The 113,045-nt window shown below is 63.5% G+C and carries 105 protein-coding genes, 1 tRNA gene and 1 pseudogene (2 of these 107 running past the window's edge); 42 read left to right on the top strand and 65 right to left on the bottom strand.

From position 1 onward, the window contains the following. The 9 genes from recQ to uxaC all read right to left on the bottom strand — a co-directional run. Window positions 1–1,803: the 5' portion of a DNA helicase RecQ gene (gene recQ / locus NKH01_RS10605; RefSeq protein ID WP_353020123.1), read on the bottom strand. The gene continues 33 nt to the left of window position 1, outside the view; 1,803 of the gene's 1,836 nt are visible here — the first part of the coding sequence; the start codon lies at window positions 1,801–1,803; its stop codon lies beyond the left edge, outside the window. A gap of 362 nt (window positions 1,804–2,165) precedes the next feature. Then, entirely contained in the window at window positions 2,166–2,504 is a 339-nt protein-coding gene (locus NKH01_RS10600; protein WP_353020122.1) for a cupin domain-containing protein, read from the bottom strand. A 24-nt stretch (window positions 2,505–2,528) separates the two neighbouring features. Further along, window positions 2,529–3,296, bottom strand: coding sequence for a 2-dehydro-3-deoxy-D-gluconate 5-dehydrogenase KduD (gene kduD, locus NKH01_RS10595; protein ID WP_352845254.1), 768 nt, complete (start codon window positions 3,294–3,296; stop codon window positions 2,529–2,531). After that, a complete protein-coding gene (kduI, locus tag NKH01_RS10590; protein WP_353020120.1) occupies window positions 3,293–4,150 on the bottom strand; it encodes a 5-dehydro-4-deoxy-D-glucuronate isomerase in 858 nt (285 codons plus the stop codon). The genes kduD and kduI overlap by 4 nt, the downstream gene beginning before the upstream one ends. Window positions 4,151–4,178: 28 nt before the next feature. Continuing rightward, complete coding sequence (locus NKH01_RS10585) at window positions 4,179–4,955, bottom strand: FadR/GntR family transcriptional regulator (RefSeq protein WP_352480962.1); 777 nt, start codon at window positions 4,953–4,955, stop codon at window positions 4,179–4,181. Window positions 4,956–4,965: 10 nt separating this feature from the next. Continuing rightward, window positions 4,966–6,246 carry a TRAP transporter large permease gene (locus tag NKH01_RS10580; RefSeq protein ID WP_353020119.1) on the bottom strand — a complete coding sequence of 427 codons (1,281 nt, stop codon included), beginning with the start codon at window positions 6,244–6,246 and terminating at the stop codon, window positions 4,966–4,968. A 4-nt stretch (window positions 6,247–6,250) separates the two neighbouring features. Next, on the bottom strand, window positions 6,251–6,778 hold the full coding sequence (locus NKH01_RS10575; protein WP_023719697.1) for a TRAP transporter small permease: 528 nt from the start codon (window positions 6,776–6,778) through the stop codon (window positions 6,251–6,253). Between the two features lie 103 nt (window positions 6,779–6,881). Continuing rightward, on the bottom strand, window positions 6,882–7,859 hold the full coding sequence (locus tag NKH01_RS10570) for a TRAP transporter substrate-binding protein (protein ID WP_352494130.1): 978 nt from the start codon (window positions 7,857–7,859) through the stop codon (window positions 6,882–6,884). Window positions 7,860–7,896: 37 nt separating this feature from the next. Beyond that, window positions 7,897–9,306, bottom strand: coding sequence for a glucuronate isomerase (gene uxaC, locus NKH01_RS10565; RefSeq protein WP_353020118.1), 1,410 nt, complete (start codon window positions 9,304–9,306; stop codon window positions 7,897–7,899). 175 nt (window positions 9,307–9,481) lie between these two features. On the opposite strand from uxaC, the gene NKH01_RS10560 reads away from it, so the two are divergent. Both NKH01_RS10560 and uxuA read left to right on the top strand, forming a co-directional pair. Next, window positions 9,482–10,984 (top strand): mannitol dehydrogenase family protein, encoded by a 1,503-nt coding sequence (locus tag NKH01_RS10560; protein ID WP_353020117.1) that lies wholly within the window; start codon window positions 9,482–9,484, stop codon window positions 10,982–10,984. After that, window positions 10,981–12,159 carry a mannonate dehydratase gene (gene uxuA / locus NKH01_RS10555; RefSeq protein ID WP_352494127.1) on the top strand — a complete coding sequence of 393 codons (1,179 nt, stop codon included), beginning with the start codon at window positions 10,981–10,983 and terminating at the stop codon, window positions 12,157–12,159. Before NKH01_RS10560 ends, uxuA begins: the two co-directional genes overlap by 4 nt. A 1-nt stretch (window position 12,160) precedes the next feature. Here uxuA and lepB read toward each other — a convergent pair whose 3' ends face one another. The 7 genes from lepB to NKH01_RS10520 all read right to left on the bottom strand — a co-directional run bounded on the left by lepB (window position 12,161) and on the right by NKH01_RS10520 (window position 19,015). Then, window positions 12,161–13,138, bottom strand: a complete 978-nt coding sequence (gene lepB / locus NKH01_RS10550; protein WP_502895829.1) for a signal peptidase I — start codon at window positions 13,136–13,138, stop codon at window positions 12,161–12,163. Between the two features lie 89 nt (window positions 13,139–13,227). Beyond that, window positions 13,228–13,635 carry a F0F1 ATP synthase subunit epsilon gene (locus NKH01_RS10545; protein WP_353020116.1) on the bottom strand — a complete coding sequence of 136 codons (408 nt, stop codon included), beginning with the start codon at window positions 13,633–13,635 and terminating at the stop codon, window positions 13,228–13,230. A gap of 102 nt (window positions 13,636–13,737) precedes the next feature. Beyond that, entirely contained in the window at window positions 13,738–15,303 is a 1,566-nt protein-coding gene (gene atpD, locus NKH01_RS10540) for a F0F1 ATP synthase subunit beta (protein ID WP_352494126.1), read from the bottom strand. A 67-nt stretch (window positions 15,304–15,370) separates the two neighbouring features. Continuing rightward, window positions 15,371–16,255 (bottom strand): F0F1 ATP synthase subunit gamma, encoded by an 885-nt coding sequence (locus NKH01_RS10535; protein WP_023719705.1) that lies wholly within the window; start codon window positions 16,253–16,255, stop codon window positions 15,371–15,373. 28 nt (window positions 16,256–16,283) lie between these two features. After that, complete coding sequence (gene atpA, locus NKH01_RS10530) at window positions 16,284–17,813, bottom strand: F0F1 ATP synthase subunit alpha (protein WP_023719706.1); 1,530 nt, start codon at window positions 17,811–17,813, stop codon at window positions 16,284–16,286. Then, a complete protein-coding gene (locus tag NKH01_RS10525; protein ID WP_023719707.1) occupies window positions 17,813–18,373 on the bottom strand; it encodes a F0F1 ATP synthase subunit delta in 561 nt (186 codons plus the stop codon). Before NKH01_RS10525 ends, atpA begins: the two co-directional genes overlap by 1 nt. A gap of 246 nt (window positions 18,374–18,619) precedes the next feature. Next, a complete protein-coding gene (locus NKH01_RS10520) occupies window positions 18,620–19,015 on the bottom strand; it encodes an AGROH133_08824 family phage infection protein (RefSeq protein ID WP_023719708.1) in 396 nt (131 codons plus the stop codon). 215 nt (window positions 19,016–19,230) lie between these two features. On the opposite strand from NKH01_RS10520, the gene NKH01_RS10515 reads away from it, so the two are divergent. Then, window positions 19,231–19,476 (top strand): type II toxin-antitoxin system Phd/YefM family antitoxin, encoded by a 246-nt coding sequence (locus tag NKH01_RS10515; RefSeq protein ID WP_023719709.1) that lies wholly within the window; start codon window positions 19,231–19,233, stop codon window positions 19,474–19,476. Further along, complete coding sequence (locus tag NKH01_RS10510) at window positions 19,473–19,928, top strand: type II toxin-antitoxin system VapC family toxin (RefSeq protein ID WP_352640107.1); 456 nt, start codon at window positions 19,473–19,475, stop codon at window positions 19,926–19,928. The genes NKH01_RS10515 and NKH01_RS10510 overlap by 4 nt, the downstream gene beginning before the upstream one ends. 8 nt (window positions 19,929–19,936) lie before the next feature. Here NKH01_RS10510 and NKH01_RS10505 read toward each other — a convergent pair whose 3' ends face one another. Continuing rightward, the gene (locus NKH01_RS10505; protein WP_352480965.1) at window positions 19,937–22,120 is read right to left on the bottom strand and encodes a primosomal protein N'; all 2,184 of its coding nucleotides are present in this window, start codon (window positions 22,118–22,120) and stop codon (window positions 19,937–19,939) included. A gap of 90 nt (window positions 22,121–22,210) precedes the next feature. On the opposite strand from NKH01_RS10505, the gene fsa reads away from it, so the two are divergent. Further along, a complete protein-coding gene (fsa, locus tag NKH01_RS10500; protein ID WP_023719712.1) occupies window positions 22,211–22,864 on the top strand; it encodes a fructose-6-phosphate aldolase in 654 nt (217 codons plus the stop codon). A 101-nt stretch (window positions 22,865–22,965) separates the two neighbouring features. On the opposite strand, the gene NKH01_RS10495 is transcribed toward fsa, so the two are convergent. Further along, window positions 22,966–23,547, bottom strand: coding sequence for an LPS assembly lipoprotein LptE (locus tag NKH01_RS10495; protein WP_023719713.1), 582 nt, complete (start codon window positions 23,545–23,547; stop codon window positions 22,966–22,968). Beyond that, entirely contained in the window at window positions 23,534–26,158 is a 2,625-nt protein-coding gene (gene leuS / locus NKH01_RS10490) for a leucine--tRNA ligase (RefSeq protein ID WP_352814991.1), read from the bottom strand. The genes NKH01_RS10495 and leuS overlap by 14 nt, the downstream gene beginning before the upstream one ends. A gap of 146 nt (window positions 26,159–26,304) precedes the next feature. Between leuS and NKH01_RS10485 the strand changes: the two genes are divergently transcribed. Together NKH01_RS10485 and NKH01_RS10480 are read left to right on the top strand one after the other, a co-directional pair. Then, complete coding sequence (locus NKH01_RS10485; RefSeq protein WP_353020113.1) at window positions 26,305–26,955, top strand: YggS family pyridoxal phosphate-dependent enzyme; 651 nt, start codon at window positions 26,305–26,307, stop codon at window positions 26,953–26,955. Window positions 26,956–27,062: 107 nt separating this feature from the next. Next, entirely contained in the window at window positions 27,063–28,112 is a 1,050-nt protein-coding gene (locus tag NKH01_RS10480; RefSeq protein WP_352856417.1) for an aldo/keto reductase, read from the top strand. Between the two features lie 67 nt (window positions 28,113–28,179). Here NKH01_RS10480 and NKH01_RS10475 read toward each other — a convergent pair whose 3' ends face one another. Beyond that, window positions 28,180–29,088 carry a LysR family transcriptional regulator gene (locus tag NKH01_RS10475; protein ID WP_023719717.1) on the bottom strand — a complete coding sequence of 303 codons (909 nt, stop codon included), beginning with the start codon at window positions 29,086–29,088 and terminating at the stop codon, window positions 28,180–28,182. Between the two features lie 136 nt (window positions 29,089–29,224). On the opposite strand from NKH01_RS10475, the gene NKH01_RS10470 reads away from it, so the two are divergent. Both NKH01_RS10470 and NKH01_RS10465 read left to right on the top strand, forming a co-directional pair. Then, on the top strand, window positions 29,225–30,403 hold the full coding sequence (locus NKH01_RS10470) for an MFS transporter (protein WP_352480967.1): 1,179 nt from the start codon (window positions 29,225–29,227) through the stop codon (window positions 30,401–30,403). Window positions 30,404–30,440: 37 nt separating this feature from the next. Further along, the gene (locus tag NKH01_RS10465; protein ID WP_353020112.1) at window positions 30,441–31,475 is read left to right on the top strand and encodes an aldo/keto reductase; all 1,035 of its coding nucleotides are present in this window, start codon (window positions 30,441–30,443) and stop codon (window positions 31,473–31,475) included. Window positions 31,476–31,521: 46 nt separating this feature from the next. Here NKH01_RS10465 and NKH01_RS10460 read toward each other — a convergent pair whose 3' ends face one another. Next, complete coding sequence (locus NKH01_RS10460; RefSeq protein WP_023719720.1) at window positions 31,522–31,794, bottom strand: usg protein; 273 nt, start codon at window positions 31,792–31,794, stop codon at window positions 31,522–31,524. A gap of 304 nt (window positions 31,795–32,098) precedes the next feature. Here NKH01_RS10460 and acs point away from each other — a divergent pair, with 304 nt between their 5' ends. Together acs and NKH01_RS10450 are read left to right on the top strand one after the other, a co-directional pair. Further along, window positions 32,099–34,054 carry an acetate--CoA ligase gene (acs, locus tag NKH01_RS10455; protein WP_353020111.1) on the top strand — a complete coding sequence of 652 codons (1,956 nt, stop codon included), beginning with the start codon at window positions 32,099–32,101 and terminating at the stop codon, window positions 34,052–34,054. Continuing rightward, complete coding sequence (locus tag NKH01_RS10450; RefSeq protein ID WP_023719722.1) at window positions 34,054–34,797, top strand: MOSC domain-containing protein; 744 nt, start codon at window positions 34,054–34,056, stop codon at window positions 34,795–34,797. The genes acs and NKH01_RS10450 overlap by 1 nt, the downstream gene beginning before the upstream one ends. 3 nt (window positions 34,798–34,800) lie before the next feature. Here the strand turns inward: NKH01_RS10450 and NKH01_RS10445 are convergent, their stop codons facing one another. The 3 genes from NKH01_RS10445 to NKH01_RS10435 all read right to left on the bottom strand — a co-directional run bounded on the left by NKH01_RS10445 (window position 34,801) and on the right by NKH01_RS10435 (window position 39,003). Continuing rightward, complete coding sequence (locus NKH01_RS10445) at window positions 34,801–36,066, bottom strand: class I SAM-dependent methyltransferase (protein ID WP_023719723.1); 1,266 nt, start codon at window positions 36,064–36,066, stop codon at window positions 34,801–34,803. A 386-nt stretch (window positions 36,067–36,452) separates the two neighbouring features. Beyond that, window positions 36,453–37,814, bottom strand: coding sequence for a pilus assembly protein TadG-related protein (locus NKH01_RS10440; protein ID WP_353020110.1), 1,362 nt, complete (start codon window positions 37,812–37,814; stop codon window positions 36,453–36,455). Between the two features lie 319 nt (window positions 37,815–38,133). Then, on the bottom strand, window positions 38,134–39,003 hold the full coding sequence (locus NKH01_RS10435; RefSeq protein WP_353020109.1) for a transglutaminase-like domain-containing protein: 870 nt from the start codon (window positions 39,001–39,003) through the stop codon (window positions 38,134–38,136). A gap of 177 nt (window positions 39,004–39,180) precedes the next feature. Between NKH01_RS10435 and NKH01_RS10430 the strand changes: the two genes are divergently transcribed. After that, window positions 39,181–39,852: an HAD-IA family hydrolase gene (locus tag NKH01_RS10430; protein ID WP_023719726.1), complete on the top strand. Its 672-nt coding sequence runs from the start codon at window positions 39,181–39,183 to the stop codon at window positions 39,850–39,852. Between the two features lie 33 nt (window positions 39,853–39,885). On the opposite strand, the gene NKH01_RS10425 is transcribed toward NKH01_RS10430, so the two are convergent. After that, window positions 39,886–40,098 (bottom strand): DUF1674 domain-containing protein, encoded by a 213-nt coding sequence (locus NKH01_RS10425; RefSeq protein WP_353020108.1) that lies wholly within the window; start codon window positions 40,096–40,098, stop codon window positions 39,886–39,888. Between the two features lie 115 nt (window positions 40,099–40,213). On the opposite strand from NKH01_RS10425, the gene htpX reads away from it, so the two are divergent. From htpX to purH, 4 genes are all read left to right on the top strand, one after another. Then, complete coding sequence (gene htpX, locus NKH01_RS10420) at window positions 40,214–41,230, top strand: zinc metalloprotease HtpX (protein ID WP_353020107.1); 1,017 nt, start codon at window positions 40,214–40,216, stop codon at window positions 41,228–41,230. Further along, window positions 41,221–42,609: an RsmB/NOP family class I SAM-dependent RNA methyltransferase gene (locus tag NKH01_RS10415; protein WP_353020106.1), complete on the top strand. Its 1,389-nt coding sequence runs from the start codon at window positions 41,221–41,223 to the stop codon at window positions 42,607–42,609. Before htpX ends, NKH01_RS10415 begins: the two co-directional genes overlap by 10 nt. A gap of 146 nt (window positions 42,610–42,755) precedes the next feature. Then, on the top strand, window positions 42,756–44,504 hold the full coding sequence (locus NKH01_RS10410; protein ID WP_352480969.1) for a heparinase II/III family protein: 1,749 nt from the start codon (window positions 42,756–42,758) through the stop codon (window positions 44,502–44,504). Between the two features lie 84 nt (window positions 44,505–44,588). Further along, complete coding sequence (purH, locus tag NKH01_RS10405; RefSeq protein ID WP_353020105.1) at window positions 44,589–46,205, top strand: bifunctional phosphoribosylaminoimidazolecarboxamide formyltransferase/IMP cyclohydrolase; 1,617 nt, start codon at window positions 44,589–44,591, stop codon at window positions 46,203–46,205. Between the two features lie 40 nt (window positions 46,206–46,245). Here the strand turns inward: purH and NKH01_RS10400 are convergent, their stop codons facing one another. Together NKH01_RS10400 and NKH01_RS10395 are read right to left on the bottom strand one after the other, a co-directional pair. After that, window positions 46,246–47,622, bottom strand: coding sequence for an MFS transporter (locus NKH01_RS10400; RefSeq protein ID WP_353020228.1), 1,377 nt, complete (start codon window positions 47,620–47,622; stop codon window positions 46,246–46,248). A gap of 185 nt (window positions 47,623–47,807) precedes the next feature. Further along, complete coding sequence (locus NKH01_RS10395; protein ID WP_353020103.1) at window positions 47,808–52,592, bottom strand: NAD-glutamate dehydrogenase; 4,785 nt, start codon at window positions 52,590–52,592, stop codon at window positions 47,808–47,810. A gap of 134 nt (window positions 52,593–52,726) precedes the next feature. On the opposite strand from NKH01_RS10395, the gene NKH01_RS10390 reads away from it, so the two are divergent. Beyond that, on the top strand, window positions 52,727–53,290 hold the full coding sequence (locus tag NKH01_RS10390) for a peroxidase-related enzyme (protein WP_023719735.1): 564 nt from the start codon (window positions 52,727–52,729) through the stop codon (window positions 53,288–53,290). Window positions 53,291–53,413: 123 nt separating this feature from the next. Then, window positions 53,414–53,737, top strand: coding sequence for a YciI family protein (locus NKH01_RS10385; protein ID WP_353020102.1), 324 nt, complete (start codon window positions 53,414–53,416; stop codon window positions 53,735–53,737). A 9-nt stretch (window positions 53,738–53,746) separates the two neighbouring features. Here NKH01_RS10385 and NKH01_RS10380 read toward each other — a convergent pair whose 3' ends face one another. After that, window positions 53,747–54,361, bottom strand: a complete 615-nt coding sequence (locus tag NKH01_RS10380; RefSeq protein ID WP_352480973.1) for a LysE family translocator — start codon at window positions 54,359–54,361, stop codon at window positions 53,747–53,749. Between the two features lie 393 nt (window positions 54,362–54,754). Between NKH01_RS10380 and NKH01_RS10375 the strand changes: the two genes are divergently transcribed. Continuing rightward, window positions 54,755–55,381 (top strand): DUF1062 domain-containing protein, encoded by a 627-nt coding sequence (locus tag NKH01_RS10375; RefSeq protein ID WP_353020101.1) that lies wholly within the window; start codon window positions 54,755–54,757, stop codon window positions 55,379–55,381. 57 nt (window positions 55,382–55,438) lie between these two features. On the opposite strand, the gene typA is transcribed toward NKH01_RS10375, so the two are convergent. Next, window positions 55,439–57,268 carry a translational GTPase TypA gene (gene typA, locus NKH01_RS10370; protein ID WP_023719738.1) on the bottom strand — a complete coding sequence of 610 codons (1,830 nt, stop codon included), beginning with the start codon at window positions 57,266–57,268 and terminating at the stop codon, window positions 55,439–55,441. Between the two features lie 198 nt (window positions 57,269–57,466). On the opposite strand from typA, the gene NKH01_RS10365 reads away from it, so the two are divergent. Then, entirely contained in the window at window positions 57,467–57,748 is a 282-nt protein-coding gene (locus NKH01_RS10365) for a hypothetical protein (protein WP_352480975.1), read from the top strand. Window positions 57,749–57,794: 46 nt separating this feature from the next. Here the strand turns inward: NKH01_RS10365 and NKH01_RS10360 are convergent, their stop codons facing one another. Continuing rightward, window positions 57,795–59,369: an alkaline phosphatase D family protein gene (locus tag NKH01_RS10360; protein ID WP_353020100.1), complete on the bottom strand. Its 1,575-nt coding sequence runs from the start codon at window positions 59,367–59,369 to the stop codon at window positions 57,795–57,797. Window positions 59,370–59,735: 366 nt separating this feature from the next. After that, window positions 59,736–61,019: an MFS transporter gene (locus NKH01_RS10355; protein WP_031194621.1), complete on the bottom strand. Its 1,284-nt coding sequence runs from the start codon at window positions 61,017–61,019 to the stop codon at window positions 59,736–59,738. An 82-nt stretch (window positions 61,020–61,101) separates the two neighbouring features. Here NKH01_RS10355 and NKH01_RS10350 point away from each other — a divergent pair, with 82 nt between their 5' ends. Together NKH01_RS10350 and NKH01_RS10345 are read left to right on the top strand one after the other, a co-directional pair. Beyond that, the gene (locus tag NKH01_RS10350; RefSeq protein ID WP_352480978.1) at window positions 61,102–61,707 is read left to right on the top strand and encodes a TetR/AcrR family transcriptional regulator; all 606 of its coding nucleotides are present in this window, start codon (window positions 61,102–61,104) and stop codon (window positions 61,705–61,707) included. 97 nt (window positions 61,708–61,804) lie between these two features. After that, complete coding sequence (locus tag NKH01_RS10345; protein WP_353020099.1) at window positions 61,805–62,395, top strand: hypothetical protein; 591 nt, start codon at window positions 61,805–61,807, stop codon at window positions 62,393–62,395. Between the two features lie 17 nt (window positions 62,396–62,412). On the opposite strand, the gene ppa is transcribed toward NKH01_RS10345, so the two are convergent. The 6 genes from ppa to NKH01_RS10315 all read right to left on the bottom strand — a co-directional run bounded on the left by ppa (window position 62,413) and on the right by NKH01_RS10315 (window position 66,760). Then, entirely contained in the window at window positions 62,413–62,943 is a 531-nt protein-coding gene (gene ppa / locus NKH01_RS10340; protein WP_023721304.1) for an inorganic diphosphatase, read from the bottom strand. Window positions 62,944–63,058: 115 nt separating this feature from the next. After that, entirely contained in the window at window positions 63,059–63,565 is a 507-nt protein-coding gene (locus NKH01_RS10335; protein ID WP_023678138.1) for a GNAT family N-acetyltransferase, read from the bottom strand. A gap of 117 nt (window positions 63,566–63,682) precedes the next feature. After that, a complete protein-coding gene (locus tag NKH01_RS10330; protein ID WP_352494107.1) occupies window positions 63,683–64,321 on the bottom strand; it encodes a TPM domain-containing protein in 639 nt (212 codons plus the stop codon). A gap of 10 nt (window positions 64,322–64,331) precedes the next feature. After that, window positions 64,332–65,174, bottom strand: a complete 843-nt coding sequence (locus NKH01_RS10325; RefSeq protein ID WP_352481111.1) for a TPM domain-containing protein — start codon at window positions 65,172–65,174, stop codon at window positions 64,332–64,334. 52 nt (window positions 65,175–65,226) lie between these two features. Next, window positions 65,227–66,036, bottom strand: coding sequence for a TPM domain-containing protein (locus NKH01_RS10320; protein ID WP_502895830.1), 810 nt, complete (start codon window positions 66,034–66,036; stop codon window positions 65,227–65,229). Between the two features lie 85 nt (window positions 66,037–66,121). Continuing rightward, entirely contained in the window at window positions 66,122–66,760 is a 639-nt protein-coding gene (locus NKH01_RS10315; protein WP_023721309.1) for a LemA family protein, read from the bottom strand. Window positions 66,761–66,922: 162 nt separating this feature from the next. Between NKH01_RS10315 and NKH01_RS10310 the strand changes: the two genes are divergently transcribed. From NKH01_RS10310 to NKH01_RS10300, 3 genes are all read left to right on the top strand, one after another. Then, window positions 66,923–67,174 carry a hypothetical protein gene (locus tag NKH01_RS10310; protein WP_023721310.1) on the top strand — a complete coding sequence of 84 codons (252 nt, stop codon included), beginning with the start codon at window positions 66,923–66,925 and terminating at the stop codon, window positions 67,172–67,174. A gap of 11 nt (window positions 67,175–67,185) precedes the next feature. After that, a complete protein-coding gene (gene pdxY / locus NKH01_RS10305) occupies window positions 67,186–68,070 on the top strand; it encodes a pyridoxal kinase PdxY (RefSeq protein ID WP_023721311.1) in 885 nt (294 codons plus the stop codon). A 107-nt stretch (window positions 68,071–68,177) separates the two neighbouring features. After that, window positions 68,178–68,930: a DUF429 domain-containing protein gene (locus tag NKH01_RS10300; RefSeq protein WP_502895840.1), complete on the top strand. Its 753-nt coding sequence runs from the start codon at window positions 68,178–68,180 to the stop codon at window positions 68,928–68,930. 31 nt (window positions 68,931–68,961) lie between these two features. Here NKH01_RS10300 and NKH01_RS10295 read toward each other — a convergent pair whose 3' ends face one another. Then, window positions 68,962–70,164: an aromatic ring-hydroxylating oxygenase subunit alpha gene (locus tag NKH01_RS10295; protein WP_352480981.1), complete on the bottom strand. Its 1,203-nt coding sequence runs from the start codon at window positions 70,162–70,164 to the stop codon at window positions 68,962–68,964. 420 nt (window positions 70,165–70,584) lie between these two features. Here NKH01_RS10295 and NKH01_RS10290 point away from each other — a divergent pair, with 420 nt between their 5' ends. After that, complete coding sequence (locus NKH01_RS10290; RefSeq protein ID WP_352480982.1) at window positions 70,585–70,989, top strand: hypothetical protein; 405 nt, start codon at window positions 70,585–70,587, stop codon at window positions 70,987–70,989. Between the two features lie 93 nt (window positions 70,990–71,082). Here NKH01_RS10290 and NKH01_RS10285 read toward each other — a convergent pair whose 3' ends face one another. Next, window positions 71,083–73,170 carry a PAS domain S-box protein gene (locus NKH01_RS10285; protein ID WP_353020098.1) on the bottom strand — a complete coding sequence of 696 codons (2,088 nt, stop codon included), beginning with the start codon at window positions 73,168–73,170 and terminating at the stop codon, window positions 71,083–71,085. 39 nt (window positions 73,171–73,209) lie between these two features. Beyond that, window positions 73,210–73,989, bottom strand: coding sequence for a response regulator (locus NKH01_RS10280; RefSeq protein ID WP_198030534.1), 780 nt, complete (start codon window positions 73,987–73,989; stop codon window positions 73,210–73,212). A gap of 46 nt (window positions 73,990–74,035) precedes the next feature. Here NKH01_RS10280 and NKH01_RS10275 point away from each other — a divergent pair, with 46 nt between their 5' ends. Next, the gene (locus NKH01_RS10275) at window positions 74,036–74,722 is read left to right on the top strand and encodes a winged helix-turn-helix domain-containing protein (protein WP_352588153.1); all 687 of its coding nucleotides are present in this window, start codon (window positions 74,036–74,038) and stop codon (window positions 74,720–74,722) included. Window positions 74,723–74,800: 78 nt separating this feature from the next. Here the strand turns inward: NKH01_RS10275 and NKH01_RS10270 are convergent, their stop codons facing one another. Then, a complete protein-coding gene (locus NKH01_RS10270; RefSeq protein WP_023721318.1) occupies window positions 74,801–74,968 on the bottom strand; it encodes a hypothetical protein in 168 nt (55 codons plus the stop codon). Window positions 74,969–75,569: 601 nt separating this feature from the next. On the opposite strand from NKH01_RS10270, the gene NKH01_RS10265 reads away from it, so the two are divergent. Then, entirely contained in the window at window positions 75,570–76,034 is a 465-nt protein-coding gene (locus NKH01_RS10265; RefSeq protein WP_023721319.1) for a L,D-transpeptidase, read from the top strand. Window positions 76,035–76,093: 59 nt separating this feature from the next. On the opposite strand, the gene NKH01_RS10260 is transcribed toward NKH01_RS10265, so the two are convergent. Continuing rightward, the gene (locus NKH01_RS10260; RefSeq protein WP_353020096.1) at window positions 76,094–79,228 is read right to left on the bottom strand and encodes an efflux RND transporter permease subunit; all 3,135 of its coding nucleotides are present in this window, start codon (window positions 79,226–79,228) and stop codon (window positions 76,094–76,096) included. Continuing rightward, the gene (locus tag NKH01_RS10255; RefSeq protein ID WP_502912614.1) at window positions 79,225–80,502 is read right to left on the bottom strand and encodes an efflux RND transporter periplasmic adaptor subunit; all 1,278 of its coding nucleotides are present in this window, start codon (window positions 80,500–80,502) and stop codon (window positions 79,225–79,227) included. Before NKH01_RS10255 ends, NKH01_RS10260 begins: the two co-directional genes overlap by 4 nt. A 150-nt stretch (window positions 80,503–80,652) precedes the next feature. On the opposite strand from NKH01_RS10255, the gene NKH01_RS10250 reads away from it, so the two are divergent. The 3 genes from NKH01_RS10250 (at window position 80,653) to NKH01_RS10240 (ending at window position 84,024) form a co-directional block, all read left to right on the top strand. Then, window positions 80,653–81,189 carry a TetR/AcrR family transcriptional regulator gene (locus NKH01_RS10250; protein ID WP_352494105.1) on the top strand — a complete coding sequence of 179 codons (537 nt, stop codon included), beginning with the start codon at window positions 80,653–80,655 and terminating at the stop codon, window positions 81,187–81,189. 120 nt (window positions 81,190–81,309) lie between these two features. After that, entirely contained in the window at window positions 81,310–82,914 is a 1,605-nt protein-coding gene (locus tag NKH01_RS10245) for an inorganic phosphate transporter (protein WP_353020095.1), read from the top strand. A gap of 84 nt (window positions 82,915–82,998) precedes the next feature. Continuing rightward, window positions 82,999–84,024, top strand: coding sequence for a transporter (locus NKH01_RS10240; protein WP_353020093.1), 1,026 nt, complete (start codon window positions 82,999–83,001; stop codon window positions 84,022–84,024). A gap of 24 nt (window positions 84,025–84,048) precedes the next feature. On the opposite strand, the gene NKH01_RS10235 is transcribed toward NKH01_RS10240, so the two are convergent. The 3 genes and pseudogenes from NKH01_RS10235 to NKH01_RS10225 all read right to left on the bottom strand — a co-directional run bounded on the left by NKH01_RS10235 (window position 84,049) and on the right by NKH01_RS10225 (window position 85,947). Continuing rightward, window positions 84,049–84,408, bottom strand: a complete 360-nt coding sequence (locus tag NKH01_RS10235; RefSeq protein WP_353020224.1) for a DUF3734 domain-containing protein — start codon at window positions 84,406–84,408, stop codon at window positions 84,049–84,051. Window positions 84,409–84,579: 171 nt separating this feature from the next. Continuing rightward, window positions 84,580–85,088 (bottom strand): annotated as a pseudogene (locus tag NKH01_RS10230) (patatin-like phospholipase family protein); the annotation flags it as partial. Between the two features lie 109 nt (window positions 85,089–85,197). Continuing rightward, a complete protein-coding gene (locus NKH01_RS10225; protein ID WP_353020223.1) occupies window positions 85,198–85,947 on the bottom strand; it encodes an acetoacetate decarboxylase in 750 nt (249 codons plus the stop codon). Window positions 85,948–86,195: 248 nt separating this feature from the next. Between NKH01_RS10225 and NKH01_RS10220 the strand changes: the two genes are divergently transcribed. From NKH01_RS10220 to NKH01_RS10205, 4 genes are all read left to right on the top strand, one after another. After that, window positions 86,196–86,984: a 3-hydroxybutyrate dehydrogenase gene (locus tag NKH01_RS10220; protein ID WP_352481115.1), complete on the top strand. Its 789-nt coding sequence runs from the start codon at window positions 86,196–86,198 to the stop codon at window positions 86,982–86,984. 155 nt (window positions 86,985–87,139) lie between these two features. Beyond that, a complete protein-coding gene (locus NKH01_RS10215; RefSeq protein WP_353020092.1) occupies window positions 87,140–87,784 on the top strand; it encodes a carbonic anhydrase in 645 nt (214 codons plus the stop codon). A 10-nt stretch (window positions 87,785–87,794) separates the two neighbouring features. Beyond that, the gene (locus NKH01_RS10210) at window positions 87,795–88,205 is read left to right on the top strand and encodes a nuclear transport factor 2 family protein (protein ID WP_353020091.1); all 411 of its coding nucleotides are present in this window, start codon (window positions 87,795–87,797) and stop codon (window positions 88,203–88,205) included. A gap of 90 nt (window positions 88,206–88,295) precedes the next feature. Then, window positions 88,296–90,347, top strand: a complete 2,052-nt coding sequence (locus NKH01_RS10205) for a M3 family metallopeptidase (protein WP_353020222.1) — start codon at window positions 88,296–88,298, stop codon at window positions 90,345–90,347. Here NKH01_RS10205 and NKH01_RS10200 read toward each other — a convergent pair. From NKH01_RS10200 to NKH01_RS10175, 6 genes are all read right to left on the bottom strand, one after another. After that, complete coding sequence (locus NKH01_RS10200; protein ID WP_023721327.1) at window positions 90,344–90,565, bottom strand: hypothetical protein; 222 nt, start codon at window positions 90,563–90,565, stop codon at window positions 90,344–90,346. The genes NKH01_RS10205 and NKH01_RS10200 overlap by 4 nt on opposite strands. Next, a complete protein-coding gene (locus NKH01_RS10195; RefSeq protein ID WP_353020090.1) occupies window positions 90,562–91,248 on the bottom strand; it encodes an LOG family protein in 687 nt (228 codons plus the stop codon). Before NKH01_RS10195 ends, NKH01_RS10200 begins: the two co-directional genes overlap by 4 nt. Before the next feature lie 51 nt (window positions 91,249–91,299). Then, on the bottom strand, window positions 91,300–92,139 hold the full coding sequence (locus tag NKH01_RS10190) for a hypothetical protein (protein WP_353020089.1): 840 nt from the start codon (window positions 92,137–92,139) through the stop codon (window positions 91,300–91,302). A gap of 65 nt (window positions 92,140–92,204) precedes the next feature. Further along, on the bottom strand, window positions 92,205–92,834 hold the full coding sequence (locus NKH01_RS10185) for a LysE/ArgO family amino acid transporter (protein WP_023721330.1): 630 nt from the start codon (window positions 92,832–92,834) through the stop codon (window positions 92,205–92,207). After that, entirely contained in the window at window positions 92,831–93,730 is a 900-nt protein-coding gene (locus NKH01_RS10180) for a DMT family transporter (RefSeq protein WP_353020087.1), read from the bottom strand. The genes NKH01_RS10185 and NKH01_RS10180 overlap by 4 nt, the downstream gene beginning before the upstream one ends. A 629-nt stretch (window positions 93,731–94,359) precedes the next feature. Further along, window positions 94,360–94,435: transfer RNA gene (locus NKH01_RS10175), tRNA-Ala, on the bottom strand. A gap of 165 nt (window positions 94,436–94,600) precedes the next feature. On the opposite strand from NKH01_RS10175, the gene NKH01_RS10170 reads away from it, so the two are divergent. From NKH01_RS10170 to NKH01_RS10160, 3 genes are all read left to right on the top strand, one after another. Beyond that, window positions 94,601–94,891: a YggT family protein gene (locus NKH01_RS10170; RefSeq protein ID WP_023678162.1), complete on the top strand. Its 291-nt coding sequence runs from the start codon at window positions 94,601–94,603 to the stop codon at window positions 94,889–94,891. Window positions 94,892–94,904: 13 nt separating this feature from the next. Next, entirely contained in the window at window positions 94,905–95,225 is a 321-nt protein-coding gene (locus NKH01_RS10165) for a DUF167 family protein (RefSeq protein ID WP_353020085.1), read from the top strand. Between the two features lie 247 nt (window positions 95,226–95,472). Then, window positions 95,473–96,228, top strand: a complete 756-nt coding sequence (locus NKH01_RS10160) for a haloacid dehalogenase type II (RefSeq protein ID WP_352788026.1) — start codon at window positions 95,473–95,475, stop codon at window positions 96,226–96,228. Window positions 96,229–96,244: 16 nt separating this feature from the next. Here NKH01_RS10160 and NKH01_RS10155 read toward each other — a convergent pair whose 3' ends face one another. The 7 genes from NKH01_RS10155 to NKH01_RS10125 all read right to left on the bottom strand — a co-directional run bounded on the left by NKH01_RS10155 (window position 96,245) and on the right by NKH01_RS10125 (window position 103,410). Then, a complete protein-coding gene (locus NKH01_RS10155; protein ID WP_352788029.1) occupies window positions 96,245–97,213 on the bottom strand; it encodes an ABC transporter ATP-binding protein in 969 nt (322 codons plus the stop codon). Then, a complete protein-coding gene (locus tag NKH01_RS10150) occupies window positions 97,213–98,223 on the bottom strand; it encodes an ABC transporter ATP-binding protein (RefSeq protein WP_352494231.1) in 1,011 nt (336 codons plus the stop codon). Before NKH01_RS10150 ends, NKH01_RS10155 begins: the two co-directional genes overlap by 1 nt. After that, entirely contained in the window at window positions 98,220–99,137 is a 918-nt protein-coding gene (locus tag NKH01_RS10145; protein WP_353020083.1) for a dihydrodipicolinate synthase family protein, read from the bottom strand. Before NKH01_RS10145 ends, NKH01_RS10150 begins: the two co-directional genes overlap by 4 nt. Window positions 99,138–99,155: 18 nt before the next feature. Then, a complete protein-coding gene (locus NKH01_RS10140; RefSeq protein ID WP_502896308.1) occupies window positions 99,156–100,061 on the bottom strand; it encodes an ABC transporter permease in 906 nt (301 codons plus the stop codon). Next, window positions 100,058–101,017, bottom strand: coding sequence for an ABC transporter permease (locus tag NKH01_RS10135; protein WP_352480994.1), 960 nt, complete (start codon window positions 101,015–101,017; stop codon window positions 100,058–100,060). Before NKH01_RS10135 ends, NKH01_RS10140 begins: the two co-directional genes overlap by 4 nt. Window positions 101,018–101,083: 66 nt before the next feature. Beyond that, window positions 101,084–102,664, bottom strand: a complete 1,581-nt coding sequence (locus NKH01_RS10130) for an ABC transporter substrate-binding protein (RefSeq protein ID WP_352494093.1) — start codon at window positions 102,662–102,664, stop codon at window positions 101,084–101,086. Between the two features lie 32 nt (window positions 102,665–102,696). Next, the gene (locus NKH01_RS10125; protein ID WP_031194640.1) at window positions 102,697–103,410 is read right to left on the bottom strand and encodes a FadR/GntR family transcriptional regulator; all 714 of its coding nucleotides are present in this window, start codon (window positions 103,408–103,410) and stop codon (window positions 102,697–102,699) included. A 97-nt stretch (window positions 103,411–103,507) separates the two neighbouring features. On the opposite strand from NKH01_RS10125, the gene NKH01_RS10120 reads away from it, so the two are divergent. From NKH01_RS10120 to NKH01_RS10110, 3 genes are read left to right on the top strand one after another with little or no spacing between them, the layout of a single operon-like run. Beyond that, entirely contained in the window at window positions 103,508–104,479 is a 972-nt protein-coding gene (locus NKH01_RS10120; protein WP_353020082.1) for a Gfo/Idh/MocA family protein, read from the top strand. Further along, complete coding sequence (locus NKH01_RS10115; protein WP_023721344.1) at window positions 104,476–105,471, top strand: Gfo/Idh/MocA family protein; 996 nt, start codon at window positions 104,476–104,478, stop codon at window positions 105,469–105,471. The genes NKH01_RS10120 and NKH01_RS10115 overlap by 4 nt, the downstream gene beginning before the upstream one ends. Further along, a complete protein-coding gene (locus tag NKH01_RS10110) occupies window positions 105,461–106,411 on the top strand; it encodes a dihydrodipicolinate synthase family protein (RefSeq protein ID WP_353020081.1) in 951 nt (316 codons plus the stop codon). The genes NKH01_RS10115 and NKH01_RS10110 overlap by 11 nt, the downstream gene beginning before the upstream one ends. 36 nt (window positions 106,412–106,447) lie before the next feature. Here NKH01_RS10110 and NKH01_RS10105 read toward each other — a convergent pair whose 3' ends face one another. Then, window positions 106,448–107,395 carry an LLM class flavin-dependent oxidoreductase gene (locus NKH01_RS10105; protein ID WP_353020079.1) on the bottom strand — a complete coding sequence of 316 codons (948 nt, stop codon included), beginning with the start codon at window positions 107,393–107,395 and terminating at the stop codon, window positions 106,448–106,450. Between the two features lie 130 nt (window positions 107,396–107,525). Beyond that, the gene (locus tag NKH01_RS10100) at window positions 107,526–107,681 is read right to left on the bottom strand and encodes a hypothetical protein (protein WP_023678176.1); all 156 of its coding nucleotides are present in this window, start codon (window positions 107,679–107,681) and stop codon (window positions 107,526–107,528) included. 266 nt (window positions 107,682–107,947) lie between these two features. On the opposite strand from NKH01_RS10100, the gene NKH01_RS10095 reads away from it, so the two are divergent. Next, window positions 107,948–108,715 carry an SDR family NAD(P)-dependent oxidoreductase gene (locus tag NKH01_RS10095; protein WP_023721347.1) on the top strand — a complete coding sequence of 256 codons (768 nt, stop codon included), beginning with the start codon at window positions 107,948–107,950 and terminating at the stop codon, window positions 108,713–108,715. A 14-nt stretch (window positions 108,716–108,729) separates the two neighbouring features. Here NKH01_RS10095 and NKH01_RS10090 read toward each other — a convergent pair whose 3' ends face one another. From NKH01_RS10090 to NKH01_RS10075, 4 genes are all read right to left on the bottom strand, one after another. After that, the gene (locus tag NKH01_RS10090; protein ID WP_353020078.1) at window positions 108,730–109,674 is read right to left on the bottom strand and encodes an ABC transporter permease; all 945 of its coding nucleotides are present in this window, start codon (window positions 109,672–109,674) and stop codon (window positions 108,730–108,732) included. After that, entirely contained in the window at window positions 109,671–110,726 is a 1,056-nt protein-coding gene (locus NKH01_RS10085; protein WP_353020077.1) for an ABC transporter permease, read from the bottom strand. The genes NKH01_RS10090 and NKH01_RS10085 overlap by 4 nt, the downstream gene beginning before the upstream one ends. Beyond that, window positions 110,726–112,231: an ABC transporter ATP-binding protein gene (locus NKH01_RS10080; protein ID WP_353020076.1), complete on the bottom strand. Its 1,506-nt coding sequence runs from the start codon at window positions 112,229–112,231 to the stop codon at window positions 110,726–110,728. Before NKH01_RS10080 ends, NKH01_RS10085 begins: the two co-directional genes overlap by 1 nt. A 183-nt stretch (window positions 112,232–112,414) precedes the next feature. Further along, window positions 112,415–113,045 carry the 3' portion of a BMP family protein gene (locus NKH01_RS10075; RefSeq protein ID WP_023721351.1) on the bottom strand. The gene runs 401 nt beyond the window's last position, so only the last 631 of its 1,032 coding nucleotides appear in the window; its start codon lies beyond the right edge, outside the window; its stop codon occupies window positions 112,415–112,417.

The raw sequence follows: 113,045 nt of genomic DNA, 5'->3' as shown, positions 1-113,045 counted from the left end.
CGCGCCGAGGAATATCTCGCCGAAATCCTTGAGCTTGGCGGCGCCGACGCCGTTGACCGCGGCGAAGGCGTCCAGATCACGCGGGCAGCGTTCGGCCATATCGATCAGCGTACGATCCGAAAAGATCACGAAGGCCGGCACTTGGCGTTCCCGGGCAAGACGCAGCCGTACCGCCTTGAGCGCGGCCAGCAGCGCCGAATCCAGACCTTCCGTGCCTGCTGCGGTATCCACAGGACGTATCTTGCCTCGCGATGACTGGCGCGCGTCCACGCGATACCGGAATGAAGCCTCGCCCCGGGCGAGTTCACGGCCTTTCTCGGCGACGGCGAGGCCGCCATGGCCGGCTGAGTCCAATGTCAGGAACCCTCCCGCGACGAGTTGGCGAAGCAGCGACAGCAAGAGACTCTTCTTATGCGCCACACCGGTGCCGAAGCTGGCAAGCCTGTGGTGGTTCCTGGCCAGGACCTTCTCGGTCTCATGGCCGAGCAGGACATCGACAGCGTGGGCAGCGCCAAAGCGCTCGCCGGTCTGTGTGATCGCTGCCAGGATGATCCGCGCCTCGGCGTCGCCATCCGCATGCGGCGCCTGGTCGAGGCAGTTGTCGCAATTGCCGCAAGGCGAAGCACTTTCGCCGAAATAGCCAAGCAGGATCTGGCGGCGGCACTGCGCCGTCTCGCAATAGCCGATCAACGTATCGAGCCGGCCATGCGCGCGCCTCTTGTGCTCCGCCGGTGCGCCCTCGTCGTCGATGAAAAGCCGGCGCATACGGATGTCGCCGAGACCGAAGAGCATATGCGCCTCGGCCGCCCGCCCGTCGCGGCCCGCCCGCCCGATTTCCTGATAGTAGGCTTCCAAGCTGCCCGGCAGGTCGGTGTGGAAGACATAGGCGACGTCCGGCTTGTCGATCCCCATGCCGAAGGCGATGGTCGCCATCATCACCACCCCGGACAAGGTCATGAAAGCGTTTTGATTCGCTTCACGCGCGTCCTTGCTCATGCCGGCATGATAGGCGAGCGCGCGTACGCCGTTCCGCTCGAGGAACGCCGCCATCTCTTCGGTCTTTTTGCGCGACAGGCAATAGACGATCCCGCTTCGGCCGGCATGGCGCTGCACGAAATTCAGCAATTGGCGCTTGCTGTCCTGCTTGGGCTCGATGCTTAGCTTGATGTTCGGTCGGTCGAAGCCGAGCACCACGGTATCGACGCGCCCGTCGAACAGTTGCGCGGCAATGTCGGTGCGCGTCGTCTCGTCCGCAGTCGCCGTCAGCGCAATGATCGGCACATCGGGGAAGATGCCGCGCAGCCGCGACAATTCTTCGTATTCGCGCCGGAACGCCGGTCCCCATTGCGAGATGCAATGTGCCTCGTCGATGGCGATCAGCCGGACATCGAGCTTGGTCAACGCCTCGAGCATCCGCGGGGTCATCAGCCGCTCCGGCGCAAGATAGAGCAGCCGTGTCTGCCCTGCCGCGACGCGGCGCCATGCAGCGACATTGGCATCGCGGTCGAGCGAGGAATTGATCGTATCGGCCGCCACACCGGCAAGGCGCAATGCGGCGACCTGGTCCTGCATCAGCGCTACCAGCGGCGAAACGACAATGGTGAGCCCGCCCAGCACCAGCGCCGGGACCTGGTAGCAGAGCGATTTGCCCGCACCCGTCGGCATGACGGCCAGTACATGATGCCCGGCCAGCAGCGCCTCCATCACGGCCGCCTGGCCGAGACGAAAATCATCGAAGCCGAAGACATCCTTCAGGACGCGCCGCTTGGAATCCTCTGCCGGGATGCTCGCCGCAATCTGCATTACAGAACTTTCGCGGATACGACCTGCCGAAATTCCCCGGCGAATCGCCGGGTGATTGCCTGGACAGCAGATTCGAACATTTATCGACCCCTCTGGTCCCGTCCTCGGCACCGCCTGAAGCGAACTTCTCTCTCATTGGCCGATATCGGACCGTCGTTCCAGCCCCTATTCGCCTTGGCTGTGAATATCGCGCCGCCTCGGAGCGGTTAATCCTATCTTCACCATCATTCGGCAGGTTCAGGTTCTGCGGTGATGTTTTGAGTACCGCGGCGCCACAAGCGCCCAGGCAACACGCCCGCGTCTCTCCGGAGGCGCGGGTTTTTCGTTCCGAGAACTGACAGCCTGATCTTCGGGCCCGCAGCTCAGTCGAGGAAATCGGCGCGGGGCGGCGTAAAGTTGTCGACCAGTCGTCCCGCCTCCAGTGCCTTGACGCCATGGACCAGGTTGGAAGGAACGATGAAGCTGCTTCCGGTTTCCAGGATCTCGGTCCTGCCGTCGATGATGACCTCGAAACGGCCTTCGGCGACGTAGCTCGCCTGGACGTGCGGGTGTGAGTGCAGCGCGCCGACGCCGCCCTTGTCGAAACCGAACTCGACCATCATCAGCTCGTCCGTGTGCAGGAGCACGCGCCGGCGGTTGCCATCCGGCGTCGGCGTCCACGCACCCTCGCCGGCATGCGAGAAGATCTTGGTTCCGGTCATCGCCAAACTCTCATCTTTTGTTGTTCATCGCGCCAGCCAGCCGCCATCCACCGGCACCACCGCGCCGTGCATATAGTTCGACGCCGGCGCCAGCAGGAAGACGGCTGCGTCGCCGATGTCTTCCGGCGCGCCCCAGCGCCCGGCCGGAATGCGCGCCAGGATCGAAGCGCTGCGGTCGGGATCGGCACGCAGCGCCTCGGTGTTGTTGGTCTCGATATAGCCTGGCGCAATGCCGTTGACGTTGATGCCCTTTGCCGCCCATTCGCAGGCGAGCAGTCGGGTGATGCCGAGCACGCCATGTTTGGAGGCGGTGTAGGAGGCGACACGGATGCCACCCTGAAAACTCAGCACCGAAGCGATGTTGACGATCTTGCCACGCCGTCCCGGGTCGGCAAGCACGCGCCTGGCAAAACTCTGGCTGAGGAAGAACACCGTCTTGAGGTTGACGCCGATGACGTCGTCCCAGTCGGCTTCGGTCAAGTCGACCGCATCGGCACGCCGGATGATGCCGGCATTGTTGACCAGGCCGTCGAGCGGCCCCGTATCGTCCCAGACGCGGTCAAGCATCGCCTGGGCGGCGGCATCATCGCCAAGGTCGCAGCGGACCGCCTCGAAGCGTCCGCCGGCCGCCGCAATCTTCTCCGCCGTCTCGTCCATCGCCGAGCGACCGACGCCGACGACCGCGCCGCCGGCACGCGCGATCGACACGGCGATGCCCTGGCCGATGCCGGTATTGGCGCCGGTGACGAGGATACGCTTGCCGGCAAGGCTGAAGGCCGCGAGGTCGCTCACTTGAGCTCCTCCATCGCCACCAGGTCGACATCGGTATAGTCGACATTGTCGCCGGCCATCGCCCAGATGAAGGCGTAGTTCGAGGTGCCGGCGCCCGAATGGATCGACCATCCCGGCGACAGCACCGCCTCCTCGTTGCGCACGACGAGATGACGCGTTTCGTCCGGTTCGCCCATGAAGTGAAACACCCGCGCCGTCTCCGGCAGGTCGAAATAGAGATAGGCCTCCATGCGCCGGTCATGCACATGGCATGGCATGGTGTTCCAGACCGAACCAGGGGCAAGCTGGGTCATGCCGACGACCAGCTGACAGGTCTTCACGCCATCGGCATGGATGAACTGAAAGATCGAGCGTTCGTTGGAGGTCGCCTGGCTGCCGAGATCAAGCCGCTTGGCATCGCCGATGCGGATCAGCCGGTTGGGATGGCTCTGATGCGCCGGCGCGCTGAGCAGGTAGAACTTAGCCGGCTCAGCCGGATTGGTCGCAGCGAACGATACCTTATCCGTGCCCATGCCGAGATAGAGCATGTCGCGCGCCTGCAGCTCGTAAGATTGACCGCCGGCTGTCACGATGCCTGCACCGGCGATGTTGACGATGATAATCTCACGGCGGTCGAGAAAATTCTTGGTCCCGGTTGGCTTGATCGCCCGCAGCGGCAGCGGCGCGCCGGCGGGCATGGCACCACCGACGATCATGCGGTCGTAGTGGGTGTAGGTCAGGCTGATACGGCCTGGCTGGAACAAGTCCTCGATCAGGAAATTGTGACGCAGTTCGTCCGTACCCATCGCCGCGGCAGAAACAGGATCGATGGCGAAGCGCGAGGTAAAATCCGTGTGATTGTCGGTGTGATTCATTGCTGTCCCATGGAGCTGCCTCAATTGCTTATTCAGTTGCCGCGGCCTTGACCGAGTCGGCATAAAACACCTGGCGCGCGTGCAGGCGCTCGCGATAGCGCTGCTGGCTGGCACCGAGATGCGCGCGCATCGCCTCCCGTGCCGCCTCGGCATCGCCTGCCGAGATGGCATTAAGGATCATCAGGTGTTCGCGCTGCAGGCCGCGCTGGTAGGCGTCGGACTGCGCGAATTCGGTCGACCAGGGCGAGGTCACATCGCAAGGGATGGCGCGCCGGCCGAGCACATCGAGCATCTCGACATAGAACGGATTGTTGGTGGCGCTGGCGATTGCGCGGTGGAAGGCGAGGTCGGCCGGTCCCGTCGGCTCGCTGTTGAGGAGCAGCCGTTCGAACTCGAAGAAGGCTTCCTGGATCGCCGCTTCCTGTGCGGCGTTACGGCGGAGGGCGGCGAGCCCGGCGGATTCGATCTCGATCGCCAACCTGACTTCGAGCACGTTGAGGGCAATTGAATCCTTGCTGCCCATCTCCGCTGCCAGAGCCCCGAACGCTGTCGAGATATGCTCGGTGACAAAGACGCCGGCGCCTTGGCGCGGCTCGACCAGGCCGTCCGCGGCAAGCTTGGCCAGCGCCTCGCGTATCACGGTGCGGCTGACCCCGAAGGTTTCAGTCAACTGGCCCTCGGTCGGCAGCTTTTGCCCAGGCTGGATCTCGCCCGCCTGCAACTGCTTGCGGATCGCGGCGACGACGGTTTCCGAAAGCTTCGGTCTTCGTTCGACGCGGAGCCCGACTGCGGTGTCCGATGCCATGTCGCAACCCCTATTTGAAGACGCTCGGCAGCCATAGCGAAATGGCTGGAATGTAAGTGACGAGCGCCAGCACCACGAGGCCTGCGCCATAGAACGGCCAGATCGAGCGCATCGATTCCCAGACGGATATCTTGCCCACTGCGCACGCCACGAACTGCACTGCGCCCACCGGCGGCGTGTTCAGCCCGATGCCGAAATTGAGGATCATGATGACGCCGAAATGCACCGGATCGACGCCGTAGGCCTGCGCCACGGGCAGGAAGATCGGCGTGCAAATGATGATCGTCGGCCCCATGTCCATGAACGTGCCGAGGAACAGCATCAAGAGGTTGAGCAGCAGAAGCACGACCAGCGGATCGTCCGAGATCGCGTTCATGGAGGCTATCAGCGCTGCCGGTACTTTCAGGAAGGCCATCAGCCACGAGAATGCCGCCGCCATGCCGATGATAAGCAGCACCATGGCCGTGGTGCGCACGGCGCCATGGGTGGCATGAACGAACCCTTCCCAGGTCATCTGCCGGTAAACGAAGACAGTCACGAGCAGCGCATAGATGACGGCGATACAGGAACTCTCGGTGGCCGTGAAGACGCCCGATCGTACGCCGCCGAAGATGATCGCGATCAGCAGCAGGCCGGGCAACGCGACGGCGAAAAGATGCGCGACCGCGGTGAAGCCCGGAAACGGCTCGGTCGGATAGCCGCGGGAGCGCGCCACGAAATAAGCGGTGACCATCAGTGACAGGGCCAGCAGCAGGCCCGGGATGATGCCGGCCGTGAACAGATCGGCGATGGAGATCTTTCCGCCTGCCGAGATCGCGTAGATGATCATGTTGTGCGACGGCGGCAGCAGCAGCGCGATCAGCGCCGCCATCGACGTGACGTTGACGGCGTAGTCCGCTCCATATCCACGCGCCTTCATCTGCGGGATCATCAGGCCGCCCACCGCGGCTGCCTCCGCCACCGCGGAGCCCGAAATGCCGCCGAATAGTGTAGCGGTCGCGATGTTGACCTGCCCGAGGCCGCCGCGCAAATGGCCGACGAGCGAGCCGGCGAAGGCAACGATCTTGCTGGCGATGCCGCCGCGCACCATCAAGTCGCCGGCGTAGATGAAAAACGGAATGGCCAGCAGCGAAAAGACGCTCATGCCGGAATTCAGGCGCTGGAAGACGATCAGCGGCGGCAGGCCCATATAGAGGACGGTGGCCAGGCTTGCGACGCCGAGGCAGAAAGCGATCGGCGTGCCGATAAGCATCAGCAGGGTGAAGACGCCGAAGAGAATCCACAGTTCCATGGCGTCAGACCTTCACGTTGGCGGTGTCGAGTTCGGCTGCGACTTCGGCCGGCGGCAATTCATCGAGGGCATCGTCGATCGGCGCGCCGGAGAGGCGAAGCACGATGCGCTCCAGCGTGAAGAGCACGATGAGCGCGCCTCCCGCGACAAGCGGGACATAGTCCCAGCCCCCCGATATGCCGAGTGACGGCAAGACAGAGCCCCAGGTCAATGCGACCAGCTGGCTGCCATACCAGATCATGCCGATGCCGAAGGCGAGCGCGACGAGGTCCGAAATCATCCGCAGCCAGCGCTTGCCGCCTTTTGGCAGCACGTAGAGCAGGACGTCGAAGCCGAGATGATAGTTCTCGCGCACGCCGACGGCAGCGCCGAGGAAAATGAACCAGCTCATCAGCATCACCGAGCCCGGCTCGGTCCAGCTCGGCGAACGATTCAGAACATAGCGGCCGAACACTTGCCAGGCGACGAAGGCGGTCATCAGCACCAGCCCGATGCCGGCGATCGACAGCGCCGCCGTGCTGACGCGCGACATCACTTGCGCGACGCCGGACAGGAGCGGTCTTGGTTTTGGGCTGGAAGTCACCGGTTTTCTCCGCAAGAGGACGGCGGCGCGGGATGTCCGCGCCGCCGCTTGATCACTGCACGGCCTTGATGGCTTCGACCATGGCCTTCAGCTTGTCGTCCTTGACGTGCTTCTCGTAGACCGGGCCCATCGCGTCGATGAAGGGCTGCTTATCCGGCGTCGTGATCTGCGAACCGGCCGCCTCGACCTTGGCGCGCGATTCCTTGACCTTGGCGGTCCACAGCTCGCGCTGCTTGGCGACGCTCTCCTTGGCGGCCGCCTTGAAGATCGCCTGGTCTTCCGGCGTCAGCTTGTCCCAGCTCGACTTCGCCATGACGAAGGCTTCCGGCACCATCGTGTGCTCGTCGAGCGAATAGTATTTGGCGACTTCCGCGTGCTTGGCGGTGTCGTAGCTCGGAAAATTGTTCTCCGCGCCGTCGATCACCCCGGTCTCGATCGCCGAATACACCTCGCCATACGGCATCGGCGTCGCGTTGGCGCCGAGTGCCGCCACCATGTCGACGAAGATGTCGGACTGGATGACGCGGAACTTCATACCGGCCATGTCGGCTACAGTGTTGATCGGCTTCTTCGAATTGTAGAAGGAGCGCGAGCCGCCGTCGTAAAAGGCGAGCAGCACCAGCCCGACCTGGTCGAACGCCGCCGCGATCTGGTCGCCGATCGCTCCGTCCATGACCTTGTGCATATGGTCTTCCGAACGGAAGATGTAGGGCAGCGAGGGTACGGTGGTCTCCGGGATGAGCCCGTTGAACGGCGCCATCGAGACGCGGTTGAGATCGATCACGCCGGTGCGCACCTGCTCGATCGTGTCCTTTTCCTCGCCGAGTTGCGCGGAAGGATAGAGTTCGACCACATAGCGGCCGGCCGTGCGCTCTTTCACGAGCTCGCCGAAATATTTGACCGCCTCGACCGTCGGATAGCCGTCCGGGTGTGTGTCGGACGAGCGCAGAACCGTCTGGGCGCTTGCCGTTCCGGCCAGCAGTGCGGCGGCAAGTAGCGTAGCTCCCGCCAGTCTTGAAAAATGCAGCATTGGTTTCCTCCCGTTTGAACGATGGCGGCAAGCGCCGTTAGAGCCGGTACGCCTTTTTCGCGAGCGTATAGGCAAGTTCCTGCGCCAGCTCGTGCGCCTCGTCCTCGCCGAGCCGATGCTCGGCGACGAGACGCGCCAGATATGCGCAATCGACCCGGCGCGCCACATCATGGCGGGCCGGTATGGATGGAAAGGCGCGGGTGTCGTCGTTGAAACCGACGGTGTTGTAGAAACCGGCCGTTTCGGTGGTCATCTCACGGAACCGGCGCATGCCTTCGGGGCTGTCGTGGAACCACCAGGCCGGCCCGAGCTTCAATGCCGGGTAGACACCGGCGAGCGGCGCCAGCTCGCGCGCATAGCTGGTCTCGTCGAGGGTGAAGAGGATGATGGTGAGATCGCGCTTCAACCCGACACAGTCGAGCAGCGGCTTCAACGCCGTCACATAATCGGTTCGAGTCGGGATATCGAAGCCTTTGTCCCTGCCGAACTTCTGAAAGACAGCCGGCGAATGATTGCGCCAGGAGCCGGGATGGATTTGCAGGACCAGCCCGTCGTCACGGCTCATCTTGGCCATCTCGGTCAGCATCTGGGCGCGAAACAGCTTTCGCTCGCGCTCGTCGTTCGAGCCCCGGCGGATGCGGTTGAACAGCTCCTCGGCGGCGGCATCCGAGAGATTGGCGGTTTCGGCTGTTGGATGGCCGTGATCGGAGGAAGTCGCGCCAAAGCTCTTGAAGAAGGCGCGCCGCTGGCGATGCGCATCGAGATAGCCGGCCCAATTGCCGGTGTCGCAGCCGGTGATCTCGCCAAGCCGGTCGAGATTGGCCGAAAAGCCTTCGAAGTCGGGATCGACGATCGCATCCGGCCGATAGGCGGTGACGACGCGGCCCTCCCAGCCGCTGTCGCGGATCATCTGGTGCCATCTGAGATCGTCGAGCGCGCCTTCGGTCGTCGCGATGACCTCAATGTTGAAGCGCTCGAACAGCGCTCGCGGGCGAAAATTCTCCCACTGCAGCAGCGTCGCGATCGTGTCGTAGTGGCGGTCGGCCGTCTTGGCATTCAGCGGCTCGTCGATACCAAACAGATGGGCGAGCACATGGTCGAACCACAGCCGGGTCGGCGTGCCGCGGAACAGGTAATAATGCTCGGCGAAGCGCCGCCAGATCGTTCTGCCGTCGGTTTCCACCGGCGAACCGTCAAGCGTCGGCACGCCAAGCTCCTCAAGCCGAACACCCTGGCTGAACAGCATGCGGAAAATGTAGTGGTCCGGCACGATCAGCAACTGCGCCGGATCGGGAAACGCCTCGTTGAGCGCATACCAGCGCGGATCGGTGTGGCCGTGCGGGCTGACGATCGGCAGGTCCTTGACCGCGGCGTAGAGATCGCGGGCCAGCGAAAGCGGGCGCGCCTCGGCGGCAAACAGCAAATCTGGATCCGTCAATGCGGCCACGTAAATCCTCCCAATCCGGACATCGGTAGGGTTGGAAAGAAATAATGTCAACATACAAAAAATGGGTTGTTGTATGATGACTTTTCGTCGGCCATTGCCCATTGTGCGTGACGGCAACGGGTGTTACGCCGCCTGCCAACAGTGACCCAGCAACCTCGATCAGACACGCCGCGCAATGACCAATAGACGCCTTTCCAACAGCACGCTGAAGGCACTGCCGGCTTCGGTCGCGGTTCCCCGCTACGACCGCGGCGCTATTGCGCCAGGCATCGTCCATCTCGGCGTCGGCGCGTTCCACCGCGCCCACCAGGCGGCCTATGTCGACGACTGTCTGGCGGCTGGAGAGACAGGCTGGGGCATTGTCGGCGTGTCCTTGCGCAGTCCAGGCACGCGCGACGCACTGGCGCCGCAGGATGGCCTCTACACACTGGCGATCAGGAGCAGCGTCGAAGAAGAGCTGCGCGTCGTCGGTTCGATCCTGTCGCTGCTGGTGGCGCCGGAAGATCCGGCTGCGGTGCTCGCCGCTCTGACCGATCCGCTCACCCGTATCGTCACGCTGACGATCACCGAAAAGGCCTATCTGAGGGCAGCCGGCGGCGGACTGGACAATACCCACCCCGACATCGTCCATGATCTGGCTAACCCGCAAATGCCACGAACGGCGCATGGTTTCCTGACGGAGGCGCTGTCGCGCCGCCGTGCCACCGGCATCCAGCCTTTCACCGTGCTCTGCTGCGACAACCTTCCGGCCAATGGCGCCACGCTGCACCGCCTGCTGGTCGAATTCGCCGCACTGCGCGATTCCAGGCTCGCCACTTCAGGCGATGCCAGGCTCGCCGCACACATCGCCGACGGCGTCGCCTTTCCGTCGAGCATGGTCGACCGCATCGTGCCGGCGACCACGGATGCCGACCGGGCGCGTATCGCCGTAGAGCTCGGCGTCGAGGATGCCTGGCCGGTGATGACCGAGCCGTTCTGCCAATGGGTGGTCGAGGACGACTTTCCGGCCGGCAGGCCGGCCTGGGAAAAGTTCGGCGTCACTATGGTCGGCGACGTCGGGCCGTTCGAGGACATGAAGCTGCGGCTGCTCAACGGCTCGCATTCGGCAATCGCCTATCTCGGCCTGCTCAGCGGCTACGACACGGTCGACCGCGCCTTTGCCGATCCGGCGATCCGGCAATTCGTCGACGGACTGTGGGCCGAGGCGATCCCGACGCTGCCGCAGGACGCCGGGCTCGATACGGCCGGCTACACGGCCCAGCTCGCCGAACGTTACTCGAACACGGCGCTGGCCCATCGCACGGCGCAGATCGCCAATGACGGCAGCCAGAAACTGCCACAGCGCATCGTCGCCTCGGCCGTCGAGCGGCTGAGTGCCGGTGATCCCCCAGCCCATCTGATGCTGGTGGTGGCCGCCTGGATCGCCGCTTGCGAGGCGCGCGGCAAGACCTTGCCCGAAGCCCATTTCACCGACCCGATCGACACTCGGCTTACGGCGCTCGGCAGCCGGCCGGCTGATGAAGCTGTGACAGCGATGTTCGATCTCGCCGGCTTCGCCAGGGACCATTCCCAGCGCATGACACTGATTGATCTGACGACAGCCCATCTCGAGCGCCTGCGGCGGGGCGGGCCTGCCGCTGCCTTGGCGGCGCTTGGCATAGGGAGTGAGAAGCCATGAGACAGACTTGGCGCTGGTTCGGGCCCGACGACCCGGTGACGCTTGCCCATGTCCGTCAGGCCGGCGCCGTCGGCATCGTCAGCGCGCTGCATCACCTCAATGACGGCCGCGCCTGGCCGGCTGACGAGATCGCCAGGCGCAAGGCAGAGATCGAGGCAGCAGGCCTGACCTGGGACGTGGTCGAGAGCATCGTCGTCCACGAGGACATCAAGACCCGCAGTGGCGACTGGCGCACCCTGATCGACAATTATAAGGCCTCGATCCGCGCCGTCGCTGCCGCCGGCATCAACACCATCTGCTATAATTTCATGGCGATCACCGACTGGACGCGCACCGACCTCGACTATCCGATGCCGCATGGCGGCACGGCGCTGCGCTTCGATGTCGTCGAGCTCTGCGCCTATGACGTCTTCATCCTCGAGCGAAAACGGGCGGAGGCCGATCACCCGCCGGCCCGTGTCGAGGCGGCGCGTGTGCGGCTGCAAGGCATGAGCGAAAGCGACAAGGCGAGACTGGAGCTCAACCTGATCGGCTGGGTGCCGGCGCGCGAATTCATCTTCGATCGAGCGAGCTTCCGCCGCGCCCTCGACCTCTACAAGGACGTCTCTACCGAAGGACTGCGCGAAAACCTGTTTGCCTTCCTGCGCGAGATCGTGCCGGTTGCCGAAGAGGCCGGCGTCAGGATGGCGATCCACCCCGACGATCCGCCTTTTTCGTTGTTCGGCCTGCCGCGCATCGTTTCCAAGGCAGCCGATGCCCGCGCGCTGCTCGACGCCGTCGCTTCGCCGGCTAACGGACTGACACTGTGTACCGGCTCCTACGGCGCGAGCGCGCAGAACGATCTGCCGGCAATGGCGAAGGCTTTCGCCGAGAACATCCATTTCGCCCATCTGCGCAATGTCACCAAGGAGCCCGACGGCTCCTTCCACGAAGCCGAGCACCTCGACGGCGACACCGACATGGTGGCGGTCGTGTCGGCGCTGATTGGCGAGGAGCGGCGGCGCAAGGCGGCAGGCAGGGCGGACTGGCAGATTCCGATGCGTCCGGACCATGGCCATGCCATTGTCGACGACATCGGCAAGAAGGTGAACCCCGGCTATTCCTGCATCGGCCGCCTGAAGGGCCTCGCCGAACTGCGCGGCGTCATGCGCGCCGTGGAAGCGCTGACGGTGTGAGCTATTTGCCTGACGGATCCAATACTTGCCGGGAAGAATAGTCGACGCCTTTAGAATTCCAGAACAGCCGCACGGCCTTGCCGACCAGATTTTCACTGGGAATAAACCCGACGCTGAATCGGCTGTCGGAGGAATTGTCCCGATTGTCGCCAAGTGCAAAATAGTGGCCTGCGGGCACGATCCACGAGTTCGTGTTGTCCCCGATGGATGAATCTGTCAGGTTGAGAACGGTGTAGGACACGCCCTCTGGCAAAGTTTCACGTTGAAGTTTGACTGGATCGGGGAACTCTTCGGACGAAAAAGAGCCGATATCCTCGAGCCCCACCGCTACCTCGTTGATGTAAAGCATCCCGTCGATGATCTGGATCTTTTCGCCCGGAAAGCCGACGATCCGCTGGATGTAGTTCACGCTCGGATCGGGCGGGAACTTGAATGCCACCACATCTCCCCTTTTGGGTTCCGCGCCCAATAGGCGCCCGTCAAATGAGAGCACGTTGAAGGGCACGCTGTAGCGACTGTAGCCGTATGCGGATTTGGACACGAAGAGATAGTCGCCCTCCCGCAACGTCGGCGTCATGCTGCCAGACGAGATCGAAAACGATTGGAACACCAACGAGCGGATTACAAACGCAGCCACGATGGAGGCGTAAAACGCCAACACGAACACCGACACCCCTTGCGCATACCATTTGTCCGGCTTGAACCGATGCGCAAAGGGAACAACGAGCGTCGCCCACAGGATCATCAAGCCGATACCTGAAAAGTTGCCCGCCGCCGCAAGATCCATGCCCGGCACCACCGGAATTCCGATGTAGCAAAGCGCGATGCTGACAGCACTGATCACAAACAGGCTTATGACAGCCAGTTTGCCAGCGCCAATCCATAGAAATCCGCCAAACGGGCCGCCAAGGGCCGACACCAGGGCCGTCGACCATCTGGATCGCGAGACTGTTTCTTGTTGCACTGTTTGTTCTGTCATCGGCCCCCCACGCCAAGGCAGCCTGACTGTTCACCAAATAAAAAAGCGAGGCAAGCCTCGCTTTCTCGACGCCGAACTGATCCTTCGCGTTAAGCCGGCAGGATGGCGCCTTCAAGCGTGGTGAGCTGGTTAAGGAACTGCTCGGCCTTGCTGCGGGTCTGGTCGTCCTTGGCGTCGGCGGCGTCTTCCCTCGCCTCCTGGATGCGGCGGGCAAGCTCGGCGCGGTCGATGTCGCCGACGGCCACAGCCGATTCCGCCAGCAGCGTGCAGCCGGCCGGAACGATGTCGGCAAAGCCGCCGAACACCACGTAGCGTTCTTCCTTGCCGGAAGCGGTCCTCAACGTGACGACGCCCGGCTTGATCGTGGTCATGACCGGTGCGTGATGCGCCATCACCGTCATCTCGCCCTCGGCGCCCGGAATGACGACAGATTCGACCTGCTCGGAAACCAAGAGGCGCTCCGGCGAGACCAGTTCGAACTTGAAAGCTTCAGGCATGATCAATTTAGCGAATAGGGAATAGTGAGTAGCGAGTAGTGAAGAAACTCGTCCGGCTCATAGACCCCTATTCGCTACTCCCTATTCGCTATTCGCTTTGGCTTACGCCGCTTCAGCCGCCAGGCGCTGTGCCTTCTCGACCGCTTCCTCGATGCCGCCGACCATGTAGAAGGCGGCCTCCGGCAGATGGTCGTAGTCGCCGTTGCAAAGGCCCTTGAAGCCCTTGATGGTGTCGGCAAGGTCAACCAGCTTGCCCGGCGCGCCGGTGAACACTTCGGCGACGAAGAAGGGCTGCGACAGGAAGCGCTCGATCTTGCGGGCGCGGGCAACCGTCTGCTTGTCCTCTTCCGACAGCTCGTCCATGCCCAGGATGGCGATGATGTCCTGCAGCGACTTGTAACGCTGAAGGATCGACTGCACCTGGCGCGCGACCTGGTAGTGCTCCTCGCCGACAACCATCGGGTCGAGCATGCGCGAAGTCGAATCGAGCGGATCGACCGCCGGATAGATGCCCTTTTCCGAAATCGCGCGGTTGAGCACGGTCGTCGCGTCGAGGTGGGCGAATGAAGTCGCCGGTGCCGGGTCGGTCAAATCGTCGGCCGGCACATAGATCGCCTGCACCGAGGTGATCGAACCCTTGGTCGTCGTGGTGATACGCTCCTGCAGCGCGCCCATGTCGGTGGCCAGCGTCGGCTGGTAGCCCACGGCCGAAGGAATGCGGCCGAGCAGCGCCGACACTTCCGAGCCCGCCTGCGTGAAGCGGAAGATGTTGTCGACGAAGAACAGCACGTCCTGGCCCTGGTCGCGGAAGTATTCGGCAACCGTCAGGCCGGTCAGGCCGACGCGCGCGCGCGCGCCCGGCGGCTCGTTCATCTGGCCATAGACGAGCGCGGCCTTGGAGCCTTCGCCGCCGCCCTTCTTGTTGACGCCGGACTCGATGAACTCGTGATAGAGGTCGTTGCCTTCGCGGGTGCGCTCGCCGACGCCGGCGAACACCGAGAAGCCGCCATGCGCCTTGGCGACGTTGTTGATCAGTTCCTGGATCAGCACCGTCTTGCCGACGCCGGCGCCGCCGAACAGGCCGATCTTGCCGCCGCGGGCATAGGGGGCCAGCAGGTCGAGCACCTTGATGCCGGTGACCAGGATCTGCGCTTCCGTCGACTGCTCGACATAGGTCGGCGCCGGCTGGTGGATCGAGCGCATCTCGATGCCGTCGACCGGGCCTGCCTCGTCGACCGGCTCGCCGATGACGTTGATGATGCGACCGAGCATGCCAGGGCCGACCGGCACGGTGATCGGCGCGCCGGTGTCATAGACGTCCTGGCCGCGAACCAGACCTTCGGTGGAGTCCATGGCGATGCAGCGTACGGTGTTTTCGCCGAGATGCTGGGCCACTTCGAGCACCAGGCGATTGCCGACATTGATCGTCTCAATCGCGTTCAGGATCGCCGGCAGATGTTCGCCGAACTGCACGTCGACAACAGCGCCGATGACCTGGCGAACCTTGCCCGCCAAGCCGGTTTTCTTGATGGTAGCGGCCGGCGTATTCACGGCGGCGGCCTTGGTTGCTGCCGCCTTCTTGGCCGGAGCGGCCTTTGCTGCCGCCGGAGCCTTTGCTGGTGCCGCGGCCTTAGGGGCTGCCGTCTTCGGGGTCGCTGCTTTCGCCATCGTCTTTACCCTTTTCGTCTCTTTGTTTCTCACACGCTTGAGGTCGATGACCTCCTTGGGAGCGTGCCTAGAGCGCCTCGGCGCCCGAAATGATTTCGATCAATTCCTTGGTGATCTGCGCCTGCCGCTGGCGGTTGTAGGTGATCGACAATTTGTTGATCATGTCGCCGGCATTGCGCGTCGCATTGTCCATGGCGCTCATCTTGGCGCCCATCTCGCCGGCCGCATTCTCGAGCAGCGCGCGGAAGACCTGCACGGAGATGTTGCGCGGGATGAGATCGGAGAGGATTTCGCCCGGCTCCGGCTCGTATTCGTAGACAGCGCTGCCACCATCCTTCGCTTCAGCAGCATCCGAAACCACGCCCGCCGGGATAATTTGCTGCGCTGTCGGGATCTGGCTGATCACCGACTTGAACTGCGAATAGAACAGCGTGCAGATGTCGAAGCCGCCTTCGTTGAACAGGTGGATCACCTTCTTGGCGATGGCATCGGCATTGACGAAGCCCAGCGTCTTGACCTCGCGCAGATCGACACGCTCGATGATCAGCGCCCCGTAGTCGCGGCGCAATATGTCGAACCCCTTCTTGCCGACGCAGATGATCTTGACCTGCTTGCCGTCGGCCAGAAGCTTGCGGATGTGGTCGCGGGCAAAGCGGGCGATCTGCGAATTGAAGCCACCGCACAGGCCGCGTTCGGCCGTGCAGACGACAAGCAGATGCACGTCGTCCTTGCCGGTACCGGTCATCAGCGCCGGGGCATCGCCGCCACCGCCGATCGCCTGGGTGATGTTGGCCAGCACCGCGCCCATGCGCTCCGAATAGGGACGCGCCGCTTCAGCCGCTTCCTGCGCGCGGCGCAGCTTCGCCGCGGCGACCATCTGCATCGCCTTGGTGATCTTCTGCGTCGCCTTGACCGAGGCGATACGGTTACGAAGGTCTTTTAACGAAGGCATGCTTCAAACCTGATCCCGTCCGGCCCACTCAAGCAAAGGTCTTGGCGAAGGCGTCGATCTCTGCCTTCAGCCTGGCGCGCAGATCGTCGGACAGCGCCTTCTCCTTGCGGATGCCGTCGAGCACGTCCTTGCCGGCCGAGCGCATGTGCGACAACAGCCCCTGCTCGAACTTGCCGACCTGGTTGATCGCCAGCTTGTCGAGATAGCCGTTGACGCCGGCGAAGATCACCGCGACCTGCTCCTCGACTTTGAGCGGCGAGAATTGCGGCTGCTTCAAAAGCTCGGTCAGGCGCGAGCCGCGATTGAGCAGGCGCTGCGTGGCGGCGTCGAGATCGGAGCCGAACTGCGCGAAAGCCGCCATTTCGCGGTACTGCGCGAGCTCACCCTTGATCGAGCCGGCAACCTGCTTCATCGCCTTGATCTGCGCCGAAGAGCCGACGCGCGACACCGACAGGCCGACATTGACCGCCGGACGGACGCCCTGGAAGAACAGATTGGTTTCCAGGAAGATCTGGCCGTCGGTGATCGAGATGACGTTGGTTGGGATATAGGCCGACACGTCGTTGGCCTGCGTTTCGATGATCGGCAGCGCCGTCAGCGACCCGCCGCCATTGTCGTCGTTGAGCTTGGCGGCCCGCTCGAGCAGGCGCGAGTGCAGGTAGAAGACGTCGCCCGGATAGGCCTCGCGGCCCGGAGGACGGCGCAGCAGCAGCGACATCTGGCGATAGGCGACGGCCTGCTTCGACAGATCGTCATAGCTGATCAGCGCGTGCATGCCGTTGTCGCGGAAATATTCGCCCATGGTGCAGGCGGTGAACGGCGCCAAGAACTGCATCGGCGCCGGATCGGACGCGGTTGCGGCGATGATGATTGAATAGTCGAGCGCGCCGCGCTCTTCCAGCACCTTGACGAACTGCGCCACGGTCGAGCGCTTCTGGCCGACGGCGACATAGACGCAGTAAAGCTTTTCCTTCTCCGGGCCGTTGTCGTGCACCGATTTCTGGTTGAGCATGGTGTCGAGGATGATCGCGGTCTTGCCGGTCTGGCGGTCGCCGATGACCAGCTCGCGCTGGCCGCGGCCGACCGGGATCAGCGCGTCGATGGCCTTGAGGCCGGTCGACATCGGCTCGTTCACCGATTTGCGCGGGATGATGCCGGGCGCCTTGACGTCGACGCGCTTGCGTTCGGTGGCCTGGATCGGGCCCTTGCCGTCGATCGGGTTGCCGAGCGCGTCGACGACGCGGCCGAGCAGGCCCATGCCGACAGGCGCGTCGACGATGGCGCCAGTGCGCTTGACGGTATCGCCTTCCTTGATGTCACGGTCGGCGCCGAAGATAACGACGCCGACATTGTCGGCTTCGAGGTTGAGCGCCATGCCGCGGATGCCGCCGGGGAACTCGACCATCTCGCCGGCCTGGACATTGTCGAGGCCATAGACGCGGGCGATGCCGTCACCGACGGACAGCACCTGGCCGACTTCGGAGACCTCGGCCTCCTTGCCGAAATTCTTGATCTGGTCTTTCAGAATTGCGGAAATTTCCGCGGCGCGGATGTCCATCAGCCGACCTCTTTCAGTGCAAGCTTGAGCGAATTGAGTTTGGTTTTGAGCGACGTATCGATCTGGCGCGAGCCGATCCTGACCACCAGCCCGCCGAGCAGCGACGGATCGACGGTGACGGTGATCGCCACATCCTTGCCGGCGACGCTTTTCAGCGCCGCTTTCAGCTCGGTTTCCTGGGCAGGCGTCAGCGCATGCGCCGAGGTGACCTCGGCGGCGGTCTCGCCGCGGTGTTCGGCGGCGATCTGGCGGAACGCCTTGATCATTCCTGGCACGGCGAAAAGCCGGCGGTTCTGGGCAACGACGCGCAGGAAATTGCCAGTGAGGCCCGTGATCCCCGCTCTGTCGGCGATCGCGGCGATCGCCTTGGCCTGGTCTTCGCTGGAGAAAACCGGGCTCCTGATCAGCCGCGAAAGGTCAGCGCTGCCTTCGAGCATCGCTTCGAAACTGTTGAGGTCGGTCTCGACGCTGGCCACCGAATTGGCCTGCAGCGCGAGTTCGAACAGCGAACCCGCATAGCGTTCTGCGACACCTGAGATTGGCGATGACGATTGGGCCACGGACCGTCTTTTCTCTTGTCTGACAGGCCGCAGATTGTTGGCGCGAGCAAAAACTCTGGCTAAATCTTTGACCTTACTGCATTTTTCCAAGCACGGAGGCGCGGCTTCCGCTATCCCCGGTCGAAAGTCGATTGCCGTCTAGCACAGGCATTTTCAGACCGCAATGCGTCGTCCGGCATGGTTTTCAGGCACTATTGTCGCATCCGCTCGCCGAGTTCAGCAACCAACCCCGGATTGCTCTGTGATTCAAGGCAAAAAGCCGAAGGCGAACGCAAGCGGCAGCGCCGCCAGCACCAGCTCGACGACGATGGATGCCCAGTTGAACGGCGTATTGGCGCCGTCCGACATCATCGACAGCAGCCGGCCGAAGGCGGTGAATAGCCAGGAGAAGCCGAGCGCCATGTAGAGCAGCGGCTGCGCCAAGAGGATGCAGCACAGGCTGACGCCGAGATAGAAGCCCGACATCCGGCCGCGCCCCTCGGCGATCGCCGCTGCCTTCTCCGGTCTGACCTGCAGCCGCAGGATGCGGAACGCCAGCTGTGGAGCCAGGAATAGCAACAGGCCGAGCAATAGAGTCGCGACCGCGCTCGACCATGCCAGCCACTCGCCCTGGCTCATCGGCCATGGAAACGCAAATTCCATCCTTGTCCCCTCGTAAATGGATATTCAAAATTTCGGGCATTCTAGCGAAGCAACTGACATGCGCCAGATGGGCCGTCGGCAATTTGCAGGGCGCGTCAGCTCAACGCGAGCGCGACCGTTGTCTCGACCGGGCTAACAGGACGTTAAACAATGGGCTGTTTTTTTCTGCACAATTCCTATATTGTGACTACATGAGACCACAAGGGGTTCCGCGCATGAAGACGATGCAACTGCGAGAGGCAAAGGCCAGCCTTTCCGCGCTCGTGGAGGCCGCTGAGAACGGTGAGCCCACGGTTATCACCAAGCACGGCAAGCCCGCAGTCATGGTGGTGCCAATCGGTGAGGGACGGAAACTTTATCCGCAGAACAGCCAAAAAGACTTCGTGGATTTCCTGCTTCGGTATCCAGGCGGCATCGAGCTTGAGCGAAACGAATCGCCGTCGCGGGAAGTGGAGTTTTGACCGGCTATCTGCTTGATACGTCTTTTCTCTCGGCATTTGCACCTGGTAGGCCTCTGCTTCCGTCACACGTGCAGAACTGGGTTGCTGTACAAGGAGAACGCGGCTCTTGGCAGCTCTCGTCGATCGTCATCTTGGAGGTGGAACGAGGAATCGCGAAACTGAAGCGGGCGGGCGGGCATATGAAGGCGGAGCGCATCAATGAGTGGTTCGAAAGGTTGCTTCTAGAGTTCAACCAGCGCATCCTTCCCATCGATTTAGCAATCGCGCGAGAAGCCGGAAAACTGGAAGACGCCACTATCGCCAGAGGCGCCAATCCGGGACTGGCGGACGTTCTGATCGCAGCTACCGCCCGTTTGCACGGCCTGTCAGTTTTGACGGCCAACACCCGGCATTTTGCGATTCTCGACGTGCCTTACCTGAACCCATTCACCGAACGCGTCTCGAAAGGGTAATCGACACCTTACAAAAAGCTTTGCGGGTCGATATCGACCTGGACCCGCACCGAGGCCCTTATCTTCGGTCCCTCGGCCAGCATGGTGCGGATGAACCCTTGCATGTCGGCGCGCCGCTCGCCCTGGATCAGTAGGCGAAAGCGATGGCGGCCGCCGATCAATGACAGCGGCGCCTCGGCCGGACCGAGGACGAACAGGTCGATGGCTTGCGGCGCGGCACGGCGCAGGCCGCGGGCGTGCCCTTCGGCTTCCGCCCGGGTCGCCGCGCTGACGATGACGCCGGCGAGCCGGCCGAAGGGCGGCAGCCCCGCCCGCTCGCGTTCGGCGATCTCGCGCTCGTAGAAGGCCTCGGCATCGCCGGAGACGATCGCCCGCATCACCGGGTGGTCGGGTTGGAAGGTCTGCAGCAGGCCAAGGCTCTTCTTGCCGGTGCGGCCGGCGCGGCCGGTCACCTGGCTGAGCAGTTGGAAGGTGCGCTCGGCGGCGCGTGGGTCGCCATTGGCCAGGCCGAGATCGGCATCGACGACACCGACGAGCGTCATGTTGGGGAAATTGTGGCCCTTGGCGACGAGTTGCGTGCCGATGACGATGTCGGCCTCGCCATTGGCTATGGCTTCGAGCTCGAGCCGCAGCCGCCGCACGCCGCCCATCAGGTCGGACGACAGTACGATGGTGCGGGCATCAGGGAAATGCGCGACGACCTCCTCGGCGATGCGCTCTACGCCCGGCCCGCAGGCGACCAGATGATCGAGCGTGCCACATTCCGGGCAGGCCTCGGGCCGGCGTTCATTGTGCCCGCAATGGTGGCAGACGAGCTGACCGCGAAAGCGGTGCTCGACCAGCCAGGCCGAGCAGACCGGACAGCCGAAGCGGTGGCCACAGACCCGGCAGAGCGTCAGCGGCGCATAGCCGCGCCGGTTGAGAAACAGCAGCGACTGTTCCTTTCTTTCCAGCGTCTGCCGTATATGGCCGAGCAGTACAGGCGACAGGAAGCCGCCGCGCGCAGGCGGCGCACGGCGCATGTCGATCGTCTTGAGATCGGGAAGTGCCGCCTCGGCAAAGCGCGCCGAAAGCACCGCCCTGCTGTAGCGGCCCTGGCTGGCATTGACCCGGCTTTCGACCGACGGTGTCGCCGAGGCGAGCACGACCGGGAACCCGCCGATATGGCCGCGCACCACGGCCATGTCGCGCGCGTTGTAAAAGACGCGATCCTCCTGCTTGTAGGCGGGGTCGTGCTCTTCGTCGACGACGATCAGCCCAAGCTCCCTGAACGGCAGGAACAGCGCCGAGCGCGCGCCTGCGACCACCCGCACGCCGCCTTCCGCCACCTGCCGCCAGACCTTTTCGCGCATTCTTGGCGGCAGGTCCGAGTGCCACTCAGCCGGCTTGGCGCCGAACCGCTCCTGAAAGCGCTCGAGGAAGGCGTGGGTCAGCGCGATTTCCGGCAGCAGGATCAACACTTGCGTGCCGCGATCGAGCGCGGCCGCAACCGCCTCGAAATAGACCTCCGTCTTGCCGGATCCGGTTACACCGTCGAGCAGGGTGACGCCGAATATGCCGGCCGCGACATTGGCGCGCAGCATCTCGGCGGCATCGCTCTGGTCGGGCATCAGTGCCGGCACGGCGTAGCCGGGATCGGGTGCTGCGACCACCGGCCGCGGCGGGATCATCACCGTCTCGAATACCCCCTGCGCCCTCAGCCCGTCCACCACCGTCGACGACACGCCTGCCGCATGCGCCAGGCCCGACCGCGTCCAGGCGAGCCCACCTTCGGCCGTTTCCAGCACGCGCGTCCTCGCCTCCGTCATCCGGTCGGGCTTGGCGAAGGTGCGCTGCAGCCCTTCGATCCACGGCTCCGGATCGAACGCCTCCGGCGCCCTGAGCAGCATGCGCGCCACCATGCCGGGCGGCGACAGCGTGTACTGCGCCACCCAATCGACAAAACGCCGCATCGCGCGGTCGATCGGCGGGCAGTCGAAAACCTGCTCGATCGGCCGCAATTTCTTCGCGTCGACCTTTTCGACGGCGCCGTCCCAGACGATGCCGGCGACCTGGCGGGGCCCAAGCGGAACGCGCACGATCGAGCCCGGCACCACGCGCATGCCAGCCGGCACAGCATAGGTGTAGGGGCGCTCAGCAGGCATTGGGACCAGCACCGGTGCGGCCGCGACAAAGGGCGAATCTTCGATCATGAGGCGTGACCTTGCCCCGACTTTGGTCTAGATCAAAGTCCGACCCCGAATGTGCATGACCTGCACATCAAAAATCTTCAGGAGACCGCCATGAAATTTTTTGTCGACACCGCCGATGTCAAGGAAATCCGTGAGCTGAACGATTTGGGGCTGCTCGACGGCGTAACCACCAATCCGTCGCTGATCCTGAAATCGGGCGGCAAGATCGCCGACGTCACCAGAGAGATCTGCGAGATCGTCAAGGGACCGGTCTCAGCCGAAGTCGTTGCCACCGAGTACAAGGATATGATGGCGGAGGCCAAGATCCTGGCCAGGATCGCCGACAATGTCTGCATCAAGGTGCCGCTGACGCTCGACGGCCTGAGAGCCTGCAAGGACATCCGGTCGGACGGCCGCATGGTCAACGTCACGCTGTGCTTCTCGGCCACCCAGGCGCTGCTCGCCGCCAAGGCCGGCGCCTCCTTCATCTCGCCCTTCGTCGGCCGCATCGACGACAGCGGTTGGGACGGCATGGAACTGATTGCCGATATCCGCACCATCTACGACAATTATGATTTCCAGACCGAAATCCTGACCGCTTCTGTGCGCACGGTGAACCATGTCAAACAGGCGGCACTGATCGGCGCCGACGTCATCACCGCCCCGCCGGCGACGCTCAAGGCGCTGGTCAAGCACCCGCTGACCGACAAGGGCCTGGAGCAGTTTCTCGCCGACTGGGCAAAGACCGGCCAGAAGATCGGCTGAAGCGAAATATCCTACGTCGAACAAAAAAGGCCGAGCAATCGGCCTCTTGCTGACAGCGCAATCCGCCACAGACGGAGCGCTTCAATCCAGGATGGAGAGACCTAGCTTGCCGCCGGCTTGCCGTGCTTGATCAGATCTTGGGCGATCGACAGCCGCAGCACATCCGCCAGTTCGCGCGCCGCGCGGTTCTCGGCGTCGATCTGCGCCCGATACGACGCGAATTCCTGGCGCGGCCTATCGTATGAGGACGGGATAGAGCGCTTGCCCCTCGCTATGACCGTGCCGGTCTTGGCATCGCTCAGCACATAGTTGGCGGTCAGCGTCACTGTGCCGGCGGTCGGCTCGTCCTCGTCGGTCGTGACCTGCTCGATTGCCGCCGATTCGACGAGTTCGGAGACGCCGAGATCAAGCGAATAGACCGGCGAAGCAGGCTCGCCGGCGCCCTGGCCGAGCGCGAAGATCAGATTGTTGCGGACCTGCTGGGCGTAGCGGGTCTTGACCGGCTTGACCGAGATCGATGCCAGTTCGGCAGCAGCGCCGACCTGAGAGCCGGCGATCAGCGGCGCGCTTGAATAGAGCGGCCGCACCGTGCAGGCGGAAACCAGCGCCACCGAAGCGAGCAGCCCGTAGAGCATGATACGGCGCGGCGTCAGCTCCGCTTTTTTCGGATCAGGCAACAACATTGACGATCCTCTGCGGCACGATGATCACCTTGCGCGGTGCCTTACCTTCGAGCGCTTTCTGCACGAAGTCGAGGGCCAGAACCGCTTTTTCGACCGCACCTTGGTCCGCGTCGCGGGCAATTGTCAAATCGCCGCGCTTCTTGCCGTTGACCTGGACCGGCAGCACGATCTCGGCGTCGACGACAAGCGAGGGATCGTAGTCCGGCCAGGGCCGTTCGGCGACAAGGTCGGTGCCGCCGAGCGTCTGCCAGCACTCCTCGGCCAGATGCGGCATGACCGGCGCGATCAGGTGCACCAGGATCTCGACGGCTTCACGGCAGGCCGCTTGGAGCGCCGGACCGGCCTTGCCTTCGGCTGCCTCGTTGAGCGGTACGGTCAAGGCATTGGCGAGCTCATAGATACGGGCGATGGCACGGTTGAAGGCGAGCTTTTCAATATCCTCGCCGACAGACTTGAGGATCTTGTGCGCGGCCTTGGACACTGTTCCGGCCTCGCCGTCCTTCGCCGCCTCTGGCCGAACTCCGGCGAGCGAATCGGCAGCCGTCAACACCAGCCGCCAGATGCGCTGGATGAAGCGATGCGCGCCGGCCGCACCCTCGTCGGTCCATTCGACATCGCGTTCGGGCGGCGAGTCCGACAGCATGAACCAGCGCGCCGTATCGGCGCCGTAGCCGTCGGTGATCTCTTCCGGGCTAACGGTATTCTTCTTCGACTTCGACATTTTTTCGAGCGGACCGATCACCGCCTCTTCGCCAGTGGCGATTTCGAAGGCGCGGCGCTTGCCGTCGGCGTCCTCCAGCCTGACCTCGCTCGGCGCAAGCCAGCGGCCGTTCGAGGCGCCGCCAACCCGATACGTCTCGTGCACCACCATGCCTTGCGTGAACAGGCCCCTGAACGGCTCGGCGAGATCGACATGGCCGGTCTCGCGCATGGCGCGGGTGAAGAAGCGAGAATAGAGCAGGTGCAAAATGGCGTGCTCGATGCCGCCAATATACTGGTCGACCGGCAGCCATTCAGTCGCGGCCTTGGGATCGGTCGGATCGTTGGCCCAGGGCGCGGTGAAGCGCGCGAAATACCACGACGAATCGACGAACGTGTCCATCGTGTCGGTTTCGCGCCGCGCATCCTTGCCGCAACGCGGGCATTTGACGTGCCGCCATGTCGAATGACGGTCGAGCGGATTGCCCGGCCGGTCGAACTCGATATCGTCAGGCAGCCTGACCGGCAGGTCGGCTTTCGGCACCGGCACAACGCCGCAATCCTCGCAATGGATCATCGGGATCGGGCAGCCCCAATAGCGCTGGCGCGAAATGCCCCAGTCGCGCAGGCGGAAATTCACCTTGCGCTCGGCCATCGGCCGGTTGCCGATGGTCTTCTGTTCGAGCAGCTTCGCCACCTCGTCGAATGCCTGATCCGGCTTCATGCCGTCGAGGAAGCGCGAATTGATCATCACGCCGTCGCCGACATAGGCCTCGTCGATGATCTGGAAGCTTCCTTGATTCTCGCCTTCCGGCATCACCACTGGAATGACCGGCAGGCCGTATTTGTTGGCGAAGTCGAGGTCGCGCTGGTCACCGGACGGGCAGCCGAAAACGGCGCCGGTGCCGTAGTCCATCAGCACGAAATTGGCGACGTAGACGGGCAGCGTCCACTTCTCGTCGAACGGATGGACGACGCGGATGCCGGTATCGAAGCCCTTCTTCTCGGCCGTCTCCAGGGCCGCCACCGACGTGCCCATGTGGCGGACCTCGTCGATGAACTTTGCCAGCGCCGGATTGTCTTCGGCCGCCTTTTTGGCCAGCGGATGGTCGGCCGCAATCGCCATGAAGGAGGCGCCGAAGATGGTGTCGGGCCTTGTCGTATAGACTTCGAGCTCATGCTCGCCGGCGACTGGCTTGGCCAGCGGCCAGCGGATCAGCAGGCCTTCAGAACGGCCGATCCAGTTCGCCTGCATCAGCTTCACTTTTTCCGGCCAGTCGTCGAGCTGGTCGAGCGAATCCAGCAGATCCTGCGCATAGTCGGTGATCTTGAAGAACCATTGCGTCAGCTCGCGCTGTTCCACCAGCGCGCCCGAGCGCCAGCCGCGCCCGTCGATGACCTGCTCGTTGGCAAGCACCGTCATGTCCTCCGGATCCCAGTTGACCTTGGAGGATTTGCGCGTCACCAGGCCCTTCTCGACGAAATCGAGGAACAGCATCTGCTGGCGGTGGTAATAATCGACATCGCAGGTAGCGAACTCGCGTGCCCAATCGAGCGACAGGCCCATGACCTTGAGTTGCTCGCGCATGGCAGCGATGTTCTGATAGGTCCAGTCCTTGGGATGGACCTTGTTCTGCATTGCTGCGTTTTCGGCTGGCATGCCAAAGGCGTCCCAGCCCATCGGGTGCAGCACGTTGAAACCCTTGGCCCGCTTGTAGCGCGCCACCACGTCGCCCATCGTATAGTTGCGGGTATGGCCGATATGGATGCGCCCCGATGGATAGGGGAACATCTCCAGCACGTAGTATTTCGGGCGCGGGTCATCGTTGTCGGCTTCGAACAGCTTCTTGGCGTCCCAGGCCTTCTGCCATTTGAGCTCTGACGCGCGCGGATTGTATCGTTCGGTTGCCATCGGGTGTTTTTCACTTAAAAGCATGCGCGAGCCGCCGGACAATGCCCGGGCGGCTCAGGAAATGTCGTCGCGGTGTTCACCATGGATTACCGGACCCGTCAACTGCGGCGATCCGGCGAAAAGCCAAACACAGGCAGGATATAGGCATGGCGAGCGCCGTCGAACAGCTTTTCACCGTCAAGGCAAGGATCGCCACTGCCGAGCGCGAGGCCGGGGCGGTGACGCTGGTTGCGGTCTCGAAAACCTTCGATGCCACCGATATCCGTCCGGTTATCGAGGCCGGCCAGCGCGTCTTCGGCGAGAACCGCGTCCAGGAGGCGCAAGCCAAGTGGCCGGCGCTGAAGGAAGCTTTCCCCGACATCGAGCTGCACCTGATCGGGCCGTTGCAATCGAACAAGGCAAAGGAAGCGGTGGCGCTGTTCGACGTCATCGAAACCGTCGACCGTGAAAAGATCGCCGCCGAACTCGGCAAGGAAATCGCCAGGCAGGGCAGGACGCCAAGGCTCTACGTCCAGGTCAACACCGGCTCGGAGCCGCAAAAGGCCGGCATCGAGCCGCGCGAGGCCGTCGCCTTCGTGGCCCGCTGCCGCTCGGTTCACGCCCTCGCCATCGAAGGGCTGATGTGCATTCCGCCGGCGGACGAGAACCCCGGTCCGCATTTCGCGCTGCTAGAAAAGCTTGGGCTTGAGGCCGGCGTTGACAAGCTCTCTATGGGCATGTCCGGCGACTACGAAACGGCGATCGCCTTCGGCGCGACCAGTGTCAGGGTTGGATCGGCGATTTTCGGCGCCAGATGAGGCGCAGCCGGCCTTAGGCCACAGGCTGACGCTGACTACGCCAGCAATAGAAACGGAACGTTTCGTTCCTATATGGTTCGAGTTATCCCAAAGCCTCTGGAGCCACCATGCGTTACAATCAACTTGGAAATACGGGGATGTTCGTCTCCGAACTTTGCCTCGGTACGATGACATTCGGCGCCGCCGGCGAGAATGCCCAATGGGGCCTGATCGCCAGCCTCGACCAGGAGGGCGTCGACGAGATCGTCGCCCGCTCGCTCGCCGCCGGCGTCAATTTCTTCGACACGGCGGATGTCTATTCCTTCGGCGCCTCGGAACGGCTTCTCGGCCAGTCGCTGAGAAATCTCGGCGTCAATCGGCAGGACGTGATCATCGCCACCAAGGTTCACGGCGCCATGGGCGGCGGCCCGAACCAGCGCGGTTCTTCGCGCGGCCATATCATGGATTCGGTCGAAGGTAGCCTCGAACGGCTGCAGCTGGACCATATCGATCTCTATCAGCTGCACGGCACCGACACGGTCACGCCGATAGACGAAACGCTGCGGGCGCTCGACGACCTGGTTGCCGCTGGCAAGGTCCGCTATGTCGGCGTCTCGAACTGGCAGGCCTGGCGCATCGCCAAGGCGTTGGGTATTGCCGAGCGCAAGGGCTTTGCCCGTTTCGAAACCGTCCAATCGTATTACTCGATCGCTGGCCGCGATCTCGAGCGCGAGATCGTGCCGCTGCTCAACGAGGAGAAGCTCGGGCTGATGGTCTGGTCACCGATGGCGGGCGGCCTGCTCTCGGGCAAGTACGGACCCGGTGCCCCCGGCAATGGCGAAGGTCGCCGCGCCAGCTTCAATTTCCCGCCGGTCAATGAGGACCGTGCCTGGGCAGCGGTCGCCGTCATGCGCGAGATCGCCGCCAAGCACGGCGTCAGCGTCGCCACGGTGGCGCTCGGCTTTGTCCTGGCCAAACCGTTCGTGATGAGCGTCATCATCGGCGCCAGCCGCATGGACCAGTTGGAACAGAACCTTGCGGCAACCGAGTTGAAGCTCGATGCCGACGATCTTGCTCGTCTCGACGAAGTCAGCGCGCTCCCGCCCGAATATCCGGGCTGGATGCTCGAACGCCAGGCGGCGGGCCGCAGGCCGGCGCCGTTCACGCCAAAGAAGTAGTTCCTTGTCGACGTGACATTTCGGCAGCCAAATTCGGGAGCCAAATGGCTCCCGAATGCCTTCCGCTTCAGCCCAGCCGCGCGGTTTCGGCCAGGAAATCTAAAATGGCCCGTACCCGCGCCGGCAAATGCTTGCCTTGGCCGACATAAACCGCATGGGTCAGTTCCTCGTCGCCGGGGTTGAACTCTTCCAGCAGCGGCAGCAGCCGGCCGGCGGCAATGTCGGCCTCCACGTGCCAGCGTGCCAGCCGGGCGATGCCCGCCCCTGAGAGCGCCATCAACCGCATCGCCTCGCCGTCGCTGACCAGCGTGTTTCCAACGATCGATATGGTGATCGGCTTGCCGGCCGCGTCGACAAAAGGCCAGCCCTCGACGTGGCGCACGAAGCAGAAGCCCATCCGGTTGTGACGATCGAGATCGGCGGGCGTCTTGGGTGTGCCACGCGCTTCGAGATACGATGGCGCGGCAACGACGACCACCCGGCTCTGCCCGAGCTTGCGCGCCACTAGCCGTGATTCGCCGAGCGGGCCGGCACGTATGGCGACGTCGGCGCGCTCCTCCATCAGGTCGATAACACTGTCGGTCAACACCAGATCGACCGAGATTTCGGGGTATCGTTCTAGAAAACGCGGCAAAAGCGGGATCAGCCGGTGCTGCCCGAAAGGCACGTAGCTATTGATCCGCAGCCGGCCACGCGGCGCGGCGCCCGCCGCTGCCTCGCGCTCGGCTACCGCCATGTCGGCCAGGATGCGCACGCCGCTGTCGAAGAAGGCCGCCCCTTCCGGTGTCAGTCGCAGCTTGCGCGTCGAGCGGATGACCAGCCGGGCGCCAAGACGCCCCTCCAGCCGCGCGATCAGCTTGCTAACCGCCGACGGGCTCATGCGCAGCGCACGTGCAGCGGCCGAAAAGCTGCCGGCCTCGACGACGCGGACGAACACTTCGATCTCGCCGGAGCGGTTGATGTCGGGCCTGGCCATTGGTGAATCTATTTCACAGGCAATGTGCCCTAGGCAAGGCTGGTTCACAGTTCGGTGCATCACGATCTTTCGGGCCGGGCGTGAGAGGACACGGCGCCCGTCGTCGAAACTGGCCGTCATCGAAGTGGGAACCGCCATGCCTCTTGCTCTCTACGCTCTTGCCGCCGGCGCCTTCGGTATTGGCGTCACCGAATTCGTCATCATGGGCCTGCTGCTCGACGTCAGCACCGATCTCGGCGTCTCGATCTCAGCTGCCGGCCAACTGATTTCCGGCTATGCGCTGGGCGTCGTCATCGGCGCGCCGCTGCTGACGATCGCCACCGGCCGGTGGCCGCGCAAGACCGTGCTTCTGGCGCTGATGGCAATCTTCACGCTAGGCAACCTCGCGTGCGCGCTGGCCCCAGACTACTGGACGCTGATGGGTGCGCGCGTGCTCACCGCCTTCGCCCACGGCACCTTCTTCGGCGTCGGCTCGGTCGTGGCGACCGGGCTGGTGGCGCCCAACAAGAAGGCATCGGCGATCGCCCTGATGTTCACCGGCCTGACCATCGCCAACATCCTCGGCGTCCCCTTCGGAACATGGCTCGGCCAGGCCTTCGGCTGGCGCGCGACCTTCTGGGCGGTGACCCTGGTCGGCATGGTCGCTTTCGCCATCATCCTGCTGCTGGTGCCGCGCAGCCAGACAGCGCCTGAGCAAAGCAATTTGCGCGCCGATCTCGCCGTGCTCGGCCGCACGCCCGTCCTGCTTGGCTTTGCCACCACCGTGCTCGGCTATGCCGGCGTCTTCGCCGTCTTCACCTACATCGCCCCGTTGCTGACCGAGATCACCGGTTTTGAGGAAGCAGCGGTGTCGCCGATCCTGCTGGTCTTCGGCGGCGGCCTCATCGCCGGCAACCTCGCTGGCGGCAAGTTCGCCGACCGCTGGCTGGTGCCTTCCGTTCTCGGCAGTCTCGTCGTGCTGGCGCTGGTGCTCGGCACCATGACCTTCGCCCTGCACAGCCAGGTTATGGCCGTCATCTATGTCGGCCTGCTCGGCGCCGCCGCCTTCGCCACGGTGGCGCCGCTGCAGATGTGGGTACTGGAAAAGGCACAAGGCGCCGGCCAGAGCCTCGCCTCGTCCTTCAACATCGCCGCCTTCAATCTCGGCAATGCGGCCGGCGCCTGGCTCGGCGGCGTGGTCATCGCCCATGGCCCCGGCCTCGGTGCCGTCACCTGGGTCGCGGCCCTGCTGCCGCTCTCGGCGCTTTCCGTGGCAGCGCTGGCGCTACGCCTCGATCGCCCAACGCTCGGTGAACCGGCACCCGCCCGCTCGTAGCAACTCGAAGAACCCTTGTACACCATAGGAGAAACAGATGGATTATCGAAATCTTGGCGCATCGGGCCTGAAAGTCCCGGCGCTCTCGTTCGGCGCTGGAACCTTCGGCGGGTCAGGGCCGCTGTTCGGCGCCTGGGGCAACAGCGATGCGACGGAAGCCCGGCGGCTGGTCGACATCTGCCTGGAGGCGGGCGTCAACCTGTTCGACACCGCCGACGTCTATTCGAATGGCGCTTCCGAACAGGTGCTCGGCGAAGCGATGAAGGGCCGCCGCGATGCCGTGCTGATCTCGACAAAGACCTCGCTGCCGATGGGCGACGGTCCCAACGACGCCGGCTCGTCCCGCTCGCGCCTCATCAAGGCCGTCGAGGACGCACTGAGGCGTCTTGGCACCGACTACATCGACCTGCTGCAGCTGCACGCGTTCGACGCCGCAACACCGATCGAGGAGGTGCTATCGACGCTGGATAGGCTCGTGCGCGCCGGAAAGCTGCGTTATGTCGGCGTTTCCAATTTTTCCGGCTGGCAAGTGATGAAGTCGCTCGGCCTGGCGGACAGATACGGCTATCCCCGATACGTCGCCCACCAGGTCTATTATTCGCTGGTCGGGCGCGATTATGAATGGGAGTTGATGCCGCTCGGCCTCGACCAGGGCGTCGGTGCGCTGGTGTGGAGCCCGCTCGGCTGGGGCCGCCTGACCGGCAAGATCCGCCGTGGCCAGAAGCTGCCCGAGAAAAGCCGGCTGCACGACACGGCAAGCTTCGGACCGCCCGTCGACGACGAGCATCTCTATCGGGTCGTCGACGGGCTTGATGTTGTCGCCGAGGAAACCGGCAAGACCATACCGCAGATCGCCATCAATTGGCTGCTGCAGCGGCCGACCGTCGCCTCCGTCATCATCGGCGCGCGCAACGAGGAGCAGTTGCGCCAGAATCTCGGCGCCGTCGGATGGTCACTGACCCCGGATCAGATGAAAATCTTGGACACGGCAAGCGAGGTCACCGCACCCTACCCGTATTTTCCCTATCGCCGGCAGGAGGGTTTTGCCCGGCTGAACCCGCCCGCCGTCTGACGCTCCAAAAGCTGGGCGGCGGCTCCCAGGCTGCCGCCCGCGTGCTTTAATGCAGCACGAACTCGCCGTCGACCTTGCGCCATTCGTTCGGCGCGATCAGCTTCTGGTGCGTGTAGCTGACTGAATGCAGCGGGCCTTCGAGCTTGGCCTGCCAGAACTCGATGAAGCGGATAAGCACCGGAAATTTCGGGGCGATGTCGTAATCCTGCCAGATGAAGCTCTGCAGCAGATGCGGATGATCGGGAAAGTGATAAAGAATCTTGGCCGTGGTCAAGCCATAGCCCTTGAGCATCAGGTCCATTTCGGAATGGTCGCGCATTGCGGTCCCCTGGTTGATTCTCTTTCCTCCCAGCCTGAAATTGTGCACCCCATTTGCTTAATCGTCTATTGATATTTCTGCGGTCGAGCCAGATTTCTGCCGCAAAAACATGCGGTTAGCAGCCGTCTCGCTAGAGTGCTGACACCACCCGGGAAGGGACCTGCGGCATCCCGCCGCGCAAATCCAACGTCTAATGTTGCCGTCATCGCCGAACTGTTAATAATGCGCGCGAATTCGCGGCCGCAACGCTGCGATCCTGCCGGCAGTCAAGCCGGCGGTTTGGTTTCGGGAGGAAGGCGAAGAAATGTCCGATGTTCATGTCCATCGCGTCCAGCCGGCGTGGAAGAAGAACGCGCTGATCGACAATGACACCTACCTGAAATGGTACGCCGACAGCGTCAAGAGCCCGGACAAGTTCTGGGGCAAGCACGGCAGGCGCATCGACTGGTTCAAGCCGTACAGCAAGGTCAAGAACACGTCCTTCGACGGCAAGGTCTCAATCAAATGGTTCGAGGATGGCGAGACCAACGTTTCCTGGAACTGCATCGACCGGCATCTGAAGAAGCGCGGCGAACAGACCGCCATCATCTGGGAAGGCGACAATCCCTACGACGACAGGAAGATCACCTATAACGAGCTTTACGGACATGTCTGCCGCCTCGCCAATGTGATGAAGAAGCACGGCGTCAAGAAGGGCGACCGCGTCACCATCTACATGCCGATGATCCCGGAGGCCGCCTATGCGATGCTCGCCTGCACGCGCATCGGCGCCATTCATTCGGTGGTCTTCGGCGGCTTTTCGCCGGACGCGCTGGCCGGACGCATCGACGACTGCAAGTCGACCTTCCTCATCACCGCCGACGAAGGCCTGCGCGGCGGCAAGCCGATCCCGCTGAAGGAGAACACCGACAAGGCGATCGAGATCGCCGCCAAGGCCGGAACGAAAGTCGAAAAGGTCTTGGTAGTACGCCGCACCGGCGGCAAGACCGGCTGGGCCGCCGGGCGCGACGTCTGGTACCATGACGAGGTCGCGACGGTTAAGGCCGAATGCAAGCCCGAGAAGATGAACGCCGAGGATCCGCTGTTCATCCTCTACACGTCGGGCTCGACCGGCAAGCCGAAAGGCGTGCTGCACACCACCGCCGGCTATCTCGTCTATGTCTCGATGACCCACCAATATGTCTTCGACTATCACGACGGGGACGTCTACTGGTGCACCGCCGATGTCGGCTGGGTCACCGGCCACAGCTACATCGTCTACGGGCCGCTCGCCAACGGCGCCACCACGCTGATGTTCGAAGGCGTGCCGAATTACCCGTCGCAGTCGCGTTTCTGGGACGTGATCGACAAGCACAAGGTCAACATCTTTTACACCGCGCCGACGGCGCTGCGCGCGCTGATGGGCGCCGGCGACGCCCATGTCACCAAGACGTCGCGCAAGTCGCTGCGCGTGCTCGGCACCGTCGGCGAGCCAATCAATCCAGAAGCCTGGGAATGGTATTTCAACGTTGTCGGCAACGGCAAGGTGCCGATCGTCGATACCTGGTGGCAGACCGAGACCGGCGGCATCATGATCACGCCGGTTCCGGGCGCCACCCACCTCAAGGCGGGCTCGGCGACGCGGCCCTTCTTTGGCGTCAACCCGCAGCTGGTTGATGGTGACGGCAAGGTGCTGGAGGGTGAAGCCAGCGGCAATCTTTGTATTGCCGACTCATGGCCGGGCCAGATGCGCACCGTCTATGGCGATCACGACCGCTTCGTGCAGACCTATTTCTCGACCTACAAGGGCAGGTACTTCACCGGCGACGGCTGCCGCCGCGATGCTGACGGCTACTACTGGATCACCGGCCGCGTCGACGACGTCATCAACGTCTCCGGCCACCGCATGGGCACCGCCGAGGTCGAATCGGCGCTGGTTTCGCATGAGAAGGTCTCGGAAGCGGCCGTCGTCGGCTACCCGCACGATATCAAGGGCCAGGGCATCTACTGCTATGTCACGCTAATGGCCGGCGAGACGCCAAGCGAGGAATTGCGCCAGGAGCTCGTCGCCCATGTCCGCAAGGAGATCGGCGCCATCGCTTCGCCCGACAAGATCCAGTTCGCGCCCGGCCTGCCGAAGACCCGTTCCGGCAAGATCATGCGGCGCATTCTGCGCAAGATCGCCGAGGACGATTTTGCCGCGCTCGGCGACACCTCGACGCTGGCCGATCCGGCGGTCGTCGACGACCTGATCGCCAATCGGCAGAACAAGAAGAGCTGATGCAAGCCATATTGGGTGCCGTCACCGAGCTTTGGCGCTATCCCGCGAGCTCGCTCGCCGGCGAGCGCCAGCAGGCGATCTCGGTCGCCCGGCATACCGTTGAAGGCGACCGCCTGTTTGGTCTTATCGACACGTCGAACAATGAAATCGCACGGCCGGACCGCGAAGTGAAATGGCACAAGGTGCCCCGCATCCGAACCCGGCTGTCGCCGGCCGGCGCACTGGAGGTTGCGGTCCCGGATGGCGACTGGCTAGCCGCACCGGGCGCTGATAGCGACCGCGCCATTTCCGCCTATCTCGGCTTTGCGGCCTCCATCCGGCCGTTCCGCCGCGAGAATACTACACCGGGATACGCCGGTCCCCTGCTGGCGGAACGCTATGTCAAAGCCCCCATTCATCTGCTGACCACCGCTTCGCTGGCGCAGTTGAAGTTGCTGCATCCAGACGGCACCGCCGACCCGCGCCGCTTCCGCCCCAACATCGTCGTCGACATGCCGAAGATCGAGGGGTCATTCCCCGAAACCGAATGGATCGGGCGCAAGCTGGCGATCGGCGACCTGCTCCTGACCATCTCCGAGCCGTGCCGCCGCTGCGGCTTCACCATCATTGGCCAGGACGGGTTCGACCACGACCCGGCAATCCTGCGCAGCCTGGTCCGCCACAACGCCCATAATTTCGGCGTCTACTGCACTGTCGATCGACCGGCCCGCGTCGAGATCGGCGCCACGATGCGTCTCCTGTAGCTATTAGTATAAATCCGCCCGCGTCGGCGGCAGGCCGCTTGGGCCGCGCGCGCGCCTGGTGGCGACGGTCTGGAAAATCTGCGCCGAGGCGCGTTCGAAGGTAATCGAGCAGCCGGTGAGATAAAGCAGCCAGAGCCGCGCCTTGGATTCGCCGACCTCGGCGATGGCCTCGTCAAAGCGTGCGTGGAGGCGCTCGGCCCATAGCCGGCAGGTGCGCGCATAGTGCTCGCGCAAGTTTTCGACGTCATAGATGAGGAAGCCGTGCGCCTCGAGATTGCCGAGCGTCATGCCGATCGTATCGAGTTCGCCGCCCGGAAAAATGTATTTGATCAGCGCTTTGAATTCCGGCCCCTTGCGCAGCGTCTTCTTCATGCTGCCCTTGTCGCGGCGGGTGATGGCATGGTGCAGATAGATGCCGCCGGGTTTGAGCAGGCGATGGATGGTCGAAAAATAGGCGGCATGGTTGGCAAGCCCCAGATGTTCGAACATGCCGATCGACGAGATCTTGTCGAAGGAACCGGACAGCTCGGCATAGGACTTTATCTCGATGGTGATGCGATCCTCCAGCCCCTCAGCGCGGATGCGTTCGCGGGCGAACTCGGTCTGTGCCTCCGATAGCGAAACGCCGTGGCCGACGACGCCATAATTCTTCACGGCATGGATGAGCATCGCTCCCCAGCCGCAGCCGATGTCGAGCAATCTGTCGCCGGGCTTCAGCCGAAGCTTGCGGCAGATATGGTCGAGCTTGTCTCTCTGCGCCTGATCGATATCGTTGGCGAAGTCCTTGAAGTAGCCGCAGCTATAGACCATGCGCTCGTCGAGGAAGAGCCGGTAGAATGCGTTGGAAATGTCGTAGTGATGCTGGATCGCCTCCTTGCTCGAACCGCTGACGTAAGGATTGCGGCCGGAAAGATCGGTTCGCGCCGTCATCTGTTTTCGCGAAAACAGCACCGCCGGCAGGTCGCGCAGGATCGCCAGCTTCGGCAGTGTCTTGAGCTTCGTCCTGAGCTTGCCGTGCGTGGGCAAGGCATAGAAATCGAACAGCGATCCGTCTTCGACGTCGACCGCCTTGGCAATCCACATCTCGATCAGCGTCGATAAAGAGGGCCGACGTACGATCTGCCAGACGATGTCCTGGTCGTTGATGGTGAGCACCGGGCCGGCAGCCGGGCCGATCCGCTCGCCCGTCCACAGCCTCACCGCAAAACCCGGCTTCATCGTTTCGATGACCGTCCGAACAATCCGGGCCGCTCTCTCGGCTGCCTCCATCCCCGTCCTCCCTTACCCGGCAAAATAGTGGCCCGGAACAATAGCGGCCCGATCTTGCCTGCCAGATCGGCCGGCCGCAAGCCGCCTGGGTGCGCAAGCACGCTTGTTCAGGATTTTTGGATGCCGCGCCTTGCCATTTCCCGGGTGACACCCCATCATGGGGGAGTGTTCAACAAATCGAAAGGAGGTGATCCGATGTCGAGTGATTTCGTTTTCCAGAACGTGGCCTCAGCGGATTGCACTTTCGGGAAGCAGTCTTCCCGTTAAGGCGCGAGATGCGCGGCTGGCGACCAGTGTCGCCGCCAGGAGCCGCGCCATGGACGGAAACACGGAAGGCCGCCGACTTCGCAAGAAGCGGCGGCCTTTTCCTTTTGAGCTGTTGTCCCCTATCTGGTTACGGTCAACATCTCGACGTTGCGCGCTATATCCTGGAAAGCCTGGTTGAGTTCGGTTCCATTGGCCGCCTGATAAAAGTGCTTGATCTTGGCGGTGTCCGGGCTGGCGCAATCCTGGAGCGTCGCCTTGGCATTCGTTTCGTTTAGGTCAAACCCAATGGTGAAGACCTCAATGCCCTTGTTGCGCATGGCAGCGCAGAGTGTCTTGGCGGCCGTGCGGGTCGGCTCCTTGCCGGCGTCATTGTAAACGTCGCTCACCGTGCTCGCATCGAAGTAGGATAGGTTGAATTCGCCGTCGGTCATCAGGATCGCGATTTTGGCGACCTTTTTTGGATCCATCTTGGCCGGCCGTTGCGAAGTCCTCATGATGCTACCCCAGTTCTCCGACAGCATGTACCAGGTCCACTGCACGCCGATATGGCCGGCGGTGCCGCCGGATGCGACGAAATTCTTGATGACCGTCTTGAGCGCCGTCGCATCCGCCGTCAGCGGCATCAGCGTGGCGGCCGGGCAGGCGGCGGTGCCGGTTTGCCAAGCGAAGGACGACAGCAGGTAGTCGCGGTTGACCATGCTGGCGTCGGGGCCCGCGTCCGAATATTGATAGATCCCCTTGCGTTCGGTGGCGCAATTGTCCGGACGGATGAAGCCCGAGATATATTGCACGGCGTCATTGGCCGGCGCCTGTTTGCGTTGGCTGGTGCTGGTTTCCACATAGACGCTGCTGGGCGCAAGTGTACCCGCATTCACCGAATTTGCGTAAGGCACGATGGCAACCCGCACTCGTGGCTTGGAGGGGTCCTGACCGCCCAGGAAACTGTCGACGGCATTCGCCGCAGCCGTCCGCAGATCGATGATTTTCTGGCCGGCCATCGACCCGGTCACATCGAGCATCATTGCGACTTCGATCTGCTTGTCCGAATAGAGCGCCATCGTCGATGCGGGAACGCTTTGCATGCCACTCGTGCCGAAAAGCGGGAAATAGTAGCTGACATTGACATGGACATCCGCCTGAACCGTGTTTGCAGTCCGGTCGACGGTCAGCTTGTCGAGAACGATCTGGTTGTCCTGCAGGATACCCGCCGTGCTGTTGGCATCGAGAAAGGCCTGCACCGATTTGCTGGCGTCGGCCTCGCTGATGACGCCGGTTGTCAGGTCGCGCGCCGTCGAGGTGACCGCAGCGTCGACGACGCCTTGCAGGCTCGATTTCACATTGTAGAGTTGGGACACGTTGACGGCAAAGCCGACACTCAGCGCCAGCACCGAGCTGATTATACCAAACAGCACCGCGAAATTTCCGCTGCGATCCCCGGCAAAGCCGCCGATCGCCTGAACAAGACCCCCGAAACGCTGCATTCCTTCCGCCTCCATTCGCCACAGCCTGCAGCTGTCCGAAGGCGCATTGCAGGAATCCGGCCGGATCGCGCCGCCAGGCGCGAGAAAGCGAGCGGCTCTCGCTCAGGCCATTGTTTCCAAACGGTTTCAAGCGACGGCAAGGTAAACAGCCGGTAAATGAAAGTCGCGTCAGCGCGGCTTTGTTGACAAAGCGCTTACCATGATCAGGCTCGCAATTCAGGACGACTGGACTGCGTCCCAATCCGGTACAGACGAGATGTATCGAACCGGTTCAGCACGACCGCGGTAGCGGGAGATGGAAATCTGGACTGTGAAAGGACTATGCCAGCATCCGTACGCTGACGGTCTTGTCGACGCCGCGATAGGGCGGCTTGAAGAGATTGCCTTCCTGCTCGTGCGTCCAGACCTTGAACCGGCTGAGTCGATGCGGGCCGAAACTATGCAGCAGCGGCACGTCGGTGGCGTCACGGCCGCGCGCTATGACGACGCGGCCGATCCTCGGCACATTGTGGCGAGGATCGAACGTGTACCATCTGCCGCCGAGGAACACTTCCACCCACGCCGAGAAATCCATCGGCGCCGGATCGGCGGGCACGCCGATATCGCCGAGATAGCCGTTCACGTAACGGGCCGGGATATTCATGCAGCGGCACAGCGTGATCGCCAGATGGGCAAAGTCGCGGCAGACGCCGACGCGCTCCTCATGCGCCTGCGCCGCCGTGCGGGTCGGGCGCGCATAGCCGTAGCCAAAGGACAGGCGGTTGTGGACATAGTCGACGATCGCCTGCACCCGCGCCCAACCCGGCGGAAGCTGGCCGAAAAGTTGCCAGGCGAGATCGCTGAGATGATCGGTCTCGCAGTAACGGCTGCCAAGCAGATAGCCGAGCACCTCGTCCGGCAATTCCGCGACCGGGACTTCCCCGGCCAGCGTGTTGACCTCGTCCGTCTCGCCACCGTCCTCGATCACCGCGTCATAGAGGATGCGAAAGCTTCCTGCCGGCGCCGTGAAGCGGCGGCAGCTATTGCCGAAAAGATCGTGGTAGACCCTGGTCGGCACGGATGGCGACGTCAGTACGCGCGTCTGCCGCTTGATGTCTGTCTGACGATCCCCGTGGATGTCGAGCAATGAAACGACCGGCGTTGGTGCAACGCATTCAATGCCAATTTCATAGCCGAGCCGAATCAGCATCGCCCTCCCCTGCGATCGTCATGGAAGATAGTGCTGGTCAACGCAGGAGAGTGCGCGCGGTTCCTTGCGAACGTCGAAAACGAGGTCTCGCGGCTTCCCATACGGACGCGGCAACGTTACGGTCGATCGATATGCTCCCTTCGAAATAATCCTTCCAAGATGACCCCGGGAAAACCGATGTTTGCAGGCAGAAAATTCGCGGCCTTCCTGTTCGATATGGACGGCACGATTCTCAATTCGATTGCCGCGGCGGAAAGGGTCTGGGCAGCCTGGGCGCACCGGCAAGGTCTTGACGTCGCTGCATTCCTGCCGACCATCCACGGCGTGCGGGCGATCGAGACCATCGGCCGGCTGGCGCTCCCAGGGATCGATCCTGCCCGCGAAGCCGATGCGCTTTTGCAGGCCGAAGCAGCCGACGTCGAAGGCATCCACCCGATTACCGGCGCCGCGGCGTTCCTGGCGTCGCTGCCGCCCGGGAGCTGGGCGATCGCCACTTCGGCGCCCCGTGAACTCGCTCTGCTGCGCCTGCAGGCCGCCGGCATTCCGGCTCCCGCCGTGATCGTTGCGGCAGAGGATGTCTCCCGCGGCAAGCCGGCGCCCGACTGCTTCCGGCTGGCGGCCGAACGGCTCGGCGTCGACGTGCGCGATTGCCTCGTCTTCGAAGACGCACCGGCAGGCATAGCAGCAGCCGAGGCCGCGGGCGCCGCGGTCGTCGTGATCAGCGCCACGCACCGGCATCCGTTGGAGACGCCGCATGCCGCCATCGCCGGCTATGACGCGATCGGCGTCGCCGTCGATGCCAGCGGCTGGATTGCCATCGAAGCGGAGCGGGCCGCCCAGCCTGCTTAGCTGGTACCCTGCTTAGCCAGCACCCTGCCTGGGCTAAAAGTCGCTGGTCAGGCCCTTGACCTCCCAGTCGCCGTAGCGGCCGGGTTCCTTGCCGCCGCGCCCACCCATCTCCCTCGGCAGCGTGGCTTCCTTCTCGCGATATTGCTCCCGCCGGGCCTCGGCCTCGGCCAAGGCGCGCCGGGCTGCCGGCGTCAGTGGCTTGTGCGGCGAGCCGTTAGCATGCGTTTGGCTGGTTTTGTCGATCATGCGATCTTCCGCTAGATTGAAACAGGCCCCGATTGAAACGGGAACCGCTGTTTCCCATCATATAGCGATGGGCCCACAAGGATCGACCCCTTTGTGGGCCAGAACGGAGCAGACGATGAACACCCTTCGCACCGCCATGCTTTTGGCCGCAATGACGGCCCTGTTCATGGGTGTCGGCTATCTGGTCGGCGGATCCGGCGGCATGATGATCGCCTTGCTGATCGCCGCCGGCACCAATTTGTTCAGCTATTGGAACGCCGACAAGATGGTGCTGTCGATGCACCGTGCGATCGAGGTCGACGAAAGCAACGCGCCCGAATATTACGCCATCGTGAAGGGTCTCGCGCAACGCGCCGGCCTGCCGATGCCGAGAACCTATCTCATCGACAATCCTCAGCCCAATGCCTTCGCCACCGGCCGCAATCCGCAAAATGCCGCTGTCGCCGCCAGCACCGGCCTGCTCGAGCAGCTCTCACATGAAGAAGTCGCGGCGGGGATGGCGCATGAGCTTGCCCATGTGCAGCACCGCGACACGCTGACCATGACGATCGTCGCGACCTTTGCCGGCGCAATTTCGATGCTCGGCAATTTCGCTTTCTTCTTCGGCGGCAACCGCGACAACAACAATTCCTTCGGCATCGTCGGCGTGCTGGTGGCGATGATCGTCGCGCCCCTGGCCGCCATGATCGTGCAGATGGCGGTGAGCCGCACCCGCGAATACGAGGCCGACCGGCGCGGGGCCGAAATCTGTGGACACCCGCTGTGGCTCGCCTCGGCACTTGACAAGATCGCGCGGGGCGCCGAACGCATCCGCAACCCGGATGCCGAGCGCAATCCGGCAACCGCCCATCTCTTCATCATCAATCCTCTTTCCGGCGAGCGCATGGACAGTTTGTTTTCCACTCACCCGAGCACAGAAAACCGCATCGCCGCATTGCAGAGGATGGCGAGCGAGATGGCCGGCGCACCCGAAGCGGCCGCGACGCCAAAGCCGGCGCCGGAAGGGACCGGGCAGCAGCCGTCGGGTCCGTGGGACAGGGCCGCCCGGCCCGAGAGGCCGCCTGAGCCGGCCAAGCCGAGACCCAATCCCTGGGGACGCAATCCGACCGGACCCAAAGGTCCGTGGTCGTGAGCGCAGCACAACGCCGGCACGCAATTCCAGGTGATCGCGAGCACAATTCGGGCAGCGAGGCCGTAGCCGGTCTCGCCGCGCGCAAGGCAGCCGCGCGCCTGCTTGCCGCCGTCATCGACGCGAGGACGCCGCTCGACGGGCTGACCGACCATGAAAACGGCCATCCGCAATACAAGGCGCTCGACCTGCGCGACCGCGCCCTGGTACGCGCCATTCTGGTCACCGCCCTGCGCTACCGCATGACCATATCGGGCCTTTTGGCCCGCCGCCTGGAAAAGCCGCTGCCGCCCAACGCCACTGCGCTTTCGCACATCTTGCATGTAGCGGCGGCACAGATCCTGTTCCTCGATGTTCCCGACAGCGCCGCCGTCGACCTCGCCGTCACCCACGCCAAGTCCGATCCGCGCACGGCGCGCTTTTCCGGCCTCGTCAACGGCGTGCTGCGTACGCTGGCGCGGTCCAAGCAGGACGAGCTCGCGGCAGCACTTGCCGCCACCGACGAGGCGCCGAAATGGTTTTCCGACCGTTTGAAAACGGTCTACGGCCCCGACAAGGCCAGGCAGATACTGCTCGCCCATCGCCATGAGGCGCCGGTCGATTTCTCGGTCAAGTCGGACCCGGCGCTGTGGGCCGAACGGCTCGGCGGCTTCGTCTTGCCGACCGGCACGGTGCGGGTCGAAAAGCTCAGCGCTTCCGTGACCGAACTGCCCGGCTTTGGGGAAGGCGCCTGGTGGGTTCAGGATGCAGCGGCCAGCCTGCCGGCCCGGCTGTTCGGCGACATCAATGGTTTGCGAATCGCCGATCTCTGTGCCGCCCCCGGCGGCAAGACCGCCCAGCTGATCCTCGCCGGCGCTCACGTCACCGCGCTCGACATGTCCAGAACGCGGCTGGCGCGGCTCACGCAGAACCTCGAAAGGCTCGGCTTGGCCGCGGAGATCGTCGAGGCCGATCTGCTCAAATACGAGCCGAAGAACCGCTTCGACGCCGTCCTCCTCGACGCACCTTGCTCTTCGACCGGCACGGTGCGGCGGCATCCCGACGTTCCCTGGACGAAGACGGCGGCCGACGTCGAAAAATTGGCCGACCTGCAACGCCGGCTGCTTGCCCGCGCCATCACCCTGGTCAAGCCTGGCGGTCGCATCGTCTTTTCCAACTGTTCGCTCGATCCGCTGGAAGGCGAAGAGCTCTATCGCGACTTTCTCGCCGGCAATGCGGAGATCATCGACGACCCGCTTCGGCCAGGCGAGATTGCCGGCATCGACCCATTCCTGACGCCGCAAGGCACGTTGCGCACCACGCCGGCCGATCTGGAGCTTGGCTCACCGGCGCGTTCCGGGCTGGACGGTTTCTTTGCCGCCCGCATGCGCAGAGCCGGCTAAGGGCCGATCTTGAAGCGCCATCCGACTTCTTGGGGCGAGGAGGCATGGAAAACAGGCTGAACGGCCCCACTGCCGCGGAATTCGCCTTCGCACAAGTTCTTGAATCATATAAACTTGTGCTTGGGTGAGGACGATCAGGAGGGGTTTTGGCAATCGCTGCCGGTAACACGACGCGTCTGTGGACGCTTGTCGCGAGGGAGTTCTGGCGCAAGACGCGCCGGCGCTTGCGCGCCGGGCCACTCTATCGCTGGCGCTACTCCGGCCGCACGCCGGAGCGCGTCCTGATTGCCCCGCCGGACCTGCGCCTCGCCGATCCTCAGATCGCACTCGAGATCTATTACGGCCGCTATCCGCTTTCGGGGCATCTGGTCGAGACCGGCGGCAAATCGCCCTTCCAGATCGACGTGCCCAATCCCGGCTGGCAAAAGACGCTGCACGGCTTTCGCTGGCTGCGCCATATGCGTGCCGCGGGTACGGAACTCGCCGCCGCCAACGCGCGGGCGTTGGTTTCCGACTGGATTGCAATCCATGGCAGCCATATTTCCGGCGTCGCCTGGGAGCCCGGCACGACGGCCAAGCGTGTCATTGCCTGGCTGCAGCATTCCTCGATCGTGTTACAGGGCGCCGAGTTTCCGTTCTACCGTGCGTTCCTGAAATCGCTTGCCGTCCAGATCCGCTATCTGCGCGCCATGGTGCGCGAGATGCCGGACGGCAAGGACAGGCTGCGCGCCCGCATTGCGCTGGCCTTTGCCGCTTTGTCGCTGCCGGCGCCGGCCTCGGCGCTGCGCGGTGCCACCCGCAATCTCGCCGAGGAGCTCGACCGCCAGATCCTGCCTGACGGCGGCCATATCTCGCGTAATCCGATGACCGTGCTTGAAATCCTCGCCGACCTTCTGCCATTGCGCCAGACATACGCCAATCAGGCCGAGACACCGCCGGCCGCCCTGATCGGCGCCATCGACCGGATGCTGCCGGCACTGCGCTTCTTTCGCCATCAGGATGGCAGCCTTGCCCGCTTCAACGGCATGGGCGCCACCATCCACGACCGCATCGCCAGCATCCTGCATCACGACGACACCGCCGGCGCACCACTGCTGCACGCGCCGCATTCGGGTTATGAGCGCCTGTCGATGGGTGGTGTCACGGTGATCGCCGATACCGGCCCGCCGCCGCCCGTCGACGTGTCCAATGCTGCTCACGCCGGATGCCTCGCCTTCGAATTGTCGTCGGGCCGCCAGCATTATATCGTCAATGCCGGCATAGACACCTATGGTGCCGCCGAGTTCCGGCCGCTTGCCCGCGCCACCGCCGCCCACTCCACCGCTACCATCAACGACACGTCGTCGGCGCGCTTCAACCACTCCTTGCGCGTCAACGACCTGCTCGGCACGCCTTTGATAGGCGGGCCGCAGCATGTGCCTTGCAAGCGCACCGACCAGAAGGGCAGCCAGGGCTTCATCGCCCGCCATGACGGCTATGTGGCGCGCTTCGGCTTCCTGCATGAGCGCGAGCTGAAATTGTCGACCGAGGGCAATGTGCTTGCCGGCAGGGACCGCTTCCTGCGGCCGGGCGGCGCTTCTATCCGCAACAATGGCCGTGATTTCGTTACAGTGCGTTTCCATGTCCATCCCGACATAAACGTGCTCCAGGATGAGCATGACCGTCTGGTGCTGACCGCCGACCACGCCGACACCTGGGTGTTTACCTCCACCGAAGTGGCACCCGAGGTCGAGGAATCGATCTATTTCGCCGGGCTTGGCGGCCCACGCCGCAGCCGCCAGATCGTGCTTGCCTTCAAGGCCTCGGAGATTCCCGAGGTCCATTGGCAACTGACGCGGACAATTATCGCCGGCCGTCAGGAAAAAGCTGAAGCTGGTGGCAACGGCAGACACTGATCAAGCCTTGCGGCTTGATTTCCGGGCCTCATATGCTACGGCCCGCGGACGCTCTCCAACCACACGTGGAAAGGCCGCCAGCCCATGGCCGTCGCCGCCAAGAATATTCCCGCGCCCGACCTTGTACCCATCCGTCGCGCGCTGCTCTCCGTCTTCGACAAGACCGGCCTGATCGATTTCGCCAGGGCGCTGGCTTCGGCCGGCGTCGAGCTGGTCTCGACCGGCGGCACGGCAAAGGCCCTCGCCGATGCGGGCATGGCGGTGCGCGACGTATCCGAGCTCACCGGCTTTCCCGAGATCATGGACGGGCGCGTCAAGACGCTGCACCCGTCGGTGCATGGTGCACTGCTCGGCGTGCGCGACGATCCAGAGCACGCCGCGGCGATGCGCGACCACGGCATTGAGCCGATCGATCTCGTCGTCTCCAATCTCTATCCATTCGAGGAGGTGCGCCGCTCCGGCGCCGACTACGCCGCGATCGTCGAAAACATCGACATCGGCGGCCCGGCGATGATCCGTGCCTCGGCCAAGAACCACGCATACGTCGGCATCGTCACCGACCCTGACGACTATGCCTCGGTGCTCAACGCGCTGGAGATGAATTTCGGCTCGTTGTCGCTGGATTTCCGCAAGAAGCTCGCAGCCAAGGCCTTTGCCCGCACCGCCACCTACGATGCGGCGATCTCGGGATGGTTCGCCGAGGCGCTTGAGATCGAGCATCCGACATGGCGCGCCTTCGGCGGCAAGCTGCAATCGGTGATGCGCTATGGCGAAAACCCGCATCAGGGCGCCGGCTTCTATGTCAATGGTGACAGGCGGCCGGGCGTCGCCACGGCACGCCAGCTCCAGGGCAAGCAGCTTTCCTACAACAACATCAACGATACCGACGCCGCCTTCGAGCTGGTCGGCGAGTTCGATCCGACCCGCTCCGCAGCGGTAGCCATCATCAAGCACGCCAACCCGTGCGGCGTCGCCGAAGGCGCTTCGCTGCAAGCGGCCTATGCCAAGGCGCTGGCCTGCGACCCGGTCTCGGCCTACGGCGGCATCGTCGCCATGAACCGCATCCTCGATGCCGCAACCGCCGAAGAGATCGTCAAGACCTTTACCGAAGTGATCATCACACCGGAGGCGTCCGATGATGCAATCCGCATCATTGGCGCCAAGAAGAATTTACGCCTGCTGGTCACCGGCGGCCTGCCCGACCCGCGCGCCGCGGGCTTTGGCTTAAAATCGGTCGCTGGCGGCTTGCTCATCCAGGGCCGCGACAATGCGGTGGTGGATGACCTCGAGCTGAAAGTGGTGACCCGGCGCGCGCCGACATCGGCCGAATTGGCCGATCTGAAATTCGCCTTTCGCGTGGCAAAGCACGTCAAGTCGAACGCCATCGTCTATGCCAGGGACGGCGCCACCGTCGGCATCGGCGCCGGCCAGATGAGCCGGGTCGATTCCTCGCGCATCGCCGCGCGCAAGGCGCTCGACGCGGCCGAGGCGGCCGGTCTGACGGAGCCTTTGACCAAGGGCTCGGTCATCGCCTCGGATGCCTTTTTCCCGTTCGCGGATGGGCTTTTGTCGGCAATCGAAGCCGGCGCCACCGCCGTCATCCAGCCCGGCGGCTCGATGCGCGACGACGACGTCATCGCCGCCGCCGACGCTCACGGCATTGCTATGGTCTTCACCGGAGTGAGGCACTTCCGGCATTAGGACGCCTTACCCTCCCGCTGTGGGAGAGGGGAAGAGCAGCTCACTCTGCCGGCCGATCCGCCGGATAGGGCGTGCCGATCAGGATCGCCATGCCGGCGCCGAGGAACAGCACGATCGCCGCCATTCCGAGCCGCGCCGAGCCGCTGGCCAGGGTGATCGTGGCCACCATGAAGGGTGCGGCAAAACTCGTCGCCCGACCGGCTAGCGCATAGATGCCGAAATAGCGGCCGGATTCGGCCGCGGAGACGCTGCGCGCCATGTAGGAGCGCGACGATGCCTGCACCGGCCCGAAGGCAAGCCCGATCAGCAAGCCGTAGAAAATGTAGGCTTTTTCCGCCGCCGTGCCGAACAATCCGCCACCATCCAGTCCGGGCATCACCCAAGCGCCGAACAGCGTATAGCCCGGGCCGGTCGAGACGATGCCGATCGTGGCAATGCTCAGCATGACCAGCGAAATCATCACGATGGTCTTGGAACCCAGTGCTGTATCGAGGCGTGCGGCAACCAGGCAGCCGACGATGGCAACGACGTTGAGGATGATGCCGAACAGGCCGATCTCGGTGATCGACCAATGGAACATCGCCGCCGCAAACGTTCCGCCCAGCGCCAGCAGCGCGTTGACGCCGTCCTGATAGATCATGCGGGCGACGAGAAAGCGAAAAATGCCGCTGCGCTGGCGCACTTCGGCCAGCGTCGACTTCAGTTCCGACAGGCCCTCGCGCACCGCCGGCCCGATTGGAATGCCTTTGATCGCATCGGGCGTGAAAAAGAACATCGGCAGGATGAACAGGAAATACCAGGCCGCCGACAACGGTCCGGTGGCGCGCGCGTCCTCGCCTAGCCTGGGGTCGAGGCCGAAGATCGGGTCGAGCCCAACGACGGTCTTGCCGGTTTCAGGCGAGCCGGCCATGACGGTAACGACGAAGATCAGCGCGATCATGCCGCCGAGATAGCCGAGCCCCCAGGCCATGTTCGAGATCCGACCGATGTCGCTCTTCGGCACCAGGCGCGGCATCATCGAATCATTGAACACGGTCGAGAATTCCGCCGCGACCGACGCCAGCGAGAACAACGCCACGACCAGAAAAAGGTTGGAGCCGGGCGCGGCGAACCACAGCAGGGTGAGGCTGGTGATCTTGACCGCGGCGAAGAAGGCTATCCACGGTTTGCGTGGTCCGGTCTGATCGGCGATCGAGCCGAGGATCGGCGACAAAACGGCGATGACGAGGCCGGCGGCGGCGATGCCGTAGCCCCAGGCCGCTTGCCCGGTCTCGGGATTGCTGGCCATTCGCGAGACGAAATAAGGACCGAAGATGAAGGTGGTGACGACCGTGAAGAACGGCTGGGCCGCCCAGTCGAACAGCATCCATCCCCAGATGCCGCGTCCCGACGCACGCTGCACTGCCACCTCAGCCATGTCCCCTCCGCTGGAGCTCTCCATGCCGATCGAATCGGCATGATGCTCCGTCTTCTTGTTGAGCACGATCTTGTCCAAAAGCCGATCGTTACGTTCGCGATCATGCTCCGGGCGCCCCAACGCCGCGCGCCGTTCGCTCTATAGCGCAGTTCTTCCCGGCAATCCCGCGCCATGTGGAAGACTTCTCACAGCGCCGTCAGATCACTCATCAGGCCGGACGCCACCGACAGCCGGGACACGGTGATGTCGCCGCCCTCGGTCAGCGCCTGCAGCCGCTCGCGGATGCGTCCGACCCGTTCGCCGCCGGACTCCAACCATCCAGTCACCGGATCCGCCGCCTCGGCATGGCCGGTGAGTGCCGCCACGGCGATGCCGCGCCTGGCCGCCCCAATCGTGTCGGTGGCGCGGGAAAGGGCCAGCTGATCGTAATAATCCGAGGGCGTGATCGAGCGCGCCGCGTCCTCGACGCGCGGGATGCGGAAGACATCGCTGACTGCAAAGAACGCCTTGGCGGCAGCGACGATGCCGGCACTCGCCGTCCGCGCCGTCAGCGCGATGTCGGGGATGAGTTCCGCCACGTCGGTCAGCGCCAGCTGTTCGGCAAGACTCTCCGGCGCGCCGCCCTTCGACAGGCCGTGCCGCCGCTCCTCGATCCGCTCGCGAGAGAAGGCCGGCAGCAGCGACACGAGCTTCGGCTCCAACGCCTTGCGCGCATCCTGCAATTCGGTGATCCGCTGCCCGAGCGGCGCGGTGCCGGCATCATTCTTCAGGTACCAGCCGCTCGTCATAAAGATCAGCCGGCTGACCGCCTGATAGAGGTCGAGTTGGATCTGCCCGTCGATCTGGTTGTCGAGCGCGTCGATCTGGCGATAGAGCGCCGGCAACGCAAAGCCGTCCCGCACCACCGCGAAGGTGCGCACGACATCGGCGGCACTGCGCCCGGTCGCTTCCTGCAGCCTGTTGACGAAGGACGGACCGCCGCGATTGACCAGATCGTTGGCGACGACACGGGCGATGATCTCGCGGCGCAGGCGATGGCCGTGGATTTCGGACGCATATTTCTTCGCCATTCGGTCCGGGAAATAGCCCATCAGGTCGCGGTCGAAATGCTGGTCGTCCGGCACGTCGCTGACGACGATGTCGGAAAACAGCACGATTTTGGCATAGGCGAGCAGCACGCCGAGCTCGGCCCTGGTCAGCGGCTCGCCGCGCGCTTCGCGCTCGGCAAGGGCCGCCGGCGACGGCAGCGTCTCGACGGCACGGTCGAGCAGTCCGCGCGCCTCCAGCGCCGCCATGAAACGGCTCTGATGGGCGATGTCGGCAAGGCCGCGCTTGCGGGCAAGGGACAGCGCCAGCGTCTGCTGGTAGTTGTTGGACAGCACCAGGGCGCTGACCTCGTCGGTCATTTCGGCCAGCAATTTGTTGCGCGCCGGCCGCGTCAGCGATCCCTTGCGCATGGCGGAAGCCAGCGCGATCTTGATGTTGACCTCGACGTCGGAGCAGTTCACGCCGCCCGAATTGTCGATCGCATCTGAGTTGCAGCGGCCGCCATTCAATCCGAATTCGATGCGCGCCCGCTGCGTGACACCGAGATTGGCGCCCTCACCGATGACCTTGGCACGCAGGTCGAGCGCGGTGATGCGGATCGCGTCATTGGCGCGGTCGCCGACGTCCTGGTTGGTCTCGCTCGATGCCCTGACATAGGTGCCGATGCCGCCGAACCACAAAAGGTCTGCCGGCGCCTTGAGGATGGCACTCATGATCTCGACTGGCGTGGCCGTTGTCTTGCCGAGGCCGATCGCCGCAGCCGCGGGCGCCGGCAAGGTGATCGACTTCTGGCTGCGCGAGACGATGATGCCGCCCTCCGACAGCTTCGTCTTGTCGTAATCCTGCCAGCTTGAACGGGCGAGAGCGAACATACGCCGGCGCTCGGCCATCGAAGCCGCCATGTCGGGATCGGGATCGATGAAGATGTCGCGATGATCAAAGGCGGCTATCAGCCGGGTCTGCTCCGACAGCAGCATGCCGTTGCCGAACACGTCGCCCGACATGTCGCCGACGCCGACGACAGTGAACGGCGTGGTTTGGATGTCGCGGTTCATCTCGCGGAAATGCCGCTTGACTGCTTCCCAGGCGCCCCTCGCGGTGATGCCCATCTTCTTGTGGTCGTATCCGGCCGAACCGCCGCTGGCGAAAGCGTCGTCGAGCCAGAAGCCGTGCCTTTCGCTTATGGCGTTGGCGGTGTCCGAGAAGGTCGCCGTTCCCTTGTCCGCGGCGACGACGAAATACGGATCATCCTGATCGCGCCGCACCACGCCGGCTGGCGGGATGACGCCGTCCAGGCCGATATTGTCGGTGATCGACAACAGGCTGGAAACGTAATTCTTGTAGGCGGCCGTGCCGGCCTCGAAAATGGCGTCGCGCCCGGCGCTCATCGGCAGCTTTTTCGGGTAGAAGCCGCCCTTGGCGCCAACCGGCACGATCACCGCATTCTTGACCTGCTGTGCCTTGACCAGGCCGAGCACCTCGGTGCGATAGTCCTGGGCACGGTCCGACCAGCGCAGGCCGCCGCGCGCGACCGGGCCGAAGCGCAGATGCACGCCCTCGACCTCGGAGCCGTAGACGAAGATCTCCCGCCATGGCCGCGGCGCCGGCAGCCCGTCGACCGATTGCGAATCGAGCTTGATCGCCAGTGATTGGCCCTTCTCTTTCGTATCGGCAACGAAATGATTGGTGCGCAGCGAGGCTTCGATCAGGTTCAGATAACGGCGGATGATGGTGTCGTCGTCGATGTTGGGAACGTCTTCCAGCGCATCCGTGATCTTGGCCTTCAGATGTTTGGCCTGAACGACGCCTTCCGTCTCAGCCGTCGGGCCGAGGCGGGCGACGAACAGCGCATGCAAGCCGCGGGCGATCTCGGGATAGCGGTTGAGTGCGGCGGCGATGAAATCCTGGCTCTGCGGGATACCGGCCTGCTGCAGATAGCGGCCATAGGCGCGCAGGACGGTGATCTCGCCCGACCACAGGCCTGCGGTCTGGGCGAGGCCGTTATAACCGTCATTGTCGACATTGCCGCGCCAGACGGAAAGGAACGCGTCCTCGAACAGCGCGCCGCCATTGCCGAGGTCGATCGGCCTGCCGTAGCTGTTCTCAAGTTCCATATCGTGGATGAAGACCATGCCGGATTGATTGTCGCCGACCTCGAAAGTACGCTCGCTGATGACGCGAAAACCGATGTTTTCCAGCACGGGCACGCGCCGCGACAGCGCCACCGGGCTGCCATGGTGATAGATCTTCAACGCCGCCTGATGCGGCTTCTGGACGGCGTGACGGTAATAGTCGATGGCGATCGGATTCGACGCATCGAGCCTGGCGATGCGCCCGGCATCGGCCAGCGCCACGGCCGGCGGGAAACTGTCGCGATAACTTTCCGAAAAGCGCGAGGCGATGGCCGTGAGTCTCGCTTCGGCGCCGGTCTCGGTCGCGGTCTCGCGCAGTGCATCGTCCCAGGTCCGTACGATGTCGCGAATCGCCGCCTCGATCGTCGCCTGCTCGACCTTCGGCGTCTTGCCGCCGGAGCGGCCGATGATGAAGTGGACGCGCGCCAGCCCGCCTTCCGGGAAGGCCGGATAATAGGCCGACAGCCGGCCTTCGAAGACGGTCTTCAGATAGGTGCCGATCTTCTCGCGCACGACGCTGTCGTAGCGGTCGCGCGGCACGAAGACGAGCACGGAGACGAAGCGGTCGAACTGGTCGACACGCACCAATGCCCTGACGCGCGGCCGCTCGATCAATCCCAGTATGGCTTCGGCATGCTTGCGCAGGATCGGCACCGGAACCTGGAACAACTCGTCGCGCGGATAGCTCTCCAGCACGTTGATCAATGCCTTGCCGGAGTGGTCGCCGGGATTGAAGCCGGATTTGGCAATGACGGTTTCGGCCTTCGAGCGCAGATAGGGGATTTTCATCACCGAGCGCGTATAAGCAGTCGAGGTGAACAGTCCGACGATGCGCAGCTCGCCCGAAAGCACGCCTTTGCCGGTGTAGGTCTTGACGCCGATGTAGTCGAGGTAGATGCGGCGGTGCACCGATGACTTGGCGTTGGCCTTGGTGACGATCAGCGGTTCCGGCCCATGCAGGAAGGCGCGGATTTCCGGCGTCGTGCTCACCGCTTCGGTGCCACGCCTGAGCACCAGCACGTCGGGATCGGAAAGGATGCCGAGGCCGGGCTTTTCGGCACGCTCGAGCATGCCGCTCTTCTCGCCGCCGGTGTATTTGAATTCACGCATGCCTAGAAAGGTGAAATTGTCGTCGCGCAGCCATTCGAGGAAGGCGATCGCCTCGGTGACATGGGCCTTGTCGAGCGGCACCGGCGAGTAGCGGAATTCCGAGATCGCCTGGTCGAGGCGGGCAAGCATCGGCTTCCAGTCGATGACGGCGGCGCGCACCTGACCGAGCAGCTTCGTCAGGCGTGCGGAAAGGCCTTCGGCCTGCTCGGCCGAAAGGCGGCCGATATGGACATGGATGACGCTCAGCCGGTCATGGCTGTGCTCGCCCTTGGCATAACCGCCATCGCCGAGGATTTCCTCGACGCCGTTCTTGCCGTGCCTGACCACGATGACCGGGTGGGTAACCAGCAGCGGCTCGCCGGCGCTCTCTGTAATCTCACCGAGGACGGAATCGAACAGGAACGGCATGTTGTCGTTGACGACGGTGATCACCGTCATCGGCCGGCCTTGGCGGACGACACCGGAATCGACGTCTATGGCAACGACGCAGTCGTCCTTCTTGTGCCGGGCGACAGCGCGGCCGGCGAGTTCGGCAGCGCGTTCGAGATCGATGACGTCGTAGGCGGCGACATCTTCGGCCGGAGCTCGGGCCAGCAAGTAGTCGGCAAGCCTGCCGGGCTTTTCGCTGCCCTTGGCCGGACTCATCTTTTTCAACTGGCTTGCGGATTTCAGGCCGGCCATGAGCTAATTCCCTCCCGTCATGTTTTTACAACTATCGTAGCAGATGACGGGTATTTGGCGACAAAGGTTTGACGGCTTGCGACGAAATGTCGGAATTCACCGGCAGCCTGGCGGAAAACGAGGAGAAATCCCCTATGACAGACAAAATCACCGCGCTTGACCTCGCACCGGCGGAGCTGAGCGAAGCGACCAACGCCTATTTCGCCAAATGCCGGGAGAAGCTCGGCCTCGTTCCCAATGTGCTGCTCGCCTACGCCTTCGACGAGAAGAAGCTGCGCGCTTTCACCGACATGTACAATGATTTGATGCTGGGTGAATCCGGCCTGTCGAAGCTGGAGCGAGAGATGATCGCGGTGGTCGTCTCATCGGTCAACCATTGCTATTATTGCCTGGTTGCACATGGCGCGGCGGTGCGCCAGCTTTCCGGCGACCCGGCCTTCGGCGAGATGATGGTGATGAATTTTCGCGCCGCCGAGCTGTCAGACAGGCAGCGCGCCATGCTCGAATTCGCGGTGAAGCTGACCGAGCAGCCGGCAAAGATCGTCGCAGCCGACCGGGCGGCGCTGCGGCAAGTGGGCTTTTCCGACCGCGACATCTGGGATATCGCCTCGACTGCCGCGTTCTTCAACATGTCGAACCGGCTGGCATCGGCGATCGATATGCGGCCGAACGATGAATATCACGCGATGGCGCGATAGGGCACCGCGGTCGTATATATTAGCTACATCTCATTCTCGTTGCTTGTTTGCCGGTTTGGTCCGATGATCGGCATGCGGCATGACCGCATGCCGGTTCGATGCCGCCGATCAAAGGAGGAGAACATGGCGAAATTTCTCTACGTCTATCACGGCTCGGGCAAGATGCCGACCGAGGAGGCCGAACGGAAGGCAGCGATGGATGCCTGGAACGGCTGGTACGGCAAGCTTGGCTCAGCCGTGGTCGACGGTGGCAATCCAGTCGGCATGTCGAAGACCCTGCTGCCCGGCGGCAAGGTCGAGAACAATGGCGGCAGCAATCCGACCGCCGGTTACACCATCATCGAAGCGAACGACATCGACGATGCCGTCCGCAAAGCCAAGGATTGTCCTATCCTGACGGACCCGGGTTTCAGCGTCGAGATCGCACCGATAATCGAAATGGGTTGACGCGGCGGCTCAAGACCGCGCCGCGATCGCCGCCGCAGCGCCGGCCATGGTGCCGGCGCTGACGCGGTTGGCGATCTTCATCGCCCGTTTGCTCCTCAAGAGCTTGCGCGCCTGCGATGCGGCGAGCACCCAGGTCAAATCGATGGCGACCAGCACCACGGCCATGGTCGCCGTCAGCTCGACCCAGCCGATCACGCTGACTGAACCGAGATCGATGATGGTCGGCAGCAGCGCCAGATAGAACATCATGATCTTGGGGTTGCCGAGCGTTACCGCCATGCCGGCAAAGAACAGTCTGACGGGCGAATCTTCGCGCGGCAGCGAACCTTCTTTTGCCTCGACCGGTGCGGTCCACATCTTCCAGGCAAGCCAGGCGAGATAGACGACGCCAACCCATTTCACGACGACAAAGGCGAAGTGGAACGTCTGCGCCACCACGGCGAGGCCAAACACCGCCAGTGATAGCCAGATCGCTTCGCCGATCCACATGGCAAGCAGGAACGGAAACACGTCGCGAAACCCTTTTGCGATGACCCGCGCCACAAGTGCGGCAATCGACGGGCCCGGCGAGCCGGCGGCAACAAGCAGGGCGCCGGCAAAAATCAGAAGCGACGTGAAATGCATGACGCGGATCTCGTTAGAAATTTTTGGACGCTTCAACATAACCCAACTGTTCCGGCGACGGTAGCGTCCACCGAAAGAAGGCTTGTCGGCCAGGCACCTCGCGGCTAGAAGTGTCGTCTCGAAATCCTTTCCGAGCTTCACTTTGCCTACGTAACCGCCGGTCTCGCCAACTCCCCCGACACAGAGCAGGGCGTCGCAGTCGCGGTGCCTGTTTTCACATCATCTGTTCTTCAGGGTGGCGGTTCGAGACCGGTTTGGCACTGCTGAACCGCTGTCGCGCATAACCCGCGACACCTGATTTCCAACTGCCGCAGTCTCTCGCCACGCCGTGCCCGCAGGGGCATCTCGACATCGCCGATCTGACGAACTTCCCGACGGGAAGGGCTTTTCGGCATGCCTTCGATACTGCGTATCCGCTGGACGATCGCGCCCAAGACCGCACCGCGACCTCACCTCAACTGCAATCGCTGCGGCGGTCTGAAAGCCTATCGCTGCAGCGGCAAATTCCGGGTCAATGCCAATGGCAAACGCATTGATGCCTGGTTGATTTACCGCTGCATCGATTGCGACAATTCCTGGAATTTCGGCATTCTGGAGCGATGCAGTCGCCGCGATATCGAACCGGCAATATTGCAGGCGCTCGAACGCAACGATCCGGTCCTGGCGCGGCGCCATGCTTTCGATATTGCCGCACTGCGAAGCAGGATCGGGCGCGTCGAGGAGTTTCCTGAAGCCGCCGTTCATAAGCAGGTGCTCGGGGACAGGCCGGAAAACACCGCCGCCCTCGAACTCCAGCTCGAGCTCGAAATGCCGACAGCGCTGCGGCTCGACCGGTTGCTCGCCAACGAACTCGGTGTCCCGCGATCGCGGCTTCAGGTTTGGGAAGAGAAGCGATTGCTGGTGGTTGGTCCGGATGGGGCCAAAGCCTTGCGCAGGCCGGCCCGGGCGGGAACGGCGATCCGCATCGACCTGTCTAGCGATCCAGACCGGGACGGCATTATCGCGGCTGCCGGCGGGTAAGATAAAGGGAGGAAGCACGCACGTGCTCCCTCCCTCATAGTGGCTGAGAAAAGTGGCTTACGCCGCGCCGACCACTTTCGCCGACTTCTCGAAACGCTTGCGCTCGTTCGGGTCGAGATAGAGCTTGCGCAGGCGGATGGTCTTCGGCGTCACCTCGACCAGCTCGTCGTCCTGGATCCAGGCCAGCGCGCGTTCCAGCGTCATGCGGATCGGCGGCGTCAGTTTTACCGCCTCGTCCTTGCCGGCGGCGCGGATGTTCGTCAGCTTCTTGCCCTTGAGCACGTTGACTTCGAGGTCGTTGTCCCTGGAATGGATACCGATGATCATGCCCTGATAGACCTTGACGCCGGGGTCGATGACCATCGGGCCGCGGTCTTCCAGGTTCCACATGGCATAGGCCACCGATTCACCCTGTTCGTTTGAGATCAGCACGCCGTTGGTGCGGCCGGGCAGCTCACCCTTATAGGGTTCGTAGGCGTGGAACAGCCGGTTCATCACGGCGGTGCCGCGCGTGTCGGTCAGCAGTTCCGACTGGTAGCCGATCAGGCCGCGCGTCGGCGCGTGGAAGACGATGCGCTGGCGATTGCCGCCCGAAGGGCGCAGCTCGACCATCTCGGCCTTGCGCTCCGACATTTTTTGCACGACGACGCCGGCATGCTCCTCGTCAACGTCGATGACGACTTCCTCGACCGGCTCCAGCAATTCGCCGTTCTCGCCCTTCTGCATGACGACGCGCGGCCGCGACACGGCGATCTCAAAACCTTCGCGGCGCATCGTCTCGATCAGCACGGCCAGCTGCAATTCGCCGCGTCCGGAGACGAAGAACGAATCCTTGTCCGGCGATTCCTCGATCTTCAGCGCGACATTGCCTTCGGCCTCGCGCAGCAGGCGGTCCCGGATGACGCGGCTGGTCACCTTGTCGCCTTCGGTGCCCGCCAGCGGTGAATCGTTGACCAGGAACGACATCGTCACCGTCGGCGGATCGATAGGCTGCGCGTGCAGCGGCTCGGTCACCGACAGGTCGCAGAACGTGTCGGCGACGGTGCCTTTCGACAAGCCGGCGATGGCGACGATGTCGCCTGCCTGCGCTTCGTCGATGGGCTGGCGCTCGAGCCCGCGAAAAGCAAGGATCTTCGAGATGCGGCCGGTTTCGACCTGGGTGCCATCATGGTGCAGCACCTTGACCGCCTGGTTGGATTTCAGCGTGCCGGATTCGATACGGCCGGTGATGATGCGGCCGAGGAACGGATTGGCTTCCAGAATGGTGCCGATCATGCGGAACGGGCCAGGATGAACGGTCGGCGCCGGCACGTGCTTGATGACGAGGTCGAACAGCGGCGCCAGAGCCTGGTCCTTCGGACCTTCGGGGTTTTCGGAGACCCAGCCGTCACGGCCCGAACCGTAAAGGATCGGGAAGTCGAGCTGCTCGTCGGTCGCGTCAAGCGCGGCAAACAGGTCGAACACCTCGTTGACCACCTCGACGTGGCGAGCATCCGGCCGGTCGATCTTGTTGATGACGACGATCGGCTTCAGTCCGACCTTGAGCGCCTTGCCGACGACAAACTTGGTCTGCGGCATCGGCCCCTCGGCGGCGTCGACCAGCACGATGGCCGAATCCACCATCGACAGGATGCGCTCGACCTCACCGCCGAAGTCGGCGTGGCCGGGCGTGTCGACGATGTTGATGCGGGTGCCCTTCCAGTCGACCGAGGTCGCCTTGGCCAGGATGGTGATGCCGCGTTCCTTTTCGAGATCGTTCGAATCCATGGCGCGCTCGGCGACGCGCTGGTTGTCGCGGAACGAGCCGGACTGTTTCAGGAGCTGATCGACGAGGGTGGTTTTTCCATGGTCGACGTGCGCGATGATCGCGATATTGCGGATTTTCATGTTTTGGTCTCGGGAGCGTTGCAGGCAGCAGGCCAAAAGGCGCTGCCTCTTTCGGTTGGGCGGCTCATACAGGGTTTTTCGCAATTGCGAAAGAGGAGGCGAGTCACCAAATAAAGTCACCAAATCTTAAATGTCTTGGTGTGAAGTGGAATTATTAACCAAGGCGGAACCTTTCATGGTCCGGGCAGTTCGAATTTCATGATCGACGCAGGCAGCAGACTCCGGCCGATTTTGGCATGTAGCGCACTCGCCGTCCTCCTCGCGGCAGGCGCGGCGCAGTCGGCCGCGTCGTTCAAGGAGACGCGGACTGCCCTGCCGTCCGACAAGCGGTCGGCGGAGCAGCTTTTTGCCGATGCTCCCGATGGCGTCGACCCGGTGGTGACCGGGCCAGTCAGCGCCGCCTTCAAGCAAAGGCAGCAAAATGCCGGATGCGACGGCGCCGTCTGGCCCAACATTCCCGTCGTCTGCTATCCCGATTGATACACGTCCTACCCTCGGGCTGGCCCGAGGATAATGGTGCAGTCGCTCACGCCGACCGCACCGGATCGAGCGTGACCTTGTAGAGTTCGCTGTCGTCGCGATCCATCAGCCGCACCGTCAGCTGCTCTGTAGCGCCATCGATATCCACAAGTCCGAAGAACTGCAGGCCGGCCGACGGCGGCAGGTTCTGACCCTGCTCGGCAGTCGGTGCCTTGATGAACTTCAGCTCCGGGCCGAAGGTCATGTCGAAACCATTCGGTCCGAACGTGCCTGAATGGATCGGACCCGAAACGAATTCCCAGAACGGATTGAAGTCCTGGAACTGCGCCTTGTCCGGATTGTAGTAATGCGCGGCCGTGTAATGCACGTCTGCGGTGAGCCAAACGGTATTGCTGATGCCCGCGTTCTTTATATAGCGAAGAAGGTCGGCAATTTCCAGCTCGCGCCCCTTGGCCGGGCCATTGTCGCCATTGCTGACTGCCTCGGCCCCGACTTTCTTGGTACCGTCATTCCAGACCACGAGGCCGAGCGGCATGTCGGCGGCGATGATTTTCCACGTCGCGTTGGAATTTGCCAGCTCACGCTTCAACCACTTAATCTGCTGTTCGCCGAGGATGCGCGATTGCGGCGTCATCGTCTCCTGCATATCCGGGCCGTTGGGGCCGCGGTAGGAACGCATGTCGAGGAAGAACACATCGAGCAGCGGCCCATAAGCGATCTTGCGGTAGACGCGGCCCGGCTCCGACAGTTCGTAGCGGATCGTCGTCATCTCGTGGAAGGCGCGCGCAGCACGTGCCGCCAGCACATGGATCGATTTTTCGGTGTAGCGGTCGTCGGCGGTCAGGTCCTTCGAGTCCGACCAGTTGTTAAGCACCTCATGGTCGTCCCACTGATAGAAAGTCGGGCAGATGGCACTGAGCGCAAGAACGTTCTTGTCCATCATGTTGTATTTCCACTGCGCCCGGTATTCGTCCAGCGTCTCGGCAACCTTGCGCTTTTCGTCGATCAGCACTGTGTTTTTCCACTTGTCGCCATTGGGCAGGTCGACCTCGTCCTTCATCGCACCATCGGCATAGACCGTATCGCCCGAATGCAGGAAGAAGTCGGGCGTGTGCTTGGCGATCGTGGCGTAGGTCTTCATGCCGGTCTCGTCGATGCCCCAGCCTTGGCCGGCGGTGTCGCCCGACCAGGCGAAACGAATGTCGCGCTTCGAGGCAGGTGCCGTGCGGAAGCGGCCGACGATCGGCTCCGAAACGGCGTTGATGTCGGCAAGATCGGCCGCGACCATGCGGTAGAAAATGTCCTGGTCGGAGGCGAGATCGGTAAGCAGCCGCTTCACCGTATAGTCGCTGGCCGGCGACGTATCGAGCGGCGCCAGGCGGACGGCATTGGCGAAATTTTCCGTCGACGACACTTCGAACATGACGCGCGACGGCCGGTCCGTGCGCGTCCAGACCATGCCGCTGGTCGCGTCGACATCGCCGGACTGAATGCCATGGGTGAAGGCCGGGCGCTGATTGGCGCGCGAGTAATAGGGAAGGGCGAGACCCGAGGCGCCGACCAGGCCAACGGCGCTGGCCGACGTGACGAAAGCGCGCCGCGTCATTGAAATCTTGTTCATGGCTGTCTCCTGGATGGCGTTGAACGTCGCCGCCAAGCTCCAGCTTCAATGTTTCAGGCACATTTCGAAACGATGAAGGTTTTCTGACATCAACAAGCGGGAAGGCTGGACCGCTCGGCGGCGAAGCTGCTGATCTCCCCCCTTGCGGGTCCCTTGCGGGGGAGATGGCCGGCAGGCCAGAGGGGGGCGCTGTCCCGCCGACGTACAAATCAGAAAGAAATCAGACGGAGCAGCGGAGTTTGGGCAGAACATTGCGTAAAGTCGGAGGCTGGCGAACCTTCGCGCCCCCTCTGCCCTGCCGGGCATCTCCCCCACGAGGGGGGAGATCGGCAATTTGGCCGACGGCATCTCTCCTGCAACGAGAAGCTATGCCGCCTGCGGTTCAGGATCGAACGCCGGGCGGCTGGTGTTGATCAGCAGCGAGATGCAGGCGGCGGCTATTGCCGTCATGCCGGCGATCAGGAAGGCAAGCTCGTAATTGCCCTGCAACTCACGCATAGTGCCACCGAAAAAGGCCGCTGTCGCTGCGCCGACTTGATGGCCGGCGACGATCCAGCCGAAGACGATCGGCCCGCTGCGGTCGCCGAACGCCTCGTTGGAAAGCCGCAACGTCGGCGGCACCGTGGCGATCCAGTCCAGTCCGTAAAATACTGCGAAGATGATCAGGCTGGTCGCCGAGAAGCCGGAATAGGGCAGATAGATCAGCGACAGGCCGCGAATGCCGTAATAGATGCCGAGCAGCTTGCGCGGGTCGAAACGGTCGGTGAGCCAGCCCGACAGCGTCGTGCCAATAAGATCGAAGATGCCCATCATCGAGAGCAGGCCTGCGGCCTGCACTTCGCCGATGCCCATATCGCCGCAAAAGGCGATCAGGTGCGTGCCGACCAACCCGTTGGTGGTGAAGCCGCAAACGAAGAAGGTGGCGAACAGGTACCAGAACACACGCGTACCGGCGGCGCGGCGCAACGTGCTCAGCGTATGCGCGAGGAAATTGCCTTGCGCGGCCGGCGGCGCGGGCGGCACATCGTCGAGCTCGGCGCCATAGCGGACCATGCCGATCGCGGCCGGACGCTCCGGTACCAGCATATAAACCAGCGGCACCAAGGCGGCGGTGGCCACGGCAATGGCAATGGCGACCGGCTTCCAGCCGCCAGACTGGGCGAGCGAGGCGAGCAGCGGCAGGAAGACCAGCAGCCCGGTGGCGCTGGACGCCGACATCAGTCCCATCACAAGGCCGCGATTGGTCTTGAACCAGCGGTTGACGATGGTGGCGCCGAGCACGGTGGCGACGGCGCCCGAGCTGATGCCGGAAAACACGCCCCAGGTGAGGAGCAGATGCCACGGCTTGGTCATCAGCAGGCTGAGCGCGGTCGATCCCGACATCAACAGCAGCGCGGCAAGCAAGGTGCGGCGCAGCCCGATCCGCTCCATCAGCGCCGCGGCAAACGGCCCAGTCAGGCCATAGAGGAAGATGCCGGTGGCCGCGGCCAGCGAGACGACGTCGCGCCGCCAGCCGAAACTATTCTCCAGCGGCAGCATCATGACTGCCGGCGCCGAACGCAGGCCCGCGGCGATCAGCAGGCAGAGGAAGATGACGGCGACCACGACGAAAGCGTAGCGCTGGCCAAACGGGCGGGATTGAGCTATCATGTTACTGACCGGTACGTTTCAGAGGTGCGGAACATACGTACCGACCGGTAACATTGTCAACCAGGCAATCGGCAAACCAGACATGAAAAGCATTGAACCAACGATCAAGGAGAATGGCGCACCGCTGCCTCGCGCCGCCGAACGGATTCTCCAGGTGGCGCGCGACCTGTTCTACCGGCAAGGCATCAGGGCGATCGGCGTCGACGAGATCGTACGGCGTGCCGGCGTCACCAAGCCAAGCCTCTACCGCAGCTTTCCGTCCAAGGATGAGTTGGCCGCATCCTATCTTCGGCACTATGACCTCGAATTCTGGGAGCGCTTCGACGAGGCGGTGAATGCCCATCCCGGCGATCCGCGCGCGCAGATCGTCGCCTTCCTGACGCGTGTCGGCAAGCGCACGCAAAGGCCCGACTATCGCGGCTGCGGCATGACCAATGCCGCGGTCGAATATCCCGAACACGGCCATCCGGCCCGCGTCGTGAGCGAGGCCAACAAGCAGGAATTGCGCCGGCGCCTGCGTGCTATGGCGGCGGCGATGGGCGCCGGCGACGCCGACACGCTGGGTGACGGGCTGCTGCTCCTGATCGAGGGAGCCTATATCAGCGGCCAGTTGTTCGGTGCCGGCGGACCGGCGCAGTCGGTGGCCCGCAACGCCGATCTTCTGATCGAGGCAAGCTTGAGGAAATAGCGTTCCGTTTACCAGGTCACTGTGAGCAGCCTGACTTCGTCTAGGCTGCTGCTGAATTTGACGGTACGCTGCGGCAGCCCGAACGGAGTTGTCCGCCATGCGCGCTCTTTTGATCCTGCTTGTCCTCGCCGGTTTCTGCCAGGCGGCCCGGGCTGGCGACATATCCAGCGTCTATACCGATCTCGTCTGGGAGAAGGACTGCGTGACTTATGCCCAGGCGGAGGAAGGCGACGGCGACTGGGCCGACCTCGCCTGTTCGGGCTATGGCGGCTACCCGGTGATGGTTTCCTACGACGACGCGCGGGAATCTCTGTTCTACGGGTTTCCACCTGGCGACATGACCACGGTCTGGGAAAGCTTTTCCGGCCTCAACTCGGCTGGACCCAAAGTCGAGTGGCGTATCGAAACCAAGGGCGATATGACCGTTCCTTTTGCAGTCATCCATCGTCGCTCGATCAGCGATAGCGAGGGCGAGAACAAGTCGACGGAAGTGCTGATCGTCGCCAAGGTTGCCCAGCCTGGCGCCCACGAAGGCTGCACGATCGCTCTTGTGCTCGCCACCGGCAATCCCGCCGCCAACGATCAGGCGCGTAAGCTTGCCGACGAGAAGGCACGCATCTTCGCCTGCGGCAAGGACAAGCGTGTGATGCTGGGCAACACACCCGATTTCGGCCGCGTCGATAACTGACTATTTGCGCCCGTCAATTACTTGCGCTTGGCCCGCTCGATTGCCTCGACGATCATCTTCTTGGCATAGGCGGCATCGTACCAGCCCTCGATCTTGACCCATTTGCCGGGTTCGAGATCCTTGTAGTGCTCGAAAAAATGCTGCACCTGCTGGCGGGTGATATCAGGCAGCTGCGTGTATTCGTGAACGTCCTCATAGCGCAAGGTCAGCTTGGGCGAAGGAACCGCGATGACCTTCTCGTCCTGGCCGGCATTGTCCTCCATCACCAGCACGCCGATCGGCCGCACATTGATGACGCAGCCCGGCACCAGCGCGCGTGTGTTGCAGACCAGCACGTCGATCGGGTCGCCGTCGCCCGACAGCGTGTGCGGTACGAAACCGTAATTGCCGGGATAGCGCATCGACGTGTGCAGGAAGCGGTCGACGAACAGCGTGCCGGCCTCCTTGTCCATCTCGTACTTGATCGGCTCACCGCCGATCGGCACCTCGATAATGACGTTGACGTCCTCGGGCGGGTTCTTTCCGCTGGCAATCGCTTCGATACGCATCGCTTTATCCCTCTCTCGATTGAAGATCGATAGCGGGCGACGGCGAATGGTGCAATGCGGCGAATGGTACTGGGGGATCGTCCGAACCGAAACCGGTCGGATCATGCGCTGGCCGTCATTCCCAGACGAAAGCGACCTTCTTCAGCGCCTTCTGCTCGAATATCTCGACGCCCTCGGCCACATCGCGACCGCCGGCGCCGGCATAGAAGGCAAGTGCGTTCTGATTGTCTTCCAGCGCCCACACCACCATGCCCTTCAAGCCATGGTCGGCCAGCCGTGCCCGTGCCGCCGAGAACAGCCGGCTGCCGAGCCCGATGCCTTGATATTCCGGCCGCAGGTAAAGCTCGTAGATCTCGCCCTGCTGCCTGAGTTCGCGGGCACGGTTCTTGCCGATCGTCGCGTAGCCGGCAATTTTGCCGCCGATTTCGACGACCAGGACGGTGGCGGCGCGGCGAATGGCATTCGCCCACCAGTCGGCACCGCGGCGGTTGATCATCGATGTCAGAGTGCGGTGTGGGATGATGCCCGAATAGGCGCCGCGCCAGGCCTCGAGATGCACGTCGGCAATGGCGGCTGCATCGCGCGGCTCGGCTTTCCTGATGTCGATGCTCAGCGTATTCATGATTGGTTAACCATAAACCCGCGGCGCCCGATTGCAAGAGTCCGGTCAGCCACTGCGATGCTTTCGCACAGCCGAACGGTGCGTCCTTGAGACGCTGCAAAACCGCCTTTAGCGAGATCAAATCTCGACCAGATGGTCGTCCAGTTCGTTGCTGTCGCCGGTCGACACCGGAAAATGCTCGGCCAGTACCGCACCGACCGCTTCGACCGCCCTGACGAAGCCGTCGGCAAGCCGATCGTCGCCGGCATGCGCCGTAAGGTCGCGGACGACACCGTCCCAGACATGCTGGCCGACACGAGAATCGATGCCGCTGTCGGCGACCACTTCAGCATAGCGCTCGGCGATCGAGACGAACACCAGCACGCCGGTGCGCGCCGCGGTGCGGTGGACGTTGCGGGCGAGGAACTGCTTCATCGCATTGGCGTGGGCGGCCTGGTAGCGCAGCCGCCTCGGCACCAAATGGATGCGCAATGCGGGCAATGCCCACAACAGGATGAGCACACTGGCAAGCGCCAGAAGCTCGGCTATGACGAAATGCGGCAAGCGGATCGACAGCCACCAGGCTTCCAGCCCGTAACCGACGGCGAGGCTGACGACGAGCATGCCGAGCATCGCCATGAAGGCGGCCGGGAAGAAATAGCCGTCGCTTGCATGCGCCACGACGCAGTAGATCTCGCCGTCGGTCTTTGATTCGGCAGCGCGGATCGCATCGGCGATGCGCTCATGATCCTCGGGGCTGATCGGTCGTGTTGCCATGATTGATGTCTCACCAGCTTCCTGAAGAACCGCCGCCACCGGACGAACCGCCGCCGCCGGAAAACCCGCCGCCGGAACTTCCTGACGACCAACCACTGCCTGAACTTCCCGACGACCAGCCACTGCCGGACGAGGTCCCCGACGTCCAGGCACCGCCACCGGAGGGTGACGAACCTGGCCCGCGGCCGTAGCGGAACGTCATGCCCAGCCACTTGTACACGCCCGGCGACAGTTTCGTGCCGAAGATCGGCGGCAGGAACGCCATTGCCAAGCCGCCGAAGAACATCGTCGCCCACAGGATGATGAACAGCATGAAGATGGGATCGACAGGATTGTCATTCGCCGGATTGCGCTTGCCGCGCGCCTCCAGCTCTTCGGGATTGCCTTCCAGCACCATGATCATGTCGTCGACGGCCTTGCTGATGCCGCCTGAGAAATCGCCGGCACGGAAGGCCGGCACCATGTCGTTTTCGATGATCAACTTGGTGTGCAGGTCGGTCAGCGTGCCTTCAAGCCCATAGCCGACCTCGATGCGCATCTTGCGGTCGTTCGGCGCCACCAGAAGCAGGACGCCGTTGTTCTCCTTCGCCTGGCCGAGTTTCCAGGCGCGAAACAACCGGTTGGCGTAAGGCTCGATCTCCTCGCCGTCGAGGCTGGGAATGGTCGCGACGACGATCTGGTCGGACCCCTTGGTCTCGAAATCGGCAAGCTTCTGCGTCAGCGCCACCTCGGTCGCGGCATCGATGATGCCGGCATTGTCGACGACCCGTCCGGTCAGCGCCGGCAATTCGGCGGCGAAGGCCGCGAAGCCGAACAGCAGCACCGCTATGGCCAACAGCGCGGTGCCGGTCATTTTGATGAAACGGCCGGATTCCACCGGGCTGACGGCGTGTCTTGTCATCTCGTCACCAGCTTCCCGAGGAGCCGCCGCCGCCGGACGAACCGCCGCCGCCGGAAAACCCGCCACCGCTTGAACCCGACGACCATCCCCCGCCGGAACCTCCCGACCAGCCGCCGGACGACCGCCGGCTCGGCTCGAAGGTCATGCCCAGCCAGCGATAGCGGCCGGGACCGATCTTCTGGCCGAAGATCGGCGGCAGGATGGAGGCTGCGAGGCCGCCGAAAAAGATGATTGCCCAGATGGCTATGAAGATGGTGAAGAACAGATCGTCGCTGTTGAACGGCGGCTGCTGGTTGCGTTCGCCGCGCGCTTCCAGCTCTTCGGGATTGCCTTCCAGCACCATGATCATGTCGTCGAGGGCCTTGCTGATGCCGCCGGAGAAATCGCCGGCACGGAAGGCCGGCACCATGTCATTTTCGATGATCAACTTGGTGTGCAGGTCAGTCAGCGTGCCTTCAAGCCCATAGCCGACCTCGATGCGCATCTTGCGGTCGTTCGGCGCCACCAGCAAAAGCACGCCGTTGTTCTCCTTCGCCTGGCCGAGTTTCCAGGCGCGAAACAACCGGTTGGCGTAAGGCTCGATCTCCTCGCCGTCGAGGCTGGGAATGGTCGCAACGACGATCTGGTCCGAACCCTTGGTCTCGAAATCGGCAAGCTTCTGCGTCAGCGCCGCCTTGGTCGCGGCATCGATGATGCCGGCATTGTCGACGACCCGTCCGGTCAGCGCCGGCAATTCGGCCGCGAGAACGGTGAGAGGGAGGAGGAGAAAGCTTAGAACGAAGCCAAAAAAAATCCGGCCGGCATTTCTTCCCACCCCCCTCTGTGGGGAGATGGCCGGCAGGACTGAGGGGGGTGGGACGGAGTACAAGGCCAACGGGAACAGACCCGCTAAGCGCCGTTCACCCGCCCTGCTGCGTGCCGAAATCGACCTTCGGCGGCTGCATCTTGTCCTCCTCGATGGTGAAATTCGCAAACGGCTGGTTGCCGCGGAACCACAAGGTCGCCCAGATCACCGACGGGAAGGTCCTCAGCGTCAGATTGTACTCTCTCACCGCCTGGATATAGTCGCGGCGGGCGACCGTGATGCGGTTCTCGGTGCCTTCGAGTTGTGCTTGCAGCGCCAGAAAGTTCTGGTTGGCCTTGAGATCGGGATAGTTCTCCACCACCGCCAGCAGGCGCGACAGCGCGCTGGTCAGGCCGGCCTGGCTGTCCTGGAATTTCTTGAAGGCTTCCGGATTGTTCAGCGTTTCCGGCGTCACGGTCACCTGCGTCGCCTTGGCGCGCGCTTCGACCACGGCATCGAGCGTGTCCTTCTCGTGCGCGGCATAGCCCTTGACCGTGTTGACCAGATTGGGGATGAGATCGGCGCGGCGCTGGTATTGATTCAACACCTCGCTCCATGCGGCCTTGGCGTTTTCCTCAGCCGTCGGGATGGTGTTGTAGCCGCAGCCGGCAAGCAGCGGCAGCATGACGGCCATCACCAGGAACGCAGCTAAATTACGGAAGATTGGCGGTAAAGCAAGGCGCTGGACAAGCATGATAAGGTCCCCTCGATAGCATTGGCACGCGAAGCATTAGCACAATCCTTGCGCAAGAAAATGACTTCGGCCGAGAAGCGTTACTGGTTTCTACCATTCGCCGTCAGGCCCTGTGACAGACGAGGCGAACGGGTTAAGCTCGGCATGAAACGGGATATCACCATGGCGAAACGCCACGACAGCGACGCGGAATCGCGCCGCATCATCGAACGGGTGGCGCGCGAGACCGACCCGGGCGGCACCTCGTTCCTCGCACGAACCGCCAGAGGCGCGCGCGACCACGTCACAGCGGCCGATGCCGACCGATCGGACCCGATCGAATATTGGGGCACCCGTATTGGTCGGGCGGCAGGCTTGCTTATTGCCATCGGCCTGTTGATCTGGCTCGTGCTTTTCATCACCAGGGGCGGTTAGGACAAAGATCAATGAGCGCCGAAAAAGCCGACGCGCCGCGCGCGGTCATCGTCGTCTCCAGCCATGTCGCACGTGGCTCGGTCGGCAACCGTGCCGCCGTGTTTGCGCTGGAGACGCTGGGGTTTCCGGTTTGGGCGGTGCCGACCGTCATTCTGCCCTGGCATCCGGGGCACGGCCGGGCCACCCGCATCGTGCCGCCGCTGGACCAGTTCAAGGCGCTGATGACCGACCTCGAGCGCGCGCCGTGGCTGGGCGAGGTCGGCGCCGTGCTGTCCGGCTATCTCGGCGAGGCTGGCCAGGCCGAAGCCGTCGCTTCGCTGGTCGGCGCCGTCAAGGCGAAGACGCCGGACGCCCTCTATATCTGCGACCCGGTGATGGGCGATTCGGGCGGCCTCTACGTACCTGAGCCGACCGCAATCGCCATGCGCGACCGGCTGATGCCGATCGCCGATATCGCCACGCCCAACCGCTACGAGCTGGAATGGATGGCCGGAGCGCCGCTGCCCGACCTGAAATCGGCAATGGCTGCTGCCCTGCAAGCCGGCCCACCGGCCATGCTGGTCACTTCGGCACCGGCGATGATGGCCGGCGGCATCGGCAATTTGCTGCTCAACGGCAGAGAGGCGCTGCTTGCCGAACACCGGCTAATCGACAAGCCTCCGAATGGGCTCGGCGACCTGACGGCGGCCGTCTACCTGGCGCGCATCCTGTCCGGCCAAACGGCCGCCAAGGCGCTGCAATCGACCACGGCAGCGGTCTACGAGATCCTGGCGCGCACCGCCAAGCGCGGCGGCGACGAATTGCAGCTCGAGACCGATGCCCAGAGCCTGTCGCACCCGATGGCGATGGTGCAGCTTCGCCATCTCCTGCATCCGGGACGGGATCGCCGGGCGTGACGCAGGCCGAAGACGCCGTGCCCCAGGATGATGCGCCCAAGGGTGCTGCGCCCGACCATGTTGTGCCTGGGGATGTTGTGCCCGAGTATGTTGCGCCTAGGGATGTTGTGCTTGTCGGCGTCGACGGTTGCAAGACCGGCTGGATAGCCGTCCGCCGCGATTCCGGTGCCGCACCGTCGACAGCCGTTTTCCCAAGCTTCGCGGCGTTGCTCGACCAGCTACCCGTCAATGCAATCGTAGCGGTCGATATGCCGATCGGCCTGCCCGATTTCTCGCAAAGAGGCGGTCGCGGTCCGGAGGCGCTGGTGCGGCCATTTCTTGGCGCCCGGCAATCCAGTGTCTTTGCCATCCCCTCCCGCGCCGCGCTCTATGCGGAGATCGAAGCCTTCACCACGGTCGAAGCCTGGTACGCGGCACATCGCAGGGCAAGTGACGTGGCCAAGACGACCTCAGATCCGCCGCGCGGTGTCTCGATCCAGGCCTTCGGCATCTTTGCCAAGATCCGTGAGATCGATTCGCTGCTGATCGCGCGGCCCGAACTGCGCAGCCGCGTCTTCGAATCGCATCCGGAAGTTGCCTTCTGCAGACTGAACGGCGACCGGGCGATGCGTCTGCCGAAGAAGATCAAGGGCAACATCAATCCGGCCGGCATGGCCGAACGCAAGGCGCTGCTTGCCCGGCATGGTTATGGCCAGCATTTTCTCGACCAGAGGCCGCCGCGCGGCGCGGCCACCGACGATTTCCTCGATGCCGCGGCGATGATGCTGATTGCCGGCCGCATCGCCAGAGGCGAGGCAATGCCGTTTCCGGATCCGCCGCTCGCCGATCGTTTCGGCATTCCCGTCGCCATCTGGGCTTGAGGACCAGGGCTAACGTTTTAGGTGGCATGCGTCAGGAGCGTGATCTGAGCGCCTCGTTGAGCGCCCACATATCCTTCTCCTCGGGCGCGGTCTCCAATCCGAGCACGGGAATTTGCTTGCGCAAATGGTCGTGGTGGGTGCGCACGCCATATTCGAGATCGGAGAGGTAAAAACCTCCGAAGGCTTCTGACAGCATGGATTCGTTGGACCATATCGAAAGCTGTACATCTTCGGCCAGCGTGTCGCGGTCGATGCGGTAGGATAGGTAGCGGGCAGCCGCCTGCTCCCTGCTCTCGTCGCGATAGCGGTAGATGGCGCCGCGCAGCAGCGTCTCACCCGTCGACAGCGGGAACTCCTGATAGAACTGCACCGACTCCGGCATGATCGACAGCGCGTTGTTCGGGAAGATGCCGTAATAGATCCAGGCCTTGCGCAGGTGCTCCGGCAGTTGCTTCGCCTCGGGTGCGAGCTTGATGTATTGCGCGACGCTCCAGCGCCGTCCGGCATGCGGGTTGTAAGTGGCGAACGAGCGCGACACGCCGTTGACGAACGGCTCGTCGAAGTAGGTCGCGCCATAAAGATCCTGCAGCGCCGGATGCGCCATGGCGACGTGGTAGCCTTCATTGTCGACGTCGCGCACCGACTTCCAGTTGACCGGCGTCTTTTGGGTCCAGATGCCCCAGGACGGCACCATCTCGGCGACGCCGTAATGGGCAATCTCGGCTTCGATCGGCTTCAACAGCTCGGCCACGGATGGCTGCGGGCCACCCTTGCGGAAGCGGATGAAGATGAAGCCCATCCAGATTTCGAGCTCGAGCGGCATCAGGCCGAATTCGGTCTTGTCGAGGTCGGGGAAGGACCGCGGGCGGGCAGCGCCGCGCAACGTGCCGTCGAGATTGTAGACCCAGCCATGAAAGGGGCAGACCAGCGCATTCTTGCAAGTGCCTTGGCTATCGGCAACGACGCGACTGCCGCGGTGGCGGCACATATTGTTGAAGGCGCGCACCACGCCATCCTTGCCGCGCACGATCAGCGCCCGCTCGCCGACCACATCCATCGTCAGATAGTCGCCGGCGTTCGGCAGGTCGCAGACATGGCCGGCGATCTGCCAGTGATTGCGGAAGACGTGCTCTTTCTCGAGTTCGAGCAAGGCGTCGGAATGATAGCTCCAGCCCGGCAGGCCCCGCCGATCCCAATCGTTGGGGATTGCCACGTCACGCAGATGCGGGTTCATAAAAGGCTCTTATTTATTGAATGGCCGTTCAATACAAGCATATTTTCTGTTGAAATGCAATAGCTTGCGAGAATAGGGCGAATTCCCGACGCGAAACCGATCGGTAATTGAGAGCCGAGCTCGAACGATCGAAGCCGGGAAAATCCCGGGAATTCCGGGCGTTAATCCCCTTACGCTTGTTGAGCGCCCAGCCCTCCGTGGACCGGAAAAGTCGACGTGGATCCGGTGCCGTGGATAGCGGAAAACGAGCGCTGAATGTCACCGGTGCGGCCAGCTACGCATCGTCGGTTTGCCCCCGGAATGGCCGCGGGCCTGGTTTCATGCCGGTTACACAATCGTTAATCCATCATCGTTGGCCCGTTACAAGGTGCGGTTAAGTTCGTTTCAACAGGGAAAAGAAGAACACCGAAGGAAACGACGATGCCTACGAAAACCCAGATCACCGACAACGACCATCGCCTGCAGGGTCCGCAGCGCAACGACCGGCGCCCGAAGCTGGCGCTGCGCCAGCGCGCCAGCGATCACCCGATGGCGATGTTCCTGCTGCTTGCCGCTGCCGCGTTTGCCGGCATGGCGTTCACGCCGACCGTCGGTCCGGCCTTCGCCTCGCTGAACCCGCCGGTCAACCTCATCGACGGCGCGACGACCACGACCAAGACGGCGCGCCTGCCGATCCCGGACATCGATTTTGCCTGCAAGGGTCAGGCCTGGGGCGCCGAGAGCCTGGACTGCCTGCGCGCCATCGCTGCCCAGTCGGGCAAGGCACGGCCCGTCCGCATGATCGCCAACGCCGCCCCGCTGGCCGATACGCCGAACGTTTTTTGATCTTTTCGCGAGCGCCCTCCAGCACTCCAGTCAGGCTCCCGCCGCAATGTCGGCTGGGAGCCTTTTTTCTTTCCTTTTTGTCTCTCTGGGAGTCTAGCCGCCCAAAGCGACCTGCTCGGCAATGGCCGAGAGCACGCCGCGCACATCCAGCGTGCTGAACGGCTTTTCGAGGATTGGCGGCCGCTGCGGCGCCGGCAGCGCCTCGATTTCGCCTTTTGCGCCGATCAGATCGCCGGTGACAAGCACGAAACGCCGCGCCAGATCCGGCATTTCGGCAAGCAGCTCGCGATAGGCAGCTATGCCGCTGGTGCCGGGCATGCGCAAATCGGAAAACACGATGTCCGGCGGCATGTGGCCGCTCAGGGTCGCGGCGGCCGAGACCCAGGCCGGCACGATCCGCGACTTGATGCCCATCAACTCCAGAATGTCGGACAGCGACGCCGCGACATCCGGCTCATCGTCTATGATCAGCGCGTGACGCAAGCCGCTCGACCGCGACGGACTGTCGCCGGCGGCGACCGCGCCGGCAGCGATCGCCGGCAACTGCACGACAAAACGCACGCCTCTCGGCGAAACCTCCTCGAACCAGATATTGCCATTGTGCCGCTCGATGATCGATTTGGAAATCGACAGGCCGATACCGGTACCGACGCCGACTGGCTTGGTGGTGAAATAGGATTCGAATATGCGTGAGCGTATCGCTTCCGGCACGCCTGGCCCGTTGTCCTCGACCGAGAATCCGGGATTGCCGCGGTCGTTGCGAAACGTCCGGACCTTGATCCGCCGGTCGCCGGCAATGCCGGCCAAGGCATGCTGGCTGTTGATGAGGAAGTTGGCGGCTACCTGCGTCACGTGGTCGGCATCGGCCATGGCCAGCAGCGGGCCGCCGGCGAAATCGGTGTCGATGATGATGCCGCTTGATCGCGCGCCATAGGCGGTCACTTCGAGTGCCGCGCGGATCACCTGGTTGAGGTCGGTCTCGGCCTGCGCCGTCGGGTGCAGGCGGACCATCGACAGGAAGCTTTTGACGATACGGCCGCAGCGCTCGGCAGCGGCGCGCACCTTTTCGGCGCGTACTTTGGTCTGCGGATCGGCGGCGAATTCATGCAGCAGCGTCGACTGGGCGACGACCACGGCCAGCGGGTTGTTGAGCTCGTGCGAAACGCCCGCAAGCAGCGAGCCCATCGCCGCCATCTTCTCGTTCTGGTGCAGTTTTTCGCGCTGACGGTTGATTTCCTCCTCAGCGCGCAATCTGTCGCGCAGGTCGCGGATGGAGCCGAAGATCAGATGGCGATCGGCGACCCGCATCTCGGTCGCCGTCAGCTCGATCGGAAAAACCTCGCCGGCGGCATTCTGGGTGACCGTTTCGAGCCGCTGGCCGACCATCGGCGCGCCGCGGCCCGACATGTATTCGGCGCCCGACGCATAGCCTTTGCGGTAATATTCCGGCACGACCGTGTCGAGCAGGTCCTTGCCGAGGATATCGCTGCGTCGATAGCCGAACATCTTCTCGGCGGCCGGATTGAATTCGATGATCGAGCCGGTCTCGTCGATGACGATGATGGCGTCGAGCGAGGCCTGCAGCATGGTGCGGCGAATGACGTCACTGGCATGCGCGTCGGAGGGCGACCGTTCGATGGCGTCGCCAATGGCGAGTGCCACCATGTGCAGCGCCGCCTCTTCCTGGTCGGTCCATTCGCGTTCGTTGACGCAGTCGTTGACCGCCAGCGTGCCCCACAAATTGCCGTGCGAAAAGACCGACACCGACAGGAACGACTTGATGTTCTGCTTTTCGAAATCGGTCCGCAGAAAGCCTTCGAGATCGCGTGTGTGCCCGGCGAATATCTTGCCTTGGCGCTCGTCCTCCGCCAGCTGTTCCAGCAATGGGTCCGAATCGACGACCGACTGCATGATGACGGTCGGTGACGCCAGCTCGCCGCCAAACCGAGGGGCGATCCAATAAGCGGCGACCGACTGGGCGAAGCCCTGGCCGGGCAGTTCGCGCAGGCGAAACAGGATGCCGCGGTGACAATCCATGGCTTCGCAAAGCGTTTGGAGGATACCCTCCATCTCGCGCTGCCAGTCGCCGGCTTCGCGCAGCCGGCGAACCACATGCACGGCCGCCATCGCCGCGCCCTGCCTAGCGCCCTGCGAGTCCGCGCGTGCTGTTTCAGCCGTCATGGTCATTTCCTGGCCGTGGCTTGCTCAAGCCGCCAAGCCTCAGTTATTTTCGCCGGCTGGCAGCGAGAAGATATAGCCTTCGCCGCGCACCGTGCGCAGGAATTTCGGATTGGCCGGATCCGCCTCGATCTTCTTTCTCAGCCGCATGATGCGGATGTCGACGGCGCGGGACGATTCCGCGTCCTCGACGAAACCGATCGCCTCGGAGATCGCCGCCCGCGTCAACAGCCGGTTGGCGCGGGTAAGGAACACCTCCAGCACGTCGAACTCGCTCTTGGCCATGTCGATGACCGCACCGTTGGCGCCGGTGACGAGCCTGCCGTCGAGGTCGGCGTGAAAGGCGCCGAAGCTCACGGACCGGCGGCCACCGGATGTTTCAGCCTTGGCTTTTTGCGGTTCGGTCGGCTCCGGAACGCGGCGCAGCACGCTGCGCACCCTGGCCAGCACTTCGCGCAACTCGTAAGGCTTGACGATGTAGTCGTCAGCGCCGAGCTCCAGTCCGACGATGCGGTCGAGCGCGGTACCGGCGGCCGTCGCATAGATGATGCCGATCGGCATTTTCGACCGCATCCAGCGGCCGAGCGACAGGCCGTCCTCGCCCGGCATGGCGATGTCGAGAATGGCCAGATGGAAGGACTGGGCTTCCAACAGGTCGCGCGCCGCCGCCGCACTTTCGGCCGTGGCCACATCATAGCCGCTGGCGCCGAGATACTCGGCGACCGCGTCCCTCAGGTCGGGCTCGTCCTCGACAATGACAATTCGTGCCCGCACGATGCGTTCGCTCCCGCTTTCAGCGGAAAGTAGATTGGGTATAAACATGATGTCCAGCACTCTTCTTGGGTTGCCGTATGCGGGGTAGAAAAACATGGCTGCACGATCCGTCATCGCGCTTGTTTCCGTCGCTGAAGTAATTGCGACCGATCTCGCCGATCATCTCAAGCGACGCGGTCATGACGTCCGCGCCGCGCGACAGCCGTGGGAAGCCGAATCGCTGCTTTCTGAAAAGGGTATCGATGTCGTGGTTGTCGGCGACAGCGTCAGCCAGGCGGAGGGGCGCGACCTGCTCAGGCGACATGGCGGCGAAGGTGGACCGGATTTCATCCTGATCTGCCGCCCGGCCGATCTGGTCGACAAGGTGCTGGCGCTCGAGCTCGGCGCCGCCGACGTCGTCGAAAGCCCGCTCAATGTCAGGGAGCTTGCCGCCCGCGTTGGCGGCCTGCTGGCTCGGCGCGGCAGGAGCGCCGGGGAATTGATCGTGCTGGAGAACGCGACCGTCGATCTCCGGTCGGCCATCGTCATGCACCGCTCGGGCACGGAAGAACAGCTGTCCGCCGGGCAGGTGGCGCTGCTCAGGCTGTTCCTGGCCAGCCCGCGCAAGGTGCTGACGCGTGACGACATCATCGCCGCCGCGCCCGCCGAAAATGCCGAAGCCTTCGACCGGTCGATCGATTCGCGCATCGTGCGGCTGCGCCGCAAGCTCGACACCGAAACCATCACCACCATACGGGGTGCGGGTTACCGGTTCGATCCGCCAACGCAATTCGCCGATTGAATGCAGGACAGCCACCCCTTTTTTGAGTATCGGATTTTCCTAAAACCGGTTCCCGCTTTTGGGTCCGATGCTCTTTCCTCAGCGCACCACGAGAAGCGACGGGCCTGACGGCATGTCACTGTTCGTGCTGACCTCGCCGGCATGCGCACGTTCCTTCAGCAGCACGGTTGCGAGGCCGGCAATGCCGAGCAGGCCCTGCACGTAGAGCAGGGCAGAAAGCACGGAAGCGGCGAATTTCGTTTTCATCCTGTTCTTTCCTCAAAATTGGGATTTACGGGCACTTCAGGGGAACCCCCGAAGCGCCCGCGCCGCCAGCGGAGCCCCCCGTTGCGGCGCGGGCCTTCGGTCCTCTCGGCTGCAAGTTGCCGGAGGCGCCGCGCATCCTCAACGGCTCTAAGCCGCCCCCGCCAGAGGGGCTTGAGCCGGTCGACGCGCAGGCTGGAAACTGTCCAGACAATCCAGACCGTAGCGAAAACAGTGTTGGCTTCCGATCGTTCGTTGCCCGCTGTTTTCGTTACGTCAACTTTGCCCGTTCGCTGTATCCGGATCATGCCGCCGAGGCCGCGCTTTGTTGCAGCTCGGTTTCGGAGTCAGGTGGAATTCCTCTCAAACGAAAACAATCGCGTATTCGTGCCGCGGTTTGGCTGATCCGCTTAGGCAAACACGCCGCCGCTGTCATGACGACGTCCAACAGCTGTAAGCCGCTTTGCACGGCGTTTTCTGTTAACCAGGGGAAACAGAATCGAAACACAAACGAGCATCTAGCGAAATCGGCTCGAAACATGACGCCCCGATAAGCCGGTCATCGAATTGAGCCGGCCCCGACCGGCAGAATAGGGGAGACATCATGTACACCGCCATTTCCGCCAAGCTCATCAACATCGCCGCCGCCGTCATCACCGGTGCTGCCTTGCTTGTCAGTGCCGGCAACAGCGCAGCCCACGCCGCCGCCAACAAGATCGTCGCGCGTGTGTCGCTATCGCAGCAGACCATGGAAATCCTGGTCGACGGCCGGCCGACATTCGCCTGGAAAGTCTCGACCGGCGACAGGACGCACGTCACGCCGACCGGTTCGTTCAAGCCGACCCGCATGCATGAAATGTGGTATTCGAAGAAATACGACAACGCCCCGATGCCGCATTCGGTGTTCTTCAGCGGCGGCTACGCCGTACATGCGACAAGCGCCATCAAGCGCCTCGGCCAGCCGGCCTCGCATGGCTGCGTGCGTCTGCATCCGGACAACGCCGCCGATTTCTATCAGCTCGTCGAGGTCTTCGGCCCGGCCAACACCAGCATCGTCATCGTCAAGTGAGCGATGCTTCTCGTCGCTCCCAAGAAGGCCGGAAATCCGGCCTCCTTTATCAGTAGGACCTAATCCGGCATTACCGGCATCAGCTTCGGATCCGGCTTTTCGGCGTGATGCGGCAGGTCCTTGCTGGCGATAAAGGTGTAGAACATCGGCACCACGAACAGCGTGAACATGGTTCCGACCAGGATGCCGGTGAAGATCACCAGGCCCATCGAATAGCGTGCCGCGGCACCAGCGCCGCTGGAGATGATCAGCGGCACCACGCCGAGCGCCATCGCCGCCGTCGTCATCAGGATCGGCCGCAGCCGCACCCTGGCCGAGGCGATGATCGCATCGCGCCGCCGCATGCCGTGCATTTCACGCTGCTGGTTGGCGAACTCGACCAGAAGGATGCCGTGCTTGGTGATCAGGCCGATCAGCGTGATCAACCCGACCTGGGTGTAGATGTTGAGCGTCGCGGGTGGAATGCTGAACTGCAAGCCGCTGATCATGAAAATCATGTTGAGATTCGGAAACATGTTGAGCGGCAATATGGCGCCGAAGATCGACAGCGGCACCGACATCATGATGATCAGCGGATCGCGGAAGCTTTCGAACTGTGCCGCCAGCACCAGGTAGATGACGAGCACAGCCGCCGTGAAGGCGATGATGATCGTGTAGCCCTGTTGCTTCTCCTGCCTCGACTGGCCGGTATAGTCGATGAAGAACGTGTCGGGCAGACTTTCCCTGGCGATATCCTCGATGGTCTTCAGCCCGTCACCGGTGGTGACGGTGGGCAATGGCAGAGCGGAAATCGTGGCGGAATTCAACTGGTTGAACTGCTCGATTGCCGCCGGCGACGCGTTGGTCGAGATCTTCACCACCGCCGAGAGCGGCACCATCTCGCCCGACACGCTGCGCACGAAATACTCCCCCAGCTTTTCGGGATTGTCGCGGAATTGCTGCGGTACCTGCGGGATGATGTCGTAACTGTTGGATTCGCGGTCGAATTGCGCCACCTCGGCGCCACCGACCAACAGGGTCAGCGTCCGGCCGATATCGGCGATCGGCAGGTTGAGTGCCGCGGCGCGATCGCGGTCGATCGTCACCGTCACTTCCGGCGCGTCGTAGGACATCGAATTCTGCACGGCGAGGAAGCGACCGGAGGCCTGCGCCTTGTTCTTGATGTTCTCGGCCGCCTCGTACACCTGGGAGGCCTCGCCGGTCGAGCGCACCACCATTGTGATTGGCAGGCCGCCGCCGGAGCCGGGCAGCGTCGGCGGCGCGAAGACGAAAGCCTCGACGCCTGCCACCTTGGCAAGGCGGGCAGTGATGTCTTCCTGAAGTTCCTTCGAGCTGCGCGCGCGCTCGGCCCAGTCCTTGAACGCGAAGCCGACGAAAGCGCTGTTCGTCGGGCCTTGGAACGCGACGGCGGAGAACCGCGCCCTGGTTTCGGGGATATCATTCACCAGCCCGAGAATCTGGTTCACATAAGTCTCGGTGTAGTCCGACGTCGCATAGCGTGGCGCGTTGACAATAGACAGCAAGAAGCCCTGGTCTTCTTCCGGCGCCAGTTCGCTCGAGGTCTTGGTGAACATGAAGCCGGTGGTGGCGACCAGCGCGAGGACGATCATCAGCGTCACCGGGCGATATTTCAGCGAGCCGGTGACCAGCCGCTCATAGACGTGTTCGACGCGCCCGAACGTATTGTCGACAATGCGCTGGAAGCGGCTGTGCGAGCCGGACCTCAGGATACGTGCCGACATCATCGGTGTGATGGTGAGGGCGACGACACCCGAAAGGACCACCGAGCCGGCAAGCGTCACCGCGAATTCGCGAAACAGTGCGCCTGTCAGGCCGCCGGTGAAGGCCAGCGGCGCGAACACCGCGGCCAGCGTTATCGTCATGGCAACGACGGCGGACGAGATCTCCCGCATGCCGTTGAAGGCCGCCTGCATCGGCGACAAGCCGTCTTCCTCCATGTGGCGGTGGATGTTTTCCACCACCACGATGGCATCGTCAACAACCAGCCCGATCGCCAGCACCATGGCCAGCAACGATAAGAGGTTGATCGAATAACCCAAAGAAAACAGCAGGAAACAGACGCCGATCAGCGACAGCGGAATGGTCACGATCGGCATCAGCACCGAGCGGAACGAGCCGAGGAAGAGCAGGATAACGACGATGACGATGGCGACCGCCTCGCCGATGGTCTTGAACACCTCCTCGATCGACGCGCTGATCTGCTCGGTCGAATCATAGACAATCTCGATCGTCATGCCGAGCGGCAGCGTCTCCTGGATGGTCGGCACAATCTTGTGGATCGCCGCCGCGGTGGTCAGCGGATTGGCGGCCGGCGTCGGAAAGATGGCGAGAAAGATGCCGGGCTTGCCGTTGAAGGTGACCCTGGTGTCGGTGTTCACCGCGGCGAGCTCGACGCGGGCCACGTCACGCAGTCTCACCACATTGCCGTCTTTCGAGCGGAGCGGAAGGGCAGCGAAAGCCTCCGGCGTCTGCAGGGTCGAGCGAACCGTGATCGAGGAAGCCACATATTCGTTTTCGGTATCGCCGGGCGCGGAGAGGAAATTCGATTCGTTGATGGCCGTCAGCACTTCCGCCGCCGTCACGCCGCGCGCCGCCAGTTTGATCGGGTCGATCCAGACACGCATCGAATATTCGGCGGCGCCGAAAATCTGCACGTCGGCAACACCTTCGACCGTCGAGATACGCGGCCGCACGACGCGCTCGATATATTCGGTGAGCTGTTCCGGCGTCATGTTCGGGTTCTGCATCGAGATGTACATCATCGCGAACTGCTGGCCGGTGCCCTTGACGATCACCGGGTCTTTGGTTTCGTCCGGCAGATCGCCGCGAACGCTCTGAACCTTCGACAAGACTTCGTTCAGCGCGACGTCGGGGTCGGAGCCGAGCTTCATCTGCACTGTCACGGTGCTGGATGACGGCCGGCTCGACGACGTGACATAATCGATGTTTTCGGTCGAAGCGACAGCACGCGCGATCGGCGCGGAAATGAACCCCTGGATCAGGTCGGCGCTGGCGCCGGGATAGGCCGTGGTGATCGTGATGGCCGTTTCTTCAACCTCTGGATACTGCCGGATCGAAAGGTTGAAGATGCCCTGAAAACCCAGAAGCAGGATCATGCAGGCAAGCACGGTCGAAAGAACCGGGCGGCGGATGAAGAGGTCGGAAAAGCTCATTGCTGGGCTGCCTGCTGGTTCCCCGGCTTGCTCGGATCGATCGTGTTGTCGACGGCAACGGACATGCCGTTGGAGAGCCGGTTCTGGCCGGCGGTAACGACTTCGTCGCCGGGCTGGATGCCTTCCAGGATCTCGACCAGGCCGGCGTTGTGGCGGCCTGGCTTGACGAACACCTGGGCGAGCACGAGCTGCGGCTTCGGTTCTTCCGCTGCCGGTTTGGCTTCCGCTGCCGGTTTGGCTGGGGTAGCGGCCGGCTTTTCTTCGGGTTTTGCGGCGGGTGCTTCGGCTGCGGGCTTGGCAGCACCTGCAGCCGGCTTTTCTTCCGGGTTCGCCTCGGGAGCCGCCCCGTTGGCTTCGGCGGATTTGGCCGGGCGCACCACGAAGACGAAGTCGCCGTACAGGCTGGAAGTCAGTGCCGTCTGCGGCAGCGCCAGCACGTTGTTCTCCTCGGGCAGTTCGACGCGCACCTGGACGAACTGGCCCGGCGTCAGCTTGCCTTCGGGATTGCCGACCTCCGCCCTCACCGTCACCAGCCGGCTGGTCGGGTCGATCTTCGGATCGATACCGCGGATGCTACCGGCGAACGGCATGTCGCCGCCGCCGACGCCCAGCCGCACCGTCTGTCCGATCTTCAGCTGCGGAAGCTGCTGCTCCGGCACGGTGAAATCGACACGCATCGTATCCAAGTCCTGCAAGGTCACCACAGCGGTGCCGGGTGTGAGATACTGGCCAAGGTCGATTTTCGGAATACCGACGGTACCCTTGAAGGGGGCCGTCAACTGCTTTTGGTCGAGCACCGCTTGCAGCTTGTTTACCTGCGCGGCGGACACCGATGCCGCTGCCTGCGCGGTGTCGAGCGTAGCGTCGGTGCCGACCCCGCGCTTCTGCAGCTCAAGAGCGCGCATCAGTGTCGTCTGGTCGGATGTGGCTTGCGCCCTTGACGCCACGAGATCGGCTCGCTCGACTTTATCGTCGAGCTGCAGCAGGACGGCGTTGGCGGCGACCTTCTGATTGGCATGAAACAGGATGTCCTTGACGATGCCGGCGGTTTCGACCGTCAGGTCGACGCCGCGTACGGCACTGACAGTGCCGATAGCTTCGATGCCTGGTGTCCAGGACATCGGTTTGACGATGACCGTCGACACGGTCGCGGCAGGCGGCTTCATGGTGGCGAAGAACTGTTTGGTCGCCATGTCGTGAAACAGGTTGAAACCGACGATGCCGCCGCACACCAGCACGAGCAGAATGAAGGCGATGATGAAGCGCTTGATCACGAACAGTCCCCTCGGCCATGGCCCAGCATAACGGTCGGACGACCGGAACACATACCTGTGAGTGGTCCCAATTTCAAATGACGGCAATCTTACTGTACCGTCTGGACGGTCTTGTCAATTCCGCCTAAGCTAATGAATGGGGAACGATTGATGAAGGCCCGCAGAACAAATTCGCGCGAGAAGATCCTCGCCGCCGCCGCCGACGTGGCGCGAGAGACGGGTCCTGGCAGTCTGTCGCTGGATGCGGTCGCCAGCCGTGCCGGCGTGTCGAAGGGTGGTCTTCTCTACAATTTCCCGACCAAGGCGAAATTGATGCAGGCGCTGGTGGAGGATTACCTCAGCGCGTTCCAACAGGCGCTTGAGGCCGCCCGCACCAACGGCGTCAGCGGCGAAAGCCCGCTTGCGGCCTATATCAGGCTTTCGGCCGAGCATGCCGAGGAGTCGAAACCGTCGGCATCCTGGATATTTTCGGCGATTGCCGAGGATCCCGATTTCCTGACGCCGATAAAATCGTTCAGGCGGCAAGTGTTCGAGCGGCTGAAGCAGGAGACGCCGAATCTCAAGGCGCTGCTGGTCTGCTATCTCGCCATCGAAGGGCTTCGCAGCATGAACCTGTTCGGTTCGGACATTCTCTCCGCCGACGAGCGCCGGCTGCTGATATCGACCCTGCTTGAGATCGCGGAATAGATCCGGACCCCCCGTCCAGCACTATCTACTCCAATCTCAAAGTGCCCTGCTGTCACACAGGCTTCATTGTGCCGACCTAGCGTCCTCCCATTCTTTGCTGCAATGCAAGAGGAGTGGGGTATGGTCGATATTGTTTCCAGCGAAGCAGGAATTCCAAGGCCGGAGCATCCGCTCGACCGGCCGAACAGCACCGGCAAATGGTTTCTGCCGGCCTTCGCCGTCATCATCCTGGGCGGCCTTGCCTATGTCGGCTACGCGCTCAGCCAGGACCTGACCAGCACCGTCGCGGTGCCGTGGATCCTGCTTGGCCTGGCGCTGCTGATCGCGCTCGGCTTCGAATTCGTCAACGGTTTTCACGACACCGCCAATGCGGTGGCAACGGTGATCTACACCCATTCCATGCCGGCCGAGCTTGCAGTGATGTGGTCCGGCTTTTTCAACTTCCTCGGCGTGCTCACCGCCAGCGGGGCGGTCGCCTTCGGCATCATTTCGCTGTTACCGGTCGAACTGATCCTTCAGGTCGGATCGAGCTCCGGGCTGGCCATGGTCTTTGCGCTGCTGGTCGCAGCGATCATGTGGAACCTCGGAACCTGGTATCTCGGCCTGCCTGCCTCGAGCTCGCACACGCTGATCGGTTCGATCATCGGCGTCGGCCTCGCCAACCAGTTCACGGCGCCGGCCGGTTCCATCACCAGCGGCATCGACTGGTCGCAGGCAAGCAATGTCGGCCTGTCGCTTCTGATCTCGCCGCTGGTCGGGTTTTGCCTGGCTGGGCTGCTGCTTCTGGTGATGAAGCTGCTGGTCAGGAACCGCGAGCTTTACGAGGCGCCGAAGTCGAGCGCTCCGCCGCCGCTGTGGATCCGGGCGCTGCTCATCTTCACCTGCACCGGCGTCAGCTTTGCCCACGGCTCCAATGACGGGCAAAAGGGCATGGGCCTCATCATGCTCATCCTGATCGGCGTGGTGCCGACCGCCTTCGCGCTCAACCGCACACCGGACGTGAACTATCTCGAAGCTTACAAGTCCGCAGCGACGCAGGTCGAAACGGTACTCGGCAAATACGTCAAGCCCGGCGTCGCCGTGACCGACGCGGCAACCGTGGTCGGTGACGCCGTTCGCACCAAGACCTGGAAGGACGAGACCACGCCTGCCCTGCAGAGCTTCATCCACGACACTAGCGCAATGTTGTCGCCCTATCCGTCCGTGGAAAAGCTGCCGACAACGCTGGTCAGCAACGCCCGCAACAACATCTATCTTATCGGTGAAGCGCTGAAACTGATCGACAAGAAGAAGCTGCTGCCGATGGAGGCCGACGACCTGAAGGCGGTGACGACCTATCACAAGGCGGTCGACAACGCGACGAAGTTCATCCCGCTCTGGGTCAAGGTCGCCATCGCGCTGGCGCTCGGCCTCGGCACCATGGTCGGCTGGAAGCGCATCGTCGTCACCGTCGGCGAGAAGATCGGCAAAAGCCATCTGACCTACGGCCAGGGTGCGTCCGCAGAGCTTGTTGCAATGGCGACCATCGCATCGGCCGACTATCTCGGCCTGCCGGTCTCGACCACCCATGTGCTGTCGTCGGGCGTTGCCGGCACCATGGCGGCGAACGGCTCGGGCCTGCAATGGTCGACAGTGCGCAACATGCTGATGGCCTGGATACTGACCCTTCCGGTCTCCATCTGTCTTGCCTTCGTGCTGTTCGTCATCTTCCGCCAGATATTCTGAGCGGGGATAGGACTTGGCCAGAATGTCGCGGCGCCGGCTCCGGCGCCGCCCGGATCCTGAACGTGCATTGTCTCGGCGGCGGCCATGAATGACGCATCGCATCTGACATTGCTTGCCGCGGACGACCAGCATCATGCCCCCGGGCTGGTCTGGGCCTATCATGCCGCTCCCGGCAAAGCTCCCGAATCGCTGGCGCCCCGGGACATAGAGGCCGCGCTGGCCTCACTGGACGGCTGGGTCTGGCTGCATGTCGACCTTGTCGACCGGCGCGCCCATTCCTGGGTCAGCCATGCCTGCGCGCTGCCGGCGTCGGCTCATGCAATCCTCGAAGGACATGAGGACAGCCTGGTGCTGGCGTATGAGAATGGGGTCGTCCACGGCATTTCCGCCGACCTGCATGGCGAGATCGCCCATCAGTCGACGACCATCGGCAGATTGCATTTTGCGGTCTCGGAGCGGCTGCTGGTCACCGGCCGCCGCCATCCGCTGGCGGCGGTGGAGGAAGTGCACACCGCCCTTGCCGCGGGGCTGCGGCCCGCCACAGCATTCGAGCTGTTCGAAACGCTGGTCATGGCTTTTTGCAAGACCACCAGCCTGCGGCTCGCCGCGGCGACGAAGCGGCTCGATGCGGTCGAGGACCATCTCGTGACCGAGCGGCTTGCCGACGAAAGACGACAGCTGAAGGATGTGCGCCGCCTTGCCGTATCCTTGCATCGGCCGATCTCGGCCCTGGCAGCACTTTTCCAGGATGAAGACCGTTCCGCCTGGAACCTTTCCGCCGGCGCACATGAAGTTCTGCGCCGGCTTGCTGCCCGCCTGGAACGGCTCGACCGCGAGGTCGTCATGATCAACGACCGGGCAAGGCTGCTGCAGGAGGAGCTTGCGGCCGAGCTTGCCGACGAATCGAACCGCAGCCTCAAGGCGCTGGCAGTGATGAGCGCACTGCTTTTGCCGGGCACCCTGATCGTCGGCATATTCGGCATGAACACCGGCGGGCTGCCATTCACCGACAGCCCCAGCGGCTTCATCCTGGCGATGCTGCTCGCGGTCGGCGCGACCGGCCTGTTCTACTGGCTTTTGCTGCGCGCCGGCGCCAAACTGCGGTTCTGAGGCCGGTCAAGCGCGCGGCGCGCTTTAAGTCGGATCTTCGCGGTGCAGGTCGTGGATGGCGACGCCCTCGACATTGGTCGGCAGTGTCAGCCATTGGCGATGGCGCAGCGTCCGCTGCGTGTCTTCCAGCCCCATCTCCCAATGCTCGCGCATCGAGGTGCCCGAGAATTCGTAATCCTTGGCGTGCCCCTCATAGCCTTTATGCTGGTAGATCAGGTGGACGATGTTGACCACGCCGGCATCCGAATAGTCCGCGATCAATTCCTGCTCCCCTTCTTTCAGTAACTCGACGGGGACGCGCTTCAGCGCATCGAGCAGCTTCATCTTCAGCGCATGGATGCGCTGGAAGTTGTCGGTATTCTGGCGTGTGCGGCTTGAATACATGATGTCCTTGTGCCGTGACAAAACATCGGCCATGCCGCGCGGCAAGGCGCCGCGGGCGCTGAACAAATCGACCTGAAACACCAGCGAACTGCGGTCCTCTTCCTGGTCGAGTAAATATTGCAGCGGCGTGTTGGAGACGATGCCGCCGTCCCAATAATGCTCACCTTCGATGCGGATCGACGGGAAGGCCGGCGGCAGCGCGCCGCTTGCCATGATGTGCTCCGGCCCGATGCGCACCTTCTCGGTGTCGAAATAGACGAAATTGCCGGTCCTGACATGACCGCGCCGACGCTGAGCCGCTTCTTGCCGTCATTGAGCACGTCGAAATCGATCAGGCTCTCCAGCGTCTCTTTAAGCTCGGCGGTGTCGTAGAAGCTGGTAGCGCCCTCGGCGCCTGGCTGCTCGAACCACGGATTGGGATGGCGCGGCTTGAAAAAGCCGGGCTGGCCCATCGTCATCGTCATCCACGAGCTGGTGCGGTTGCGGATGTCCCGGTAGACGTCGCCCTCGGGCGTATAGGCCCAGATCTTGCGGCCGGAAATGGTCTGCCAGAACTGCTCGAGCCGCTGCAGCCGGCGGCTCGGCTCGTTGCCGGCTATGATCGCTGCATTAATCGCGCCGATCGAGACGCCGGAGAACCAGGTCGGTTCGCAGCCGGCATCGGCCAACGCCTGGTACACCCCGGCCTGGTAGGCGCCCAGCGCACCGCCGCCCTGGAACACCAGCGCGACGCGGTCGTACTGCGCCGAGATTTCCTCGATGGTGGCGACGGCCCTCTTGGTGTTGCGTTCAAGCACGGCTGAATGCCTCCAGATTTGGACTGACTGACCGCTCGCGTCCGGCGAGATAGTCGTAAACCACCTCGCCAAGGCCGAGCGTCAGGTCGGCGATGAAGTGAACCGCCGAGACGATCTCGAGCACTGGCAACCGCGCCACGTCGGCCATGACATGGGGCCTGAGATCGAGCGCCGCCGGCGCTGTCCAGGCCTCCTTCAACGTCACGTCGGTGAGGTGATAGCGCACCAACTCGCAAATGCGCGGCGTGCCGTCGACATGCGGGATGATCTTGATCAGGAAATTGGGCGCCGCGAGCGAGGCGAGAATCTGGCCGTGATCGGCCGGCCTGTGCTTGTAGCCCATCGTGCCGGTGGCGCACAGAACGCTGCCGTAATGCAAGGTGCCGACAACCACCTCGCCCTCATGCACGATCTTCGGGCTGGCAAGCTTCTTGGGAAAGCCCCAGAGCTCGCGTCCGCCGGCAATCGGTGCATCGTCGTCAAGAAACATCGAGTGGACATAGGTGCCATGCTGGCCCTGGAAGCGGACCGGGATGACCTGCCCGGTCTCGGTATAATCGCCGAAGCCGGTAGAATCCGGCATGCGGATGAACTCGTATTTGACCAGCGGCTCGTCGATTTCCAGCGGCGCCGGCACGACGGCCTCGAGGGCTTCGCGCGTCGTACGATAGGTGATGATGACGTATTCGCGGTCGAAGAAACGGTAGGGCCCGGGCGGGAAGGACGGGTTGGTGAGCGGCATGGCATAGGCGCGCTTCACGACATCGGCGATTTTCCAAGCTGCTCCCCCATGTACTGCAGGAATGACCGCGCGAGTGCGCACCGGTTATCTTGCACGGCACCATGACAACGCCGTGTCAGCCTGCCGCCAGCAGCTGAAGGCCGTTGGACTGCCACAGCGCTGTAATCGCGCCGACACACGGCGATGGCATGGTCATGCTGCGACGCACACCAGCATCGCCGTTCCCTCCTACCTTTCGCGAGATCATCATGGGTTTCCTGTCTTCCAAGAACGCCCTCGTCACCGGCTCGACCAGCGGCATCGGTCTGGCGATTGCCCGCGCCCTTGCCGCCGAAGGCGCCAACATCACCATCAACGGTCTCGGCGATGCGGCCGCCATCGAACAGGAGCGCGCCGGCATCGAAGCCGATTTCGGCGTCCAGTGCCGCTACTCCAGCGCCAACATGATGGACGGCGCGGCGGTGACTGCCATGGTCCGCGAGGCCGAGGAAGCCTTCGGCAGCCTCGACATCCTGGTCAACAATGCCGGCATCCAGCATGTCGCGCCGATCGAGGAATTTCCCGACGAAAAATGGGAAGCCATCATCCGCATCAATTTGCTTGCGGCCTTCTATGCCATCAAGGCGGCGCTGGCCGGCATGAAGGCGCGCAAATGGGGCCGCATCATCAACACCGCGTCGGCACATGCGCTGGTCGCCTCGCCCTTCAAGTCCGCCTATGTGGCGGCCAAGCACGGCATATCTGGCCTGACAAAGACAGTGGCGTTGGAGACAGCGCAAGCCGGCATCACCGTCAATGCGATCGCACCTGGTTATGTCTGGACGCCGCTGGTCGAAAAGCAGATCCCCGACACCATGAAGGCACGCGGCATGACCGAGGAACAGGTCAAGCACGACGTGCTGCTCGCGGCCCAGCCGACCAAAGAATTCGTCACCGTCGAGGAGCTTGCGGCACTGGCGCTGTTCCTGTGCTCGGATGCGGCCAAGCAGATCACCGGCACAACCTTGCCGATGGATGGCGGGTGGACGGCGCAATAGGCACTCTGGAGAGAGCCTGCCTACAAAGTACGCTGCAATGCTTTGAACCTGCGTCTCCGCGCCTCCGAAAATCGGTTCCGATTTTCGGGCCGATGCGCTAGAGCCTTTCGGGATTGAACCGTGCCTTTAACCCGGAAAGGCTCCCGCCGCTGCCCATGCCCCACCTTCCCGAGCATCTTCTCACCGGCTACCGCAATTTCATGAGTGGCCGCTATCTCACCGAAAGCGGGCGTTATCGCGCACTGGCCCGGGAAGGCCAGGCACCGGAAACTATGATCGTCGCCTGCTGCGATTCCCGCGCTGCGCCCGAAGCGATCTTCGATGCCGGGCCCGGCGAACTGTTCGTGCTGCGCAATGTCGGCAATCTGGTGCCGCCCTATGCGCCCGACGATCAGTTCCACTCGACATCGGCGGCGCTCGAATTTGCCGTGCAGAGCCTCAAGGTCAAGAACATCGTGGTGATGGGCCACGGCCGCTGCGGCGGCATCCGCGCGGCACTCGACACCACGGCCGCACCGTTGTCGCCGGGCGATTTCATCGGCAAATGGATGAGCCTGATCGCGCCGGCGGCCGAGACCGTATCGTCCAGCACCTTCATGACCGCGACCGAGCGCCAGACCGCGCTGGAGCGCATCTCGATCCGCTATTCCATAGCCAATCTGCGCACCTTCCCTTGTGTTTCGATCCTCGAAGGCAAAGGGCGGCTGTCGCTGCATGGCGCCTGGTTCGATATTTCGACCGGCGAGCTTTGGGTGATGAACAAGGACACCGGCGATTTCGAGCGGCCGGAGACGGAGTAGGAGACGAGGCATGGTGCGAGCTCGGTTCGCGTTCGCGGCGGCAGCACTGCTGTGCTCGGCAAATGTCGCCAGCGCCGACGATAGCGCGATCATCGACCGCTGGTATTCGGCACTGCTGGTCGCCGACCGCACCGAATTGTCGGACCTGCTTGCCGACAACGTCCGCATCAAGCTCGACGACCTCGGCGTCGTGCAAAGCAAGCAGGAATTCATCGCCTCGATCGCCGAGTGGCAAGGTGCCGTCGCCGGGGCCGAAATCCGCCACCGGATTGAGAAATCCGAGGGCGGCGTCACCACTGTGATCGCCTGCTATGATTTTCCCAGCAACGACATGCTGATGCAGGAGACCTTTGCGGTCGCCAACGACCAGATCACCGCTAGCTCGCAAGCCGCGATCGCCGAAAACTGCGAGGGCTACTGAGGAAATCATGAACGGGGCGTGCTGTTGCGCGCAACCAGCCGGCGCCTTACATCGGTGACGATCCGCCTCCTCCCGCCACTCAGCGAAAGTTTGCCCATGCCGCCCGTCGACCTCGCCGCCCATCCGCTGACTGAATGGCAAGGGCCGCTCGGCCTGCCTGATTTCACGCGCATCGGCGACGGCGATTTTTCTCCGGTCTTCGATGCTGCCCTGAAGGCCCATGAGGCCGAGATCGAGGCGATTGCCGGCAACACCGGGACGCCGACCATCGACAATACACTTGCCGCGCTCGAACTCGCCGGCGAGGCTCTCGACCATGTCTCATCGATCTTCTGGTGCCGCGCCGGCGCTCACACCAACGAGGCGATCCAGGCACTGGAGCGCGACGTCTCGCCAAAAATGTCGCGGCATTTCTCAGCGATCTCGATGAACGAGCGCCTCTTTGCCCGCATCGACGATCTCTACCAGCGCCGCGAGACTCTGAAACTCGATGGCGAAACGCTGCGCGTACTGGAAAAGACCTGGAAAAACTTCGTCCGCTCCGGTGCCAGGCTCGATGCGGAAGGCAAGAAGCGGCTGGCGTCGATCAACGAGGAATTGTCGTCACTCGGCACCAATTTCGGCCAGAACCTGCTTGCCGATGAGCGCGACTGGGCGCTGTTCCTCGACGAGGCCGACCTTGCCGGCCTGCCGGAATTCCTGAAAAGCTCGATGGCCGAAGCCGCCGAGATGCGCGGCCAGAAAGGCCGCTATGCCGTCACTCTGTCGCGCTCGATCTACGAGCCATTCTCGACCTTCTCCGAACGCCGCGACCTGCGCGAAACAGCGTTCCGCGCCTTCATCATGCGTGGCCAGAATGGCGGCGCCACCGACAACACGGACGTAGTGCGCGACATGCTGCGCCTGCGCGCCGAAAAGGCGAAGCTGCTCGGCTACGAATCATATGCCGCGTTGAAGCTCGACGACACAATGGCCAAGACGCCGGAGGCGGTGCATACGCTGCTCGACCCGGTTTGGAAAAAGGCATTGGAGAAGGCCGCCGCCGACCAGGCCGAATTGCAGCGGCTGGCGGCCGAGGCCGGCAGCAATGAAAAATTCGCCGCCTGGGACTGGCGCTTCTATCAGGAGAAGCTGCGCGCCGAGAAATTCGCTTTCGACGAGGCCGAACTGAAGCCGTATCTGCAGCTCGACCGCATCATCGACGCCTGTTTCGACGTGGCGACACGATTGTTCGGCATTTCTTTCGAGGAAAAGAAGGGCATTGCCACCTGGCATCCGGACGCACGTGTTTTCGTCGTGAAGAATGCCGACGGCAGCGAGCGCGGCCTTTTCCTCGCCGATTATTTCGCGCGACCCTCGAAACGCTCCGGCGCCTGGATGAGTGCACTCAAATCCGGCTATAAGCTTGGTCCTGGCTCGAAGCCGGTCATCTACAATATCATGAATTTCGCCAAGCCGCCGGCCGGCGAGGCCGCCTTGCTGTCGGTCGATGAAGCCAAGACGCTGTTCCACGAATTCGGTCATGCCCTGCACGGCATGCTGACCGACGTCACCTGGCCGTCGGTCGCTGGCACCTCGGTCAGCCGCGATTTCGTCGAGCTGCCTTCGCAGCTCTACGAACACTGGCTGACGGTGCCGACCGTGCTGGAAAAACATGCGCTGCATGTCAGGACCGGCAAGCCGATGCCAAAGGCGCTGGTCGACAAGATGCTGGCGGCGCGCACCTTCGGCGCCGGCTTCGCCACGGTCGAGTTCACCGCCTCGGCCTTGGTCGACATGGCTTACCATGCGCGCCCGGAGGCGCCGCAAGAGCCGCTTCGTTTCGAAGCCGAAACGCTCGAAAGGCTCAATATGCCGGACACCATCGCGATGCGTCACCGCACTCCGCATTTCGGCCATATCTTTGCCGGCGATGGCTATTCGGCCGGCTATTATTCCTACATGTGGTCGGAAGTGCTCGACGCCGACGCCTTCGCCGCCTTCGAGGAAGCAGGCGATCCGTTCAACCCGGCGCTGGCCGAGCGGCTGCGCAAGAACATCTACGCCGCCGGCGGCTCGAAGGACCCCGAAGAACTCTACACCGCCTTCCGCGGCAAGATGCCTTCACCGGAAGCAATGATGGCAAAGCGCGGACTAGTCTAAGCCTTGCCCGGCCCTTCTCGGGCCGGCTCGGCCTCACCGGCCGCGGCTGTCTCGTTGAGGAAGCCGGCGATCCGCTCCGCCGTCTTGGTCGTGGCAAAGGAGAGCAATCGGCCGCGATGGACCACGGGCTCGCCGCTCTCATTGTCCCAGATATCGAACCGGCAGCTTGGGTTCGCTATGGCTTCGAAGCGGTCCTTCATATCGACAGCTCCGGTCATGGTGTCGCCACGGGTGCCAGAGATTGAGCGGTGCGCCCGACGGTACTCGCGCCTTGCTGCGTTTGCGTGAAGCAGGCGCCGCGCTGCAGCATCGGCAGGATTGCCGCCGGCACGTCGGCAACAAGACATGCCGTCGACACGTGGCCGCTGAGAAACCCCGCCTCCTCGAGATGATCGAGCAGGTCGAGCCAGGGCGACCAGAAACCGAAGAAGTCGGCGACCAGGATCGGCTTGTCGTGCCGGTCGAGCTTGCGCCAGGTCATCACTTCGGCCAGTTCCTCGATGGTGCCGATTCCGCCCGGCAGCGCTACAAATGCATCCGCATAGTCGAACATCAGCCGCTTGCGCATGTGCATATCCGGAACCGCTACGATTTGGGCGACGCCGCGCGGCATCCGCATCCGCTCCAGAAGGAAGTGCGGCGCAATCGCGATCACCTCGCCGCCGGCGTCTGCCGCAGCGGAAGCCACGGCGCCCATCAACCCTTCACCGCCGCCGCCATAGACGAGGCGGATGCCGGCACTGCCGATTTCGCGGCCCAGCGCCGCGGCCGCTTGCGCGAGGCGCCGGTCGTTGCCGGCGCGGGCGCCGCCGAACACGCAGACGGTGCCGATACGGGTCTGCGTCGGATAGAGCAGCCCCTCCAGGGAAGGCGCATCGTCGTCATTGAAAATTCCGAACATGGCTCTGTCTCCATTTGGCTTCAGTTGAACGATGGTCCTGCGGGCGCGGCTCTAGTCGCCCTGCCCCGCCGCGGCGGAACGGGTTGCTGGGCTTTCGCCGGCGTCGGCAAACAGCAGAAGGTCGGCCCTCGCCCACAGCGCGTAGCAGGCGAGCAATGTCAGCGGCGCGGTGACAAGGGCGGGTGAGGCCCCCGACCACACTTCAGGCACGGCGGAGCCGGCCGAAAGGGCTGCCGCCAATGCCGCAGGCAGGCGGCTGGCCAACACTGCGCTGCGGAACGGATCGGGCCACCTGGCCGGCCAACCGGGCACAATCATGCCGGACACGGCGCTGCCGAATTTTCCCAACGCATGCAGCAGTCCGGCAGTCGCAGCCAGCACCGGTTGGCCGAGCAGGAACAGCGCTACGCCGAGCCCGATCGCGCCGAGCCCCGACAGGAGATCGGCGCGCCGGTTAAGCGCCGGATCGGGGACATCGCGGCCAGCCCAGGCGCGGTGATAGACTTCGCCGCTGCAGAAGAAGATCGACGTCGCCAGCGTCAACGCCACGGCGCTGCCGCTGCCGGCAAAATAGTCGAACAGGGTGCCGGCACCCCATTCAGGGCCGGTGGCGAGCTGCATCGCCACGCCCATTGCCAGCCCCAGCGCGTTGCCAAGATTGTAGTAGCCGCCCGGACCGGAAATGCGCGCCCGGATGGCAGCCGCAAATCGCGACACCGCCCGGGCGGTCCGACTGGGGCCGGCAGATTTCGGTTTTAAGTCGATAATCGACGGCTCGAAGGAGAGGCGATCGACCAGCCCGGAGGCATCACGCCAGCTGGCCGGCGCGTCGTTCCAGATTGAAAGCGCGAAATGCCGGCCGAACGGCGCACGGTCGTTGTCGAATTGCATTGGATCCTCCTTTTCAGCTGCGGTGGCATTTGACGGCACGATGAGCGGGCGTTTGCTACGGGCGGTCATGGCGAGACGAGCCCCACGGCCATGACCAATGCGACGGTGGACAGGATGAGCCCGGAGATGAGATCGAAGATGCGCAGGCTGGCACGGCTGCGCAGCAGCGGCGCCACGAGGCCGCCGCCGAGCGCATAGCCGTAACAGCCGAGCGCCGACATCAGGATCAGCGTCACCATGAATTCGAGCTGCGTACCACTCGCAGCGAAAGACTGGCCGAACGCCGCCGGCACGAACAGCCGCTCGACGTAGGTCAGCGGGTTCATCCCGACCACGCCCATGACGCGGGCTACGCAGGAGCGGCTGGTCTCGGCCTTGCCGGAGCGGTCCTCGGCCTCGCCGACGGCCAATGCTGCACGAAAGGATTTCACCGCAAACCAGGAGACCGCCGCCAGGCCAAGCCAGGAGAGCGCCGTTCCGAGTGAGGGATCGAGGCCGGCGATCGAGCTGCCGAGCATATAGGAGATGGCGATCAGGGCGACATAGGTCGCCCACACCAGGCTCGCCACGAACATCACCCGCCCGCGCAGCAAGCCTTCCCTGATCATCATCAGGTTGTTCGGCCCTATCGAGGCCATCGAGGCCATGCCGAGCGCAAGCCCAGCCTGGAATCCGCTCGCGTCGGCAAAGCTCATGGAGCTCCCTCCAGCGATGATATGACGGGATCGGCCGGATTCGCCGGCCCGGGCGAGGTGACGAGATAGAGGATGGTGCCGAGCATCATCATCGCGCCGAGAGCCCCCATGGGCGAGATCCGCTCACCGAGAAAAAGGGCGGCGCCAGTCGCGCCGAACAGGCTTTCGGCGCTGACGATCACCGCTGCGTGGCAGGCAGAGGTAAAGCGCTGGGCAACGGTCTGGATGCCGAAGCCGGCGGCAGTCGAGAACACGCCGAGCACAAGCAGTTGCGGCCAGGCATCGAGTGCCGTCGCGACCGACAAATTGCCATGCGAGAGGGCTAGCGGCAGGGTGACCGCCGCAGTGCCGAGGAACTGCGCCGCCATGGTGGCAAACGGGCGCCCATGGGTTTGCATGTGGCGGCCGAGCTCGACCGTCCACAATGCATAGCATGCGGCCGACAGCACCACCGTCGTGTCGCTGCCATTGAAGCCGGCGATGCCGCCAGACAATAGCAGCGCGCCGATCAGGGTCATGCCGGCGGCAAACCCGACCGTCGCGGTCAGCCGCTCCCCGACCAGAACCCACGCTGCAACCGGCGTCATCACGGTCGCGGTGCTGATCAGGAAGCTGGCATTGGTGACCGAGGTGCCGAGATAGGCAATCTGCTGCAGAACGATCGAAATGGCGAATAGCGCGCCGACCCTTGCCAAGCTGGCGCGAAAACCTTTGGTCTTCGCTACCCGGCTTTCTCCAATCATCAGCGGCAGCACCAGAAGTCCGGCGATCAGGCAGCGCATGCCGGCCGCGCTCAGCGGGTCGAGATATCCGAGCACAGTCTTCTGCGAGACATTGCCGAAACCCCACAAAGCGGCGGCAAGCAGGAGAAGCAGGTTGGCGTGAAGCTTCGACATCGGCTCTTCCCCCTAGAGCCGATTGCAGGCATGTGCCGATTCAAGCTGTTTGCGAGAGCCTGGCGGGCTTCGGCCGGCACGCCCTGAAGACGCGCTGGAACTGCGCTTGCAGACTGCCGGTGATGCTATGTGCCGGCCGCGCTGAGAACCTTTGGAACCGCTCTGCGCGCTCGGTCCGGCGTCGCGGATTTTGTCTCGAAGTGCTGAAGTAGCCGCCATTTCAAACCCCCGCCGCCTGATCGATGGACACAGGCGAAGGGCCTGCGGCAATCGACTTTTATCGACGGGGTGAGGTTCCGATAACGTGGCTTACGGATGGCTTACGGGGCGTTTTTCGAGGTGGTCATGGTGCCGAAGCGACGCTCAGCGCAGCAAGGTTAGGGGGTCGTTCGGAAGGTTGGAGAAGGAGGCAACGCCCTCTGGCCTGCCGGACGAGCGACCTGAGAGGCTGATCTTTGCCGCCCGATGCCTAACGCGTTCGTAAACGCCGGTCGATGGCCGCAAGTCGCGAGCGGCCTTCTCTCGGCGTCGCGAAATCGCCCCTGCCCGAGTAAGCTTGCGCAAGCGGAACAGCGCCCAAGGCCGCTGTCTTCGGCATGCAACCAGGCAAGGGGATTCGAAAAATCCGCTGGTGGAGCTGAGGAGGATCGAACTCCTGACCTCGTCATTGCGAACGACGCGCTCTCCCAGCTGAGCTACAGCCCCGTCCAGCGGATGGGGGCTTTTATCGGCCGCTGCGGTTTCCTGTCAAGACTGCGCTTGCTGCCGAAATGCCGTTCGGCCGCTCGTCCGGCTTTGCCATGCGGCGGAAGGCGGCTCTTGCCGCTTTCACCTACAGTGGCTACATGTCGGCAACAATCGGAGACCGGCATGATCGCCCTAATTCAGACCATTGTCATGGCGCTTGACCTTTACTGGTGGATCATCATCGCCTCGGCGATATTTTCCTGGCTCTACGCCTTCAACGTCGTCAACTCGCGCAACCAGTTCGTCGACACCATCAGCAACATGCTCTATCGGCTGACCGAGCCGGCGCTGCGGCCGATCCGCCGCTTCATGCCAGATCTCGGGGGCATCGACATCTCGCCGATCATCCTGCTGCTGATCCTGTTCTTCATCCGGCAGTTCCTGCTCACCACCGTGCTTTCGCTGGTCGTCTGAGTTCAGGCGTCCCATGAGCGCGCCGTTCCGCACGCGCGCCGACGGCACCGACCTGTTCGTCCGGCTGACGCCGAAATCAGCGATGGACAGGCTGGAAGGCATCGAGACATCGGCGGATGGGCGAAGCTATTTAAAAGCCCGTGTCCGCGCCGTGCCGGAAAACGGCGTCGCCAATCGAGCGCTGGAAAGGCTGGTGGCCAAGGCTCTTGATGTGCCGGCGTCAGCGGTCTCGATCGTCGCCGGCGGCACCGCGCGGCTGAAGACGCTGCGGGTGCTTGGCGATCCCGCGGCGCTGACCAAACGCATCGATACGCTGGGCACGCCTGCGCCATGATCTCGGCTCACTCACCAACCCGCAGAAAAAGGGCCGGGCTGCAAAGCCCGGCCAGATGTGAAGGTCGAAAACCTTCAGAGGGGAACGCGCCGGACGAATGGGAGGAAACATCCGACGCGGATTGCATATGGGTTGGCGTCGACGACGTTTCAATGAGGTCGGGGGAACCACCTTCGCGATCAGGCTTTTAAACATTTCGATTATCTGATCAGCAGCTCGACGAGGCCGATCCGTCCTATCGCGACCGATGCGGCAGGACACCCACCGCAACCCGACCGGAAAGCTCAATATGACCGCTACTCGAGTTCTATTCTTCGACGTTCTGGGAACCGTCGTTGACTGGCGCAACGGTATTGCAAGGGAGGCTGGCGCCTTCCTCGCGCGAAACGGTGCACAGCAGGTCGATCCCGGTGAATTCGCGGATGCATGGGCGTTGCGCTATGACGCCTCGACCGAGGCGGTGCGGACGGGGCACCGGCCTTTCGTTTCACTCGACGTGATCAACAAGGAGAATCTGGACGCCGCCTTCGTCCAGTTCGGGCTAACCCCATCCGCGCTGCCGGCCACCGAACTTGAAGAACTCAATCTCGCCTGGCACCGGCTGGAGCCGTGGCCCGATTCGCTGAAAGGCCTTGCGAGGCTGAAGGAACGCTTCATCATCGCGCCCTTGTCGGGGGGCAATACCCGGCTGTTGCTGGACATGGCCAAGCGCGCCGGCCTGCCTTGGGACACCGTCCTTGGCTCGGATGTGTTCGGCACCTACAAGCCTGCGCCACAGGCTTATCTCCGCGCAGTGGAGATCCTGGGGGTGCGACCTTCGGAGGCCGTGTTAGTCGCCGCGCATAACGACGACCTGGCTGCGGCACGAAGGTGCGGTATCGGAACCGCTTTTGTTGCTCGGCCGAAAGAGCATGGTCCGGCGCAGACGACCGATCTCTCGCCTCGTGAGAGCTGGGACTTTGTGGCCGACGACCTTGTCCATCTCGCCCAAGTTCTCCCGTAGGCCGAGGGCAAAAAACCTAAGCGATGTCGTCGCGGATGCAGGCCTTCAGATGACCCTCGGCTGTCGCCCTCAGCGGCGGCATAGCCCCGGCGCAAGCCTCCAGCGCAAACGGGCAACGGGTCCGGAAAACACAGCCCGACGGCGGGTTTGCCGGGCTGGGAATATCGCCCTTGAGCACCTGCCGGTCTTGCCTGGCCAACGGATCGAGCGACGGAATGGCCGACAGCAGCGCGCGCGTATAGGGATGCTGCGGCCGGGCATAGAGCTCGGCCGCCGGCGCAACCTCCATGATGCGCCCGAGATAGAGCACGATGACCGTGTCGCAGATGTACTCGACCACGGCCAGATCGTGCGAAATGAACAGCATGGTCAGCCCAAGCCGGAGCTGCAGGTCGCGCAACAAATTGATGATTTGGGCCTGGATCGAGACGTCGAGCGCCGAGACCGGCTCGTCGGCGACAATGAATTCCGGCTCGAGCGTCAGCGCCCGGGCGATGCCGATGCGCTGGCGCTGGCCGCCCGAGAATTCATGGGCGTAGCGATCATAGGCGTCGACCGGCAACTCGACCGCGGCAAGTGCCTTCTCGGCCTTCGCCCGCCGCTCGGATTTCCTGCCAATGCCTTGAATGTCCAAGCCTTCGGTGAGGATCTGCCCGATCGTCATGCGCGGCGACAGGCTGGCGAAGGGATCCTGGAAAATATACTGCATCTTGCGGCGCTGGCGGCGCAACTGGGCGGCACCCAGCCTGGTGATGTCGGTGCCGCCATAGCTGATCTGGCCGGATGTCGGCTCGATCAGACGCAGCACCGAGCGGCCGATCGTGGTCTTGCCGGAGCCGGATTCGCCGACCAGCCCGACCACCTGACCACGCCTGACCTCGAACGAAATATCCTCCAGTGCCCTGACGATGGGGCCGCGCGAAAACGCGGTCGGCGCAAAATGCTTGGTCAGGTTTTTGACCGATAGGAACGGGGCGCCCTCCATCAGAGCTCCTCCCAGCGCAGGCAGCGGCTTTGCTGGGTCGGCGTCGCCGCAAACAATGGCGGCACCGCGGCGCGGCAGGCAGTGATAGCCATCGGGCAGCGCGGCGCGAAGGAACAGCCCTTGGGCAGCAAGGCGAGCGACGGAACATTTCCGGCAATGGTCGGCAGCGGCGTTCCCGCCACCTTCAGCGCCGTGGCCTCGCCGAGCCTCGGCACCGAGCGCATCAACCCCACCGTATAGGGATGACGCGGGCGGGTGAACACTTCGCTCACCGGACCTGTTTCGACGATACGCCCGGCATACATCACCGCTACCCGGTCGGCGATTTCGGCGACGACGCCGAGATTGTGGGTGACGAACAGGATGCCCATGCCGCGCTGCGCCTGCAGCTCGGCCAAAAGATCGAGAATCTGGGCCTGGATTGTGACGTCCAGCGCGGTCGTCGGCTCATCGGCAATCAGCAAGCCTGGATCGCAGGACAGGGCCATGGCGATAGTGGCGCGCTGGCGCATCCCGCCCGAAAGTTCGTGCGGATATTGTCGCGCCCGCCGCTTCGGATCGGGAATGCCGACCTGCTCCAGCAGCCGCACCGCGTCTGCCTCTGCCTCGCGGTGCGATTTGCCGAGATGGATGCGGATCGGCTCGGCGATCTGCTCGCCGATCGTGTAGACCGGGTTGAGGCTGGTCATCGGCTCCTGGAACACCATGCCGATCTCGTTGCCACGTATCTTGCGCAGCGACTCGGCATCGAGGCCGGTCAACTCGGTGACCGTGCCGTTCTTGCGCCGCAGCGCGATCGACCCCTCGGCAATATGTCCGACCCTCTTTGGCAACAGGCCGATGATCGACAGGCTGGTGACGGATTTGCCGGATCCGGATTCGCCGACGAGCGCCACCGTCTCGCCGGCGCCGATCGTCAGGTCGACATCCCTTACCGCCGCGATGTCGCGCCCCGCAATGCGGAACACCGCGCGCAGGCCGGAAATCGAGAGGATCGGCGCGACACTCAGCGGAGCAGCCCCACATCGCGAAGGATCATATCGATCTTCGCGGTTTCCTCCTGGTTCAGGCTGCGTTGCGGCCGCGCCATGGTGTTCGAGGCGATGATGCCGAGGCTCTTCATCGCTGCCTTGAAGGCGCCGACGCCGGCCGAGCCGGCACTTGTCCTGCCAAGCGATATCCAGACGATCTCGAACAGCTTCAACAACCGCTCCTGCTCCAGGCGAGCTTCGGCATGCTGGCCGGCCTGCATCAGCTTCCACAGCCTCACATAGCCGTGCGGATCGACATTGGCGAGGCCCGGCACGACGCCATGCGCGCCCATGGCCAGCACACTGTCGACCAGGATCTCGGAGCCGGTCATGCCGAAGAAACCCGGATCGTCGGCCATATCCTTGAGCACGTAACGCAGATTGCCGTCATCGCCGCTGGAATCCTTGATGCCCGCGATGGCGCCTTCCCTGGCGAGGCCGACCGTGGTCTTGCGCTCCAGCTTGACGTGAACGCAGACCGGGATGTCGTAGGCGATGACGGGAATGTCGATCGCATCCTTGATATAGCGGAAGTGGTCGCCGATCTCCGGCTGGCTGGTGCGGGTATAAAACGGCGCGGTGACAACAATAGCGTCGGCGCCGGCCGATCTGGCGATGCGGGCGTGGTTGATGACACGATCGGTCGTCGGGTCGATGACCCCAGCGAAGATCGGAACCCGGCCGTTATTGACCTTGACTGCATGCTCGAGGATGGCCCTGCGGCCTGCCTCGTCGTGGAAGACCACCTCGCTGGTCGAGCCGAGCACGAACAGCCCGTGGACACCGCCGTCGAGCAGGTTCTCGATGGTGCGGGTGAACGACGGGAAGTCGATGCTGAAATCGGCATTGAGCGGGGTGACGACAGGTGGCACGACGCCGGTAAACAGGGGCATTTTGATGAACCTTTGAGGTCAGTTGAGATCGGAGCGAGGATCGAATGCATCGCGCAAGCCGTCGCCGATGAAATTGATGGCGAGGACGGTGAGCACCAGTGCGGCGCCCGGGAACATCCATTGCCACGGGTAATTTTCCAGCACGACGGTGGAGCGGGCGAGATTGAGCATGTTGCCCCAGCTGGCTTCTGGCGGTGCGATGCCAAGGCCGAGAAAGGACAGGCCGGCCTCGAGCAGGATAGCGTTGGCGATCTGCAAGGTGGCGTAGACGACCAGGATATCGATGCAGTTGGGCAGGCCATGCCGGAACAGCAGATGCGGCAGCCCCGCGCCCATGCCCCGGGCCGCAACGACGAAATCGCGCTCGCGCAGTTCGAGCAGCCGGGCGCGCACCATGCGCGACAGCACTGGCCAGGAGAGCAGCGAGATCACCAGGATGGTCGGGGCGATGCCGGTGCCGGCAATCGAAGCCAGCACCAGCAGGAAGATCACCGGCGGCAGCGTCATCGCCAGATCGACCAGGCGCATCACCGTTCCGTCGACGAGACGCCCGCCAAAGCTGGCGACGGCGCCGATCAGGAAGCCGATGACGGTCGAGATGGCAACCGAACAGATGGCAACCAGCAGTGAGATCCGCCCGCCTTGCAGCAACCGTGCCATGACATCACGCCCAACGCCATCGCTGCCCAGCCAATGAATGGCGGACGGCGCCTTGTTCATCGCCCTGAGGTCGATGGCGTTCGGGCCGAACGGCCACCACAGAGGATAGGTCGAAACCGCCAACAGGATCGGGATGACGATCAAAAGCCCGGCGCGTGCCGCTCGGTTTTCAAAAAAGCGGTCGAACGCGCGGCGAAGCGGGCCTTTGGTTTGCGGCACGGCTGTCGGGTCAACTGTAGGATCTGGCGCGGTGATTGCCATCATGCCACCTGAATGCGCGGGTCGACGACGGCATAGACGACGTCGGTCAAGAGGTTGACCAGGATGACGCAAACGCCGATCACTAGGGTAGCGCCCATGATCACCGGGTAATCGCGGGTGCCGACGGCGTTGACCAGAAGCAGTCCCATGCCCGGCCAGTTGAACACGCTTTCCAGGAAGATGGCGCCGCCGACGGCGATGCCGACGGTCGAGCCGATCAGGGTAATGACCGGCAAGAGCGCATTGCGGGTGGCGTGCTTGATGATCACCCAGAACTCGCGCACGCCCTTGGCGCGCGCCGTCCGCACGTAGTCCTGGTTGAGCACTTCCAGCAGCGAAGCGCGCATGTAGCGCATGATCAGCGCGGCATGGCCGATCGATAGCAGGCAAGCGGGCAGGATGAGGTGCGCTAGCACATCCGTCATCGAGAACGGCGCGCCGGCCGTCTGCATGCCGCCGGACGGCGCCCAGCGCAGCAGCACTGAGAAGAAATAGAGACCGAGCAGCGCCGTCAGGAAAGCCGGGCTGGAGATACCGATAAACGACAGCACCGACAGCGCGATGTCGGACGGTTCGTTACGGCGCACCGCGCTGAAAATGCCGGCGGAAATGCCGAGCACGATGGCGATCGCCAGGCCCGTGCCCATCAGCAGCGCCGTCGGGCCGATGCGTTCCATGACCAGTGGCAGCACGGCAACGCCGCTGCGCTGGATCGAATAGCCGAAGTCACCGCTCAGCGCCGCGCGCAGCCAGGCGAGATATTGCACGGGAAGCGGCCGATCGAGCCCGAGCCGTTCGCGCAGGCCCTCGAGGTCGGAAGCCGACATGGGGACCGACGGGTTGATATAGGCGTCGATCGGATCGCCCGGCGCCAGCCGCAGCAGGATGAAGATGAGGACGCTGAGCGCGACCAGCATCAGCAGTCCTGTGGCGCTGCGGCGGGCGATGAAGCTCAACATGGGCTTTCCGTGGCCGTGGCAGGCGGCGCCAAAGTGGTTCCGCCTGCTCGCTTGGTTGCGGAGTTCTTACTGGATGTCCCAGCGCTCGGGGTGAGCTGCATAAGGACCGCCGCCCGGCGCCGGCGTCCAGACGAAGTCACGCAGCTTGTTGGAGGCCACGCCATAGCGGTTGGCCACCCACAACGTCGCCCAGGGTAGCTCCTTGTTCATGACCTTGCAGACCTCCTGCCAGGATTGATCGAGCTTGGCCGGATCGGTTTGGCCGAGCGCGGCGTCCAACGCGGTGCTCAGGTCGTCGAACTCGATGCGCATGGTGTTGAAGCCTGCCGGCGGAATCTGCGACTTGTTGAGGCCGGGATTGAGGCCGGCCGGGTTGGGGCCGTTCTGCAGGCCGGCATAAACCATCGGAAATGCATTCCAGTCCGGCGTGCCTTGCTTGTAGACGATGCCATTGTAGGTCGGCGTATCGACGACGCGCGGCACCACATTGATGCCGACCTCGGCCAGCATCGACTGGACAGCGGCCATCACATTGGCGGCTTGCGGCGAGCCGTAATAGGTCAGCAAGGTGATCGGCTTGTCGCCATTGATCTTGTCCCAGCCCGCCTCGGTCAGCAGCGCCTTGGCCTTTGCCGGATCGTAGGCATAGGGTTCGAGGTCTGCCGGAACGAGATGCGGCGCGACATAGCCGCAATTGGCTGGCTTGGCGGCACCGCCGTAGAGGCTGTCGATGATGGCGTTGCGATCGATCGCATACATAATCGCCTGGCGGACACGGATATCCCTAAACAGGTCGACCTTCTGGTTCAGGCCGATATAGTTGACCACGTACGAGGCACCTTCGATCACCTTGAAATTGCTGTCGCTCTTGAAGGATGCCGCATCGTCGGGCTCGACATAGGTGAACTGGATCTCGCCGGCGCGGAGCGCGGCGACGGCCGCCGCCGGCGACTCGAAATAGCGGTTGATGAGCACGTCTACCTTCGGCTTGCCGCTGCGATAGTCGTCATCGGCTGCCAGTTCGACATATTGGTCGGTCACGTAGCGCTTGAACTTGAACGGGCCGGTGCCAACCGGAGCGGTCGACCACCAGGTGCTTGTCGCCAGTGATTCCGGCGGCAGAGCGGCCAGGGCATGCTCCGGCAGGATCATTAGCTGCGAGAGGATGGATAGAAACGAGCCGTTCGGTTTCGATAGCTTCACCACTGCGGTGTGGTCATCCGGTGCATCGACCGAGGCGATGTTGGCGAGGCGGGCGGCAAACAGGCTGCCGGAGGCCTTGTTCTTGGCAAGCTCGAGGGTGAACTTGACGTCCTTCGAGGTGAACGGTTTGCCGTCATGCCAGGTCTCGTTGACCAGGTTGAACGTATAGCTCAGCTGGTCGTCGCTGATCTTGTAGTCCTTGGCGAGGTCGCCTTCGATCTCGGTCAGCCCGGCATTGAAGATGACCAGCGGTTCGAAATAGGTGCTGAGCCAGGTGTAGCCGCCGGTCGCGACCAGCGGGTTGAAGTTCTTGGGAAAACCGCCCGGGCCGACGTCGAAGCCGCCCGCAATGGTCTTGGCGCTTTGTGCCTGGACATTGGTCAATGGGGCAATGCTGGCGAGCAGCAGCCCGGCGACTGAGAATGCGATGGTCCTGATGCGCATGGTTTCCTCCCTTGGCATATTCAGGTTGTTCTTCAGCTTGCTCGGTTTTTGGCGATAACCTGCTGGATCCCCCGGTAATGGTCGTCGAGCCGCCGACGCGCCTGGTCGACATCCTTGGCGGCGACAGCCTCGACGATCTCGTGATGGTCGCGCCATGTCGCCAGCGGCGTCGGATTATCGAGATTGGTGAAATTCGAGGCCTTGTCGAACGCCGTCCAGAAGATGTCGATCAGTGCGCTCAGCATGTGATTGTTCTGGCAGCGGAACAGCAGCTGGTGGAATTGCTGGTCCTCTTCGGCGAAGCTCTCATGGCGCTCGGCACGTTGCCGCATGCGCTCGGTCAACTGGCGCAGCGCCTCGATATCCTCGGCACTGATCATCTCGATCGTCTTGGCGATGAGGCCGGTTTCCAGCACGCGGCGGATTTCGCGCAGCTCTTCGACATCGCGCAGCGAATCCTGCAAGCCGTATGCCAGGTTATCCAGCAGCGGCTTGAACGAGAACTCCTTGACGAAGACGCCGATGCCGCGCCGCGTCTCCAGGATGCCGATCGATTCCAGCGCCTTGATGGCTTCCCGCACGGAGTTGCGGCCGACGCCGAGCCGCTGCGCCAGGAACGTTTCCGGCGGCAAGGGATCGCCTGCCTTGAGCTGGTTGCTTTCGATATAGGCCCTGAGGCTTTCCTGCACGGTGACGTGAAGAAGCGGCGGTCTGCTCAACGGTTCGATCGACTTCAGTTCCGCCATCCCACTGCTTTCATCATCCGCCGGATTAGCCTGCCCGCTTGTCGTATAGCTACTTGTAGGATATCCTGCAAGCCCATAACAAACCTGCTGCCTTCGAATGAAGATTACCCTCGCCGGCTCGAGCCACTGGCACGCCGAAATGCACCTCGACGCCGCACGCTTTTACGGTGCGGAGATCGCCGGCATCTGGGACGAGGATCCTGGCCAAGCGCATGGGTTCGCCGCGCACCACGATCTGCCGTTTATCAAAGATTTCACGGAGATACTCTCCAGCCCGCCGGATGCGATCCTGTTGATGGGGCACCCTTCGATGGTGCCGGCGCGGGCACGCGCGATCATCGCGGCAGGGATACCGCTGATCCTGGAGAAGCCGGCGGCCAGCCATACGAGGGAACTGGTGGCGCTGCGCGAGCTTGCCAGGCAGCACCAGGCTTTTGTCGCTGTTCCCCTGCCCAACCGTTTCGGGCCGGCCGTTGCCGGCTTTGAACGGCTGCGCCGGCAAGGTCGCGCCGGGCCGGTGGCGCATTGCCAGTTCCGGCTGGTCAACGGCCCGCCGCAACGCTACATCGCCGACGGTGTCGCCTGGGTCGTCGATCCGGCGGTTGGCGGCGGGGGTGCGCTGAGGAACCTCGGCATACACGGCGTCGACGCGGCACTCAGCCTCGCAACCGGCAAGCTCGGCCTGAAAAGCGTTTCGATCGCGAACCGCATTCATCCCGGCCCGGTCGAGGACCATGCGCTGCTGGTGCTGGAAGACGAGGCCGGCGCGGTGTTCATCGTCGAGGCCGGTTACACCTTTGCCTCGATGCGCCCCGGCGGTGACTTCGAGTGGCGTATCGTCAGTGCCAATGCCACCCTCATCGATCATGGCGACCATGCCACCTGCGCAACGCTCGACGATGCGGCCGTTGCCGATTTGCCGGTCGAACTGCCGGCAACGCGCTATCGTCTGTTCATGCGCGATACGCTTGACCGGCTGGCCAGAAAGGCGCCTCCGCCGGTGTCCATCGAGGATTATGTTGCGGCGATGTCTCTGATCGACGCCGCTTATGAAAAGGCAGGATCATGATTGGAATAGGAATTATCGGCGCCGGCGATTTCGGCGCAGCCCATGCGCGGGCAATCCGTGAGGTGGGAGGCATTCGTCTCGTCGCCGCCTCTCGTGGAAATGCCGATGCGCTGCAGCGCTTCACCGCCGAATATGGCGGCTGCGGCTACACTGATTGGCGCAAGCTGCTGGACGACAAGGAGGTCGACGCGGTCCTCATTGCCACCCCGCACCATCTCCATGCCGAAATGGCCATCGGCGCAGCAAACGCCGGCAAGCACATCCTGCTCGAAAAGCCGATGGCGCCGACGGCGGCTGCCTGCGACGCGATCAACGCCGCCGTAACCGATAGCGGCGTCAAGCTGATGGTCGCCCATCTCATGCATTTCGCCCTGCCCTGCATGGCAGCCAGGCAGAAGCTGGAGCAAGGAGAGCTCGGCCGGCCGCTCATCGGATCGAGCTGGATCATCAAGCTATGGATGGAGCACAATCGCCGCGACTGGCATCTGCGCAAGTCGACCGGCGGCGGCATGCTGTTGACGGCCGGCATCCACGCGCTCGACCGCCTGGTCTGGCTGATGGATGACGATGTCGTGTCGGTGAGCGGCATGCTCGGCGCCAAGTTCCATGACCAGGAAGCAGACGACAGCGCCTTGCTTGGGCTGCGCTTCGCCGGCGGCGGCATCGGCCAGGTGCAGAGCATCGGCTATCGCACCGGCGCTACCACCTACGCCATGGATCTGGTCTGCGAGCAGGGAACGCTGCGCATCGACATGGATCGCGGCACGATGCTTGGACGCGATACGGTCTGGACCGAGTTGCCCGGTTCATTCGAACCGAACTGGATGCACAACGCGCTGGTGCGCGAATGGAGCGCGATGCGCGATGCCATTGCCGACGACACGCCGGTGCCGGTCGACGGTCTCTATGCACGCAAGATCATCGGCATTATCGAGGCTGCCTTCGCGTCGAACGAAACCCGCCACGAACACGAGATCGCCGGTGCACGCTGACCTCGACGACCATCTGGCCCGCTTGCCCGCACACGCACCGCGCGGCGTCTGGGGCGCGGTGATGCTGGCCATCGACGATCGCGGAGCGATCGACTGGCAGGCGACGGAAGAGACGATCGCGCGGCTTTGCGCGTCAGGCGTCGACGGCGTCTATTCCAATGGCACGGCCTGCGAATTCCATTGCCAGACCGAGCCCGAATTCGACCGGCTTTGTGGGCTGGTCGCCGCAACAGCCGGCGGCGCGCGCCTTCCTTTCCAGATCGGCATCAGCCAGTCCAATCCGCGCGTCGCACTGGAGCGGCTGACGCGGGTCTCGGCGTTTGGCCCGGCGGCGGTGCAATTCACACTGCCCGACTGGTGGCCGCCCAGCGACGACGAGGTCATGCGTTTTGTCGGCCGCCTCTGCGAGGCCGCGCCCGAAACGCCGCTGGTGCTCTACAACCCGCCGCACGCCAAGCGTCGCCTGACACTCGAAGGCATCGCCCGGCTGCGCGCGGCCGTGCCGTCGCTGGTCGGCGCCAAACTGCCGGGCGGTGACGCCGACTGGTATGCCGATATGCGCCACAAACTGGACGGATTCTCCGTCTTCGTCCCCGGCCACACGCTGGCGACAGGCTATGCTGGGGGAGCCCATGGCAGCTATTCCAATGTTGCCTGCCTCAACCCGAAGGGCGCGGTGCAGTGGTGGCGGATGATCCGTACCGATATGGTCGCCGCTGCCGAGGTCGAGGCCCGCATACAGGCCTTCCTCGCCGCACATGTCCTACCGTTTCGCACCCGTTACAATGTCGGTGATGCAGCACTCGACAAGGTGATGGCCGCGGCCGGCGGCTGGGCGCCGCTCGGCCCGCGACTGCTCTGGCCCTACAGCTCCGTTCCCGATCAGGAAATCCCGACGCTGGCCAGGGCCGCTCACGCGGCTTTCCCGGAATGGTGGTAGGATCCGTCAGCCAAGGTGCGTGACGACGGCGGCTCTTCAGCACTCGGCTCGCAGGCCCGGTATCGCGCGTGACACAAACGTCCCCGATGCAGGGGCATCCGCCTCGCGCCGTGCCAGTGAGTTGCGCAGCAGTGCGATCGCCTCGCGGCCGGCAGTCGCAATCTCGCGCGGCCTGTCGACGCCGACGATCATGAACTCCTTGATCCCCAAAGCGGCGTAGGAAAGCAGCGACAGCGCGACCTGCGCCGGCGGCCCGGCAAGTTCGACCGCCTTCCGGCAGGAAGCGGCAGGTTTGTCTGCCGTACGGATTCGGACGGGAAGCGCGAAACGCAGCTTGCCGGCCCGGCCGTGTTCGGCGGCGGCGCCGCGTACGCGCTCCATTGACTGGCGGATTTCTGCAAGCGAGCCCGGTGCCAGCTCGAACACGTCCGCATGCCTGCCCGCGACCCTGAGTGCAGTGCCCGACTGCCCGCCCATGCGGATGGTCACATCGGCACCATGCGGCCCCTTGCGCGACACATAGCCGCCTTTGATGCTGTAAAAGGCGCCTTCATGGTCGAACGGCCTGTCGTTCGACCACAACCGCTTCAGCAACACCAGATATTCGTCGATGCGCTGCCAGACCACCGTATGGCCGGCCGGACGTGCCTCGGCATCGTCGTCGCTCAGCGGGTCGCTGAGCATCCTGAGCGACAGCCGGCCACCGCTTCTCGCGTCGAGGGCAGCGAGCTGCCGCGCCGCCACGATTGGTTCGATCACGCCCGCCCAATGCGTGAGCACGACTTCGAGGGAGGAGGTCCGGTCCAGCGTCTGGGCGGCAAGGTCCATATTGGTCAGCAGCCCGGCCTGGTCGTCGATGACGATCTTCTGGAATCCGGCATCCTCGATCAGCGACAGCTTCGTCGCGGTCTCGACAAAGTCGTAGAAAAAGCTGGCGTCGGCAGCGTGGATCTTACCGGGAACATGCGTGAACTCGATCGGCATTGCCATCTCCTCCATCACGTTGAATCAGGGCGCGCAAAAGCGCACCGGCATTCGGTTCATTCAACTCCGGAATTTCTGCAAACGGCAGGCCGCTATCCCGAGCAAGCCTCGACGATCAGAGCCTTACTAATCAGGGGATCAGCCCCAGTACCACTGCCCCGGTGAATACGAACGCAAGGGCAAAGACGAGGTAGGCGAAAGCGCCGGCATAGGCCGGCCGCCACACCTGGTCGGAACCCAGCCTTTGGCCTTTGCGGGCAGTCTGAGCGTTCTGGCTATAGGACATATCGACCTCCGTCTCGGCGCTTAATCTATAAAATCAGTAGACTTTGTCGAGTGCTATTTTCGCGAGTTCCTTAGAACAATTTTCCCCAAACCGCAGACAAATTGGTGTTTTTGCTGCTTAGCGCTGGCTTTTGGGCGTGCCGGGGAAGACGGCAGAAAACGTCAGGTCCATGTGTGTGTGGCTCCTTGGCCATCCAATGGATGCGGGATAGCATCGCTGCTTGAGCGGAAGCCGCGACGTCACGGCAAGGCAGCAGGGAGCAAAACATGGGCACAAGACTGGCCGGCAAGGTCGCCATCATTTCGGGCGGCGCGACGGGAATGGGCGGTGCGGCCTCGGAGCTTTTCGCGGCCGAGGGCGCCAAGGTGGCGATCGTCGACCGCAACGGCGAAGCGGCGGCTGCCACCGCAGCGGCAATCAGGCAACGCGGCCATATCGCCGAGCACTGGGTCGCCGACGTATCGGACGAGCGGCAGGTCGAAGCGGCGGTGAAGGGCGTGATGGAAAAATTCGGCCCGGTTACGGTTCTGTTCAACCATGCCGGCACCATCGTCATCAAACCCTTCCTGGAGACCACGCTGCAGGAATGGGACTGGCTGCATGCCGTCAATGTGCGTTCGATGTTCCTGATGACGCGCGCCGTGCTGCCCGGCATGATCGCCGCCGGCGGCGGTTCCATCGTCTGCACCTCGTCGATCTCGGCGGTGGCGGCGACGCCGATGGAGGTGCTTTACGACACCACCAAGGGTGCCTGCCACATGTTCGCGCGTGCCATTGCCGTCGAATTCCGCGACCGCAACGTCCGCTGCAATGCGGTCTGCCCCGGCTTCATCAGGACACCGCATGGCCTGCGCGAGGTCGCCGATCTCGACAAACTTGGCGTCGATGTCTCAGACGCGGCAATGGCCGCGCAGCAAGGCCGGATCGGCGAGCCGGAAGAGGTGGCGAGGGCAGCCCTGTTCCTGGCCAGCGACGAGGCCAGCTTCGTCAACGGCGCCCATCTGTTCGTGGATAACGGCTTTACCGCGATGTGAAGGACGGCGCGCCGCTACCGCTCTTCGCGCCGGAACGGCTTGAGCAGTGCCGAAGGAGCCACCGCATTGCGCGACATCACCGCCATGGCGACGATGGTGAAGATGAAGGGCAGCATCAGGAACGCCTCATAAGGAATGTGGCCGAGCCCACTTGCCTGCATGCGCAATTGCAGCGCGTCGACGAAGGCGAACAGCAGTGCGGCGCCTGCCGAGCGCCATGGATCCCAGCGGCCGAAGACGACGAGTGCGATTGCCACCCAACCACGCCCCGAAACCACGCCGAAGGTGAACGCGTTGAACTGCGCCATCGACAGGAAGGCACCGGCCAGCCCCATCAAGGCACCGCCGAGGATCACCGCCTGGAAGCGCGTGGCGATGACGCTGACGCCGGCCGAATCGGCGGCGCGCGGGTTTTCACCGACCATGCGGACCGACAGGCCCCATGGCGTGCGGTAGAGCACGAAGGCGGCCAGGGGAATAGACAGCATCGCCATGTAGACCAGCGAAAACTGGTTGAACACCGCCGGCCCAAGCACCGGTATGTCGGACAGGATCGGGATCGGCAGCGTCTCGAACCCCTTGATGTTCGGTGGCACCGATTGCTGGCCGAAGATCAGCCGGTAGAGGAAATAGGCAAGGCCTGAACTGAACAGCGTCACGCCGATGCCGCAGACATGCTGGCTGAGGCCGAGCGCCACCGTGAACAGCGCATGCACGGCGCCCATCAGTGCCCCGGTCAGCACCGCCGCAAACACGCCAAGCCAGAGGCTGCCGCTGAGGCTCGCCGCGGTGAAGCCGGTCATCGCCGACAAAAGCATGATGCCTTCGATACCGAGATTGAGCACGCCGGCGCGCTCGGAGAACATTTCGCCCAGCGTCGCGAAGGCAAGCGGCGTGGCGATGCGAATTATGGCGGCCAGGAAGCCGACCTGGAAGATCTGCTCCAGCACCACGCTCATCTGGCGGCTCCGACGCGACGGATGCGATAGGCGGTGAACATGAGCGCCACCAGCATGGCGAGCAGCGCGGTTCCCTGAATAACGTCGCTGAGGAAGGCCGGAACGCCGGTCGCCCGCGACATCGCCTCGGCGCCGGTCATGACGGCGGCAAGGAAGATCGCCGCCAGCACGACGCCAAGCGGATTGAGCCTCGCCAGCATGGCGACGACGATGCCGGAATAGCCATAGCCCGGCGAGATGTCGCTCATCACCTGGAAATGCACGCCGCCGACCTCGCCGACGCCGGCAAGGCCGGCCAGTGCGCCTGACAGCAGCGCCGTCGAAATCAGCACCCGCTCGACATTGATGCCGCCATAGCGCGCGGCTTCCGGGTTCTCGCCGATGACCCTGATGCGGAAACCAAGCGTCGTGCGCGCGACCACAAACCAGATGACCGGTGCTGCGACCAGCGCCGCGACGACGCCGAGATGCAGCCGCGTGCCTTCGAGCAGCACCGGAAAGTTGGCCGTATCCTCGATCGGCGGCGAGATCGGGTAGCCGCTGAACGTGTCCTTCCATGGCCCCTCGATCAGCGCCATCAGTGCGTAGAAAATGACCGAATTGAGCAACAGCGAGCTGACCACGTCATCGACCCTGAATTTCACCCGCAGCGTGGCGGGGATCAGGGCGACGGCCGCGCCCGCGGCGGCGCCCGCCAGCGCCATCAGCAACATGGCGAGCGGCCCCGGCATCGGGATGGCGCCGACGGCACAGCTCGCCACCGCACCGGCCAGCAATTGCCCTTCGGCGCCGATGTTCCAGAATTTGGCGCGGAAGGCGACCGCCACGGCAAGGCCGGTGAAGATCATCGGCGCGGCACGCACCAGCGTTTCGGTGATGGCGTAGCTGTCGCCCAAAGACGCCGAAAACATCACGCCATAGGCCTCGACGACGCCGGCGCCGGCCAATGCAATGAGGCCGCTGCACAGGATCAGCGTCGCGCCGATGGCGAGCAGCGGCAGCGCCAGATTGAACCAGGCGGGCGTTGAGGTGCGGGCCTCGAGACGGAACATCAGGCCTCCGCCCCGGTCATCATCAACCCGAGTCTGGCGACGCTGGCATCGGCGCTTTCCAGCGTGCCGACGATGCGGCCCTCATACATCACGGCAATGCGGTCGCAGAGCATCAGCAACTCTTCGAGGTCCTCACCGATGATGATGATGCCGCAGCCCTTGGCACGCATGTCGAGGAATTTTTCGTGGATGAAGCGCGCGGCGCCGATATCGAGGCCGCGTGTCGGCTGCGAAACGATCAGCACCTTTGGGTCGAAGGCGAGTTCGCGCGCCAGAAGCGCCTTTTGCAGATTGCCGCCGGAAAGCGCCCCGGCGCGCGTCATCGGTCCGGGGCAGCGTATGTCATAGGCCTTGATCTGCGCCTCGGTGAAGGCGCGGATCGCATCCTGTCTGAGCAGGCCGTTGCGGCTGAACGCCACCGTGCCGATGCGCGGCAGCACCATCGAATCGGCAAGCGGCAGATTGGTGACCAGGCCGGTCGTCATGCGGTCTTCCGGGATGCGGCCGAGGCCGAGCGCCTGCACTGCGCTCGGCGAGAACCGCGAAACGGCTTTGCCGGCTATCGTCATGCGGCCGGCATCGGGCGCTCGCACGCCGGAGATGACCTCGGCAAGCGCCCGCTGGCCGTTGCCGGAGACGCCGGCAATGCCGAGGATCTCGCCGCCGCGTACCGACAGCGACACATCGCGCAGCGCCATGCCGGAATGATGCGATGTCGAGATACCATCGAGGGTCAGCACCGCCGGACCCGGTGTCGACGGTCCCCTGGCCGGAGGCACGATCTCGTGGCCGCACATCAGCCGCGCCATCTCCGAAGATGTCGTGCTGGCCGGCGTATCGACGCGGCCGGCAACGCGCCCGTGCCTGAGCACGACGCAGCGATGCGTCAGCGCCCGCACCTCGTTGAGCTTGTGCGAGATGAAGATGATGCCGAGCCCTTGTGCCGCCATCGAGCGCAGCGCCGAAAACAGCCCGTCGACCTCTGTTGGCGCCAGCACCGCCGTCGGCTCGTCGAGGATCAGCAGCCTTGCGCCGCGAAACAGTGCCTTGACGATTTCCAGCCGCTGCTGCTCGCCGACCGACAGCGCCGAGACGGGAAGGTCCGGGTCGAGCGTCAGCCCATGCTGGCGGCCGATCTCGGCAAGCCGCGCCAGCCCCCCGGCGCGGTCGATCCGGCCCGATCTGCCGGGAATGCCGATCAAGAGGTTCTCCAGCACCGAAAGCCGCGGTGCGAGATGAAAATGCTGGTGCACCATGCCGATGCCGGCGGCCAGCGCATCGGCCGAGCTGTTGATCGCCACCGGCCGGCCCTGCACCAGGATCTCGCCGGCGTCGGGCGCATAGGCGCCGAACAGCACGTTCATCAGCGTCGTCTTGCCGGCGCCGTTTTCGCCGAGCAACCCGAGGATTTCACCCGGCGCGACGCTGAGATCGACGGCCTCGTTCGCCTTGACGGCGCCGAAGCTCTTGGTGATGCCGCGCATTTCGATGAGAGGGGCGGGCAAGGGCACTCCTGGTGAGAGATGGCGCGGATACCCTTCCCCCTTGCGGGGAGGCACCGAGCGAAGCGAGGCGGGAGGGGTCGCCTCAACCGCCTCGACTTTTGACTTAAGAGACGGAGCGCGTCGCGGAGGACCCCACCCGGCCCTGCGGGCCACCCTCCCCTCAAGGGGGAGGGGCGGGCGCACTCAGTCCGAGACCGGCGTATTCTCGTCCACGTCGACTCGGAAATTGCCGTCGAGGATCTCGGCCTTCTTCCTCTCGACCAATTCCTTGACCTCGGCCGGCAGCGTCTTGTCGAATTTATGGTACGGCGCGAGGTAGGAGCCGCCCTTGGCCATGCGCGAGAAATCGCCGTAATCCTGCGCGGTGAAGACCCCGGCCTTGACCAGCTTGATCGCCTGCTCGACAGTCGGATACATGTCCCAGACCGGCCCGGTGATCACCGTGTCGGGGCCGAGGCTCGACTGGTCCGACATGTTGGAGATGGCGAGGATCTTCTTCTCCGCCGCCGCTTCGATGACGCCGAAGCGCTCGGCATAGATGACGTCGACGCCAGCGTCGATCTGGGCAACAGCCGCTTCCTTTGCCTTTGGCGGATCGAAGAACGAGCCGATGAAGGCGACCTTCTTCTTGATGTTGGGATTGACCTCCCTGGCGCCGGCAAAGAAGGCGTTGACCAGCCGGTTCACTTCCGGAATGCCCATAGCCGCGACCGCGCCGATCGTGCCCGATTTCGACATCTTTCCGGCGATCATGCCGGACAGATAGGCCGGCTCGTGAATCCAGTTGTCGAAAACGCCGAAGTTCGGCTCGGCC

The sequence above is a fragment of the Mesorhizobium sp. M1403 genome, assembly GCF_040317695.1.
Classification (GTDB): Bacteria; Pseudomonadota; Alphaproteobacteria; order Rhizobiales; family Rhizobiaceae; genus Mesorhizobium.
The sequence above is the reverse complement of the archived record's forward strand: the minus strand, read 5'-3'. Positions and strand labels throughout refer to the sequence as shown.

Coding starts and splice junctions, on each gene's coding strand:
- NKH01_RS10335 (WP_023678138.1), bottom strand. CDS start 63,565: ATGAATACGCTGAGCATCGACATCAGGAAAGCCGAGCCGCGCGATGCA.
- NKH01_RS10220 (WP_352481115.1), top strand. CDS start 86,196: ATGGGTTTCCTGTCTTCCAAGAACGCCCTCGTCACCGGCTCGACCAGC.
- NKH01_RS10155 (WP_352788029.1), bottom strand. CDS start 97,213: ATGGAGGGCGCCCCGTTCCTATCGGTCAAAAACCTGACCAAGCATTTT.
- NKH01_RS10535 (WP_023719705.1), bottom strand. CDS start 16,255: ATGCCTTCGTTAAAAGACCTTCGTAACCGTATCGCCTCGGTCAAGGCG.
- NKH01_RS10515 (WP_023719709.1), top strand. CDS start 19,231: ATGAAGACGATGCAACTGCGAGAGGCAAAGGCCAGCCTTTCCGCGCTC.
- fsa (WP_023719712.1), top strand. CDS start 22,211: ATGAAATTTTTTGTCGACACCGCCGATGTCAAGGAAATCCGTGAGCTG.
- NKH01_RS10450 (WP_023719722.1), top strand. CDS start 34,054: ATGCAAGCCATATTGGGTGCCGTCACCGAGCTTTGGCGCTATCCCGCG.
- NKH01_RS10105 (WP_353020079.1), bottom strand. CDS start 107,395: ATGCCGATCGAGTTCACGCATGTTCCCGGTAAGATCCACGCTGCCGAC.
- acs (WP_353020111.1), top strand. CDS start 32,099: ATGTCCGATGTTCATGTCCATCGCGTCCAGCCGGCGTGGAAGAAGAAC.
- NKH01_RS10330 (WP_352494107.1), bottom strand. CDS start 64,321: ATGGCAACACGACCGATCAGCCCCGAGGATCATGAGCGCATCGCCGAT.
- NKH01_RS10215 (WP_353020092.1), top strand. CDS start 87,140: ATGCCCCACCTTCCCGAGCATCTTCTCACCGGCTACCGCAATTTCATG.
- lepB (WP_502895829.1), bottom strand. CDS start 13,138: ATGACAGAACAAACAGTGCAACAAGAAACAGTCTCGCGATCCAGATGG.
- NKH01_RS10520 (WP_023719708.1), bottom strand. CDS start 19,015: ATGGAATTTGCGTTTCCATGGCCGATGAGCCAGGGCGAGTGGCTGGCA.
- NKH01_RS10170 (WP_023678162.1), top strand. CDS start 94,601: ATGATCGCCCTAATTCAGACCATTGTCATGGCGCTTGACCTTTACTGG.
- NKH01_RS10585 (WP_352480962.1), bottom strand. CDS start 4,955: ATGGCATCGGACACCGCAGTCGGGCTCCGCGTCGAACGAAGACCGAAG.
- kduI (WP_353020120.1), bottom strand. CDS start 4,150: ATGAATCACACCGACAATCACACGGATTTTACCTCGCGCTTCGCCATC.
- NKH01_RS10440 (WP_353020110.1), bottom strand. CDS start 37,814: ATGCAGCGTTTCGGGGGTCTTGTTCAGGCGATCGGCGGCTTTGCCGGG.
- NKH01_RS10280 (WP_198030534.1), bottom strand. CDS start 73,989: ATGTTTATACCCAATCTACTTTCCGCTGAAAGCGGGAGCGAACGCATC.
- NKH01_RS10250 (WP_352494105.1), top strand. CDS start 80,653: ATGAAGGCCCGCAGAACAAATTCGCGCGAGAAGATCCTCGCCGCCGCC.
- NKH01_RS10485 (WP_353020113.1), top strand. CDS start 26,305: ATGGCGAGCGCCGTCGAACAGCTTTTCACCGTCAAGGCAAGGATCGCC.
- NKH01_RS10375 (WP_353020101.1), top strand. CDS start 54,755: ATGCCTTCGATACTGCGTATCCGCTGGACGATCGCGCCCAAGACCGCA.
- NKH01_RS10100 (WP_023678176.1), bottom strand. CDS start 107,681: ATGTCCTATAGCCAGAACGCTCAGACTGCCCGCAAAGGCCAAAGGCTG.
- NKH01_RS10140 (WP_502896308.1), bottom strand. CDS start 100,061: ATGATGGCAATCACCGCGCCAGATCCTACAGTTGACCCGACAGCCGTG.
- NKH01_RS10180 (WP_353020087.1), bottom strand. CDS start 93,730: ATGTCGAAGCTTCACGCCAACCTGCTTCTCCTGCTTGCCGCCGCTTTG.
- NKH01_RS10470 (WP_352480967.1), top strand. CDS start 29,225: ATGCCTCTTGCTCTCTACGCTCTTGCCGCCGGCGCCTTCGGTATTGGC.
- NKH01_RS10560 (WP_353020117.1), top strand. CDS start 9,482: ATGACCAATAGACGCCTTTCCAACAGCACGCTGAAGGCACTGCCGGCT.
- NKH01_RS10095 (WP_023721347.1), top strand. CDS start 107,948: ATGGGCACAAGACTGGCCGGCAAGGTCGCCATCATTTCGGGCGGCGCG.
- NKH01_RS10265 (WP_023721319.1), top strand. CDS start 75,570: ATGTACACCGCCATTTCCGCCAAGCTCATCAACATCGCCGCCGCCGTC.
- NKH01_RS10365 (WP_352480975.1), top strand. CDS start 57,467: ATGATCGACGCAGGCAGCAGACTCCGGCCGATTTTGGCATGTAGCGCA.
- atpD (WP_352494126.1), bottom strand. CDS start 15,303: ATGGCGAAAGCAGCGACCCCGAAGACGGCAGCCCCTAAGGCCGCGGCA.
- NKH01_RS10315 (WP_023721309.1), bottom strand. CDS start 66,760: ATGCTTGTCCAGCGCCTTGCTTTACCGCCAATCTTCCGTAATTTAGCT.
- NKH01_RS10345 (WP_353020099.1), top strand. CDS start 61,805: ATGCGCGCTCTTTTGATCCTGCTTGTCCTCGCCGGTTTCTGCCAGGCG.
- NKH01_RS10390 (WP_023719735.1), top strand. CDS start 52,727: ATGACAGACAAAATCACCGCGCTTGACCTCGCACCGGCGGAGCTGAGC.
- NKH01_RS10435 (WP_353020109.1), bottom strand. CDS start 39,003: ATGCTGATTCGGCTCGGCTATGAAATTGGCATTGAATGCGTTGCACCA.
- NKH01_RS10245 (WP_353020095.1), top strand. CDS start 81,310: ATGGTCGATATTGTTTCCAGCGAAGCAGGAATTCCAAGGCCGGAGCAT.
- NKH01_RS10085 (WP_353020077.1), bottom strand. CDS start 110,726: ATGTTCCGTCTCGAGGCCCGCACCTCAACGCCCGCCTGGTTCAATCTG.
- NKH01_RS10210 (WP_353020091.1), top strand. CDS start 87,795: ATGGTGCGAGCTCGGTTCGCGTTCGCGGCGGCAGCACTGCTGTGCTCG.
- NKH01_RS10165 (WP_353020085.1), top strand. CDS start 94,905: ATGAGCGCGCCGTTCCGCACGCGCGCCGACGGCACCGACCTGTTCGTC.
- NKH01_RS10135 (WP_352480994.1), bottom strand. CDS start 101,017: ATGTTGAGCTTCATCGCCCGCCGCAGCGCCACAGGACTGCTGATGCTG.
- NKH01_RS10240 (WP_353020093.1), top strand. CDS start 82,999: ATGAATGACGCATCGCATCTGACATTGCTTGCCGCGGACGACCAGCAT.
- NKH01_RS10130 (WP_352494093.1), bottom strand. CDS start 102,664: ATGCGCATCAGGACCATCGCATTCTCAGTCGCCGGGCTGCTGCTCGCC.
- NKH01_RS10385 (WP_353020102.1), top strand. CDS start 53,414: ATGGCGAAATTTCTCTACGTCTATCACGGCTCGGGCAAGATGCCGACC.
- NKH01_RS10290 (WP_352480982.1), top strand. CDS start 70,585: ATGCCTACGAAAACCCAGATCACCGACAACGACCATCGCCTGCAGGGT.
- atpA (WP_023719706.1), bottom strand. CDS start 17,813: ATGGACATCCGCGCCGCGGAAATTTCCGCAATTCTGAAAGACCAGATC.
- leuS (WP_352814991.1), bottom strand. CDS start 26,158: ATGGCAACCGAACGATACAATCCGCGCGCGTCAGAGCTCAAATGGCAG.
- uxuA (WP_352494127.1), top strand. CDS start 10,981: ATGAGACAGACTTGGCGCTGGTTCGGGCCCGACGACCCGGTGACGCTT.
- NKH01_RS10190 (WP_353020089.1), bottom strand. CDS start 92,139: ATGCAATTCGACAACGACCGTGCGCCGTTCGGCCGGCATTTCGCGCTT.
- NKH01_RS10200 (WP_023721327.1), bottom strand. CDS start 90,565: ATGACCGGAGCTGTCGATATGAAGGACCGCTTCGAAGCCATAGCGAAC.
- NKH01_RS10465 (WP_353020112.1), top strand. CDS start 30,441: ATGGATTATCGAAATCTTGGCGCATCGGGCCTGAAAGTCCCGGCGCTC.
- NKH01_RS10505 (WP_352480965.1), bottom strand. CDS start 22,120: ATGATCGAAGATTCGCCCTTTGTCGCGGCCGCACCGGTGCTGGTCCCA.
- NKH01_RS10430 (WP_023719726.1), top strand. CDS start 39,181: ATGTTTGCAGGCAGAAAATTCGCGGCCTTCCTGTTCGATATGGACGGC.
- NKH01_RS10225 (WP_353020223.1), bottom strand. CDS start 85,947: ATGCCGCTCACCAACCCGTCCTTCCCGCCCGGGCCCTACCGTTTCTTC.
- NKH01_RS10235 (WP_353020224.1), bottom strand. CDS start 84,408: ATGTATTCAAGCCGCACACGCCAGAATACCGACAACTTCCAGCGCATC.
- NKH01_RS10195 (WP_353020090.1), bottom strand. CDS start 91,248: ATGTTCGGAATTTTCAATGACGACGATGCGCCTTCCCTGGAGGGGCTG.
- NKH01_RS10295 (WP_352480981.1), bottom strand. CDS start 70,164: ATGAACCCGCATCTGCGTGACGTGGCAATCCCCAACGATTGGGATCGG.
- NKH01_RS10475 (WP_023719717.1), bottom strand. CDS start 29,088: ATGGCCAGGCCCGACATCAACCGCTCCGGCGAGATCGAAGTGTTCGTC.
- NKH01_RS10495 (WP_023719713.1), bottom strand. CDS start 23,547: ATGTTGTTGCCTGATCCGAAAAAAGCGGAGCTGACGCCGCGCCGTATC.
- NKH01_RS10380 (WP_352480973.1), bottom strand. CDS start 54,361: ATGCATTTCACGTCGCTTCTGATTTTTGCCGGCGCCCTGCTTGTTGCC.
- NKH01_RS10125 (WP_031194640.1), bottom strand. CDS start 103,410: ATGGCGGAACTGAAGTCGATCGAACCGTTGAGCAGACCGCCGCTTCTT.
- NKH01_RS10145 (WP_353020083.1), bottom strand. CDS start 99,137: ATGCCCCTGTTTACCGGCGTCGTGCCACCTGTCGTCACCCCGCTCAAT.
- NKH01_RS10310 (WP_023721310.1), top strand. CDS start 66,923: ATGGCGAAACGCCACGACAGCGACGCGGAATCGCGCCGCATCATCGAA.
- NKH01_RS10355 (WP_031194621.1), bottom strand. CDS start 61,019: ATGATAGCTCAATCCCGCCCGTTTGGCCAGCGCTACGCTTTCGTCGTG.
- NKH01_RS10325 (WP_352481111.1), bottom strand. CDS start 65,174: ATGACCGGCACCGCGCTGTTGGCCATAGCGGTGCTGCTGTTCGGCTTC.
- NKH01_RS10360 (WP_353020100.1), bottom strand. CDS start 59,369: ATGAACAAGATTTCAATGACGCGGCGCGCTTTCGTCACGTCGGCCAGC.
- NKH01_RS10115 (WP_023721344.1), top strand. CDS start 104,476: ATGATTGGAATAGGAATTATCGGCGCCGGCGATTTCGGCGCAGCCCAT.
- NKH01_RS10460 (WP_023719720.1), bottom strand. CDS start 31,794: ATGCGCGACCATTCCGAAATGGACCTGATGCTCAAGGGCTATGGCTTG.
- NKH01_RS10425 (WP_353020108.1), bottom strand. CDS start 40,098: ATGATCGACAAAACCAGCCAAACGCATGCTAACGGCTCGCCGCACAAG.
- NKH01_RS10570 (WP_352494130.1), bottom strand. CDS start 7,859: ATGCTGCATTTTTCAAGACTGGCGGGAGCTACGCTACTTGCCGCCGCA.
- NKH01_RS10270 (WP_023721318.1), bottom strand. CDS start 74,968: ATGAAAACGAAATTCGCCGCTTCCGTGCTTTCTGCCCTGCTCTACGTG.
- htpX (WP_353020107.1), top strand. CDS start 40,214: ATGAACACCCTTCGCACCGCCATGCTTTTGGCCGCAATGACGGCCCTG.
- NKH01_RS10445 (WP_023719723.1), bottom strand. CDS start 36,066: ATGGAGGCAGCCGAGAGAGCGGCCCGGATTGTTCGGACGGTCATCGAA.
- NKH01_RS10580 (WP_353020119.1), bottom strand. CDS start 6,246: ATGGAACTGTGGATTCTCTTCGGCGTCTTCACCCTGCTGATGCTTATC.
- ppa (WP_023721304.1), bottom strand. CDS start 62,943: ATGCGTATCGAAGCGATTGCCAGCGGAAAGAACCCGCCCGAGGACGTC.
- NKH01_RS10545 (WP_353020116.1), bottom strand. CDS start 13,635: ATGCCTGAAGCTTTCAAGTTCGAACTGGTCTCGCCGGAGCGCCTCTTG.
- NKH01_RS10120 (WP_353020082.1), top strand. CDS start 103,508: ATGAAGATTACCCTCGCCGGCTCGAGCCACTGGCACGCCGAAATGCAC.
- NKH01_RS10285 (WP_353020098.1), bottom strand. CDS start 73,170: ATGACGGCTGAAACAGCACGCGCGGACTCGCAGGGCGCTAGGCAGGGC.
- NKH01_RS10400 (WP_353020228.1), bottom strand. CDS start 47,622: ATGGCTGAGGTGGCAGTGCAGCGTGCGTCGGGACGCGGCATCTGGGGA.
- pdxY (WP_023721311.1), top strand. CDS start 67,186: ATGAGCGCCGAAAAAGCCGACGCGCCGCGCGCGGTCATCGTCGTCTCC.
- NKH01_RS10480 (WP_352856417.1), top strand. CDS start 27,063: ATGCGTTACAATCAACTTGGAAATACGGGGATGTTCGTCTCCGAACTT.
- NKH01_RS10185 (WP_023721330.1), bottom strand. CDS start 92,834: ATGAGCTTTGCCGACGCGAGCGGATTCCAGGCTGGGCTTGCGCTCGGC.
- typA (WP_023719738.1), bottom strand. CDS start 57,268: ATGAAAATCCGCAATATCGCGATCATCGCGCACGTCGACCATGGAAAA.
- NKH01_RS10160 (WP_352788026.1), top strand. CDS start 95,473: ATGCGGCAGGACACCCACCGCAACCCGACCGGAAAGCTCAATATGACC.
- NKH01_RS10090 (WP_353020078.1), bottom strand. CDS start 109,674: ATGAGCGTGGTGCTGGAGCAGATCTTCCAGGTCGGCTTCCTGGCCGCC.
- NKH01_RS10275 (WP_352588153.1), top strand. CDS start 74,036: ATGGCTGCACGATCCGTCATCGCGCTTGTTTCCGTCGCTGAAGTAATT.
- purH (WP_353020105.1), top strand. CDS start 44,589: ATGGCCGTCGCCGCCAAGAATATTCCCGCGCCCGACCTTGTACCCATC.
- NKH01_RS10600 (WP_353020122.1), bottom strand. CDS start 2,504: ATGACCGGAACCAAGATCTTCTCGCATGCCGGCGAGGGTGCGTGGACG.
- NKH01_RS10575 (WP_023719697.1), bottom strand. CDS start 6,778: ATGTCGCGCGTCAGCACGGCGGCGCTGTCGATCGCCGGCATCGGGCTG.
- NKH01_RS10395 (WP_353020103.1), bottom strand. CDS start 52,592: ATGGCCGGCCTGAAATCCGCAAGCCAGTTGAAAAAGATGAGTCCGGCC.
- NKH01_RS10350 (WP_352480978.1), top strand. CDS start 61,102: ATGAAAAGCATTGAACCAACGATCAAGGAGAATGGCGCACCGCTGCCT.
- NKH01_RS10260 (WP_353020096.1), bottom strand. CDS start 79,228: ATGAGCTTTTCCGACCTCTTCATCCGCCGCCCGGTTCTTTCGACCGTG.